General features: G+C 66.7%; 121 protein-coding genes, 1 tRNA gene and 1 pseudogene (1 of these 123 running past the window's edge). 67 read left to right on the top strand and 56 right to left on the bottom strand.

Features of this window, described 5'->3' with window-relative positions; all coding sequences use genetic code 11:
* A partial coding sequence (locus NS1_RS13085) for a tetratricopeptide repeat protein (protein WP_157125194.1) occupies window positions 1–281 on the top strand: 281 nt, incomplete at its 5' end.
* Between the two features lie 217 nt (window positions 282–498).
* Here NS1_RS13085 and NS1_RS13090 read toward each other — a convergent pair.
* Window positions 499–870 (bottom strand): annotated as a pseudogene (locus NS1_RS13090) (DUF933 domain-containing protein); the annotation flags it as partial.
* A 71-nt stretch (window positions 871–941) separates the two neighbouring features.
* Between NS1_RS13090 and NS1_RS13095 the strand changes: the two are divergent.
* Window positions 942–1,925, top strand: a complete 984-nt coding sequence (locus NS1_RS13095) for a type IV toxin-antitoxin system AbiEi family antitoxin (protein ID WP_169812771.1) — start codon at window positions 942–944, stop codon at window positions 1,923–1,925.
* Entirely contained in the window at window positions 1,918–2,739 is an 822-nt protein-coding gene (locus tag NS1_RS13100; RefSeq protein WP_157125195.1) for a hypothetical protein, read from the top strand. Before NS1_RS13095 ends, NS1_RS13100 begins: the two co-directional genes overlap by 8 nt.
* Window positions 2,740–2,858: 119 nt before the next feature.
* Here the strand turns inward: NS1_RS13100 and ychF are convergent, their stop codons facing one another.
* Window positions 2,859–3,938 carry a redox-regulated ATPase YchF gene (gene ychF / locus NS1_RS13105; RefSeq protein ID WP_062984554.1) on the bottom strand — a complete coding sequence of 360 codons (1,080 nt, stop codon included), beginning with the start codon at window positions 3,936–3,938 and terminating at the stop codon, window positions 2,859–2,861.
* 80 nt (window positions 3,939–4,018) lie between these two features.
* A complete protein-coding gene (locus NS1_RS13110; RefSeq protein ID WP_062984556.1) occupies window positions 4,019–4,939 on the bottom strand; it encodes a quinone oxidoreductase family protein in 921 nt (306 codons plus the stop codon).
* A 192-nt stretch (window positions 4,940–5,131) separates the two neighbouring features.
* On the opposite strand from NS1_RS13110, the gene NS1_RS13115 reads away from it, so the two are divergent.
* The 7 genes from NS1_RS13115 (at window position 5,132) to yczE (ending at window position 11,916) form a co-directional block, all read left to right on the top strand.
* Window positions 5,132–5,974, top strand: coding sequence for an AraC family transcriptional regulator (locus NS1_RS13115; RefSeq protein WP_062984558.1), 843 nt, complete (start codon window positions 5,132–5,134; stop codon window positions 5,972–5,974).
* 4 nt (window positions 5,975–5,978) lie between these two features.
* Entirely contained in the window at window positions 5,979–6,380 is a 402-nt protein-coding gene (locus tag NS1_RS13120) for a VOC family protein (RefSeq protein WP_062984560.1), read from the top strand.
* A 125-nt stretch (window positions 6,381–6,505) separates the two neighbouring features.
* The gene (locus NS1_RS13125; protein WP_062984562.1) at window positions 6,506–8,758 is read left to right on the top strand and encodes a carbon starvation CstA family protein; all 2,253 of its coding nucleotides are present in this window, start codon (window positions 6,506–6,508) and stop codon (window positions 8,756–8,758) included.
* A 113-nt stretch (window positions 8,759–8,871) separates the two neighbouring features.
* Window positions 8,872–9,042, top strand: coding sequence for a YbdD/YjiX family protein (locus NS1_RS39995; RefSeq protein WP_157125196.1), 171 nt, complete (start codon window positions 8,872–8,874; stop codon window positions 9,040–9,042).
* Between the two features lie 68 nt (window positions 9,043–9,110).
* Complete coding sequence (locus NS1_RS13135) at window positions 9,111–10,628, top strand: Ada metal-binding domain-containing protein (protein WP_062984564.1); 1,518 nt, start codon at window positions 9,111–9,113, stop codon at window positions 10,626–10,628.
* Window positions 10,625–11,137, top strand: a complete 513-nt coding sequence (locus NS1_RS13140; protein ID WP_062984566.1) for a methylated-DNA--[protein]-cysteine S-methyltransferase — start codon at window positions 10,625–10,627, stop codon at window positions 11,135–11,137. Before NS1_RS13135 ends, NS1_RS13140 begins: the two co-directional genes overlap by 4 nt.
* 125 nt (window positions 11,138–11,262) lie before the next feature.
* Window positions 11,263–11,916 (top strand): membrane protein YczE, encoded by a 654-nt coding sequence (gene yczE, locus NS1_RS13145; RefSeq protein WP_255284516.1) that lies wholly within the window; start codon window positions 11,263–11,265, stop codon window positions 11,914–11,916.
* Window positions 11,917–11,942: 26 nt separating this feature from the next.
* Here yczE and NS1_RS13150 read toward each other — a convergent pair whose 3' ends face one another.
* Window positions 11,943–15,359, bottom strand: a complete 3,417-nt coding sequence (locus NS1_RS13150) for an AAA family ATPase (protein ID WP_062984568.1) — start codon at window positions 15,357–15,359, stop codon at window positions 11,943–11,945.
* A gap of 49 nt (window positions 15,360–15,408) precedes the next feature.
* Window positions 15,409–16,596: an exonuclease SbcCD subunit D gene (locus NS1_RS13155; RefSeq protein WP_062984570.1), complete on the bottom strand. Its 1,188-nt coding sequence runs from the start codon at window positions 16,594–16,596 to the stop codon at window positions 15,409–15,411.
* A gap of 183 nt (window positions 16,597–16,779) precedes the next feature.
* Between NS1_RS13155 and NS1_RS13160 the strand changes: the two genes are divergently transcribed.
* On the top strand, window positions 16,780–17,928 hold the full coding sequence (locus NS1_RS13160) for a DNA recombination protein RmuC (RefSeq protein WP_056816028.1): 1,149 nt from the start codon (window positions 16,780–16,782) through the stop codon (window positions 17,926–17,928).
* A 51-nt stretch (window positions 17,929–17,979) separates the two neighbouring features.
* Window positions 17,980–18,834 (top strand): DUF6542 domain-containing protein, encoded by an 855-nt coding sequence (locus NS1_RS13165; RefSeq protein WP_218019923.1) that lies wholly within the window; start codon window positions 17,980–17,982, stop codon window positions 18,832–18,834.
* Between the two features lie 154 nt (window positions 18,835–18,988).
* Here the strand turns inward: NS1_RS13165 and NS1_RS13170 are convergent, their stop codons facing one another.
* A complete protein-coding gene (locus NS1_RS13170) occupies window positions 18,989–19,999 on the bottom strand; it encodes a 4-hydroxy-3-methylbut-2-enyl diphosphate reductase (RefSeq protein WP_062984574.1) in 1,011 nt (336 codons plus the stop codon).
* 115 nt (window positions 20,000–20,114) lie between these two features.
* On the opposite strand from NS1_RS13170, the gene NS1_RS13175 reads away from it, so the two are divergent.
* The 10 genes from NS1_RS13175 to NS1_RS13220 all read left to right on the top strand — a co-directional run bounded on the left by NS1_RS13175 (window position 20,115) and on the right by NS1_RS13220 (window position 29,577).
* Complete coding sequence (locus NS1_RS13175; RefSeq protein WP_062984576.1) at window positions 20,115–20,708, top strand: lipid droplet-associated protein; 594 nt, start codon at window positions 20,115–20,117, stop codon at window positions 20,706–20,708.
* An 87-nt stretch (window positions 20,709–20,795) separates the two neighbouring features.
* On the top strand, window positions 20,796–22,082 hold the full coding sequence (gene xseA / locus NS1_RS13180; RefSeq protein ID WP_062984577.1) for an exodeoxyribonuclease VII large subunit: 1,287 nt from the start codon (window positions 20,796–20,798) through the stop codon (window positions 22,080–22,082).
* Complete coding sequence (locus NS1_RS13185) at window positions 22,079–22,339, top strand: exodeoxyribonuclease VII small subunit (RefSeq protein ID WP_373864333.1); 261 nt, start codon at window positions 22,079–22,081, stop codon at window positions 22,337–22,339. Before xseA ends, NS1_RS13185 begins: the two co-directional genes overlap by 4 nt.
* A gap of 129 nt (window positions 22,340–22,468) precedes the next feature.
* Window positions 22,469–23,737: an amidohydrolase family protein gene (locus NS1_RS13190; RefSeq protein ID WP_062984579.1), complete on the top strand. Its 1,269-nt coding sequence runs from the start codon at window positions 22,469–22,471 to the stop codon at window positions 23,735–23,737.
* Window positions 23,738–23,798: 61 nt separating this feature from the next.
* The gene (locus NS1_RS13195) at window positions 23,799–25,223 is read left to right on the top strand and encodes an FAD-binding oxidoreductase (RefSeq protein ID WP_062984581.1); all 1,425 of its coding nucleotides are present in this window, start codon (window positions 23,799–23,801) and stop codon (window positions 25,221–25,223) included.
* Window positions 25,224–25,237: 14 nt separating this feature from the next.
* On the top strand, window positions 25,238–26,263 hold the full coding sequence (locus tag NS1_RS13200; protein ID WP_062984582.1) for an ABC transporter substrate-binding protein: 1,026 nt from the start codon (window positions 25,238–25,240) through the stop codon (window positions 26,261–26,263).
* Window positions 26,260–27,027 carry an ABC transporter ATP-binding protein gene (locus NS1_RS13205; protein WP_062984585.1) on the top strand — a complete coding sequence of 256 codons (768 nt, stop codon included), beginning with the start codon at window positions 26,260–26,262 and terminating at the stop codon, window positions 27,025–27,027. The genes NS1_RS13200 and NS1_RS13205 overlap by 4 nt, the downstream gene beginning before the upstream one ends.
* On the top strand, window positions 27,024–27,788 hold the full coding sequence (locus NS1_RS13210) for an ABC transporter permease (RefSeq protein WP_062984587.1): 765 nt from the start codon (window positions 27,024–27,026) through the stop codon (window positions 27,786–27,788). Before NS1_RS13205 ends, NS1_RS13210 begins: the two co-directional genes overlap by 4 nt.
* Window positions 27,785–28,567, top strand: a complete 783-nt coding sequence (locus tag NS1_RS13215) for an ABC transporter permease (RefSeq protein ID WP_062984589.1) — start codon at window positions 27,785–27,787, stop codon at window positions 28,565–28,567. Before NS1_RS13210 ends, NS1_RS13215 begins: the two co-directional genes overlap by 4 nt.
* The gene (locus NS1_RS13220; RefSeq protein WP_062984591.1) at window positions 28,564–29,577 is read left to right on the top strand and encodes a LacI family DNA-binding transcriptional regulator; all 1,014 of its coding nucleotides are present in this window, start codon (window positions 28,564–28,566) and stop codon (window positions 29,575–29,577) included. The genes NS1_RS13215 and NS1_RS13220 overlap by 4 nt, the downstream gene beginning before the upstream one ends.
* Window positions 29,578–29,603: 26 nt before the next feature.
* Here NS1_RS13220 and NS1_RS13225 read toward each other — a convergent pair whose 3' ends face one another.
* A complete protein-coding gene (locus NS1_RS13225; protein WP_062984593.1) occupies window positions 29,604–30,170 on the bottom strand; it encodes a DUF4245 domain-containing protein in 567 nt (188 codons plus the stop codon).
* Between the two features lie 127 nt (window positions 30,171–30,297).
* On the opposite strand from NS1_RS13225, the gene glpX reads away from it, so the two are divergent.
* On the top strand, window positions 30,298–31,341 hold the full coding sequence (gene glpX, locus NS1_RS13230; protein WP_056813608.1) for a class II fructose-bisphosphatase: 1,044 nt from the start codon (window positions 30,298–30,300) through the stop codon (window positions 31,339–31,341).
* Between the two features lie 224 nt (window positions 31,342–31,565).
* On the top strand, window positions 31,566–32,966 hold the full coding sequence (locus NS1_RS13235) for a class II fumarate hydratase (protein ID WP_062984595.1): 1,401 nt from the start codon (window positions 31,566–31,568) through the stop codon (window positions 32,964–32,966).
* 52 nt (window positions 32,967–33,018) lie between these two features.
* On the opposite strand, the gene NS1_RS13240 is transcribed toward NS1_RS13235, so the two are convergent.
* From NS1_RS13240 to phoH2, 3 genes are all read right to left on the bottom strand, one after another.
* Window positions 33,019–33,873 (bottom strand): acyl-ACP desaturase, encoded by an 855-nt coding sequence (locus tag NS1_RS13240; protein ID WP_062984597.1) that lies wholly within the window; start codon window positions 33,871–33,873, stop codon window positions 33,019–33,021.
* 83 nt (window positions 33,874–33,956) lie between these two features.
* On the bottom strand, window positions 33,957–34,583 hold the full coding sequence (locus NS1_RS13245; protein WP_062984940.1) for an LGFP repeat-containing protein: 627 nt from the start codon (window positions 34,581–34,583) through the stop codon (window positions 33,957–33,959).
* 184 nt (window positions 34,584–34,767) lie between these two features.
* Entirely contained in the window at window positions 34,768–36,162 is a 1,395-nt protein-coding gene (phoH2, locus tag NS1_RS13250; RefSeq protein WP_082843528.1) for an RNA 5'-3' helicase PhoH2, read from the bottom strand.
* A gap of 307 nt (window positions 36,163–36,469) precedes the next feature.
* Between phoH2 and NS1_RS13255 the strand changes: the two genes are divergently transcribed.
* Complete coding sequence (locus tag NS1_RS13255; protein ID WP_062984599.1) at window positions 36,470–36,742, top strand: hypothetical protein; 273 nt, start codon at window positions 36,470–36,472, stop codon at window positions 36,740–36,742.
* On the opposite strand, the gene NS1_RS13260 is transcribed toward NS1_RS13255, so the two are convergent.
* Together NS1_RS13260 and NS1_RS13265 are read right to left on the bottom strand one after the other, a co-directional pair.
* Entirely contained in the window at window positions 36,743–37,162 is a 420-nt protein-coding gene (locus NS1_RS13260) for a limonene-1,2-epoxide hydrolase family protein (protein ID WP_056813620.1), read from the bottom strand.
* A 44-nt stretch (window positions 37,163–37,206) separates the two neighbouring features.
* Window positions 37,207–37,920, bottom strand: a complete 714-nt coding sequence (locus tag NS1_RS13265) for a TetR/AcrR family transcriptional regulator (protein ID WP_062984601.1) — start codon at window positions 37,918–37,920, stop codon at window positions 37,207–37,209.
* A 108-nt stretch (window positions 37,921–38,028) separates the two neighbouring features.
* Here NS1_RS13265 and NS1_RS13270 point away from each other — a divergent pair, with 108 nt between their 5' ends.
* The 3 genes from NS1_RS13270 (at window position 38,029) to NS1_RS13280 (ending at window position 41,611) form a co-directional block, all read left to right on the top strand.
* Complete coding sequence (locus NS1_RS13270) at window positions 38,029–39,228, top strand: FAD-dependent monooxygenase (RefSeq protein ID WP_255284517.1); 1,200 nt, start codon at window positions 38,029–38,031, stop codon at window positions 39,226–39,228.
* A gap of 460 nt (window positions 39,229–39,688) precedes the next feature.
* On the top strand, window positions 39,689–40,486 hold the full coding sequence (locus NS1_RS13275; RefSeq protein ID WP_157125197.1) for a hypothetical protein: 798 nt from the start codon (window positions 39,689–39,691) through the stop codon (window positions 40,484–40,486).
* A 141-nt stretch (window positions 40,487–40,627) separates the two neighbouring features.
* A complete protein-coding gene (locus NS1_RS13280) occupies window positions 40,628–41,611 on the top strand; it encodes an LLM class F420-dependent oxidoreductase (RefSeq protein ID WP_062984605.1) in 984 nt (327 codons plus the stop codon).
* A 2-nt stretch (window positions 41,612–41,613) separates the two neighbouring features.
* Here NS1_RS13280 and NS1_RS13285 read toward each other — a convergent pair whose 3' ends face one another.
* The 4 genes from NS1_RS13285 to NS1_RS13295 all read right to left on the bottom strand — a co-directional run bounded on the left by NS1_RS13285 (window position 41,614) and on the right by NS1_RS13295 (window position 46,010).
* Window positions 41,614–42,912 (bottom strand): hypothetical protein, encoded by a 1,299-nt coding sequence (locus tag NS1_RS13285; RefSeq protein WP_062984607.1) that lies wholly within the window; start codon window positions 42,910–42,912, stop codon window positions 41,614–41,616.
* Window positions 42,913–42,916: 4 nt separating this feature from the next.
* Window positions 42,917–43,129, bottom strand: a complete 213-nt coding sequence (locus tag NS1_RS40000; RefSeq protein WP_131816804.1) for a hypothetical protein — start codon at window positions 43,127–43,129, stop codon at window positions 42,917–42,919.
* A 177-nt stretch (window positions 43,130–43,306) separates the two neighbouring features.
* Window positions 43,307–44,602 (bottom strand): serine hydroxymethyltransferase, encoded by a 1,296-nt coding sequence (gene glyA, locus NS1_RS13290; protein WP_056816047.1) that lies wholly within the window; start codon window positions 44,600–44,602, stop codon window positions 43,307–43,309.
* Window positions 44,603–44,798: 196 nt separating this feature from the next.
* On the bottom strand, window positions 44,799–46,010 hold the full coding sequence (locus NS1_RS13295) for a hypothetical protein (RefSeq protein ID WP_056813633.1): 1,212 nt from the start codon (window positions 46,008–46,010) through the stop codon (window positions 44,799–44,801).
* A 199-nt stretch (window positions 46,011–46,209) separates the two neighbouring features.
* Between NS1_RS13295 and coaA the strand changes: the two genes are divergently transcribed.
* Complete coding sequence (coaA, locus tag NS1_RS13300) at window positions 46,210–47,142, top strand: type I pantothenate kinase (protein WP_062984609.1); 933 nt, start codon at window positions 46,210–46,212, stop codon at window positions 47,140–47,142.
* A gap of 45 nt (window positions 47,143–47,187) precedes the next feature.
* Here the strand turns inward: coaA and NS1_RS13305 are convergent, their stop codons facing one another.
* The 3 genes from NS1_RS13305 to NS1_RS13315 all read right to left on the bottom strand — a co-directional run bounded on the left by NS1_RS13305 (window position 47,188) and on the right by NS1_RS13315 (window position 49,774).
* Window positions 47,188–48,315, bottom strand: a complete 1,128-nt coding sequence (locus NS1_RS13305; protein WP_062984611.1) for a hypothetical protein — start codon at window positions 48,313–48,315, stop codon at window positions 47,188–47,190.
* Window positions 48,316–48,398: 83 nt separating this feature from the next.
* Window positions 48,399–48,965 (bottom strand): hypothetical protein, encoded by a 567-nt coding sequence (locus NS1_RS13310; RefSeq protein WP_056813643.1) that lies wholly within the window; start codon window positions 48,963–48,965, stop codon window positions 48,399–48,401.
* Between the two features lie 29 nt (window positions 48,966–48,994).
* The gene (locus tag NS1_RS13315) at window positions 48,995–49,774 is read right to left on the bottom strand and encodes an isoprenyl transferase (RefSeq protein ID WP_056813646.1); all 780 of its coding nucleotides are present in this window, start codon (window positions 49,772–49,774) and stop codon (window positions 48,995–48,997) included.
* Between the two features lie 250 nt (window positions 49,775–50,024).
* On the opposite strand from NS1_RS13315, the gene trhA reads away from it, so the two are divergent.
* Window positions 50,025–50,690, top strand: coding sequence for a PAQR family membrane homeostasis protein TrhA (gene trhA, locus NS1_RS13320; protein ID WP_084503698.1), 666 nt, complete (start codon window positions 50,025–50,027; stop codon window positions 50,688–50,690).
* A 115-nt stretch (window positions 50,691–50,805) separates the two neighbouring features.
* Window positions 50,806–52,287 (top strand): adenylate/guanylate cyclase domain-containing protein, encoded by a 1,482-nt coding sequence (locus NS1_RS13325; RefSeq protein WP_062984619.1) that lies wholly within the window; start codon window positions 50,806–50,808, stop codon window positions 52,285–52,287.
* Window positions 52,288–52,339: 52 nt separating this feature from the next.
* Here NS1_RS13325 and NS1_RS13330 read toward each other — a convergent pair whose 3' ends face one another.
* A complete protein-coding gene (locus NS1_RS13330) occupies window positions 52,340–54,391 on the bottom strand; it encodes a thioredoxin domain-containing protein (protein ID WP_255284518.1) in 2,052 nt (683 codons plus the stop codon).
* A gap of 406 nt (window positions 54,392–54,797) precedes the next feature.
* Here NS1_RS13330 and NS1_RS13335 point away from each other — a divergent pair, with 406 nt between their 5' ends.
* Complete coding sequence (locus NS1_RS13335; RefSeq protein WP_062984621.1) at window positions 54,798–55,307, top strand: hypothetical protein; 510 nt, start codon at window positions 54,798–54,800, stop codon at window positions 55,305–55,307.
* A 42-nt stretch (window positions 55,308–55,349) separates the two neighbouring features.
* On the opposite strand, the gene NS1_RS13340 is transcribed toward NS1_RS13335, so the two are convergent.
* A complete protein-coding gene (locus tag NS1_RS13340) occupies window positions 55,350–55,970 on the bottom strand; it encodes an alpha/beta fold hydrolase (RefSeq protein ID WP_062984623.1) in 621 nt (206 codons plus the stop codon).
* Between the two features lie 77 nt (window positions 55,971–56,047).
* Here NS1_RS13340 and NS1_RS13345 point away from each other — a divergent pair, with 77 nt between their 5' ends.
* Window positions 56,048–56,299: a hypothetical protein gene (locus NS1_RS13345; protein ID WP_062984625.1), complete on the top strand. Its 252-nt coding sequence runs from the start codon at window positions 56,048–56,050 to the stop codon at window positions 56,297–56,299.
* Between the two features lie 292 nt (window positions 56,300–56,591).
* Window positions 56,592–56,726, top strand: coding sequence for a hypothetical protein (locus tag NS1_RS41620; RefSeq protein ID WP_255284519.1), 135 nt, complete (start codon window positions 56,592–56,594; stop codon window positions 56,724–56,726).
* Between the two features lie 58 nt (window positions 56,727–56,784).
* On the opposite strand, the gene NS1_RS41320 is transcribed toward NS1_RS41620, so the two are convergent.
* Window positions 56,785–56,982, bottom strand: a complete 198-nt coding sequence (locus NS1_RS41320; RefSeq protein ID WP_218019924.1) for a PIN domain-containing protein — start codon at window positions 56,980–56,982, stop codon at window positions 56,785–56,787.
* 193 nt (window positions 56,983–57,175) lie between these two features.
* Window positions 57,176–57,448, bottom strand: a complete 273-nt coding sequence (locus NS1_RS13355) for a type II toxin-antitoxin system Phd/YefM family antitoxin (protein ID WP_062984627.1) — start codon at window positions 57,446–57,448, stop codon at window positions 57,176–57,178.
* A gap of 179 nt (window positions 57,449–57,627) precedes the next feature.
* On the opposite strand from NS1_RS13355, the gene NS1_RS13360 reads away from it, so the two are divergent.
* The 8 genes from NS1_RS13360 (at window position 57,628) to NS1_RS13395 (ending at window position 65,448) form a co-directional block, all read left to right on the top strand.
* Window positions 57,628–58,836: a transcriptional regulator gene (locus NS1_RS13360; RefSeq protein ID WP_084503700.1), complete on the top strand. Its 1,209-nt coding sequence runs from the start codon at window positions 57,628–57,630 to the stop codon at window positions 58,834–58,836.
* An 87-nt stretch (window positions 58,837–58,923) separates the two neighbouring features.
* Window positions 58,924–60,441 (top strand): aldehyde dehydrogenase, encoded by a 1,518-nt coding sequence (gene adh, locus NS1_RS13365; RefSeq protein ID WP_062984629.1) that lies wholly within the window; start codon window positions 58,924–58,926, stop codon window positions 60,439–60,441.
* Window positions 60,441–60,818: a DUF779 domain-containing protein gene (locus tag NS1_RS13370; protein WP_062984631.1), complete on the top strand. Its 378-nt coding sequence runs from the start codon at window positions 60,441–60,443 to the stop codon at window positions 60,816–60,818. Before adh ends, NS1_RS13370 begins: the two co-directional genes overlap by 1 nt.
* 161 nt (window positions 60,819–60,979) lie before the next feature.
* Window positions 60,980–62,407 carry an ethanolamine permease gene (eat, locus tag NS1_RS13375; protein WP_062984637.1) on the top strand — a complete coding sequence of 476 codons (1,428 nt, stop codon included), beginning with the start codon at window positions 60,980–60,982 and terminating at the stop codon, window positions 62,405–62,407.
* A 45-nt stretch (window positions 62,408–62,452) separates the two neighbouring features.
* A complete protein-coding gene (locus tag NS1_RS13380) occupies window positions 62,453–63,865 on the top strand; it encodes an ethanolamine ammonia-lyase subunit EutB (RefSeq protein ID WP_062984639.1) in 1,413 nt (470 codons plus the stop codon).
* Complete coding sequence (gene eutC, locus NS1_RS13385) at window positions 63,862–64,719, top strand: ethanolamine ammonia-lyase subunit EutC (protein ID WP_084503701.1); 858 nt, start codon at window positions 63,862–63,864, stop codon at window positions 64,717–64,719. Before NS1_RS13380 ends, eutC begins: the two co-directional genes overlap by 4 nt.
* A gap of 64 nt (window positions 64,720–64,783) precedes the next feature.
* Window positions 64,784–65,182 carry an NUDIX hydrolase gene (locus tag NS1_RS13390; protein WP_056816067.1) on the top strand — a complete coding sequence of 133 codons (399 nt, stop codon included), beginning with the start codon at window positions 64,784–64,786 and terminating at the stop codon, window positions 65,180–65,182.
* A 92-nt stretch (window positions 65,183–65,274) separates the two neighbouring features.
* Window positions 65,275–65,448, top strand: a complete 174-nt coding sequence (locus NS1_RS13395; protein ID WP_157125198.1) for a hypothetical protein — start codon at window positions 65,275–65,277, stop codon at window positions 65,446–65,448.
* A gap of 10 nt (window positions 65,449–65,458) precedes the next feature.
* On the opposite strand, the gene NS1_RS13400 is transcribed toward NS1_RS13395, so the two are convergent.
* Window positions 65,459–65,707: a hypothetical protein gene (locus NS1_RS13400; protein ID WP_056813692.1), complete on the bottom strand. Its 249-nt coding sequence runs from the start codon at window positions 65,705–65,707 to the stop codon at window positions 65,459–65,461.
* Window positions 65,707–66,573 carry a mycothiol conjugate amidase Mca gene (mca, locus tag NS1_RS13405; protein ID WP_131816803.1) on the bottom strand — a complete coding sequence of 289 codons (867 nt, stop codon included), beginning with the start codon at window positions 66,571–66,573 and terminating at the stop codon, window positions 65,707–65,709. The genes NS1_RS13400 and mca overlap by 1 nt, the downstream gene beginning before the upstream one ends.
* A gap of 119 nt (window positions 66,574–66,692) precedes the next feature.
* Between mca and NS1_RS13410 the strand changes: the two genes are divergently transcribed.
* On the top strand, window positions 66,693–67,157 hold the full coding sequence (locus NS1_RS13410) for a DUF4307 domain-containing protein (protein ID WP_062984643.1): 465 nt from the start codon (window positions 66,693–66,695) through the stop codon (window positions 67,155–67,157).
* A gap of 301 nt (window positions 67,158–67,458) precedes the next feature.
* Window positions 67,459–67,950 (top strand): transcription elongation factor GreA, encoded by a 492-nt coding sequence (gene greA / locus NS1_RS13415; RefSeq protein ID WP_056813695.1) that lies wholly within the window; start codon window positions 67,459–67,461, stop codon window positions 67,948–67,950.
* A 90-nt stretch (window positions 67,951–68,040) separates the two neighbouring features.
* Here greA and NS1_RS13420 read toward each other — a convergent pair whose 3' ends face one another.
* Entirely contained in the window at window positions 68,041–69,183 is a 1,143-nt protein-coding gene (locus NS1_RS13420; RefSeq protein WP_062984645.1) for a cystathionine gamma-synthase, read from the bottom strand.
* A gap of 100 nt (window positions 69,184–69,283) precedes the next feature.
* Here NS1_RS13420 and NS1_RS13425 point away from each other — a divergent pair, with 100 nt between their 5' ends.
* Complete coding sequence (locus tag NS1_RS13425) at window positions 69,284–70,465, top strand: acyl-CoA dehydrogenase family protein (protein WP_062984647.1); 1,182 nt, start codon at window positions 69,284–69,286, stop codon at window positions 70,463–70,465.
* Between the two features lies 1 nt (window position 70,466).
* Here the strand turns inward: NS1_RS13425 and NS1_RS13430 are convergent, their stop codons facing one another.
* Together NS1_RS13430 and NS1_RS13435 are read right to left on the bottom strand one after the other, a co-directional pair.
* Window positions 70,467–70,748 (bottom strand): hypothetical protein, encoded by a 282-nt coding sequence (locus NS1_RS13430; protein ID WP_131816802.1) that lies wholly within the window; start codon window positions 70,746–70,748, stop codon window positions 70,467–70,469.
* A 157-nt stretch (window positions 70,749–70,905) separates the two neighbouring features.
* Window positions 70,906–72,207, bottom strand: coding sequence for an NtaA/DmoA family FMN-dependent monooxygenase (locus NS1_RS13435; RefSeq protein WP_062984651.1), 1,302 nt, complete (start codon window positions 72,205–72,207; stop codon window positions 70,906–70,908).
* Window positions 72,208–72,365: 158 nt separating this feature from the next.
* Here NS1_RS13435 and NS1_RS13440 point away from each other — a divergent pair, with 158 nt between their 5' ends.
* Entirely contained in the window at window positions 72,366–72,710 is a 345-nt protein-coding gene (locus NS1_RS13440; protein ID WP_062984653.1) for a DUF6401 family natural product biosynthesis protein, read from the top strand.
* A 66-nt stretch (window positions 72,711–72,776) separates the two neighbouring features.
* Here the strand turns inward: NS1_RS13440 and NS1_RS13445 are convergent, their stop codons facing one another.
* Window positions 72,777–73,619: a mechanosensitive ion channel family protein gene (locus tag NS1_RS13445; protein WP_062984655.1), complete on the bottom strand. Its 843-nt coding sequence runs from the start codon at window positions 73,617–73,619 to the stop codon at window positions 72,777–72,779.
* A 397-nt stretch (window positions 73,620–74,016) separates the two neighbouring features.
* On the opposite strand from NS1_RS13445, the gene erm reads away from it, so the two are divergent.
* A complete protein-coding gene (gene erm, locus NS1_RS13450) occupies window positions 74,017–74,841 on the top strand; it encodes an ErmE/ErmH/ErmO/ErmR family 23S rRNA (adenine(2058)-N(6))-methyltransferase (RefSeq protein ID WP_062984657.1) in 825 nt (274 codons plus the stop codon).
* A 48-nt stretch (window positions 74,842–74,889) separates the two neighbouring features.
* Here erm and NS1_RS13455 read toward each other — a convergent pair whose 3' ends face one another.
* Window positions 74,890–76,137, bottom strand: a complete 1,248-nt coding sequence (locus tag NS1_RS13455) for a Glu/Leu/Phe/Val dehydrogenase dimerization domain-containing protein (RefSeq protein WP_084503723.1) — start codon at window positions 76,135–76,137, stop codon at window positions 74,890–74,892.
* A 156-nt stretch (window positions 76,138–76,293) separates the two neighbouring features.
* Here NS1_RS13455 and NS1_RS13460 point away from each other — a divergent pair, with 156 nt between their 5' ends.
* Window positions 76,294–77,265: a LysR family transcriptional regulator gene (locus tag NS1_RS13460; protein ID WP_084503702.1), complete on the top strand. Its 972-nt coding sequence runs from the start codon at window positions 76,294–76,296 to the stop codon at window positions 77,263–77,265.
* 12 nt (window positions 77,266–77,277) lie between these two features.
* Here the strand turns inward: NS1_RS13460 and NS1_RS42400 are convergent, their stop codons facing one another.
* The 8 genes from NS1_RS42400 to NS1_RS13495 all read right to left on the bottom strand — a co-directional run bounded on the left by NS1_RS42400 (window position 77,278) and on the right by NS1_RS13495 (window position 82,857).
* Window positions 77,278–77,445: a helix-turn-helix domain-containing protein gene (locus NS1_RS42400; RefSeq protein WP_373864334.1), complete on the bottom strand. Its 168-nt coding sequence runs from the start codon at window positions 77,443–77,445 to the stop codon at window positions 77,278–77,280.
* Between the two features lie 455 nt (window positions 77,446–77,900).
* On the bottom strand, window positions 77,901–78,356 hold the full coding sequence (locus tag NS1_RS40005; RefSeq protein WP_157125199.1) for a hypothetical protein: 456 nt from the start codon (window positions 78,354–78,356) through the stop codon (window positions 77,901–77,903).
* A gap of 92 nt (window positions 78,357–78,448) precedes the next feature.
* A complete protein-coding gene (locus NS1_RS40010) occupies window positions 78,449–79,336 on the bottom strand; it encodes a hypothetical protein (RefSeq protein ID WP_157125200.1) in 888 nt (295 codons plus the stop codon).
* Window positions 79,337–79,351: 15 nt separating this feature from the next.
* Entirely contained in the window at window positions 79,352–79,666 is a 315-nt protein-coding gene (locus NS1_RS13475; protein WP_157125201.1) for a type VII secretion target, read from the bottom strand.
* Window positions 79,667–79,670: 4 nt separating this feature from the next.
* Window positions 79,671–80,693 (bottom strand): hypothetical protein, encoded by a 1,023-nt coding sequence (locus tag NS1_RS40015; RefSeq protein ID WP_157125202.1) that lies wholly within the window; start codon window positions 80,691–80,693, stop codon window positions 79,671–79,673.
* 35 nt (window positions 80,694–80,728) lie between these two features.
* A complete protein-coding gene (locus NS1_RS13485) occupies window positions 80,729–81,166 on the bottom strand; it encodes a type II toxin-antitoxin system VapC family toxin (protein WP_062984670.1) in 438 nt (145 codons plus the stop codon).
* 11 nt (window positions 81,167–81,177) lie between these two features.
* Complete coding sequence (locus tag NS1_RS13490; protein ID WP_062984672.1) at window positions 81,178–81,426, bottom strand: hypothetical protein; 249 nt, start codon at window positions 81,424–81,426, stop codon at window positions 81,178–81,180.
* 42 nt (window positions 81,427–81,468) lie between these two features.
* Window positions 81,469–82,857: a cystathionine beta-synthase gene (locus NS1_RS13495; RefSeq protein ID WP_062984674.1), complete on the bottom strand. Its 1,389-nt coding sequence runs from the start codon at window positions 82,855–82,857 to the stop codon at window positions 81,469–81,471.
* An 87-nt stretch (window positions 82,858–82,944) separates the two neighbouring features.
* Here NS1_RS13495 and NS1_RS13500 point away from each other — a divergent pair, with 87 nt between their 5' ends.
* Entirely contained in the window at window positions 82,945–83,814 is an 870-nt protein-coding gene (locus NS1_RS13500) for an SGNH/GDSL hydrolase family protein (RefSeq protein WP_062984676.1), read from the top strand.
* A gap of 61 nt (window positions 83,815–83,875) precedes the next feature.
* Window positions 83,876–85,096: an acetyl-CoA C-acetyltransferase gene (locus tag NS1_RS13505; RefSeq protein ID WP_056813720.1), complete on the top strand. Its 1,221-nt coding sequence runs from the start codon at window positions 83,876–83,878 to the stop codon at window positions 85,094–85,096.
* 64 nt (window positions 85,097–85,160) lie between these two features.
* Here NS1_RS13505 and NS1_RS13510 read toward each other — a convergent pair whose 3' ends face one another.
* Window positions 85,161–86,018 carry a Bax inhibitor-1/YccA family protein gene (locus NS1_RS13510; protein ID WP_056813723.1) on the bottom strand — a complete coding sequence of 286 codons (858 nt, stop codon included), beginning with the start codon at window positions 86,016–86,018 and terminating at the stop codon, window positions 85,161–85,163.
* A gap of 150 nt (window positions 86,019–86,168) precedes the next feature.
* Window positions 86,169–87,317: a class I SAM-dependent methyltransferase gene (locus NS1_RS13515; protein WP_062984678.1), complete on the bottom strand. Its 1,149-nt coding sequence runs from the start codon at window positions 87,315–87,317 to the stop codon at window positions 86,169–86,171.
* 402 nt (window positions 87,318–87,719) lie between these two features.
* On the opposite strand from NS1_RS13515, the gene NS1_RS13520 reads away from it, so the two are divergent.
* The 9 genes from NS1_RS13520 to NS1_RS13555 all read left to right on the top strand — a co-directional run bounded on the left by NS1_RS13520 (window position 87,720) and on the right by NS1_RS13555 (window position 92,700).
* Window positions 87,720–88,301 carry an AMIN-like domain-containing (lipo)protein gene (locus NS1_RS13520; RefSeq protein WP_062984680.1) on the top strand — a complete coding sequence of 194 codons (582 nt, stop codon included), beginning with the start codon at window positions 87,720–87,722 and terminating at the stop codon, window positions 88,299–88,301.
* 48 nt (window positions 88,302–88,349) lie between these two features.
* The gene (locus NS1_RS13525; RefSeq protein WP_157125203.1) at window positions 88,350–88,865 is read left to right on the top strand and encodes a hypothetical protein; all 516 of its coding nucleotides are present in this window, start codon (window positions 88,350–88,352) and stop codon (window positions 88,863–88,865) included.
* 65 nt (window positions 88,866–88,930) lie between these two features.
* Entirely contained in the window at window positions 88,931–89,530 is a 600-nt protein-coding gene (locus NS1_RS13530; RefSeq protein ID WP_084503704.1) for a DUF305 domain-containing protein, read from the top strand.
* Window positions 89,531–89,685: 155 nt separating this feature from the next.
* Window positions 89,686–90,225, top strand: a complete 540-nt coding sequence (locus NS1_RS13535; RefSeq protein WP_062984684.1) for an Rv2240c family protein — start codon at window positions 89,686–89,688, stop codon at window positions 90,223–90,225.
* 64 nt (window positions 90,226–90,289) lie between these two features.
* Complete coding sequence (locus NS1_RS13540) at window positions 90,290–90,952, top strand: serine hydrolase (protein ID WP_255284520.1); 663 nt, start codon at window positions 90,290–90,292, stop codon at window positions 90,950–90,952.
* Between the two features lie 97 nt (window positions 90,953–91,049).
* Window positions 91,050–91,781 carry a GntR family transcriptional regulator gene (locus NS1_RS13545; RefSeq protein WP_062984689.1) on the top strand — a complete coding sequence of 244 codons (732 nt, stop codon included), beginning with the start codon at window positions 91,050–91,052 and terminating at the stop codon, window positions 91,779–91,781.
* Between the two features lie 85 nt (window positions 91,782–91,866).
* Entirely contained in the window at window positions 91,867–92,142 is a 276-nt protein-coding gene (locus NS1_RS13550) for a hypothetical protein (RefSeq protein ID WP_056813742.1), read from the top strand.
* Window positions 92,143–92,290: 148 nt separating this feature from the next.
* Window positions 92,291–92,446: a DUF6131 family protein gene (locus tag NS1_RS40780; RefSeq protein WP_165610278.1), complete on the top strand. Its 156-nt coding sequence runs from the start codon at window positions 92,291–92,293 to the stop codon at window positions 92,444–92,446.
* A gap of 41 nt (window positions 92,447–92,487) precedes the next feature.
* Window positions 92,488–92,700, top strand: coding sequence for a hypothetical protein (locus tag NS1_RS13555; protein ID WP_056813745.1), 213 nt, complete (start codon window positions 92,488–92,490; stop codon window positions 92,698–92,700).
* Between the two features lie 43 nt (window positions 92,701–92,743).
* On the opposite strand, the gene NS1_RS13560 is transcribed toward NS1_RS13555, so the two are convergent.
* Entirely contained in the window at window positions 92,744–93,448 is a 705-nt protein-coding gene (locus tag NS1_RS13560; protein WP_255284521.1) for an MHYT domain-containing protein, read from the bottom strand.
* 182 nt (window positions 93,449–93,630) lie between these two features.
* Window positions 93,631–94,077 (bottom strand): SRPBCC family protein, encoded by a 447-nt coding sequence (locus NS1_RS13565; protein WP_062984697.1) that lies wholly within the window; start codon window positions 94,075–94,077, stop codon window positions 93,631–93,633.
* A 217-nt stretch (window positions 94,078–94,294) separates the two neighbouring features.
* Here NS1_RS13565 and NS1_RS13570 point away from each other — a divergent pair, with 217 nt between their 5' ends.
* The 3 genes from NS1_RS13570 (at window position 94,295) to NS1_RS13580 (ending at window position 97,538) form a co-directional block, all read left to right on the top strand.
* Window positions 94,295–95,782: a peptide MFS transporter gene (locus NS1_RS13570; RefSeq protein ID WP_062984706.1), complete on the top strand. Its 1,488-nt coding sequence runs from the start codon at window positions 94,295–94,297 to the stop codon at window positions 95,780–95,782.
* Window positions 95,783–95,836: 54 nt separating this feature from the next.
* Entirely contained in the window at window positions 95,837–97,348 is a 1,512-nt protein-coding gene (locus NS1_RS13575; RefSeq protein ID WP_062984717.1) for an APC family permease, read from the top strand.
* Window positions 97,349–97,464: 116 nt separating this feature from the next.
* Window positions 97,465–97,538 (top strand) — tRNA-Leu (locus NS1_RS13580).
* A gap of 45 nt (window positions 97,539–97,583) precedes the next feature.
* Here NS1_RS13580 and NS1_RS13585 read toward each other — a convergent pair.
* The gene (locus NS1_RS13585) at window positions 97,584–98,090 is read right to left on the bottom strand and encodes a tyrosine-type recombinase/integrase (protein ID WP_084503706.1); all 507 of its coding nucleotides are present in this window, start codon (window positions 98,088–98,090) and stop codon (window positions 97,584–97,586) included.
* Between the two features lie 381 nt (window positions 98,091–98,471).
* Here NS1_RS13585 and NS1_RS13590 point away from each other — a divergent pair, with 381 nt between their 5' ends.
* On the top strand, window positions 98,472–99,089 hold the full coding sequence (locus NS1_RS13590) for an alpha/beta hydrolase (protein ID WP_063816131.1): 618 nt from the start codon (window positions 98,472–98,474) through the stop codon (window positions 99,087–99,089).
* A 127-nt stretch (window positions 99,090–99,216) separates the two neighbouring features.
* Here the strand turns inward: NS1_RS13590 and NS1_RS13595 are convergent, their stop codons facing one another.
* From NS1_RS13595 to NS1_RS13605, 3 genes are all read right to left on the bottom strand, one after another.
* On the bottom strand, window positions 99,217–99,750 hold the full coding sequence (locus NS1_RS13595; protein WP_062984723.1) for a GNAT family N-acetyltransferase: 534 nt from the start codon (window positions 99,748–99,750) through the stop codon (window positions 99,217–99,219).
* Window positions 99,751–99,963: 213 nt separating this feature from the next.
* Complete coding sequence (locus NS1_RS13600; RefSeq protein WP_062984725.1) at window positions 99,964–100,257, bottom strand: hypothetical protein; 294 nt, start codon at window positions 100,255–100,257, stop codon at window positions 99,964–99,966.
* 25 nt (window positions 100,258–100,282) lie between these two features.
* The gene (locus NS1_RS13605; RefSeq protein ID WP_062984727.1) at window positions 100,283–101,251 is read right to left on the bottom strand and encodes a helix-turn-helix domain-containing protein; all 969 of its coding nucleotides are present in this window, start codon (window positions 101,249–101,251) and stop codon (window positions 100,283–100,285) included.
* A gap of 238 nt (window positions 101,252–101,489) precedes the next feature.
* On the opposite strand from NS1_RS13605, the gene NS1_RS13610 reads away from it, so the two are divergent.
* Complete coding sequence (locus NS1_RS13610) at window positions 101,490–101,660, top strand: hypothetical protein (protein ID WP_157125204.1); 171 nt, start codon at window positions 101,490–101,492, stop codon at window positions 101,658–101,660.
* Between the two features lie 553 nt (window positions 101,661–102,213).
* Here NS1_RS13610 and NS1_RS13615 read toward each other — a convergent pair.
* Entirely contained in the window at window positions 102,214–102,432 is a 219-nt protein-coding gene (locus NS1_RS13615) for a hypothetical protein (RefSeq protein ID WP_131816976.1), read from the bottom strand.
* 273 nt (window positions 102,433–102,705) lie between these two features.
* Here NS1_RS13615 and NS1_RS13620 point away from each other — a divergent pair, with 273 nt between their 5' ends.
* On the top strand, window positions 102,706–103,254 hold the full coding sequence (locus tag NS1_RS13620) for a carboxymuconolactone decarboxylase family protein (RefSeq protein WP_062984731.1): 549 nt from the start codon (window positions 102,706–102,708) through the stop codon (window positions 103,252–103,254).
* Window positions 103,255–103,410: 156 nt separating this feature from the next.
* A complete protein-coding gene (locus NS1_RS13625; protein WP_062984734.1) occupies window positions 103,411–104,655 on the top strand; it encodes a hypothetical protein in 1,245 nt (414 codons plus the stop codon).
* A gap of 4 nt (window positions 104,656–104,659) precedes the next feature.
* Here NS1_RS13625 and NS1_RS13630 read toward each other — a convergent pair whose 3' ends face one another.
* From NS1_RS13630 to NS1_RS13645, 4 genes are all read right to left on the bottom strand, one after another.
* Window positions 104,660–105,109, bottom strand: coding sequence for a cupin domain-containing protein (locus tag NS1_RS13630; protein ID WP_062984736.1), 450 nt, complete (start codon window positions 105,107–105,109; stop codon window positions 104,660–104,662).
* 27 nt (window positions 105,110–105,136) lie between these two features.
* Window positions 105,137–106,363: an acyl-CoA dehydrogenase family protein gene (locus NS1_RS13635; RefSeq protein WP_056813771.1), complete on the bottom strand. Its 1,227-nt coding sequence runs from the start codon at window positions 106,361–106,363 to the stop codon at window positions 105,137–105,139.
* 52 nt (window positions 106,364–106,415) lie between these two features.
* Complete coding sequence (locus tag NS1_RS13640) at window positions 106,416–106,994, bottom strand: TetR/AcrR family transcriptional regulator (RefSeq protein WP_062984739.1); 579 nt, start codon at window positions 106,992–106,994, stop codon at window positions 106,416–106,418.
* Between the two features lie 70 nt (window positions 106,995–107,064).
* On the bottom strand, window positions 107,065–108,306 hold the full coding sequence (locus tag NS1_RS13645) for a cytochrome P450 (RefSeq protein ID WP_062984741.1): 1,242 nt from the start codon (window positions 108,304–108,306) through the stop codon (window positions 107,065–107,067).
* 95 nt (window positions 108,307–108,401) lie between these two features.
* On the opposite strand from NS1_RS13645, the gene NS1_RS13650 reads away from it, so the two are divergent.
* Window positions 108,402–108,668, top strand: a complete 267-nt coding sequence (locus tag NS1_RS13650) for a YdeI/OmpD-associated family protein (RefSeq protein WP_062984743.1) — start codon at window positions 108,402–108,404, stop codon at window positions 108,666–108,668.
* A 254-nt stretch (window positions 108,669–108,922) separates the two neighbouring features.
* Here NS1_RS13650 and NS1_RS13655 read toward each other — a convergent pair whose 3' ends face one another.
* From NS1_RS13655 to NS1_RS13675, 5 genes are all read right to left on the bottom strand, one after another.
* Window positions 108,923–109,882 carry a Ppx/GppA phosphatase family protein gene (locus NS1_RS13655; protein WP_062984745.1) on the bottom strand — a complete coding sequence of 320 codons (960 nt, stop codon included), beginning with the start codon at window positions 109,880–109,882 and terminating at the stop codon, window positions 108,923–108,925.
* A gap of 45 nt (window positions 109,883–109,927) precedes the next feature.
* A complete protein-coding gene (locus NS1_RS13660; protein ID WP_056813790.1) occupies window positions 109,928–110,449 on the bottom strand; it encodes a DUF501 domain-containing protein in 522 nt (173 codons plus the stop codon).
* Window positions 110,446–111,024, bottom strand: coding sequence for an FtsB family cell division protein (locus NS1_RS13665; RefSeq protein WP_056813793.1), 579 nt, complete (start codon window positions 111,022–111,024; stop codon window positions 110,446–110,448). The genes NS1_RS13660 and NS1_RS13665 overlap by 4 nt, the downstream gene beginning before the upstream one ends.
* Window positions 111,025–111,047: 23 nt before the next feature.
* Window positions 111,048–112,334, bottom strand: coding sequence for a phosphopyruvate hydratase (gene eno, locus NS1_RS13670; protein ID WP_056813794.1), 1,287 nt, complete (start codon window positions 112,332–112,334; stop codon window positions 111,048–111,050).
* 115 nt (window positions 112,335–112,449) lie between these two features.
* Window positions 112,450–112,847, bottom strand: partial view of a lytic transglycosylase domain-containing protein gene (locus NS1_RS13675; RefSeq protein WP_062984959.1) — the 3' portion only. The gene runs 319 nt beyond the window's last position; the window shows 398 of its 717 coding nt (coding positions 320–717); the start codon falls outside the window, past its right edge; it ends in the stop codon at window positions 112,450–112,452.

Consider the following 112,847-nt stretch of genomic DNA (forward strand, 5'->3'; position numbering starts at 1 on the left):
CCTACCAGCAGACGGGGCGGGTCGACCAAGCGGCCGAACAATTCGAGCAGCTACTCACCGACCACCGACGGGTCCTCGGCGACGACCACCCCAACACCCTGACCAACCTCATCTACCTCGCCAACGTCTACAGGTCGGTGGGTCTGGTGGTCGAGGCGATCCCGCTCTATGAGTGCGCCCTCACCGACAGTGAACGGGTCCTCGGCCTCGACCACCCCACCACTAATTCGCTTCGTCGCAATCTCGCGCATGCGCATGCGGCGCGACGGTCTTCACAATGACTTCCGACCGCATGGGCTTCCACCGCCACTCCACGTAGGTGTCTGGTTGGATACACCCCAACCAGACAACTCGACGAGCCCGCAAGAGCGTCATGTTGGAGTCGGTCAGGCGCCTTCCGGACATTGTCCGGCTGGCTCGCGAGCCTTCTGATCCACTCGACCTCGTCGTCTCGAATCAAGCACGGTGACCTGCTAGAACACGGACAAAATGGAGCAACTACTTGTTCTTCGACGGTGAGGCTACTCCGCTTCGGAACTCGACTACGTCGCCGTCGACCATGACATAGTCCTTGCCTTCCATGCGGACCTTGCCCGCGGCCTTGGCGGCTGCCATGGAACCCGCGTCGACCAGGTCGTTGAAGGCGACGATTTCGGCCTTGATGAAGCCGCGTTCGAAGTCGGTGTGGATGACGCCGGCGGCCTTGGGGGCGGTGTCGCCCTGGTGGATGGTCCAGGCTCGGGATTCCTTGGGGCCTGCGGTGAGGTAGGTCTGCAGGCCGAGGGTGTGGAAGCCGGCGCGGGCGAGGCCGTGCAGGCCGGGCTCGGTCTGGCCAATGGGCACGAGGAGTTCGAGGGCGGATTCGTCGTCGTTGAAGACTGTGCCGACCAGCCGAGCAGATAATGTTCAATATTTATGGTTGTTCAGTTAAAATGAACAACATGACCGACCGAACGCGACACGATGACATCGAACGCTCCCTGGCTCAGATGCTCGCGGAGTACTCGATCGAAATCTCCGTGCAGCGCTGGACGTCGGAACACACCGCGATTGTCGATGTGCGCCGACAAGGTTTCCATACGACCTATCGGTTGGCCTGGTTGCCGCACGTAACCCTGTCAGAGCTAGCACGAATCGACCAGCAAGATCACACGCATCGGCTGCTGGTGACCGGACCACGGGTCACAAGTCGAACTGCTGAGGCCCTGGTTGCCACAGACATCAATTACATCGACTACGCGGGAAATGCGCACCTGGACTTCGGGCCAGTCCTCATAGACGTCCGTGGACGCTCCGGCCCGACCAAGGTATCGAGCCATCGCGCCGCAGACGCCAACCTGTTCAGCGGCAGACGAATGCAGGTCCTCTTCGTGCTCCTCAACTGGCCGAACTCGGCGGAGATGCCAGTTCGCCGGATCGCTGAGGCTGCTGGGACATCGGTAGGGATCACGCAGTCGACGCTCGAGGTCATGAAAGAATCCGACTATCTGATCGGCAGATCGCTCCACCGCCGCGACGAACTGATCGATCTATGGGCCGCCGCTTTCAGAGGCGCACTACTGCCGAAGATCCGGAGTCTCTCCTTCCGCGGAAATATCGACCACTGGTCTGCACCTGCCGGATGCTTCGTGAGCGGCGAGTCGTCTGTCGAAATGATCAGGCAGCCACAGACACTCACAATCTATGCTGAGAAATTCGACCTCGCGGAGGCCGTTCGCAATCGCTGGCAGAAGTCCGAAGATCCGAACATCGAGGTTCGCCATAAATTCTGGGAAGCACCCGAATGGGCTACACCATCCGATGGACGGGGCATCTTCGTCAGGTCTTCGGCCCCTCCACTGTTGGTTTACGCAGATCTCCTGGCCTCGAAGGAGCCGCGGCAATCCGAGGTGGCGAGAAGCTTGAGGAAGGACCATCTTGTTTGACATCGCCCGCATCGATCAAAGGTCAGTTGATCTGGTAGACAGTGTGGTGGTTGCGCTGGTTTCAGGCGTCGAGACGAACGGCGCGTCGATCATGATCATCGGTGCGCAGTGTCGCGACTTGCTACACACCGGATTCGGCCGCATCGATCAACTTCGCCGCACATACGACGTCGATGTCGCGATCGCCGTCGACGGGGACGCCGAATACCGACGGATCGTCGCGATACACCCCCGGTCGGGAACCACTGACATCCGATTTTCGATCGCAGGAATGGTGGTCGATGTGGTGCCGTTCGGCGACATCGAAGATCCTACTGGGACGACCCCCTTACCGGGCAGGAAGGAGGGCATTGACGTTTTCGGCTTCCGCGAGGTATTCATGCATTCGCTCGAATTGCGACTTCCGAGCGGCTATCAGGTGCGGATTCCGACGCCAGCGGGCTACACCGCGCTGAAGTTGAAGGCTTGGTGCGATCGATCCGCCATCGGCGAATACAAGGACGCCGATGACATCGCAACAATTTGTACCTGGTACCACGGCGACGCCGACATCACGGCTTCGCTCTACGAAGCACGCACCGACCTGCTGATCAGAGCTGAACTAGACGTCGACCTCGCATCACTGCATCTTCTCTGCGAGGAGATCGCAAGCCTTCTCGGTCCCGTTCGGCTCGCTGAACTCTCAGCAGCATGGAGCCACACGGATCGAGAGCTACTCGCCCATCACTTCGCGCGGCATCAGTCAAGAACACTTCCCGATCTCGCGGCGGCGCAACGGGCGATACTGGCGCTGAACTACCTACTTGTCAGCTGATCGACCGAAAGCATCAGAAATGGCGCGCAGATCGCTATTATCTCGGAGACCGGCCAGTGTCGCCTCTGAAGGCAATTCACGCGCCCGGGGCTCCGTCAATTGCCCTCAGGCGCAGCGAATTATACGTTGAAGCGGAAGTCGCAGACGTCGCCGTCGACCATGACATAGTCCTTGCCTTCCATGCGGACCTTGCCCGCGGCCTTGGCGGCTGCCATGGAACCCGCGTCGACCAGGTCGTTGAAGGCGACGATTTCGGCCTTGATGAAGCCGCGTTCGAAGTCGGTGTGGATGACGCCGGCGGCCTTGGGGGCGGTGTCGCCCTGGTGGATGGTCCAGGCTCGGGATTCCTTGGGGCCTGCGGTGAGGTAGGTCTGCAGGCCGAGGGTGTGGAAGCCGGCGCGGGCGAGGCCGTGCAGGCCGGGCTCGGTCTGGCCGATGGACTCCAACAGCTCCAGGGCGGATTCGTCGTCGAGTTCGAGGAGTTCGGCTTCCACCTTGGCGTCGAGGAAGACGGCGTCGGCGGGGGCGACGGTGGCGCGCAGCTCGGCGAGCTTGGCCTCATCGGTGAGGACGGATTCGTCGGCGTTGAAGACGTAGAGGAACGGCTTGATGGTGAGCAGGGAGAGCTCACGCAGCAGGTCGGCGTCGATCTTCTTGCCTGCGGCGAAGAGGGTGGTGCCCTCGTTGAGGAAACCCTCGGCGGTCTTGGCCGCGTCGAGCAGGGGCTTGCGGTCCTTCTTGACCCTGGCTTCCTTCTCGAGGCGCGGGATCGCCTTCTCGAGGGTCTGCAAGTCCGCGAGGATGAGCTCGGTTTCGATGACCTCGATGTCGGCGGCGGCATCGACCCGGCCGTCGACGTGGATCACGTCGTCGTCGGCGAACACGCGCACGACCTGGCAGATCGCGTCCGCCTCACGGATGTTGGCGAGGAACTTGTTGCCGAGACCCGCGCCTTCGGAAGCGCCCTTCACGATGCCGGCGATGTCGACGAACGACACCACGGCGGGCACGATCTTCTCGGAACCGAAGATCTCGGCGAGCTTGTTCAGGCGCGGATCGGGCAGCGGGACCACGCCGACGTTGGGCTCGATGGTCGCGAACGGGTAGTTCGCGGCCAGCACATCGTTCTTGGTCAGCGCGTTGAACAGCGTCGACTTTCCGACGTTGGGCAGGCCGACGATTCCGAGGGTGAGGCTCACAAGGAGCAGAGTCTACGGGTCCGCGACCGCGACCGAACCACCGGAACCCGCCCCGTCGGCCGGGGCGGGTCGAGCAGCGATCAGGGGACGAGGACGACCTTGCCCAGGTTGGCGCGCTGCTCGATGACCGCGTGCGCGGCGGCGGCATCGTCGAGCGCGAACTCGGCGTGCACGACCGGGTGCAGCAGACCGGAGGCGTAGTACTGCCAGACCTCTTGGCGCAGGTCCTCGTAGCGGGCCGGGTCGCGCTGGGCGAGACGGCCGATCCGGAAACCGGTCAGGGTCTTGCCACCGGCGAGGAGATCCTCGGTGTCGACGAGGCCGCCGCCGGTGCCGTAGGTGACCGCGCGGCCACCTTCCGCGAGACCGGCGAGGGTGCCGTCGAGACCGGTGCCGCCGACGCCGTCGAGGGCGTAATCAGCCTGCTTGCCGCAGTGCAGCTCGCCGTAGGTGAAGACCTCGTCGGCGCCGAGTTCGCGCACGAAATCGATCTTCGACTCGTCGGACACCGCGCCGACCACCCAGCTCGCTCCACGCACCCGCGCCAACTGCACCGCGAGGTGGCCGACACCGCCGGCAGCGGCGGTGACCAGCGCGGTTTCGCCCTCACGCGGGGTGGCGGTGTCGAGCGCGCCGAGCGCGACGAGCCCGCTGCGCATCAACGCGACGGCATCGACCGCGGAAGCGCCGTCCGGGATGGCGGAAGCCTGGTCGACCGCGAGCACGACGTACTCGGCATAGGCGTCGGAGGTACAGAGCCCGACCACGCGATACCCGACGCCGTATCCGTCGACCCCGTCACCGACCCCGACGACCTCACCGGCGATTTCGGCACGCATCTGCGTGACCGGCGCGGCACTGATCCGCCGGATCGCCGACAGCGTGACGCCGATGGCCTCGACCCGGACCAGCAGCTCACCGACACCGGGTACCGGCATCTCGGCCGCGACGACCTCGAGCATCTCCGAACCACTGCTGCGCTCGTACTGAACCCGCCGCATGACACCTCCTACAGAATTGAGCGAAGGCGCAACATTAACCGGCTGACCTCGCGTTTCCACAGGCCATCGGCCTACGAGTGCTAAATCTCACCGCCTCCGCCGCATGGCGGAGAGCACCTTCACGATCCGGTTACCCCGCGGCGATGCCCGAGACGCGTGGGTAATCCCACACCCCCGGCGTAGCGTTGCCCTATGGAGGCGACCACGGAGGTGGTGACCGCGGCCCCCGCGCCGGTGTTGGCAGCGTTCATCGACCGGTACGTGGGCTATCGGCTCGCGGGTTTCGAGCCCGGCCTGCACCGCGGCCTGCCATCACGGCACATGACGTTCATCGTCGCCATCGGCCCCACCATCGATGTCATCGAGCAAACCGATCCGCACCAATCCCCCGGCAGCTATCGCTGCGTACTGAGCGGCTTGCAGGCGAGCCCAGCGATGATCGCGCACACCGGTTTTCAAGAAGGTGTGGCGATCGAACTGACCCCGCTGGGTTGCCGGGTGCTGTTCGGCATGCCCGCGAGCGAACTGTGGGACACCTCGATCGAATGTTCCCAAGCGCAAAGCACTCTCGGTGACCATCTCGCCGATGCCGTGCAGTCGCAACGGGATTGGCCGAGTCGATTCGCCGCGTGCGACCGAGCCCTGACCGCGGCGGCCCGAACCGACACTCTCGCCGGTCCCGAATTGACCTGGGCCTGGCGCGCTCTCGTCGAGACCGGCGGTACCTATGCGATCAACCCGCTCGCCGATCGAATCGGCTGGACTCGCCAACACCTGACCCGCAAGTTCACCGCCGAATTCGGCGCGAGCCCGAAACTGGCTGCGCGGATCATCCGGTTCGAGCGCGCCAGGCGCATGCTGGTGAGCACCCCGTCCTACATCTCCATCGCCCAGGTCGCGAACACCTGCGGCTACTACGACCAAGCCCACCTGAACCGCGACTTCGCCGAACTGGCCGGCGTGGCCCCCACCGCCTGGCTCGCCGAGGAGATTCCATCCGTCCAAGACCCGGGGGCCGGACCAGCGAGAGGCTGAGCACATGGAAACTTCACCGAACACCATCTGGCCCTGCCTCGCCTTCGACGACGCCCGCGCCATGGTCGAATTCCTCACCACCGCTTTCGGTTTCGAAGCAACCGCGGTCTACGCCAGGGAAAACGACGACTCCGTCGTCGAACACGGCGAACTGCGCTGGCCGGGCGGCGGCGGCGTCATGTTCGGGTCCACCGGCCGCGACGACAGCCCCTTCGGCACGCGCCCACCGGGCGTCGCCAATCTCTACCTGGTCACCGACGGGCCCGACGCGCTCTACGACCGGGCGAAGGCCGCGGGCGCGCGGATCATCCGCGACCTGCGCGACGAGGACTACGGCTCCCGTGGCTTCAGTGCCGCCGACCCGGAAGGCAACCTCTGGAGCTTCGGAACCTACCGGGGCGAATGACCAGCTGAACAAAATTTCATTCTGCGCACGATCGTGTGCGAACCTCTCCGTCGCAGTTCTGCGATCAGCTACGTTGTCGATTGCTTCACCCGAGGCTCTGCGCGTTGTACAGGAGAGTTGAGTCAATGGCGACCATCGAACATCTGCGGACCGACCCGGACTTGCCTCCGGTCGGTGTCGTCGATCGCACGCCGATCACGCCCGCCAAGAAGGCCGTGTTCGCAGGGATCGCCGTACTCGGCGCTGTCGCGTGGACGATCATCGCGTTCGTGCGCGGCGAGTCCGTGAACGCGGTGTGGATCGTGATCGCGGCGGTCTGTACCTACATCATCGCCTACCGCTTCTACGCGCGGTTCATCGAGTGGAAGATCACCAAGCCGCGCGACGACGTGGCCACGCCCGCCGAAATCTATGACAACGGCAAAGATTTCATGCCGATGGACCGGCGGGTGCTCTACGGACACCACTTCGCCGCCATCGCGGGCGCCGGTCCGCTGGTCGGTCCGGTGCTGGCCGCGCAGATGGGTTATCTGCCCGGCACCATCTGGATCGTCGTCGGCGTGGTGTTCGCCGGCGCGGTGCAGGACTACCTGGTGCTGTGGGCCTCGACCCGTCGACGCGGCCGCAGCCTCGGCCAGATGGCGCGTGACGAGCTCGGCGTCGTCGGCGGTGTCGCGGCGATCGTGGCGATCCTGGTGATCATGACGATCCTGCTGGCGGTGCTGGCGCTGGTGGTGGTGAACGCGCTCGGCGAGAGCCCGTGGGGTGTGTTCTCCATCGCGATGACCGTCCCGATCGCCCTGTTCATGGGCATCTATCTGCGGTACCTGCGGCCGGGTGCGGTCGGCGAGGTCTCCGCGATCGGCATCGTGTTGCTGCTGGCCGCGATCATCGGCGGCGGCTGGGTATCCGAAACCGAGTGGGGCGCGGACTGGTTCACCCTGTCGCGCACCACCATCGCATGGTGCCTGATCGCCTACGGCTTCATCGCCTCGGTGCTGCCGGTGTGGCTGCTGCTCGCCCCGCGCGACTACCTGTCGACGTTCATGAAGGTCGGCACGATCGTGCTGCTCGCGGTCGGCATCCTGATCACGATGCCGGTACTGAAGGCGCCCGCCGTCTCCGAATTCGCGCACACCGGCGCCGGTCCCGCGTTCGCGGGCAGTCTGTTCCCGTTCCTGTTCATCACCATCGCCTGCGGTGCGCTCTCGGGTTTCCACGCGCTGGTCTCCTCCGGCACGACGCCGAAACTGATGGCCAAGGAATCCAACGCCAAGATGATCGGCTACGGCGGCATGCTGATGGAGTCGTTCGTCGCGATCATGGCGATCATCACCGCCTCGATCATCGACCAGCACCTGTACTTCGGCATGAACGCCTCGGCCGGACTCACCGGCGGCACGGCCGAAGGCGCTGCCAAGTTCACGAATTCGCTCGGCCTGTCCGGTCCGCCCGCCACGCCGGCACTGTTCACCGACGCCGCCGCCGAAGTGGGCGAGAAGTCGATCGTCTCGCGCACCGGTGGCGCACCGACCCTGGCGATCGGCATCTCCGATGTCTTCTCGCAGTTCCTCGGCGGCTCGACGATGAAGGCCTTCTGGTACCACTTCGCGATCATGTTCGAAGCGCTGTTCATCCTCACCACCATCGACGCGGGCACTCGGGTGGCGCGCTTCCTGGTCTCGGACGCGCTGGGCAACTTCGGCGGCGGGTTCAAGAAGTTCCGTGATCCGTCGTGGCGGATCGGCGCCTGGCTGTGCTCGCTGATCGTGGTCGCGGGCTGGGGCGGGGTGCTGCTGATGGGCGTCAATGATCCGTTCGGCGGCATCAACGCGCTGTATCCGCTGTTCGGCATCGCCAACCAGCTGCTCGCCGCGATCGCGCTGATCGTGGTGCTCACGATCATCGTCAAGCGCGGGCAGTGGAAGTGGGCGTGGATTCCCGGTGTTCCGCTGGCGTGGGATCTGGTGGTCACGATGACCGCGTCCTGGCAGAAGATCTTCTCCGACGATCCCAAGGTCGGTTACTGGAAGCAGCACAGCCTGTGCGAGGCGGCCAAGGACGCGGGCAAAGCCTGCCTGACGGCGAAGACGCCCGAGCAGGTCGACATCGCGATCCGCAACACCTTCATCCAGGGCACGCTGTCGATCGTGTTCGCGGTGCTGGTGCTGATCGTCACCGTCATCGGTGTGCTGGTGTGCGCGAAGGCGATCCGCACAGGCACGGTGACCAGTACCGAGTCCGAGGAGCAGCCGTCGAAGATCTTCGCCCCCAGCGGTTTCGTCGCCACGGCCACGGAGAAGAACGTGCAGAAGGAGTGGGACGCGTTGATCGCCGAAGGCAAGGTGAGCGCGCCCGGATCGGCGCACGTCTCGTGAGTGTGGTCAGGGACGCGGACGGCCGATTCAGTGGATCGGCCGTCCGTGCCCCTGCGGTTGTCGCCGGCGATCTCGGTGGGCCTCGAGAGATTCTCCGACGAGTCTGGGCGGCCTTGCGTGGCATCGCCCGCTGGTATAGCGCGATCAACGGCGGCCAGGATTACGAGCGCTACGTCGACCATCTGCGCCGTAATCATCCGGCGGCTCCGGTGCCGTCGGTGCGCGACTACTGGCGCGAACGCTATGCCGAAGCCGAGCGGAATCCGACCAATCGCTGCTGCTGATCCGGGTTCACGCCCCTGAGGGATCGGTGGCCGATTTCCGCTAGCACCTCGCCGGGACGGGTGCCATTGTGGAACTCGTGACCATCACCGCTTTGGACTTCGAGGGCTGCTATCGGGCGGTCTCCACCCGCGACTCTCGCTTCGACGGGCAGTTCTTCACCGCGGTGCGCACGACCGGCATCTACTGCAGGCCCTCGTGCCCGGCGATCACCCCCAAGCGGGCCAATGTGTCGTTCCTGCCCACCGCGGCGGCGGCGCAGCAGGCCGGTTATCGCGCCTGCCGCCGGTGCCTGCCCGATGCCGCGCCCGGTTCACCGCTGTGGAATGTGCGCGCCGACTTGGCCGCGCGGGCCATGCGGTTGATCGGTGACGGGATGATCGAGCGGGGTGGGGTGCCAGGGCTGGCCGCCACCCTCGGTTATTCGCAGCGTCAGCTCACGCGGGTGCTCACCACCGAACTCGGTGCCGGTCCGCTCGCGCTGGCCAGGGCACATCGCGCGCACACCGCGCGGCTGCTCATCCAGACCACCGAGATGCCGATGTCGGATATCGCGTTCGCGGCCGGGTTCGCCAGTATTCGGCAGTTCAACGACACCGTGCGCGAGGTGTTCGCGGTGAGTCCGACGACGATGCGGACCGAGTTGCGCCGATCGCCGCGCGCCGATGTCGTCGCACCGGGCACGCCGGGTCTGCTGACATTACGACTGCCGTATCGCGAGCCGCTCGATACCGGCTGGCTGGGCTGGTTCCTCTCGTCACACGCCGTGCCGGGGATGGAGCTGTGGGAGGACGGCGTGTACACGCGCAGCCTGCGTACTCCGCACGGCCACGCGACAATTCGGCTGTCGTTCCAGCCGGGGCATGTGCGGGCCGAGTTGGCGCTGCGGGACATGCGCGATCTGGCGCCGACTGTGGCGCGGGTGCGGCATCTGCTCGATCTGGACGCGGATCCGCTGGGGATCGACGGTGCGCTCGGGATCGGTTCCAATGAATCGGGTGATGCCAACACGGGGCACGGGTTCTCACCGGGAATCCGCGTACCGGGGTGCCTCGACGGCTCGGAGTTGTTGTTGCGCACCATGATCGGGCAACAGATCTCGGTGCGGGCGGCGGGGACGCATACCGCGCGGCTGGTGGATGCGCTCGGCGAGCGGATCGACGGGCCGGTGCCTCGACTGTTTCCGACGGCCGAAGCGGTCGCCGAGCGCGGCGCCGAGGTGTTGACCGGGCCCGTGCGCAGGGTTAACGCCATCGTTGCGGCGGCACGAGCGATCGCCGACGGCGAACTGGTCCTACATTCCGGTCGCACTGCCGCTGACCTGCGGCACGACCTGCTCGCGCTCGACGGGGTCGGGCCATGGACCGCCGACTACGTCACCATGCGATCGCTGGCCGATCCCGACATCCTGCTCGATACCGACCTGGTGGTTCGCCAGGGCGCGGAGCGAGCGGGAATCGACCTCGACGACACCACCCACTGGGCGCCGTGGCGCTCCTATCTGTCCATGCACTTGTGGAAGACCGCGCTCGAACATCGTGGCGCGCTTGTCCGTGAACCTTCTCTCCAGGAGAGCGAAACACCATGACTGACACTGCTGTTCGTCGCGCCGATGTCGCGACGGTCACCACGCCGATCGGCCCGTTCACCACCGTCGTCGACACCGACGGCGCCGTACTCGCCTCGGGCTGGACCGGGGACGCGGCCACACTGACCGGCCTCATCCACACCACCTTGCGCCCGGCCGAACTGCGGCAGCGAGATTCACTCGGCGCGGTCACCCAGGCCGTCGTCGACTATCACGCGGGCGATCTCACGGCGATCGACGCGATTCCCGTGCGTCAACAGTCGGGCGAGTTCCTGGTCCACGCCTGGGAAGTCCTGCGCAAGGTGCCGGCGGGCGAGCCGGTGACCTACACCGAGTTCGCCGGACTCTCCGGGCGTCCGGCGGCTACGCGGGCAGCGGCCAATGCCTGCGCGCGCAACTCCGCCGCGCTGTTCGTGCCGTGTCATCGCGTGCTGCGGATCGGCGGCGCGCTCGGCGGCTTCCGGTGGGGGCTGGAAGCCAAGGCCTGGTTGCTCGCGCACGAGGGATGAACATCCGCTAGGCCGGTAGGCCGGGTCCAGCGCACGGCGGTCCGAGGCAATTCGGACTGCCGATCAGGCCAGATATCTCCGATTGGCTCTTTTTTCTAGGTCCAGTTAGCCGGATTCTATTACCTATGCTCACTCGTCGCCTGGTCGCGCTCTACGTCGGTTTGTGGTTGTACGGGACATCGATGGCAGTGATGATCCGGGCGGGACTCGGGCTCGATCCGTGGGATGTGTTCCATCAGGGTGTCGCCGCGCATGTGCCGGTGAGTTTCGGTGTGGTGACCGCGCTGACCGGGATCGCTGTGCTGCTCGCCTGGATTCCACTACGGCAGCGGCCGGGGCTCGGGACCATCAGCAATGTGGTGGTGATCGCGGTCGCGGTCGACGTCGGGTTGTGGTTGATTCCGGCCGTGGACGCGCTGTGGTTGCGGGTGATGGCAATGGTTGCCGCGGTGGTGGTGAACGCCGCGGCGACGGTGCTCTATATCGGTGCGGGCATGGGTCCGGGACCGCGCGATGGACTGATGACTGGACTGGTCGGCCGGACCGGGTGGCCGGTCTGGTCTGTTCGGACCGGCATCGAAGTCTCGGTGCTGACCACCGGCTGGTTCCTCGGCGGCAGTGTGGGGATCGGCACGCTGGTCTACGCGTTCGGGATCGGGCCGCTGGTCCAGCTGATGATCCCGCTCGTCGACGGCCGTCTTCCCGGATTCACACCGATTATTCGCCAGGAAGCGGAGCTGCCCGTGGAGCGTCCGCAAGCCCCGGCCGCGCCGTGCTGATCGCTTCGTCGGGCTCGTCCGGATGATTAGGCGACCGTGGCCTCGAGGTGCGAACCCGTGCGACCGCGCAGGACATGCAGGCGCGTGGGGATGCGCTGACGCATTTCGTCCACGTGGCTGACGACGCCGACCACGCGGCCGTTCGCGCGGAGTTCGTCGAGAACGCCCATGACGGCGTCGAGGGTATCGGCGTCGAGACTGCCGAAGCCTTCGTCGATGAACAGGGTGTCCAGGACCAGGCCGCCGGACTCGGCGGCGACCACGTCGGCGAGGCCGAGCGCCAAAGCCAGTGAGGCCATGAAGGTTTCACCGCCGGACAGGGTTTTCGCGGAGCGGACGACGCCGGTGTAGTCGTCGCGGACGTCGAGGCCGAGACCACCTCGTCTACCCCGAGGCCCGGCCTTGTCCGAGTGGACGAATTCGTAACGGCCGCCCGACATTCGGCGTAGCCGCAGCGACCCCGCCACCGCGACCTCTTCGAGCCGAGCCGCGAGGACATAGGAGCGCAACGACATTCGCCGGTTGTTCTCGCCGCGACCCGCCACCACTTCCGCCAGGGCAGCCAGTTCGTCGAAATCACGCTGCTTGGGCGCGATCCGCTCGACCTCTCCCCACAGCTGCGTCCCCAACTGCTCGAGCTGGGCCACCCGCTCGGTGGCCGCCGACTGGCTTGCCACGGCCGCGGTGAGCGCGCTCTGAGCTTCGGTGAAGCGCTGCTCGAGGGTGTTCAAGTCGCCCGGGGTCTGTTCGGCGACGGCCTGGATCTGCGGTTCCGCGAGCACCGCCTCGGCATGCGCACGGGCCCGGTCCGCGGCGGTGAGTTCAGTTTCGATCGCGGCCTGCTGCCGCGCGGTCCGCGCGACGGCGGTGACGACCTGGGCGTAGGCGGTCAGGAGAGCGATGTCGTCGCGCGGCGCTGCCGGCTCGACCGCCGAGGCTACGTCGGCGGGTTCCTCATCGAGGGGACCTTCGTCGAACAGGTCGAACAGGCTGGGCATGTCTGGCTCGGCACGGATCGCTCGCGCGGGGCTCCCGGTCGCCTCCTCGTCGGTGTCGAGCTCAGCGTCGACATCGTCACCCGCAGTTCGGCTGGTGGTAGCGACTGGTGAATCGAGTGCCTCCGACGGCCCACGGTCCTCGTAGCCTTCCGGCACGAGACCGGCTGCGCGGGCGAGGTTTTCCACGCGGGCGGCAATGGTGCGGACGGCGTCGCGAGCGGTGGATTCCTCGGTGCGGGCAGTACGGAGCGTGGTGGCTGCGGTGATGAGCGATTCGAGGCGGGCGGTGCGGGCGTCGACAGTGTTGTCGGCGCCCGCGGCGGTGCGCAGCCGCGCGGTGAGTTCGTCGAGGCGGTTGCGGGTGGTGGTGATGTTGGCGGTGATGGTGCCGAGGCGGGCGTCGAGCTCGCGAGACCGGTCGTGGAGGGCGGTTTCCTCGGTGCGCAGGGCCTCGAGGCGGCTGGTCAGGGCGGGGCCGCGCTCGGCGGCTTCGGCGGTGTCGTCGAAGCGGTGAGTGGCCGTGCGGACCGCGTCGGCGAGGGTGACGGGGTCCGCGTCGCCACCGCGGGCGGTCAGCGCCTCGATCTCGCGTTCGATGCCGCTGATGCGATCGGCGATGCGATCCCGCGCGGCCTCGGCGGACTGTTCGGCGGTGTGCGCGGCGTCCTCGGCCTCCTTGGATACCGCGTCGTCGGTGGGCCGTGCCGGTTCAGGGTGCTCGGCAGAACCGCAGACCGTGCACGGCGCACCGTCGGTGAGCGCGCCCGCGAGCTCGGCGGCCATGCCCGCGAGGCGGCGGGCCCGCAGATCGAGGACCCGTTCCTTGGCTTCGAGGTGAGCGCGCCAGGCGGCATCGTGTTCGGTCCGCGCTGTGTCCAAAGCTGGTCGGCGACGCGCGATGTCGACAGCGGCCGCTGCCGAGTCCTGCCACTTGCTCAACTCGTTGCGCAGCCCGGGCAACGCGGCGGCCGCGTCGGTGGCCTCACGCAATTGCTCTTGGACCGAGCCGATCGCCGCCGGCAGTTCGAGCCGCCGCTGCGCCAGCTCCCCCGAACGCTGCGTGAGCCGACCGGCTTCCCCCTCGTGCGCGGCGAGATCCGCGGTGAGCTGACGCGCGGTCACCACATCAGCACGAACCTCACCGAGCACGCCGAGCAGCGCGTTCCACTGACTGATGGCGGCATCGAGGTCGCCCCGGACATCACCGACACCGGCGCCCGCATCCCCGCCATGGACCGACCCGCGTCCCTGATGACCCGCGCCGAGTGGACCGCCGGACGGCAGGTCCGCTGACGTGCCATGGTCGGGCCGCCCACCCTCCGGTGTGGCGGCGCGTCCATCGACCGGCTCATCCGTCACCACGGTCAGCCGGTCTACTCCCGCGATGTCGGCGGCGGCGGGTGCCCGCAGTTGGTCGGCCAGTTCGCCAGTGGCGCTACGGGTCGCGGTCTCCGCACGGCGCAGGGTGCGGACCGCGGAGCGAGCCTCGTCGATGGCGTGGACGACGGGCTCGGCGCGGCGGGCCTGGACCAGCTCGTGTTCGAGCTCGGTGCGGCGGGGGGAAGACGCGGTGTAGGTGGCCAGTTCGGTGCGGGCTGCTGCCATGCGGGCGTGCAGCCCGGCGACGCGACGTTGTTCCTCGGCATCGGCGCGGGCCTGCGACGATTCTTTCTGGCGCAGTTCGGCATTCGTGGTCGCCTCGGCGAGTGCGGTGCGCGCGGTGGCGAGTAGCTCCTGGGACCAGGTCACCGCGTCGAGTACGCCGACCGATTCCGCGCCGCCGTAGCCCCCGGCCATACCGACCTTGGTGATCAGGCGGTCGATGCCCTGTTTGCGGGAATCCAGGTCGCCCGCGGCGGCGCGGCGGCGATCGGACAGCCACTGTTCGGCCGTCCCGAAACGTTGGGTGTCGAAGAGCTTTTCGAGCAGTTTCTCGCGGTCTTCGTTCTCGGCGCGCAGAAATTTGGCGAAGTCACCCTGCGGGAGCAGCACCACTTGGAAGAACTGGTCGGCGCTCATACCGAGCAGGCGAAGGACCTCGTCGCCGATATCGGTGATGCGCGAGAGGTTCTCACCGCTGCCGTCGAGCCAGGTGAGGGTGGCCTGGGGCTGCAGGAGCCGGGTTCCGGTGCCGGTCTTCTTCGGACGCTCGAATTCGGGTGATCGGGTGAGGCGAAGGAGGCGGCCGCCGAGCGTGGCTTCCAGCACGACGCTCGGTGGCGTCTGCGGATCGGCGTGATCGGAGTGCAGGCGTTTGCTCTCGCCGCGCGCACCGGGCACCTTGCCGTAGAGGGCGAAGGCGATGGCGTCGAGGATCGTCGTCTTGCCCGCGCCCGTATGCCCGTGCAGCAGGAACAGCCCGTCGGCGCCGAGCGCGTCGAAATCGACGACAGTGGTCTCGGCGAACGGGCCGAACGCGGTGAGTTCGAGCCGGTGCAGCCTCACGCGATGCCACCACCGGCGAGAGTCGCCACTGTGCACGCGACACGTGGGCTCACGCAGTCAGCTCCGACGCAACCGGCGACGGGCCGGATTCGGCACGGACCGAGTCGTTTTCGCTGACCGCGGCGGCCAGCGCGCGCTCCACCCATGCCATCTCCCCCTTGCTCGGTGTGCCACGCACGTCGGTCAGGAAGCTCGCCGCGACCTCCGCGTCGCGACGACCGTGCACCCGCTCGCGGTAGTGCAACTCCGGATTACCTTCCGGGCGCTCCCATTCCACGTGCACCGCGTGCGGGAACCGCCCGCGCAGTTTACGCATCGGGTCCACCGGGCGGGTGGTGTCGGTGAGCGTGGCCGACACGTAATGGTCCTCGGCCGCGGCGTATTCGGTATCGGTGAGCAGGGATTCGAGGGTGCCGGTGAGCCTGCTGAGCCCGCGTACCAGCGGCAGATCGTGGCGACGCACCGCGGCGAGACCCTCGGCGTCGAGGTCGACGATCCACACCGCTTTGCGGTGCGAACTCTCACCGAACGAATACGGCAGCGGAGATCCGCTGTAGCGCACCGATTCCGACAGGGTCTGCGGCGAATGTAGGTGCCCCAGCGCCACATAGTCGATGCCGTCGAAGGCCGACATCGAGACCGTCTCCACACCGCCCACCGAGATGGACCGTTCCGATCCCGTCGCTTCCCCGCCGACCACGAAGGCGTGCGCCAGCACCACCGTGCGAGTGCCGGACCTGGCGGCGATATCGGCGCGAATCCGCTCCATCGCGGCATCGAGGATCTCCGCGTGCGAATGCGCCTGCGGCACACCCAGTTCGGCGCGGGTGATCTCCGGCTCCAGATACGGGATGCCGTAGAACGCCACGTCACCGTCGTCATCGGAGAGCACGATCGGCCGGTCCGCGTCGGCGACCCGCGTGCACAGATGCAGGCCGCCGGCCGCGGCGAAGCTCGCCCCCGCGCCGAGCCGGGCGGGGGAATCGTGATTGCCCGAGGTGGCGACGATCGTCGCGCCCGCCGCTCGGATCGCCTCGAATCCGCGATTGCAGACCCCGATGGCGTCGGCGTTGGGGATGGAGCGGTCGTAGATATCGCCGGGCACCACCACCACGTCGACCGATTCGGCCGCGACCAGCTCCGCGACGGCAGTCAGCACCCGTGCCTGATCGGCCAGCAGGTCGACACCGTGAAAGGTGCGCCCGATGTGCCAGTCGGAGGTGTGCAGGATCCGCATGTCGCGAACCGTAGGGCACACCCCCGACAGAATTCAATCGACGCACCACACGCGTGTAATTCACCGGCGTGCCGCACAGCGCGGCGCACCCGCCGCCGTGACGGCCTGGCGAGTTCGCCACGACCGTCCCCGGTTTGCCGGGGAATTGCGACTTTGTCGGTGGCCTCGGGCAGTATCGCCGACATGACCGCTTCGATGCTCGTCGCGCTCGTCTTCGTCTTCGCCGCAGGCTTCGGTCTCGGCTGGTTGGGGCATTCCGCCCGTGGTGGGCAGCGCGCCGCCACCGCGGAAGCCCGGCTCGCCGCGGCCGGGGACAATCAACGGTTGCTGCAACAGTCGCTGCACTCGGCCAATGAGGATGCGGCGCGCAGGCATTCGGCCGCGATCGGCGCGATGGTCGATCCGCTGCGCGACGCGGTCGGAGCCTTGGAGCAGCAGATCCGACAGGTCGAACACCATCGGATCGACGCGTATTCGGGATTGCGCGAGCAGGTCGCGGGCATGCAACGCACCTCGCATCGGCTCTCCGATCAAACCGGTCAGCTGGTCGCGGCGCTGCGTGCGCCGCAGGTGCGCGGCCGGTGGGGCGAGATCCAGCTGGAACGGGTCGTCGAACTGGCCGGGATGACCCGGCACTGCGATTTCGACACCCAGGTGAGTCGGCCCGGCGGCGACGATCGCGGCGTGGTGCGTCCCGACATGGTGGTGCGGCTGGCCGGCGGCAGACACATCGTCGTCGACGCGAAGGTGCCGTTCTCGGCCTATCTGGACGCGGCGACCACCGACGATCCCAGCCAACGCACGCAATTACTGGCCCGCCACGCCAAGCACCTGCGCGCCCACGTCGACCAGCTGGCCGACAAGGCGTACTGGGCGGCCTTCGATCCGGCACCGGAGTTCGTCGTGTTGTTCGTGCCCGGCGACCCGTTCCTCGACGCCGCGCTCACCACCGATGCCGACCTTCTGGAGTACGCGTTCGGCCGGAACGTGATTCTGGCAACCCCCACTACATTGATCGCGCTGCTACGAACGGTGGCGTTCAGTTGGCGGCAGGAAGCGCTCTCGCGCGATATGGCAACGGTGCAGCAACTGGGCAAGGAGCTCTACACCCGGCTGGGTAAAGTCGCCGAACATCTGGACAATCTGGGCGTGAATCTCGGTAAGGCCGTAGCGGCTTTCAACGCGACAGTAGGCTCGGTGGAGTCGCGGGTGATGGTCACCGCGCGTCGGATGCACGATCTCGGTATCGCCGATCAGGAGCTCCCGGCAATCCGGCTCACCGAGACCCGACCACGGGTCGTCGCGTTCGCCGACGCCGAGGATCGCATCTGAGATCCTCGTGCCGTGGCGCCTACGGGGGCGATGTGCAGTTAGTGTCATAGTGTGGCTGCTTCCCAACGTGCGCGACCCCGGGTGCCCGCGCCGCAACGTTCGATCGTGCCCTCGGTACCCGGCGTCCCCGCCTGGGCCGCGATTCTGCTCGCCGCGGGTGCGACGGGTCTCGGGTTCCTGATCGACGGTCTCGGCGGAGAGACGTATCCGACGGGCACGTTCTCGGCGCTGTATGTACTCGGCTGCGTGCTCGCCGTCTGCGCGGTGCGCTTTCGCGGTCTGTTCTCCACCATGGTGATGCCGCCGCTTCTGCTGTTCGTCGCGGTGCCGCTGGCCTGCCAGATGCTGGGTGGGCGTGCCACCACCTCGATCAAAGACGTTCTGATGAACCTGATCATCCCGCTGGTGGAGCGCTTCCCCACGATGGCGCTGGCGACCGTGCTGGTACTGGCGATCGGCGGCGCCAGGATCGCGATCGCCAAGCGCGCGCCCCAGACCGCTCGCCCCACCCCGGAGCGCAAGACCGAACGCAAGCCGGTCAAGCGCCGCCGCCCCGAACCGACCCCCGACCTGGCCACTGCCGCCCGCAAGCGACCGCGCCGCGGCACCGCGGTCCTGGACGAGCCCGACACCGAGGTCGACATGGCGAGCCCGGCTCGCCGCCCCGCCAGACCCACCGAACCCAAACGCGCCCCCGCCGCCGCCAGGCCCCGCGAGCCTCGCGAGCCCCGCGCCGCTCGTGGTGAGCCCCGCGCAGCCCGCGCCGCCGCCCCGCCACGCGAACCCGAACCGTCCCGCGTCCCGCGCCGCCGCGGCGAAGCACCGCCCCACCCCCAACCGAACGTGCGCTACCGCGACCGAGCCGACTCCGCCCGCACAGAACGCCGCCGCCCGGACAACGTCTGAAAACAAAGAGATCCCCGCCGTACAAACGGCGGGGATCTTCTTTTAAGAGCTCACAGATCCAGCAAGAACATGGGTAACTCACCGGGTACGGGCTAACCAGCCCACAACCACCGTCTGGCCGCCAACGCAACCCTCCCCGCCCCCAAGTCTGGCTTTAAGTCGCGGGGAGGCGGGCAGCCCGGAGTTCTCGGGGGAGGGAGAAGACCAGGGTCTCGTTGGCTGTGGTCACCGGCTGCACCTCGCCGAAGCCGTGCTCGGCCAGCAGGTCGAGCACCCCGGTCACCAGGATCTCCGGCACCGAAGCACCGGAGGTGATGCCGATGGTCTGCACGCCCTCGAGCCAGGCCAGATCGACCTCGCGCGCGTAGTCGACCAGATAGGCCGCGGTCGCACCCGCGCCGAGCGCCACCTCGACCAGTCGCACCGAGTTCGACGAGTTGCGCGAACCGACCACGATCACCAGATCGCATTCCGGCGCCATCGCCTTGACCGCGGTCTGACGGTTGGAGGTGGCGTAGCAGATGTCGTCGCTTGGCGGGTCCTGCAGCGTCGGGAAGCGTTCGCGCAGCCGCTCGACGGTCTCCATGGTCTCGTCGACCGAGAGCGTGGTCTGCGACAGCCAGATCACCTTCGACGGGTCGCGCACGGTCACCTTGTCCACCGAGTCGGGCCCGTCCACCAGCTGCACGTGCTCGGGCGCCTCACCGGCGGTGCCTTCGACTTCCTCGTGGCCTTCGTGGCCGATCAGCAGGATGTCGAAGTCGTCGCGGGCGAAGCGCTTGGCTTCCTGGTGCACCTTGGTGACCAGTGGGCAGGTGGCGTCGATGGTGCGCAGGTTCCGTTCCGCAGCGGTCTCGTGCACGATCGGCGCGACGCCGTGCGCGGAGAACACGACCAGCGCGCCCTCCGGCACCTCGTCGGTCTCGTCGACGAAGATCACGCCCTGCTCACGTAGCGTTTCCACGACGTGGCGGTTGTGCACGATCTCCTTGCGCACATAGATCGGGGCGCCGTGTTTCTCGAGAGCCTTCTCCACGGTCTCGACGGCGCGGTCGACGCCTGCGCAGTAGCCGCGCGGCTCGGCCAGCAGCACGCGCTTGCCACCGGCAGCCTTCGCGCCCGCGGAGCGCGTGATACCGACGTTCAAGGGGATTGCCGAGGTCATGTTCCACAGCTTACGTGGCGTGCGACGGGCCGGATCAGGTCGGATCAAGGGGCGAAAGTCACATAACTGGGGGCTGGACCTTTGCATCACACCCGGTTTGCGGCAGGCTGGGGTCATGTTTCGACCTCCGTTCCTGGCCAGGGTGGCCGCCGGCGCCGCCGTGTATGCCTTAGAAGAGACCCGGCGACTGCCCGTCGCCGCGGTCAATTTCCCGATCACCGCGCTCAGTCGCGTGCTGCAGACCACGATGCATATGCAGCAGTTCGTCACCAGCCTCGCGCTCAAGGGTGACGGTGTGTTCGAGCGGCTGGGTTCGGCTCCGGCCGAGCAGCCCGAGTGGGCCACCTTCGACGAGGACATCGAGCCCGCGCCCGCCGCCAACGGCCACACCAGCCGCTTCGATCTGTTCGAAGAGGCCGACGCCCCGCAGAACAACGGCAAGGTCGTGCCCGCGCCGCTGCTGCTGCTCGAGACCGAGGAAGAGGTCATCGAGCCCGCCGAGAAGCCCACCGAGGAGGAGATCGTAGCCCCCGAGGTCGCTATCCGCTACGACTACCCCGCGATGACGCTGGCCCAGCTGCGCGCCCGGCTGCGGATGCTGACCGTCGAGGAGTTGGCCCAGCTGCTCGACTTCGAACAGCAGACCCGCGCCCGCGCCCCCTTCGTCACGATGCTCACCAACCGCATCGCCACCGTCCAAGCGCAGTAACCGACCTTCCGTCGAGGCGGCCGCGATCCAACACAACGGATGCGGCCGCTTTTTGGTTGTGTCGGTAGCTCCGCGTAGAACTGACCTATGACTCAGGACGGCGTCGCGCAAACCGGCGCTCCGGCCAATTCGGCGGAGCAGCCGTATCCGGTGCGTTCGGTCGCGGTGAAGGTCGCCCAGTGGATCGAGCGGCTCGGCAGCATCTGGGTGGAGGGGCAGGTCACCCAGATCAATCTGCGCCCCGGCACCCGCACCGCGTTTCTGGTGTTGCGCGACGCCTCGGTGGACATGTCGCTGTCGCTGACCTGCGATCCCGATCTGTTGCGCAGGCTGCCGGTGCCGTTGACCGAGGGCAGCCGTGTGGTCGTCTACGGCAAGCTGCACTTCTTCACCGGTCGAGGCACGGTCTCGTTGCGGGTCACCGAGATTCGCGCGGTCGGCATCGGTGAGCTGCTGGCGCGGATCGAACGATTGAAAGCCCTGTTGACAGCCGAGGGGTTGTTCGATGCCCGGCTCAAGCGACCGTTGCCGTTCCTGCCCGCGACGATCGGGCTGATCACCGGACGGGCGAGCGCGGCCGAGCGTGACGTCTTGTCCGTGGCCCAGAATCGCTGGCCCGCAGTCCGTTTCGTCATCCGCAACACCGCGGTGCAGGGTCCGACCGCGGTCCCGCAGATGCTCGAAGCCTTGGCCGAACTCGATCGCGACACCGACGTCGAGGTGATCGTGCTGGCTCGCGGCGGCGGCAGCGTCGAAGACCTGCTGGCCTTCTCCGACGAAGCACTGTGCCGAGCGGTCGCCGCCGCCCGCACCCCGATCGTCAGCGCCATCGGCCACGAACCCGACAACCCGCTGCTCGACCTGGTCGCCGACCTGCGCGCGGCCACCCCCACCGACGCCGCCAAACGCATCGTCCCCGACGCCGCCGCCGAACTGGCCGGAGTCCGGGACATGCGCGCACGCTCGGCGGCCGCGTTGCGCGGGTGGGTCCAGCGCGAGGCGCACACCATCACGCAGTTGCGATCGCGTCCCGTCCTCGCCGATCCGCTGCGCGAGCTGAACCACCGCCACGACGAGCTGGAGCGCTTGCGCACCGCCGCGCGACGCAATGTCGAACAACTCGTGCGCGGCGAGTCGACGACCACCCTGCACCTGCGCGAGAAGCTCACCGCCGTGGGTCCGGCCGCCACGCTGGCCCGCGGTTACGCTGTCGTGCAGCGCGTCGCCGGTCCCGAACGCCATGTCGTGCGTTCGATCGACGACTCCCCCGCAGGTAGCCAGCTCCGCATCAGGGTCGCCGACGGAGCCGTCACTGCCGCGGCACTCGGCACCCAGCGACTGACGCCAGAAACCACCGACGAGAAGAGGAAGTGACCGTGGCCGACGCCGGTTCCGAGAACACCGCTGCCGACACCTTGGCCGAGATCGCGACCTTCGGCTACGAACGCGCCCGCGACGAGCTCATCAACGTGGTGAAGATGCTGGAACAGGGCGGCCTCGACCTGGACGACTCGCTGGTGCTGTGGGAACGCGGCGAAGCCCTCGCTACGCGCTGCGAACAGCATCTCGCCGGTGCCCGGCGCCGCGTGGAGGACGCGCTCTCCCGCGCGGATCTCGACTCCACCGACTGATCCGGCGCCGGTCTCCGCGACCGGTGCACAAAACGCAATTCGCGCTTTACGGCCACGAAACACTGTCCCGGCACGCTGATCCTCGTTGGTAAATCGATTGATCAGCCTGGTGGCTGGGAGGCGTACGCCGTGGAGATTTTCGTCGACGGACTGTTCGTGCCGGTGCACGACGGGGCCGAACCCTATCGGGGATTCCTTACTGCCGAGAACGGCGTCGTCACCGCGACCGGACCCGGTTCACCCGAGATTCCGCCCGGCGCCACCGTGGTGGATCTAGCGGGCAAGCTGGTGCTGCCGGGCTTCGTCTCGGCGCACAGCCACCTGTGGCAGTCGGTGTTCCGCGGCCTGGCCGACGGCTGCTCCACCTACGGGTGGATCGAGCAGTTGCACATGCGATACGGCCCGCTGCTCACCGAGTCGGACATGTACGCCTTCACCGTGCACGGCGGTCACGACCTCCTGCGCCACGGCATCACCACGGTCTGCAACCACACGCACAGTTTCGGCGGCGGTGCGGCCGGGCAGTGGCGCGCCGCCCTGGATCTGCCACAGCGAACGGTCTACGCGCACAGTCCTTCTCGCACGGACACCGCGGCCGAACGCCGGGCAGGGATAGAACAGTTCCAGAAGATCACCGCCGAGGTCGACGATCCGCGTATCCTCGGCCGTTCCTACAACACCACCTGGCCGCTCGACGAACCCGAGATGCGCGCCGAAGCCGAACTGCTGACCGAGTACGGCATCGGCAAGCACCTGCACTATCTCGAGGATCCAGCCGCCGCCGACCGTCAGCGCGCCGACTTCCCGCTGCTGCTGGCGACCGGAAGTGTCGGTCCCGACACGGTTTTCGCGCATTTCATCCACACCACACCCGAGATCGTGGCCGAGGCGGGCAGGCGCGGCGCGGCCATGGCGTGGAATCCGCTGTCCAACGGCAGGCTCGGCTCCGGCGTTCCCGACATCCTCGGATATCGCGCCGCGGGCCTGCGGATCGGGCTCGGCGTGGACGGCCAGGCCAGTGCCGACGTCGCCGATCCGTTCCAGAACATGCGCACCGGGCTGTACCTGCTGCGCGCGGCGGCCAGGGACGCGACGGTGCTGAGCAGCCGGGAGATCCTGCGGATGCACACCCTCGGCAGCGCCGAAGCGCTCGGTGTCGAGGACCGTGTCGGCAGCCTGGAGCCGGGCAAGTTCGCCGACTTCCTCGTCCTCGATCCGGAGCAACCGAGCACGGGCCCGCTGTCACCAGACCGCTACGCGCACACCGTACTTGCGCTATCCGCTGCCAACATCGTCGATGTTCGACTGGGCGGGCACAGCGTCTCGGCGGGACTTTTCGAGGCCACCGCCACTGGCGCCGTCCACGAGCGCGTCGCCGCTCTGCGCGCGCTGCTCTGACCCGAATTCTCGATGCCGGACGTCCCGACATCCCTCTCGAAACACCTTGGAGTACTACCCGATGTCACCTATCGAAGCCCTGACAAAGCTGCGGACCGAGCTCGGTCCCATCGACCACTCCACCGACGCCCGTAAGTTGCGCAGCAAGAGCCGCGACCGCTTCGCGCAGAGCCCGGTGCTGCGAGACCTGTTGCGCGGCCGCAACGCCGAGATCTTCATCGCCCCGCGCGACAAAGAGGAACTGCGCACCGCCGTCGCCGCGTGCGCGCGCCATCGCATCCCGATCACCGTGCGCGGCGCGGGTTCCGGGCAGTTCGGACAGGGCGTGCCGCTCAGCGGTGGCGCGGTGATCGACGTGACCGCCCTGGCCGGGGTCCTCGGCTGGCACGGCGATCGCGGCAGGCAGATCCCGCGCACCGTACGGGCGCTCACCGGCACGGTGGTGGCCGATATCGACGCCGCGATCCGCCCGTCGGGCTGGGAGCTGCGCATGCATCCGTCCACCTCGCAGCAGGCCACCGTCGGTGGCTACATCGCGGGCGGACACGCCGGAATCGGCAGCTGCCAGTGGGGAATTCTGCGTGACACCGGCAATATCACCGCGCTGGAAGTGATGACGGTGGAAGAACATCCGCGCCTGATCGAACTGCGTGGGCGCGATGTGAACACCGTGCACCACGCCTACGGCGCCAACGGCATCATCACCGAGGTCGAGCTCCCGGTCTCCCCTGCGTGGGAATGGCACGAGCTGGTGATCTCGTTCCCGGAATTCGAACAGGCGGCACGCTTTTCGGTCGACATCTGCAACAGCGACGGTGTGCTGAAGAAGGTCGTCTCGCCCCACGCGCATCCGCTCCCGCAGTACTTCCCCGATCTGGCGGGTCTCGTACCCGACGGCGAGGCGATGGTGCTGCTGATGGCGGCCGTGCAGTCGGTGCCGAATGTGGAGGATCTCGTGCATGCCAACGGCGGCCGGATCCGCTACCGCTGCCTCGAGGGCAAGGGCACCTACGGCGCACCGCTCTACGAATTCACCTGGGGGCATTCGATGATGCACTACCAGCGCCGCAACAAGAAGCTGATCGGACTGCTCGCGCTGTACCCGCAGGAGAACCTGTACGAGTCGATCCTGCGGATTCACCGCGACTTCGCCGAGCTCGGCCCGCTACATCTGGAGATGAAGCGGATCGACGGCGGCCTGTCGTGCCAGGGCTCGCCGGTATTCGAGTTCGAGAGTCAGCAACAGCTGGCCGCGATCACCGCGCAGTTGCAGCAGGCCGGGCTGTTCATCGCCAATACCCACACGCCCGTCCTCGGCGCGAGTGGCATGAAGCCGTGGGGGCCGAAAGAGGCCGCGTTCAAACGCGAATTCGACCCCTACGGTCTGCTGGCCCAGGGCAAGGCCGACGACGTCGTCGGCACCGACACCGTTTCCACCTCGACCGCGCTGCCCAACAGCGGCTGGTCCTACCGACTGAGCAACTGAGAAAGGCGCCCATCATGCAACTCTCCCGTCGTCACGCCCTGCGGCTGACCGGCTGTGTCGGCGTCGCCGCCGGCCTTGCCGCCTGCTCCCCCGCCGCCTCACATTCGACCGAATCCGGCAATGCGATTGCCATGCAACTGGGTTGGATCAAGAACGTCCAGTTCGCCGGTGAATACCTGGCACTGGAGAACGGTCACTTCCGCGATGCCGGACTGTCCGTCGACCTGCTCGCCGGTGGCGCGGCGGGTACCAGCACCGAAGCCGGTATCGACACCGGCAAGGTGTGGATCGGCACCTCCACGCCGCAGAAGGTGGCCGCCGCGGTGGAACGGGGCGTACCGGTGCGCATCATCGGCGCGACCCTCGCCACGAGTCCCGCGTGCATCACTTCGCCGGAGTCGAAGCCGTTGCGGACACCGAAAGATCTGGTGGGCAAGCGAGTCGGCGTGGCGGACCACAATCTGCCGACGTTCGAGGCGCTGCTCACCGCCAATGGCGTAGACCCGTCATCGGTGAAAGTCATTCCGGTGCAGTTCGATCCGTCACCGCTGGTCAACGGCGAGGTCGACGCGTGGTCCGGGTTCACCACCAATGAGCCGGTCTCGCTGCGCGCCAAAAGGTTCGCCACCTATTCCTTTCTGTACAACGATTTCGGATTACGCACGTGCGCACAGGTTTTCGTCGTCTCCGAGCAATCGCTGGTCGCTGAACGGGCCAAGTGCAAGGCGTTCCTCACCGCCGAGATCAAGGGCTGGAAGGACGCGCTCGCCGATCCCGATCGCGGTGTCGCGCTGGCCGTGCGGAAGTACGGCGCCGATCAAAAGCTCGACACCGCGCAGCAGCGTGCCCTGCTCGACGCGACACTGCCGCTGATCCAGACGCCCGATACCCGCCGCGACGGACTGCTCACCCTGTCGACGAGTCTGATCGCCGACACGGTGACGGCGCTGGAACGTACGGGTTCCACGGTGACCGCTGCCCAGCTGTTCGATTCCTCACTCCTCACCGAGCTCTACACCGAGAATCCGGGGTTGCGATGACCGGCATCGACATCAGTGGACTGACCAAGACATTCACCGCGGGCAAGCGCAAGGTCGAAGCGCTCGCCGAGGTGGACCTACGGAGCGAGCAGGGCGAATTCCTGTCGCTGCTCGGACCTTCCGGCTGCGGCAAATCGACCATTCTGCGAATTCTGGCCGGTCTGGACACGCCGACCGCCGGCTCGGCGCTGGTCAACGGACGTACCCCCGAGCAGCTGCGGACCGAACACGAGCTGGGTATCGCCTTTCAGGACTCGGCCCTCTTGCCCTGGCGCAGTGTGCGTTCCAATATCGCGTTGCCCCTCCAGGTGGCGGGGCTGCCGGTCGACCACGCGGTGATCGACGGGCTCATCGAACTCGTCGGTCTCACCGGGTTCGAGGCGGCCAAACCGGCACAGCTGTCCGGCGGTATGCGGCAACGGGTTTCGATCGCCCGGGCGCTGGTGGTGAAGCCGTCGGTGCTGCTGCTGGACGAGCCGTTCGGCGCGCTCGACGACATGACCCGGCAGCGGTTGAACATGGAGCTGCTGCGGATCTGGACCGAGAAGCCCGCCACCACGTTGATGGTCACCCATGGCATCGGGGAGGCGGTGTTCCTGTCCGATACCGTCGCGGTGATGTCGACGCGGCCGGGACGCGTGCTGGAGCTGGTCGATATCGACCTGCCGCGACCACGGGCACCGGAGATGATGCGCACACCGGAATTCCATGCGCTGCACGATCATCTGTCGGGCCTGTTGTTCGGGGAACGGCGGCCCGCGTGAACGCCCGACTCGCCGGACTGCGTGGCCCCGCGGTCCTGATCCTGCTGTGGGCGGTGGCAGGTCTCAGCACGTCCGCCGTGCCCACCCCGTGGGCAGTCCTGGCCTCCGTAGCCGAGGACGGATTCGCCCTCTACGGCCCGAACGCGTCGATCACCGCGTGGGGTGCGGTCCAGGGCTTCGCGTTCGGCAATATCGCCGCCCTCGCCGTCGCACTCGCCGTGGCGGTGTTCCCCCGCACCGAACCCTTGGCCGCCCAGCTGGCCGTGATCAGCTATTGCGTGCCACTGCTCGCGCTCGGCCCGATCGTGCTGGTGGTATTCGGCGGACGCACGCCGACGGTCTTCCTTGCCGCGGTCTCGGTGTTCTTCACCTCCATGATCGGCACCCTCACGGGCCTGAAATCAGCCAACCGCACCAGCATCGATCTGGTCGACGCGTACGGCGGCAACGGCTGGCACCGCCTCGTCCGGGTCCGGATCCCCGCCGCCTTGCCCGCCGCGACTGCCGCACTCCAGATCGCCGCGCCCGCAGCCGTTCTCGGTGCGATTCTCGGGGAGTACCTGGGTGGGGTGGACAGTGGTGTCGGCGTCGCGCTCACCGCCGCGCAGTCCTCCTACGATCTGCCGCGCACCTGGGGCATGGCTCTGGCGGCCGGATTACTCTCTGGCGCAGGCTATTTCGTTGCCTCCTTGGCTGGCAAGATTGTTCGGACCCGGCTGTACGGCCCGGGCCCCATCACGCAACCGGAGAACGAATCATGAAGAGTGTCTGGGCTTTCCTCGGCTCGGTGGCGCTGGCCACGGTGCTCGTACTCGCCGTGTGGTTCGGCTTTCTCGCCGCGTTCCCCCAGATCGGACCGCGAATCGGCCAGACTCCGATGGACGTGTGGGCCTACCTGATCGACGGCGAACCCGCCCATCGCGCGCGGATCGTCGACGGGCTCACCATCACGCTGCGCGACACGGGCCTCGGATTCGTCGTCGGGATGAGCCTGGCGCTCAGCGGCGCCGCGCTGGCCCTGCTGTCGCGCGAATTCGAGCGCAGCGCGGTGCCGGTGGCGACCCTGCTGCGCTCGATCCCGCTGGTCACTCTCGCGCCGATCCTGGTGACCACCTTCGGCCGTGGGCTGACGATGGTCGCCGTCACCGGCGCGCTCGTGGTGTTCTTCCCTGCCTTCGTCACCCTCGTGGCCGGGCTGCGCGCCGCGCCGGCGCAGAGCATGGACCTGATCCGGGCCTACGGTGGCAGCGAGGCCGCGGCGCTGCGCATGGTCGCACTGCCGGCCGCGCTGCCCTCGCTGTTCGCCGCGCTGCGGATCTCGGTGCCCGGCGCGCTGATCGGCGCGCTCATCGCCGAATGGCTCGGCACGGGTGCGGGGTTGGGGTCCTCGATGCTCAAAGCGATTCCGCGCTACGACTATCCGCAGCTGTGGGCCTCGATCGCGGTGGTCGCCGCCGCGTCGATCGTGCTCTACACGCTCGTCGGCGCGGTCGAACGTGTCGTCGCGCTGCGCTTCGCCGATGCCTCGGTAATCTCATGACCACGAAGGAGGTGCGCGTGCCACCGAGGCCGACCATGCGCGATATCGCGGCCGCCGCGGGTGTCTCGCCGTCGGCGGTGTCGCTCGCGCTCGCGGGCAAGGGCCGGATGGAAGACAGCACCCGTGCCCGCATCCTGGCCACCGCCACCGAACTCGGCTACCGGATCAACCGCGAGGCCAGGGCACTGCGCACCGGGCGAACGATGATGATCGGACTGGTCACCTCGATGGTCGCCGATCAGGTCGACGACCACGAATCACGCCTGGACTGGTACACCCGCACCGCACTGGCCGCCGCCAACGAGTCCTTTCGGCACGGCTACGCGCTGGTTCTCGTCCCGCCGCTGGGCGAGCACGACCAGGTACACGATCTCGCCGCCGACGGCGTCCTGCTCATCGACCCCGACCCGGCCGAAGGCATCGTCGAAACGGCGGCCGCCCGCGGTCTGGCGGTGGTGACGATCGGCGGCCACGCGCCCGCCCCGGCGAGCTCGGTATCGCTCGACCGCGACGCGGCGGTCGACCTGGCGATGACGCACTTCCTGAGCACCGGCGCTCGCCGACCCGCCCTGCTGGTCGACAACAGCGGCAGACAGAATGCCGCCGCCTCCAGAACCGCCTACGAACACTGGTGCCGCATCGCGGGCATGACGCCGATCGTGGCGACCGTCGATTTCGCCGGCGGCGGCGGCCGCACCAGACTCGCCCATCGCGCGTGCGTGCAACTGCTGACCGAACGCCCCGACGTCGACGCCGTCTACGCCCCGCTGGACTCGGTCGCCGCCGGTTGCGTCACCGCGGCCCGCGAACTCGGCCGCACCATCGGCGCCGACCTGGGCCTGATCACCTCCGAAGGCAGCATCGCCCGTGACAACGATCCGCCACTCACCGCGATCGACACCCATCGCGAAGAGCAGGCAGCGGCGGCGGTTCGCATGCTGGTCACAGCCCTCGCCAGCGGCGAAAGGGCACCGAACCAAACTTTCCTACCCAGCCTGATCGTGCGCTGAGCCCACCTCGAAGCCGGGTGTTGCGGCTACTTCGACAGCGGTTGCGCGGCGGTGATCGCCGTGGCCAGCGTAGTGAACGCGGCTTCGTTGCCCGCGCCGGTGATCAGGATCCGCACCCCACCGAGGTCGGCGATCCAGCCGGTTTCCTCGGTCGGCTCGGTATAGACGACCCACTTCTGCCCGGCCACCTCGTGTGTCCCGGTCGGGTAGCGCGAGCCGAGTTCCTGCCGCGACAACGCCTCCTCGGAGGCGCCGGTCTGCGAATACCGCATGTAGGTCCCCTGCGGCGTGATGTAGCCGACCGTGCTCACCGCACCGCCACCGGCGGCGGCGATGGTGTCGCGGCTGCCGGAGTTCGACGTCCAGCCCTGCGGCAACGTCGGGTTGCGGATCGGGAACGACAGCGTCTTCGCGTCGGATTTCAGGGCGGCGTCGGCGTCGAAATGCGGGATCTGACCCTGCGTCGGCCCGTTCGTCGCCACCGTGCACTGGCTCGCCACACCCGCCAGCACCACCGCGGCCAGCACCAACGGGATCAACGACCAGAACAGATCGCGGTAGTCGTTGAAAATGCGGTGCTTGGTCTGTGCCACGGCTACCAGTATCCACTCGAGCCATGACCAGGCCGCCCAGGGGTCATCGCAGGAGGTCGTGCACGAGCGTGCCGTTTCGAAATGCGACAATGCCCCCGTATCACCAACGCCAAGGAGGCACTCCGCAATGACGCCCACCTCGCCCGTTCACAGCCGCCGCGAGGCACCCGATCGCAACCTCGCACTGGAGCTGGTCCGCGTCACCGAGGCAGGCGCGATGGCGAGTGGCCGTTGGGTCGGCCGTGGCGACAAGGAAGGTGGCGACGGCGCTGCCGTCGACGCCATGCGTCAGCTCGTCAGCTCGGTGTCCATGAAGGGCATCGTCGTCATCGGCGAAGGCGAGAAGGACGAAGCGCCGATGCTCTACAACGGTGAGCTCGTCGGCGACGGCACCGGCCCCGAGGTCGACTTCGCGGTCGACCCGGTCGACGGCACCACGCTGATGTCGAAGGGCTCCCCCGGCGCCATCTCCGTGCTCGCGGTCGCCGAGCGCGGCGCCATGTTCGACCCGTCCGCGGTGTTCTACATGCACAAGATCGCCGTCGGCCCCGACGCCGCGGGCTCGATCGACATCACCGCCCCGATCGGCGAGAACATCCGCCGCGTGGCCAAGGCCAAGCGCCTTTCGGTGTCCGACCTGACCGTCTGCATCCTGGACCGTCCTCGCCACGAGGACACCATCCAGCAGGCGCGCGACGCGGGCGCTCGCATCCGCCTCATCTCCGACGGTGACGTCGCGGGCGCCATCGCCGCCGCGCGTCCCGAGTCCGGCGTCGACATCCTGGTCGGCATCGGCGGCACCCCCGAGGGCATCATCGCCGCCGCCGCGCTGCGCTGCCTCGGCGGTGAACTGCAGGGCATGCTCGCCCCGAAGGACGACGAAGAGCGGCAGAAGGCGATCGACGCGGGCCACGATCTGGACCGCGTGCTCTCGACCACGGACCTGGTCTCCGGCGACAACGTCTTCTTCTGCGCCACCGGCGTCACCGACGGCGACCTGCTGCGCGGCGTGCGCTACTACGCGGGTGGCGCGTCCACCCAGTCGATCGTGATGCGGTCCAAGTCGGGCACCGTCCGCATGATCGACGCCTACCACCGCCTGACCAAGCTGCGCGAGTACTCCTCGGTCGACTTCGACGGCGACGACAGCGCGAACCCGCCGCTGCCCTGACATCAGCGGCCGGGGCCGCGGGTTCGCGGCCCCGAGGGCTCGCGCTCGCGGGTCGATACTGCGCCTGCGGCGTTCCGTCTCGACCCGCGAACGCGAGCCGGCCGCGAACGGGCTCGTAAGACTCGCCTGTGTTGGTCGTCTCTGGATGTATTCCCGCGGGCGGTGTGGGAATCGCCGCTGGTGTGGGGCCACCATTCGCGGTGTTCTCGTCCTAGGGTCGAACTATGGCTGACGACGACGGGCAGTACCGGATCGAGCACGACACCATGGGGGAGGTTCGCGTCCCTGTCGACGCCCTGTGGCGGGCGCAGACGCAGCGGGCCGTCGAGAACTTCCCGATCAGCGGACGTGGGCTCGAACGAGCCCAGATCCGGGCGCTCGGTCTGCTGAAAGCCGCCTGCGCGCAGGTCAACAAGGATCTGGGCCTGCTCGATCCGGTCAAGGCCGACGCGATCATCGCGGCGGCGGGCGAGATCGCCAACGGTGAGCACGACGACCAGTTCCCGATCGACGTGTTCCAGACCGGTTCGGGCACCAGCTCGAACATGAACGCCAACGAGGTGATCGCCTCGATCGCCGCGCGTAACGGTGTGACCGTGCACCCCAACGACGACGTGAACATGTCGCAGTCCTCCAACGACACCTTCCCCACCGCCACACACCTAGCCGCCACCGAGGCCGTGATCACCGATCTCGTTCCCGCGCTGGACCATCTGCGCCTCGCCCTGCTCGACAAGTCGCAGCAGTGGCGCACCGTGGTGAAGTCGGGCCGCACCCACCTGATGGACGCGGTGCCGGTGACGCTCGGTCAGGAATTCGGCGGCTACACCCGCCAGATCGCCGCGGGCATCGAGCGCGCGATGGCCACCCTGCCGCGCCTGGGCGAGTTGCCGATCGGCGGCACCGCGGTGGGCACCGGACTCAACGCGCCCGCCGGCTTCGGCACGAAGGTCGTCGCGGAACTGGTGCGCACCACGGGAATCGACGCGCTGCGCGAAGCCCACGACCACTTCGAGGCACAGGCCGCGCGCGACGGACTCGTCGAGGCCTCCGGCGCGCTGCGCACCATCGCGGTCAGCCTGACCAAGATCGCCAACGATATCCGCTGGATGGGTTCGGGCCCGCTCACCGGGCTCGGCGAATTGCAGCTGCCGGACCTGCAGCCGGGTAGCTCGATCATGCCGGGCAAGGTGAATCCCGTACTGCCCGAGGCGGTGACGCAGGTGGCGGTGCAGGTGGTCGGCAACGACGCGGCGATCGCGTTCGGCGGGGCAAGTGGGGCCTTCGAGCTCAATGTCTACATCCCGGTGATGGCCCGCAACCTGCTGGAGTCGATTCGCCTGCTGGCCAACGTTTCTCGACTGTTCGCCGACAGGTGTGTGAGCGGCCTGGTGGCCAATGAGGAGCACCTGCGCACGCTCGCCGAATCGTCACCGTCGATCGTCACCCCGCTCAACTCGGCCATCGGTTACGAGGAAGCGGCCGCCGTCGCCAAAGAGGCACTGCGCGAGAAGAAGACGATCCGTCAGACCGTGCTCGATCGCGGGCTGGTCCCGGACAAGCTCTCGCTCGAAGAGCTCGACCGCAAGCTCGACGTGCTGGCCATGGCCGACGTCGACCGCTGAGAACACGAACGGCCGCCACCTCGCAGGAGGTGACGGCCGTTCGCGTAGCGGCTCAGGCCAGGTGCCCGAGTTCCGCGCGAGCCTTCTCGCCCGCTTCGCTGAAATCGGTGCGGGAGAAGATGTTCCAGCGCTGCAGCAGCGGCTTGAACACCAGTTCGTCCTCGTTGGCACGGTCGTAGATGCCCGCCTCGGCCAGCGCCTCGTCGCTCGATCCGCCACCGGGCAGATCCACGTGCGGCACCCGGAAGTCGGCGACTCGATCGGCGATCGCGCGCACGCCCTGGTCGGGAACCAGGTCGAGGGCGGCGGCGACGAGCGCGGCGAAGAACTCGGCCTGCAGCTCGTCGTCGGCGGCCAGCTTCTCGGCCATCGCGGTGACGATCGGGTTCTCGCCGAGCGCGGCGGTGTTGCGATGACGGATCGCGGCAGCGGCCTCTTCGAACGCGCAGGTGGCCAGCACGTCGATCAGGTGCATGGGAGGCCGGTTGAAACCATCGGTCATGTGCTGCATGCGGGCCCGCTCGAGCGCGATCGGGTCCACCGCGCGCGTGAGCATGAGGTAGTTGCGGATCATGATCTCGTGGCGGTTCTCCTCCGCCGTCCACCGGCCGACCCAGCGCCACCAGGGGCCGATGCGCAGGTGCTTGCCGAGCTCACGGTGGTAGGACGGCAGATTGTCGGCGACCAGGACGCTCACGGTCAGCGCGAGCCTGGCGGTCTCGCTGAGCTCGGACTGTTCCGGGCTCCAGTCGGTGCCACCGAGGAAGGCGAAGTTGCGCCCGTCCGACCACGGCACCTGCTCGTGCGGCTGCCAGCCGTCGGCCACCTCGATGTGGCGACGCAGGTTGATTTCCACCTCGTCCGCGAGCGAATCCAGCAGCTCGCGGTCGGTCAAAGTTTTCTGCACCCAGACAACCTAGTACCTCGTGCGCAAGCGCGGGGACCTACGGGGTGAACCGGGCCCCCGCGCTGGGGCGGAGCACAACGCTCTTACTTGGGCGTCACCGTGATCTCACCGTTGACCCAGGTGATGGTGCCGCCGGTGAAGTCGCTCTGCTTGCCGCCTGCGATATCCTTCTCGTCGCTGGTCGGGTAGCCCAGAGTGCCGTTGGCGCCGCCGTTGGCCTCCCACGCCTCGCGAATCTCACCCCACACGATGTGGGCGCCGGAATCCTTGCTCCAGTAGATGGTGCCGCCGGTGAAGTCCTGGTACTGGCCGCCGTCGGGGCCGGGTTCCTGGGCTTCTTCCGGTACGCCGAGCGGGCTGGCCGCGCCGCCGACCGCCACGTACTTCTTGTAGACCTCGCCGGAGATGGTGATGTCACCGTTGGGAGTGGAGACGGTGGTCGATTCGCCTGCGGCTCCACTGGTGGTGGCCGCACCGGAGGTGGTCTCGGTACCGGAGGTGGTTTCCGAACCCGGGGTGGTGGTCATGCTGCCCATGCCCGGCATGGTGGTCACGCTGCCCCCTGGGGCGCCCATCGCGGAAGTCACCGAGGCGACGGCGTCGTTGGCCTTGTCCTGGTCGTCGTCGCTGCAGCCGGCGGCGAGCAGCAGACCCGTCGCGGCCAGGACCGCGGCGCTCCCGGCAACAGTACGTCGAGCGAAGTGGTTCATATCCATCCTCTCGCGAGTGGCTCCCCCCGGGGGTGCCCCCGGATTGGAGCCTGGCCGACATCCGCAACGGCCCGGCGGAACAGTGTTCGCCGAGCCGTTGCTGGATTGGTATCGGAGCGGATATTACCCACCGTTTGCGGTAATCAAACGGATTCGGACCGTGACGCGGCCCGATTGCCGGTGATTACGCGCTTGGCCCGTACTCCTCGAGCATCTCGGTCACCAGCGCCGCGATCGGCGAGCGCTCGCTGCGAGTGAGCGTGATGTGCGCGAAAAGCGGATGCCCCTTGAGCTTTTCGATCACCGCCGCCACGCCGTCGTGCCTGCCCACCCGCAGATTGTCGCGCTGGGCGACATCGTGGGTGAGCACCACCCGAGAACCCGTGCCGAGGCGGCTCAACACCGTCAGCAGCACATTGCGCTCGAGCGACTGCGCCTCGTCGACGATCACGAACGAATCGTGCAGCGACCGACCACGAATGTGGGTCAGCGGCAGCACTTCGAGCATGTCGCGACTGAGCACCTCCTCAAGCACCTCACGGCTGGCCAGCCCGTCGAGCGTGTCGAAGACGGCCTGTGCCCACGGGCCCATCTTCTCGCTCTCCGAACCCGGCAGATAGCCCAGTTCCTGCCCGCCCACCGCGTACAGCGGCCGGAACACGACCACCTTGCGCTGGGTCCGGCGCTCCAGTACCGCCTCGAGCCCGGCGGTCAACGCCAGCGCCGACTTACCGGTACCGGCGCGTCCACCCATCGACACGATCCCGATGCTCTCGTCGAGCAGCAGATCGAGTGCGATGCGCTGTTCGGCCGAACGCCCGTGCAGACCGAATGCCTCCCGTTCCCTGACCAGTTGGATCCGCTTGTCGGCGGTGACCCGGCCCAGCGCGCTGGAGCTGCTGCCCAGCAACCGAACACCGGTGTGGCACGGCAGTTCACGCGCATCGTCGAGGTCGATCACCGAATCGGTGTAGAGCTGATCGATCTGGGAGCCCGAGACGTCGAGTTCCACCATTCCGCTCCAGCCGGAGGTCACCACGTCCTGGGCGTGGTATTCGTCGGCCGACAAGCCGACCGCGCTGGCCTTGACGCGCAGCGGGATGTCCTTCGACACCAGCACCACGTCTTCGCCCTCGGCCGAGAAGTTCAGCGCGCAGGCCAGGATGCGGGAATCGTTGGTGTCGGAACGGAACCCGGCGGGCAGCACCGACGAGTCGGTGTGGTTGAGCTCCACCTGCAGGGTGCCGCCGTCGGTGCCGATGGGCAGCGCCTGGTCGAGCCTGCCGTGCTGCACACGCAGGTCATCGAGCATGCGCAGAGCTTCGCGGGCGAACCAGCCGAGCTCGTGGTGGTGCCGTTTCGCCTCCAGCTCACTGATCACGACCAGGGGTAGGACCACACTGTGTTCCCCGAACCGGGTTACCGCCCAGGGATCCGACAGGAGTACAGAGGTGTCGACGACAAAAGTCTTGCGACCGGAACGTGAGGGGCGAGCCCCTTTCTTCGAGGCCGAATTGCTCGAGGCCGAGGCCGAGGCCGTGTGCTTCGCGGAAGCGGAAACGGAGCGTGCAGCAGTCACGGTGGGCTCCTTATGTGTTCGCACGGCACCCGCGCGAACGATCTCGCTGGACCGGTCCGTCCTTGTGGGCGTTCGACGCTGAGTCAACCGCCCCGAGGGCCAGGTGCCGGCCCTCTCGCACTGAGTAGCTCAGTCACGGTCAGGACCTCCCGTACGAATCACACCGACGCGACTCGCATCACCGACGCTACCGCCGAATTCGTAGCCGCGCTGCTGGACCGGCACACGTGTCCGTGAATTTGTCGTTAACCGGCACTGTCACGCCGGATCCGGCGCGTTCGCGCCGCCGAGCGCTAGAGTCGATGGCATGGCCGGTGAACAGGATCTGGACGAGCTGTCGTCGAAAGAACTGCACGATCGCGCGGTGAAGACCGCCGTGCACCACGGTGATGTGAAGTTCCTGTGGGAGCTGCTCAAGTCGATCCCGGCGGCCCAAGCCGAGGCAGGCGACCTGGGTGAGAGCTCGGCCGACATCAAGTACGTGCTGCCGATGATCGACGACTACTTCCACGCGGGCGACGGCAAACTGGCCGATGTGCTGCGACCGACCTACCTGGCGTATCTGCGCAAGCACCAGTAGTCAGCGTCCGCGGATCGCCTTCACCACGCCCACGATGGTGCCGCGCAGGACGTTGCCCTTGCTGAAGTGGTCGTCCCACAGCACGATTCGGCCGTCGCGCAACTCGAAGGTGCCGCTCACCCAGAAGCCGATCCGCACCGGGCCCACGTGCAGGTAGTCGGTGCGGTCGGTGAGCACGATGTCGCCGTCGGCGGCGATGTGGTGGATCTCCGCCGAGAACCCGAGCTTGGGACGATCCAGGCCGCGCAACACCGCGGCGACTCGCTTCTTGCCACGCACGCTGGGCAGCGAGGCGTTCTTCCAGACGATCTCGGGATCGAGCAGATCCAGCGACTCGTCCACCGCGCTGAGCTCGAGCGCGTTGAAGAATTCGCGCACGATGGTGACAGCGGGCTCCGGCAGTTCCGGCTCGTCGGTCATGGGATGAGCCTAGGGCTCCGATCGCCGTGGGACCAGTGGTCCACTCAGTTCCGCTGGTCGATCAGGACGGCGAGTCCGGCGATGATGCGGTCGACGCCGAACCGCAGGGCGTCGTTCGGGCCGCCTCTGCCCGCCGGGGCGGCGGCTTCCTCGGCGAAGGCCGCGCGTACCTCGGGATAGCGGCCCGCGGCGGCGGTCATCATCGCGGTGAACTGCTCGGTGAACTGCAGTTCGCCGTCGCCGCCGATCGACGCGACCTGCTGAGCCAGATTGCGGGCGTGACCGTTGAGCAAGACGATCGTGTCCAGCTTCTCCGAGCCGGTGAGGCCGGTCCCCGCCAACGCGGTGAGCGCGGCCTCGGTCCACCCCATCTCGTTCGGACCGAACGGGCGCGCGCCGAGGGTGAGCTCGATCGCCCACGGGTGCGCGAGGTAGCGGGCGAAGATCGCCTCACCCCAGTCCCGCAGGCCGGTGCGCCAATTCTGTTGCGCACCGGCGGTATTCGGCGGCTCGCCCATCGCCGCGTCGAGCATCAGCGCGGTGAGCTGCTCTTTGCCCGGCACGTACCGGTACAGCGACATCTTGGTGAAACCGAGGCGCTCGGCCAAGCGCTGCATCGACAACGCGGACAGCCCTTCGGCATCGACGAGCACGATGGCCTCGGCGACGATCCCGTCGAGGGTGAGCGCGGGTTTAGGCCCGCGCTTGGGGCGCTGCGTGGTCCCCCACAGCAGCTCGACTGTGGTCGGCGGCGGCATCTGTCCATCCTCTCGAAAATCATCTTGACGCGAAACTGTGTCTACCATACTCTTATCTGCATCCACCGGATACAGATTCCATCGGACACAGATATTCTAGGAGTTCCCGTGCGTACCGTTCTCATCTCCGGCGCCAGCGTCGCCGGCCCCGCCCTCGCCTACTGGCTGCACCGATACGGCTTTTCCGTCACCGTCGTCGAGCGCGCCCCCGCACTCCGGGCAGGCGGGCAGGCGGTGGATTTCAAGGGCAGAACCCACCTCACAGTGCTAGAGCGAATGGGCATCCTCGACGAGGTTCAGGCCAGGCGTACCGGCACCACCGACCTGGTTCTCGTCGACGCCGACGGACGCGAGCTCGGGGTGATGTCGGGCGAGTTCACCGGCGGCGACCTCGAGATCCTGCGCGGCGACCTGGCCGAGATCATGTACGACAGGACCGCCGACTCCGTCGAATACCTCTTCGGCGACACCATCACCGACCTGCACGACACCGGCGACGGGGTGGCGGTGCGGTTCGAGCACAACCAGCCGCGCACCTTCGACCTCGTCCTCGGCGCCGACGGAATCCATTCCCGGGTACGGAAATTGGCGTTCGGCCCCGAATCCGACTACGTCACACACCTGAATTATTACTACTGCGTGGCAGGCGCGAGCCGCTGGAGCGACGCGGCCACCCCCCGCGACAAAGCGTCAGGCTACGCCCACAACACCCCGGGCAAACTCGCCATCGACAGCGGCCCGAAGGCACAGCAGATGTACATGTTCGCCGCTCCCGAACTCCACTTCCCCCGCGACGACGCCGCCGCCCAACGCCAGATCATCGAAGAAACCTTCGCCGACATGGGCTGGCACGTTCCCCGCATGCTCACCGACCTGGCCGACTTCGACGACATCTACCTCGATTCGATCAGCCAGGTCCGCATGAACGGCGCCTACACCCGCGGCCGCGTCGCCCTCGTCGGCGATGCCGCCTACGGAAACACCCTGGCGGGCTTCGGAACCGGCCTCGCCGTCGTCGGCGCGTACGTGCTCGCCGGCGAACTGGCCGCCGCCGCGGGCGATCACGTCGCCGCCTTCGCCAACTACGACCGAATCATGAAGCGCTACGCCAAAATCGCGGGCAACACCAACGCGGGCCACTTCCTCGCACCGAAGACCGCCCTCGGCATCAGGGCCCGCAACTGGTTCCTCGGCTCCCGCTTCTTCACCCTGATGATGAAATACGGCGACAAGGCCGCCAACGACATCGACCTGATCGACTACCCGCAGCTGGTCGGAACCGCGACACTGCGCCCCCGGGCGAATTGATCGAGCCCAGCAGGCTCGGCATCTGGCTCAAACTCCCCGAAGGATTCTGCCGCTTGGTCGAGGTCGTCAGCGATGACGTCGCGCAGTGCGAGTCCGCCGGTCCTCGGCGTCAGCTCGCACTCGCGTCGACCATCTACAGCTGGCATTATGTGTGCGTCCGAGTTATGCCATCTATAGATGGCCTGTCGCCGGTGGGGGTGCGTGGCGGTTGAGGCGATCGACAATCCGATCTCGAACGCCCCGAACGAGCCGCTCGACTGAACCTGGACCTGTGATGCCCGAGCATCCACCACAGCAACCCGCCAATGCTCTGTCGGCCACACGTTCCGCCTTCATCTCGATCACACTGCGGTGGTGGCTGCTATTCGTCGCAACTGTCGCTTGCGTACCGCTGATCTGGTTCATGCTCAACGCTCCGGAACCGAGCAGCCAGGTAGGGCGCACGACAAAACAAGTCGTGGTGACTGCGGCATTCCTGATGCTGATCTGTTTCGGGCCGATGGCGCCGGTCGGCGTGTGGATCGCCGAGCGCCGACGACGCGCGTTGCGCCAGCCTTGGATTTGCTGGCGAATCCAGTACCAGCGTGGGAACTACGAGCACATCACACTGATCGACGAGCAGGGTCGAAAAGTACAGACACACATGCTCAACACCTGGCCCGCCATGCGTGGTCGACTCTTCGACGAATCGACCACCCACGTCTGGTTCGCTGGCGACCCGCTGCGGCGCGGGGTTCTTTCGCGCCCCGGCGGCGCGAATCTCCGTTATTGCTGGGCATCGACACCGTCGACCGGCGAGGTCCGAGCTACCCTCGCACGATCCGCCCCGCGCGATCAACCCCCACAGAGTTCACCGATGACCAGCGAATCATATTCCGCCGCAAACAGATTCACCGCGCAGCGAGTAGATGACCACCTGGTGATGGTGCCTCCATCGGACTATCCCACCCCCGAACCCCCACCCAACTTCGGCGGGCTCGACGACCCGCGGTACCCGTCACCACGAAGGCTCCGCCGTTGGCTTGCCTACCTCGCCGATATCACGATCCATCTCGGCCTCGCTATCGGCATCGCGTTCGCCGTCGACGCGGCGACCAGCACCGTGACCGATTTGGATCGTCCAGATGTCGATCCGCGAGTAGTCTTCGTTGCGTTCTTGGCCATGTCGTTCATCGATCGCGTTGTGCTGCAGAGCTTTTCCCACACCACCATCGGCGGCATAGCGCACGACGGGATCATCGACCACAACGGGCGGTAGAAGCGCGCGCTCACCTACCTGGTGACGCAGGCAAGCTCGACTCCGTCTCGTCGAGGCGATCGCTGCACGCGTGCGCAATCTTGGCTTGGTAATTTTCGACCTCTTGACTTGGAGTGCACTCCAAGTCATATCGTCGAGGACATGAGCATTCGACTCGGTTACCAGATGCCCAACTTCAGCAACACCGCTTCGGTGCGTGAGTTGTTTCCCGCGGTGATCGCGCAGGCCAGGGAGGCGGAGGCGGCGGGCTTCGATGCCGCTTTCGTGATGGATCACTTCTATCAGTTACCGGTGATCGGCGAGCCGCAGGAGCCGATGCTGGAGGCCTACTCGGCGCTGTCCGGTCTGGCTACCGCGACCGAGCGAATTCAATTGTCCGCCTTGGTGACCGGCAATACCTATCGGAATCCGGCGCTGCTCGCCAAGACTGTCACCACGCTCGATGTGGTGAGTGGCGGGCGGGCGGTGCTCGGGATCGGGGCGGGGTGGTTCGAGCTCGAGCATCAGCAGTACGGGTTCGAGTTCGGCACGTTCACCGAACGATTCGAGCGGCTCGACGAGGCATTACAGATCATCACGCCGATGCTGCGCGGGCAGCGCTCCACCTTCGACGGCAAGTGGTACCGCACCGAGAACGCGATGAACGAACCCCGCATCCGCGACGACCTGCCGATCCTGCTCGGCGGTGGCGGCGAGAAGAAGACCTTCGGCATGGCGGCCCGTTACGCCGACCACCTCAACATCATCTGCAACGCCACCGAACTGCCGCGCAAACTCGACGCCCTGCACCAGCGGTGCGCCGAAGCAGGACGCGACCGCGCCACCCTCGAAACCAGCTTCCTCGCCTTCGTCATCGCCGACCAAGACGGTGACCGCGCCAGGAAACTACAGTCCGAGATGCTCGCACGGCTCGGTATCGACCTGTCCACGATGACCGACGCCGAACGCCTCGCCAGCATCGCTGACCGCCAATTCGTCGGCACCCCTGACGAAGTCGCCGAACAGGTCGAGGCCCGCGTGCTCGACCACGGCGTCGACGGCATCATCGTCAACCTGATCACCAACGGCCACGAACCCGGCGTCATCGAGCAGGTCGGCCGCGCCCTGCGACCCCTGGTGAGCTGAGCTCACCACGAAGCGAAGTGGTCTTCTCCCCGTTGACGGATCTGTTGGCGACGGCGGAAGAAGACCTCTTCGGGGGTGACGGTGGTCAGGGCGCCGGTGATGCGGCTCAGACGGGTGTCGTAGCGGTTCTCGTGGATGTGGCGTTCGATGCCGGCTTGCCATTCGGGGGAAAGGCGCGACCAGATCGCGGCGACCCTGGCCTGGGCGGCCGGTTCGGATTCGGCGAGTAGTTGCAGGAGAGCGGGCCAGTACGTGGCGTCGGTCGCGTGGGCGGGCAGGGCGGCTACCGAGGTCTCGTCCAGTTCGGCGAGGGTCGCGGCGATGTGGCGGCGGGCCGGTTCGCTCAGTCGGGCCGACAGTGCGAACAGGCCGCGCCACGGGTCGGCTTCGTCCTTGCCGTCCAGCGAGCGGACCAGCGCGCCGAGCACGTCGGTGTCGGCGAATTGGGGGTTCGTCGACAGTGCCCACAGCGCCACCGGATTGAGTCGGCCGATCACGGTGAGCAGGGCGGTGGACGCGTTCCGGTTGACCGCGGTGAGCAGGAATCGACCGACCTCGTGGGTGGTGCCGCGGCCGAAGAAGATGTCGCCGAGGGTGCCCGCCGTCTCGGGGTCGACCTTGCAGAACAACGCGAGCATGGCGTGATGCAGGGTGGGCGGACCGGCCAGCACCGTCTGGAGCATTCCCGGGATCCGCTGTCGCGGGCCCGCGAGCAATTGCCGCACGATCCGGCTCAGCGTGTGCGCGGGGTAGGCGTAGGCGGCGGTGAAGATCAGCCCGGCGTCGTCGAGGACGGTCTGCTCCAAGGCCGCGATCAGCGGTTCGTCCACCACCGAAAGGAACCGCGCCGCCGTCACGTAGTCACGACGCCGCAGCAGCTCGTTGATGATGAGGGTGATCGGCTCCGGACTGCCGTATCGCATCAGCTGTTCGAAGACGTTCGGGTCGAGGTATGGCGCGCCGTCTGCCGCGTAGACGGCGTCGACCGCGCACAACGCCTGCGCGCACTTCACCGGATGTTTGACCCCGACCGCGCCGAGGAATCTGGCCGCCAGCACCGGCGGCACCACCCGCTCGAACAGCGCGACGCCGAGGCCGACCGGAAAGATCGGCACGACCGGGCCGATCCGGCGGAACGTAGCCGCGTGCTCGGCGTGCAGCGCGCGCAGAATCTGCTGGTGCATCGCCGAAAGGTGCACCGCGCCGAGACGAGCCAGCGGCGCGAGGTGTTGCGGCGGCACCTGCAGCGTGCGCGCGAGTACGACGAGTTGAGTCTGGGCTTCCAGTTCGGTCTCGATCATCGGTTCAGCTGCCGAACATGATCTTGCGGGTGATCTTGCGCAGCGGACCGGGCATCGCGATGAGCGCGGCGTCGATGGCCCGGCGCAATGCCCGCACCTCGTTGGCCCGCGCGGCTCGGAACAGTTCGATCAGCTCTCTGGCCTCGGCCTCGGTGAGCAACTCGAACGCATGCACCTCCCCGCCGACCTCACGCGCAAGCTCACGTCGATATCCCATGCGGACTGACCATGCCGTATTCCATTACCCCCGTAGGCACTTACTCAGAATTTTGTGCGTTCCGACAATCACACGTCACAACCCCTGTCACCGCGACACGCTCCTGCTACGAACGGCGATCGCCCCGGTAGACCGAGTTTTCGGTCTACCGGGGCGATTCGCGAGTGTGAGTCGGTCTCAGCCGAGCAGGCGCCAGTCCTCGAGGCCCTGGTAGAGCGGGACGCTCTGGGCCAGCTTGGAGACCCGACCACGCAGCGTGTCGGTGTCGGAGGAGCCCGCGAGGGTGGCGGCGATGATGTCGGCCACCTCGGTGAACTCGGCGTCGCCGAAACCACGGGTCGCCAGCGCGGCCGTGCCGATGCGCAGGCCCGAGGTGACCATCGGGGGGCGCGGGTCGAAGGGGACCGCATTGCGGTTGACGGTGATGCCGACCTCGTGGAGGAGGTCCTCGGCCTGCTGACCGTCGAGCTCGGAGTTACGCAGGTCGACCAGGACCAGGTGCACGTCCGTGCCGCCGGTGAGGACGGAGACGCCCTTGTCCTTGACGTCGGCGCCGGTCAGACGCTCGGCGAGGATGCGGGCGCCGGACAGGGTGCGGACCTGACGGTCGGCGAACTCCTCGGTGGCGGCGATCTTGAACGCGGCGGCCTTGGCGGCGATCACGTGCATGAGCGGGCCGCCCTGCTGGCCGGGGAACACCGCGGAGTTGAGCTTCTTGGCGAACTCCTGCTTGGCCAGGATCAGGCCGGAGCGGGGGCCGCCGAGCGTCTTGTGCACGGTGGAGGACACGACGTCGGCGTAGGGCACCGGCGAGGGGTGCAGACCGGCGGCGACCAAGCCGGCGAAGTGGGCCATGTCGACCCACAGGTAGGCGCCGACCTCGTCGGCGATCTCGCGGAAGCGAGCGAAGTCCTGGTGACGCGGGTAGGCCGACCACCCGGCGACGATCACCTTCGGCTTGGCCTTGAGTGCGATGTCACGCACCTCGTCCATGTCGATGCGGTGGTCTTCCTTGCTCACGCCGTAGGAGTGGACGTCGTAGAGCTTGCCCGAGAAGTTCAGGCGCATACCGTGGGTGAGGTGCCCGCCGTGCGCGAGATCGAGGCCCAGCAGGGTCTCGCCCGGGTTCATCAGCGCCATCAGCACCGCGGCGTTGGCCTGCGCGCCCGAGTGGGGCTGCACGTTGGCGAACTCGGCGCCGAACAGCTCCTTGGCACGGTCACGAGCCAGGGTCTCCACCACGTCGACGGCCTCGCAGCCACCGTAGTAGCGGCGGCCCGGGTAACCCTCGGCGTACTTGTTCGTGAGGACGGAGCCCTGCGCCTGCAGGACCGCGCGCGGCACGAAGTTCTCCGAAGCGATCATCTCGAGGGTGTCGCGTTCGCGGGCGAGCTCGCCCGCCATCGCGGCGGCCAACTCGGGATCGAGCTCACCGAGAGACTGGGTATTCACCGAAGCGGTCGTCTGCGTCACGCCTGCGAGTCTATTGCCGACCGTGTACGCGCCGAGCACGGGGATACCGCAACACCGTCCGAGCCGCCACCCGAGAGACCAGGGTCACACCGCGCCTGACCAGGTTCGATAGCCGTCGAACACGACAGACTCGGCGAAACGACCCGTCCGACGGTGACCGATGACACAGAGATGACCGCCCCGCCCGGCTGCGCCGTCATCCAGTAGCGACGCTCATCCGCCGGATCGCCCCCGGCGTCAGCGGCTCGTCGAGCAGACGCCCGAACCGCTCGACCCGATCCTGGGCGCCGACCGCGCCGTCGAGCCAGCCACCGAGCAACCGGTAGCCCTCGACATAGGTGCTGATGTAGGCCCGCCACAGCGGCGAGGAGAGAAACCGCAACGACTGCCGCGCCCGCTCCGGCGTCGCCAGGATCCACCGCTGCAGGAACAGCGCCACCTCGTCCTCGCCGCGGTGCTGATCGTGCAGCAGCAGCGCGGCGTCCTGACGCACGTTCAGCAATTTCGCCGACGCGGTCGAGAAGCGTTCGGCCCGTTCACCGTCGAAACGAAGGCCGAGGTCGGCGTAGATCTCCTGGGCCCACACGCCCCAGCCGGGTCCGACGATCGACTGCAGGGCGAGGTCGGCGAGGCCCTCGGCCATCAGGCACTGCGGGGTGTTGACCAGGAACAGCGTCTGCTCGTCCTCGCCCGCCGCGACCAGTCCGGCTTCCTTGCGGCAGTGCTCGGTGTGATGGCCGGGGTAGGCCTCGTGCGCGATCAGCGCGGGGAGGTTGCCCATGTGCTGTTTGAGGTCGGAGTTGATCGCCACCGTCGATGCGAAATTGCCGAGGTAGTAGTTGAAGCCGGACCAGGGCTTGTCGCCGACGACCTCGTAGGTGACGTGCTCGTGGTCGGGCAGCGGATACCGGTCACGCACCCGCTCGCGCAACGCACTGGAGAACGCTTCGACACAGGTCGCGAGCTTTTCCGGCGGGATCTCGTCGCCGCGACGGTAAGCGGCGGCGCGTTCGGCGAGCGGACCGTCGCCACCGAGCACCTCGTCCATCTGCCGGTGCGCTTCGCGATAGTCGTCGGGGTCACCCGGTGCGATGTCGACGTCGAAATAGGCGCGGACCTCGTCGACGAAACCGATCTGCTCACCGGCGAACTTGCGAGCCGAGCACTCCATCGCCACCAGGTGGGCATCGAGGAATTCGGTGCGCTGGGCCGAGAGCCCGGCATCGGGCAGGGCGGCCCGCAGGTCGACGGCGCGCCGGGCCAGCTCGGCGGGTTCGGGGACGGCGGCGTTCTCGACATCGCGACGCAGTTGCGGATCGCCGGTGTAGGCGTCGACGAAGCCCTCTTCGAGGCGATCGAAAGCCAAACCGAGGCGCAGGTATTCAGTGACAAGTGGATGTGACCCCATCCGTCCGACATTACGTGGTCGCCCGGAAAATGGCGCCTTACCTCGGCATTGTCGCTAGTTACCGACCGGTAGCCAAACCCCCTGTTGCGCGCGGGCGGCGAGCACGGAGCACAATCTCGCTATGCGGTCAGAGTTATCCCGGATCTCACCAGACGGGCAGCCAAGCTGTGCGGATGCGCCTGGACGGAGGGTCGGGTAGGTGGCACGGACGAGTGAACCGAGCCCCTATGTGGAGTTCGATCGAAGCCAGTGGCGCACCCTGCGCAAATCGACTCCCCTCGTCCTGACCGAGGACGAACTGACCGGCCTACGCGGTCTGGGCGAGCAGATCGACCTCGAGGAAGTCGCCGAGGTCTACCTGCCGCTGGCCAGGTTGATCCACCTCCAGGTCGCGGCGCGGCAGCGGTTGTTCGCCGCCACCGCCACCTTCCTCGGGGAGAAGCACCCCGACAAGCAGGTGCCGTTCGTGATCGGTGTCGCGGGCAGTGTCGCGGTCGGCAAGTCGACCACCGCGCGCGTGCTGCAGGCACTGCTGGCGCGCTGGGATCACCACCCTCGGGTCGACCTGGTGACCACCGACGGATTCCTTTATCCCACAGCCGAACTCACCCGTCGCGGGATCATGCACCGCAAGGGCTTTCCCGAGAGTTACGACCGGCGCAAGCTGCTGCGGTTCGTCACCGAGGTGAAGTCGGGCGCCGAAGAGGTGTGCGCGCCGGTGTATTCGCACAAGTCCTACGACATCGTGCCCGACGAGAAGCACTGTGTGCGCCAGCCCGACATCCTCATCGTCGAGGGCCTGAACGTGTTGCAGACCGGTCCGCGACTGATGGTGTCGGACCTGTTCGACTTCTCCATCTATGTCGACGCCCGCATCGAGGACATCGAGAACTGGTATGTGCAGCGCTTTCTCGCGTTGCGCAAGACCGGCTTCGCCGACCCCGACGCGCACTTCCACCACTACGCGGCGTTCAGCGACGAGCAGGCCACCGCGGCCGCCCGCGATATCTGGAACTCCACCAACCGACCCAACCTGGTGGAGAACATCCTGCCCACCCGTCCGCGCGCCACCCTGGTGCTGCGCAAGGACTCCGATCACACGATCAACAGGTTGCGCCTGCGCAAGCTCTGATCAACCTGCGCGGCAACAGATTCCGCGATCCGATCGCGAACGGGATCAGCCGTTCGCGGTCGGCGGCGCACCGAGCGAGATGACCTGCTTCGCCAATTCCTCACGGACACCGCCCCTGTGCACAACCAACACCCCGTGCGGAGTGCCGCGCGCATCGGTGGGTTCACCGGCGACCACCTCGATCACCGACCCCGGCACCCGCCGGAGCATGTCGACCACCGGGTACTCCCCCACCGGCGCCCATCCCTGCGCCGCCGACTGCAGCCGGTCGACCATGCTCGGCGCGCCGACGAGATCGGCCCATTTGCGGGTGGCGATCGTGATCGATCCGTCTTCGCTCCAGCGCGGGCTGTACACCGCGGAGCACTCGCCCGGCAGCGTGGGCAGCGACCGGACTCCGTTGGTCGCGACATCGATGGTGGCCACGTTGCCGCTGCCGCACGTCGCGCTGCGTGCCGTCGCCCCGGCCAGGACGAAGGTGTGCCCATCGGGTCCGGCGGCGGCGGAGAGTCCGGCGTCGATGCCGGGCACACGGCCCAGCGGCAGGATGGCGTCGGCGCCGATGGCATAGAGGTGGCTCTTCTCCCACCACAGTCCGCGCGATTCGACCCTGGCCAGCAGGACGAATTCGTCGGTGGCCGCCACCAGCTCGGCGCCGTTCCACGTGCCACCACTCAACGGACTCGGCGAATCCGGCAGGACGATCTCACGTTCGGGTGCGGCGGCCTCGGAACCGGCCAGATCCATGCTCATGATCTCACCGGGCTCGCGCCACCAGCCGATCACCGAACCACGCAGGCCCACCGCGTTGGTGCAGTCGCACGGTATGCGCGTCACCGACCGGTCCCGCACACCCAGCGCCACCAGCGTCTTACTGCTCGTCTCCACCGAGAACGCGTACCGCCCGTCCTCGGTGAAGGTCACCGCGGCCGACGAATGGCCGAAACTACCCGGCGCCCGCACGGTTTCGGCGCCGTGCACCACCGCCAGCTCGGCGTCGGTGCGATAGGCGAACACGGGGCCCTTGGCGGCCTGCTCTTCGGCGGGCGTCAGTCGTGGCGGCGCGGGCTGCTCGACCTCACCGCAGCCCGCGACGACCATCGCGGCACCGCACACGACGCCGAGCACCGCGATCCGCGCACGCCATCCGCTCGCCTTCGTCGCAATTCCCACAGCTCACACCCCTGCAATGTGTCGTCGGGCCCGGTCTCGCGCAGCAGCCTAGTCGGGGGACCTCCGAGATCGGGCTCAGTCCGCTACAACTTCCACGCCGCGTCGAGCCTGGTCGCCACGTCGATATTGCGGACGGCCGCGATCTCGGGCTTGCGGATCTCCTGGGCGACATACCGGGCGACGAATCGGCGGATCTCGTGGTCGACACTGGCCAGCACGCGCAGCAGCTCACCACGCTTGGAGCTACTGGCGACATTGACCCGCACATCACCGGGACGTGGCTCGGCGATATCGATGACCACTCGCAGCGGGTCGGCGGTGCGCGCGGTGAGATGCAGATGCACGGTGCCGTCGACGCGGAACCGCGACCGGTCCACCGCCAGATCGAGGACCAGATCCACATGCAACGGGATGGTCAATTCGAAGGAGATGAACGCGTCGACGAAACGCAGGATTCGTGGCTGCATGAGCTCCACCTGCGCGGTGACCTTCGCCAGCCGACCCGGCCCCACCCCGATCGGCCCGAAATCGAAAGCGGCCCCGGTGAGTTGGCCGAACGCGTCGGCGATGCGTTGCTCGGAGACGGCGTATTCCAGGAAACGCCTGCCGAATTCCTCATAGCTGATGTAGGAAGGCTGTTCGGGTTCCACTGACCGCAGAGTACGCGACGGCTACGACATCACACGCCGAAACGGCGGTGCCGCGCCGCGTAATCCCTTAGTGCGCGCAAAAAGTCGACGCGCCGGAACTCCGGCCAATACGCCTCGGTAAACCAGATCTCCGAATAGGCGCTCTGCCATAGCAGAAAACCCGAAAGTCGCTGCTCACCAGATGTTCTGATCACCAGATCAGGGTCGGGCTGGCCGGAGGTGTAGAGGTGCTGGCCGATCGCGTCGACCGTAATCGACTGCACCAGATCCTCTCCCGACTCCCCCGACGCGATCTCCTGCCGCACCAGTGACCGCACGGCGTCGGTGATCTCCTGGCGTCCGCCGTACCCCACCGCGACGTTCACGTGCACGCCGTCGCGCCCGCTCGTCCGCTCGGCGGCTACCCGCAGGCGTTTGGCGATCAGCTCGGGGAAACCCTCGAGCGACCCGACGATCCGCACGCTCCAGTTCTGCTCGGGGGCGGACAGTTCCTCGACGACATCGGTGATCACTTCGAACAGGGTCTCGAGCTCATCGGCATCGCGGCGCAGGTTCTCGGTCGAGAGCAGATAGACGGTCACCATCTCGATGCCCTGATCGGAACACCAGCCGACGAGCTCGGCGATTTTCAGCGCGCCGACGCGATGGCCGTGGCTGACATCGGTGAACCCGTTCTCGCGCGCCCAGCGACGATTGCCGTCGCACATCACGGCGACGTGGCGAGGGTGCTGCTTGTCTGCCAGCTGCTGTGACAGCCTGGCTTCGTAGATGCGGTACGGCAATCCACGCACCCGACCAAGAAACTCCACGCCCGCACCCTACGCTCCCCCGCCTCTCCGGGAATTCTGCCGGTCGTGGGCGGGGGGTGAGATTCGTGCGGGGCCTGCGGTGAGCTCGGGTCGGCTTTTGGGGCGGGTGGGGAGTTACCCATGTACTCGCGAGATCGGCGGGTTCGTCTTTTGTGTGGTCGGGGGCACGTTTTGTGGTGTCGAGGTGGGGGTTTGACGTACGGTTGGGAGCGTAACTTACGGTACCGTAGGTTTTGGCCCTGGAGGTTTCGTGGAGGCAGTTCTGACTGAGACCGGCACGGTGAGCAAGCCGCGGTTCCGGGGGTGGATTCACACCTGGGCGGTGGGCGTTGCCGCTGTCGCGGTGACGGTGCTCGTGGTGTTCGGGTTCCTGACGTCGTTGACGGCGGGATGGTCGACGTTGCTGTACGGGATCTCGGTGTGCGCGCTGTTCGGGGTGAGCGCGGTGTATCACCGGGTGACCTGGGCGAGCGTGCGGACCCGGGTGCGGATGAAGCGGGCCGATCATTCGATGATCTTCCTGTTCATCGCGGGCAGCTACACGCCGTTCGCGCTGCTCGGATTGCCCGGGCGGACCGGGCAGATCCTGCTGGTCGTGGTGTGGGCGGGAGCCATCGCCGGGATCGCGCTGAAGCTGTTGTGGCCCACCGCGCCCGCCTGGGTCGGGGTGCCGCTGTATCTGTTGCTGGGGTGGGCGATCGTGCCCGTGATTCCCGAGCTGCTGCACAACGTCGGGGTCGCGCCGCTGGTGCTGCTCGCGGTCGGCGGCGTGATCTACAGCGTGGGGGCGATTCTGTACGCGACCAAGTGGCCCAATCCCTGGCCCGACTTCGGACATCACGAGTTCTTCCATGCGGCGACGGTGGTCGCGGCACTGTGTCACTACATCGCGATCTGGCTGGTCGTGCTCGGCTGAACGGCGCGTGCACGTCGCCTCGGTCGGCGCGCCTTCTATGCTCGGTAGTTGTGTCACCCGTCAGCGCAGCTCGTGATGCCCGGGCGTCCTCGGGCGCCGGGTCAGGGCGTGTGCGGTGAACCGGCTGGTCCGGTGGGCGCTGCAGTCCTACTGGGGGCTGGCGCTGGTGGTCATTACCGCCAACATGGTCGGAGTCACGGCCATCTTCCTGGTCAGCTGGGCGGGCGGGGTGTTCAGCCGCCTCGGCAACGATTGGCGCGACGCGGCGGCGCTGATCCTGATCTATCCGATCATCGCCTTCTCGGTCGGGATCGGGATCGCCCTCTACGACCGGCGCCGATATATGCGCTGGCTCGACGACAACCGCAAACCGACGCCGGAGGAAGCGCGCATCCTGATCCGGCTACCCGCCGCGATCACCCTGCGCGCGATCATCCTGTGGACGCCGGGCGTCGTGTTGACCGTGTGGCTGGTCGACCGGTTCACCGACTATCACAACATCACCGTGCTGCTGGCCGGATTCGCCCTCGGCGGGCTGGAAGCGGCGGGCGCGATCTACCTGATCCTGGACCGCCTGATCCGACCGGCGGTGCCCATCATCGCCGCGGTGCTCGGGCCCACCGTGCATCCCAGCTCGACCGTGCTGGTGCGGGTGCTCGTCACCTGGGCGGTATCCAGTGCGCTGCCAGGGCTGATCATCATCGTGGTCCTCAGCGATACCACCACGTCCGCGGAGGACCGGGTGCGCGCCGCCTTGCTGTTCTCGATCGTCGCCCTCGGTGTCGGCACCCTCGCCACCGCCTTGCTCGCGCGCTCGGTAGCGACGCCGATGCGCGCGATGTACCGGGCGCTGGACCGGATCACCCGCGGCGAACTCGATGTGCGGGTGCCGGTCGGCAGCGCGAGTGAGATCGGCCGGCTCGAACACTCGGTCAACGAACTCGCCGCCACCCTGCGCGATCAGATGCACACCGAGGACGTCTTCGGCAGACACGTCGGCTCCACCGTGGCCGAACGCGCGCTGTCGGGCAGCACCGACCTCACCGGCGACGTGCGCATCGTCTCGGCGCTGTTCGTCGACGTCACCGGCTCGGTCCAGCTGTCCGCCGAAATGGCGCCGGAGGATTTCGTCCACAAGCTCAACCGGCTGCTCGCCACGGTCGTCGCTGCCACCGAGGACAACGGCGGCCTGGTGAACAAATTCGCCGGCGACGCCGCCCTGTGCATCTTCGGCGCCCCTTCCGCCCTGCAGGACAACGCCACCCCTGCCCTTCGTGCCGCCCGCCGCATCCGCGACGAAGTAGTCGCCACCGGCGAACTCGACGTCGGCATCGGGGTGGCCCGTGGGCAGGTGTTCGCCGGCGACGTCGGCGCCGACACCCGCCTCGAGTTCACGGTCATCGGCGACGCGGTCAACGAGGCGGCCCGCCTCACCGCCGTCGCGAAGGAAGCGCCGCGACGGGTACTGGTGAGCGATTCGGTGTGGCAGGCCGCCACTCCGACTGAGCGGTCCAAGTGGAAGCGCTACAAGGACTTACGCCTGCGCGGAATCCCCGGGCGCACCCGGACCTGGACGGACATCCCTCCGGGTAAGTGAGTCCGAGCCGTCGTATCGGCCGACGATCAGGCGGAGCGATACACGGATCCGCTCACCGCCGCAGTGATGCTGTCAGGTCGGCGGGGTCGGTGACCGGAAGGTCGCAGACCGAGCCTCGGCAGACATAGGCGGCGGGGGTCCCGTCGACCAGCGGCCGGTCGGTGAGGAGCGGGGCGGTGTTCGGTGGAGCCGCGAGGATGATCGTGCCGCCGGGGGCCGAAGCGCGGGCCGCGGCGAGGAGTTCCATTGCGGCGGAGGATTTCTCGGTCGCAGCGATGGCTACCTGATACGGCCCGCGGACCGCTGCTTCGGCGACGGACAGCCAGTTGCCTGCGGTCCGGGGTGCGCGCGCCAGCAGGATCGCGCCACGGGCGAGGGTCTGGTCGGCGAGTTCGCGGTAGCGGACGGCGCGCTCGGTGTCGGCGACCGCCGAGGCGGTGAGCAGGGCCTCGGCCAGGGCGGAGGCGCCGGAGGGGGTGGCGCCGTCGACGGGGTCGCGCGGGCGGGCTACCAGGGTTTCGGCGTCGTCGGCGGTGTCGAACCAGCTGCCGGGGCGTTCGGGGTCGGCGAAGTGGTCGATCGTGTTGTCCAGCAACAGCTGTGCGGCAGCGAGCCAGTCCGGTTCGCCGGTGGCCTGGTAGAGGGCGAGCAGGCCGGTGGTGAACCAGGCGTAGTCCTCGAGGACACCGGGCGGGGTGCCCGCGACGCCGTCGAGGGAGGCCCGGCGCAGTCTGCCCCCGACGAGATGGACGTCGAGCAGGTAGCGGGCGCACCGCACGGCGGCGGCGATCCACGACGGTTCCTCCAGCGCGGCACCGGATTCCGCGAGCGCGGTGATGGCCATACCGTTCCAGGCGGTGACCACTTTGTCGTCGCGGGCAGGCTGCGGGCGCCGGGTGCGGACCTCGAACAGTTGGGCGCGCAGTCGGTCGAAACGCGACGACTGCTCGGCGTCGACGGGGTCGCTGTGCCGGGTGAGCACCGAGGTGCCCTGTTCGAAATTGCCCGCGGTGGTGACGCCGAGAGCGTCGGCCGCCCACATCCCTTCGAGCGGACCGAGTTCGCCGACCAGCTCGGCGGGCGTCCACACGTAGGTGGCTCCCTCCACGCCGGGACCGTCCGGTTCGAGGTGGGTGTCGGCATCGAGCGCCGACGCGAAACCGCCGTCGGCGGTCCCGAGATCACCCAACAGGAATTCGACCGTCTCACGAGTCACTCTGTGCGGCAACGATTCCAAGGGGGTCGGGGGCGTGCGCCGCGAGAGGTGGGCGTAGGCGCGCAGCAGCAGGGCGTTGTCGTAGAGCATCTTCTCGAAGTGCGGCACCAGCCACCCGGCATCGACCGAGTAGCGCGCGAAACCACCACGCAACTGGTCGTAGATCCCGCCACGCGCCATCGCCTCGGCTGTGCGCTCGACCAGATCGAACACGGCCTGGTCGCCGGTGCGCTCCCAGTGCCGCAGCAGTCCTTCCAGCAACGCCGACGGCGGAAACTTCGGCGCCCCACCGAATCCGCCGTGCGTCGCGTCCTCGTCGGCGGCGATCTCCAGCACAGCCTTGTCGAGAAGTTCGGGAACAATGGTGAATTCGGCGTCGGGTAGGCCCGCTGCCTGCGACTGGAGCGCATCGGTCACCTGACGCGCGGCCTTGTCCACGTCGTCGCGCCGGTTGAGCCAGGTCTCGGCCACCGCGCTGAGCAACTGCGTGAACGACGGCATCCCCCCGCGCGGCTGCTTGGGGTAGTAGGTGCCGCAGTAGAACGGCGCGCCGTCGGGGGTGAGGAAGCAGGTCATGGGCCAGCCGCCCTGCCCGGTCATGGCCACGGTGGCATTCATGTACACCGCGTCCAGGTCGGGACGCTCCTCCCGATCCACCTTCACACAGACGAAATCGGCGTTCATCTGCGCGGCCGTCGCGGGGTCCTCGAAGGACTCGTGTGCCATCACATGGCACCAGTGGCAGCTCGCGTAGCCGATCGACAGCAGGATCGGCACGTTCCGCTCGGCCGCCTCGGCTAGGGCATCGGCATCCCACTCCCGCCAATGGACGGGGTTGTCGGCGTGTTGACGCAGATAGGGCGAGGTCGCACCGGCCAATCGGTTCACGGTTCCACCCTGCCACACGCGACGAGCACAGGCCGCGCCCCCGGTGTCGAACACTCTCGTCGATCGGCCCGATGCGCTCAGGCAATTTCCTCGCATCCCCGTGCGAGGCACCGTGCCGTCATGAATACGCCACCGAATATTTACCTTTCCTCACTGAAATCAACGCGATCGCAACGGTGTTCGACCGCTTCGCCTGGCCGTATACCTATAACTCGGATCCAGCATCCTGCGTGATCCGCTCGGCCATAGGGGAGTGCATTGTCTGCGCAACCGGAAACCGGCGAAATTCCGGCTTCCGCGGCAACACGCCGAGCAGTTGTCACAACGGCATGTGTCGCGGTCGCACAAATGGCGACAACCATCTATCTGCCGAGCATGCCCGCGCTCGGCACCGACATCGGCGCCGGTGATCCAGCAGAAATCCGCGTTCACCGACCGGTTCGCGCTCTCGCCGTGGGTATTCGGCCTGTTCGGCGTCCTCTACGGTGCGGCCCACCTCGGCAGCGCGACCTACGTCCGGCAGCGCGTGCGACCCGGGGCCGCGATCGCCGTGTCGTGGTGCGCGCTGGTGCAGCAGGACCTCGCGGGCATCGCCTCGCCGGCAGGCCCCACCCTGTCCGGGCTCCTCGCCTGGTCCATCGCCATCACGCTGCTCGCCGCGACGAACGTGCTCGTCGTCGCGGCGCCAGAGAAAACTGACGGACCCTCGCCAACATACGGAATGAACGGAATAGTCAGGAACCAATTCGCAAATATCCGCGGGCAGTTGCAATCGAGCAATACATTTGGGACGACAGCACCGCCCACGGACTGGTCGCACGATCGTCGATTTCTCGTCGAGGGCGCTCACCGCGGATTCGACGAAACCGCGACGATCAAATCTTCTATTTCCCGGATGCGAATCCGGTTCGGGTAAGACCACGAAGGCCCGTCCTACCCGAGGCCGCCGATCGCGTGATCAGAGAAGCAGACGAGCCAGCTCGGCGGGGCTCGACATCATGACCATGTGCCCACCATCCATCTCGACCGGATCGATCCCCAGCCGGGAGGCTACGAGTCCGCGCATGAAGTCGGCGGGGAAGAAGCGGTCGTCGCGCAGCAGGATGAAACGGGTCGGCACCTCGGGCCACGACGCCAGCGGCCATGGGGACTCCATCGGGGTGCCGGACTGGCCGCACTCGTATTTCTCCGCCTCGACCCGCTGCTCGGGGGTGAGCTGGTTGTAGAACACGTCGTCGTCACCGGAAGTCGCGTGCCCGGTGTTGGCCCACCAGTCGCCCGGCGCCTCCCCGGGCGCCGGAATCATCGCCGATACCAACACCATTCGCCGCACCGGTACCCGCTCGCATACGAGCGGCGCGGTGAAGCCGCCGAACGAGTGCGCCACCACGACCACATCGCGTCGCTCGCCGATCGCCTCGACCACCGCGTCGGCGTATTCCGCCAACCCTGCGCTGTCGTCCTCGCTCGGCAGCGGCACGGGCACCGCGTCATGGCCGAGGTCACGCAGCTGGTCGGCCACCTGCCCCCAGTAACCCGCATCGCAGCCCGCACCCGGGATCAGCATGAATGTGCTCATGCACCTTGATAGCAAGGGCCACCGACAAGAGCGCCTGTTCACGGCGCGGCCCGGGACACGTCGACACTCTGGCAAGGGTGAGCGACAACGCCCGTTCGGTGATCCGCGGTTCGACGCGGACCCCGGCCGCGTGGGTGCGTCCAGGACACATCGGTTATGTGGGCCCCGACCTAGGTGTCGACGCGCATTCACCGCCGGTCGCGATGCTCACCGTCGGGCTGGACGGCCCACTGATCTGCACACCGCACGCGGCACGATTCGCACAGGCAGTTGCTTCGCACCGGCTCGAACCCCGCAGCGCGTCGTCGCCACCGAGGGATGGATACTGACACTTTCCGTCGATCCGTCCAGCGCTCCGGCCACCATGATCGAGGACGAAATGACCGCAGCTACAAGTCTTTTCGGACTCTCTCACCGACGCGAGCGGGAGCTTGTCGAGTTGTGCCGCGCTCCGATCGTCGACCAGATCGCCGCGAACCTCGGCCTGTCCACCTGGCCACTTCCTGCACCTGTTCACCCAGCACTGCGGCACCACATTCCGTGGCTACCAGCGCTGGAACCGCGTGATCTCGGCGGTCACGAACGCCATCACCGGCCACGACCTCACCCGCTCGGCCATCGATGCCGGCTTCGCCCACCCCCTCCCACTTCAGCGAATCCTTCCGCGAGATGGTCGGCCTCCCCGCCACCGAGATGCTCCACGCGGGCATCCACTTCGACCTCGGCACCAAGACCATTCCGCCAGGGTCGGTGTGAGGGCGAGCCCACCTCCGCCCAGTCTCGATCAGCGATGGTCGGCCGTGTCTGTCTCAGCTCAGAGCGCGACGATCTCGAGCATTGATTCCAAGCCCTCGAAGTCGGCCGCGTTGCGCGTATACAGCGGCAGATCGTTGGCGGAGGCGATCGCAGCGATGAGTAGATCCATCCGTCGCGGACGCGGGTCGCGTTCTGCTGCGATCGTCAGAGCAACCAGGGTTCCGTACCGCGTCGCGGCGGCCTCGTCGAAAGGCATCGGGTCGAACTCGATGATCGCTGCTCGGAGCGCTCGGCACGCGCAACTGGATTCTCGGCCATCGCGACGCCTTGATTCAGCTCTGCCAGCGTGATCGCGGTGATCTCAGGGGTCTCCGGCAAATCCTGTGGGTCGAGCTGACCCAGATCGAGGTAGGTGCAGGTATCGAGCACGCCGATGGGATGCCGGATGCTCACCGTTCACCCCACGGGTCGTCGTCGCCGATCCGGTCTTCCGAACCGAAGTACTCGTCCGCCTCCTGGCGCATCGACGCATAGTCCACCTGCGGCAACGCGCGATGGCGCGCAACCAACTCTGCGGCACTGCGCCTGCGTCGACGGTTCACCGGTCGAACCTCCGCGATCTCGACGCCATTGCGTGTTACCCGGATGGTCTCACCCGCCTCCACCGCGTCCATGATCGCCGCCGAATTGTTCCGTAGTTCGCGCTGGCTGATCTGCCTCATGGCACTTGCGTAGCCCGGTGCGCTACAGCGCGCTACAAGCGGCCAACACCTCGAAACCGGAGTTCAACGTGGTGATGGTTGTGATGGCTCAGGCTGACGAAACCGCGGCTCAGCGGCGGGGGCTGCGGCATGATGAGATGTGGATTCCTCGTCCAGTTCATCGAGTAGGAAGACCCGAGATGGTGCAGCTCACGCTTTCCGCGCAGCGCGCCGCGCTGGAGCGGGAGTGGGCGATGTGGGTGCCGGGTGGGGTTTCGGGGGTGGGGCCGAGTTCGGGGGTTCGGACCGAGGTGGCGCAGTCGTGGTCGCGGTCGTTGCGGACGGTGGATCCGGGGCGCGATCACGCGCCGGTCAGTGAGACCGATATCGGGCCTCGGTGGGCGGAATCGCCGTTGCGGGGGCCGATCACCGAGCTGAAAGAGCAGTTGCACAGTGTCGCCGACGACGCGGGGTACGTCGCGGCGGTCACCGATGCCTCGGGGACGATTCTGTGGACGTATGGCGGGCCGGTCATGCGCAGGCGGGCCGAGCAGGTGAACTTCGCGCCCGGTGGCCGGTGGGACGAGGCGCACATGGGGACCAACGCGCTGTCTCTGGCGTTGCGCACCGACCGACCGCACACCGTGTTCTCGGCCGAACATCTCGTCGCGGCGCTACACGGTTGGGTCTGTTATTGCGCGCCGATCCGCGCGGCCGACGGGACATTGCTCGGCGTGCTCGACCTGTCGACCACCTGGAAGCGTTCGCACCCGCTGGCCATGGCCACCGTGCGCACCATGACCAGCGCCATCGAGTCGAAGTTGCACGCCGCCGTGCCCGCCCCCGCCGGCATGCGGCTGACCTGCCTCGGAACCGGGCGGTTGATGCGCGACGGTCAGCAGATCCGGTTGCGGCCACGCCACCTCGAGATCCTGACCCTGCTCGCCCTCGACGACGACGGCTACAGCCACGAACGCCTGCACTACGCCGTCTACGGCGATCGCGCGGTCGGCGCGAGCACGCTCAAATCGGAGATGTCGTACCTGCGCCGCGCCACCGGCGGCGACATCACCAGTCGCGTCTACCGGTTCACCACTCCCCTGTCCTGCGACGCCGTCGACGTGCTGCGCGCCATCGAGCGAGGCGATCTCGACACCGCCGTGCGCCTTTATCACGGTCCGCTGCTTCCCGATTCGGAGACGCCGGGCATCAGCGAATGGCGCGACTATCTCGAAGTCGCCATGCGCAACGCGGTCCTGAACAGCCCGGACGCGAATCACGCGCTGACCTACGGCGATTGCGCACCCGACGACGTCGCCGTCCACGAACACGCGCTCGCCCTGCTCCCCGCCCGCGACGCGCGCCGCGCGGTCGCCATCGCACGCCTGCACAGCGCACTTCGCGCCTGATCGGTCCGGCTTCAACGTTTCATCAACCCTGGTACAGGATAGTGATGGGCGTCACGCTTCACCGGAATCAGCGAGGAGCCACCGCACATGATCTACGCCAAGCCGGGCACCGAGGGCAGCATTGTCAGCTACGCGCCGCGATACGACAATTTCATCGACGGCAAGTGGGTTCCGCCGGTCGAGGGCCGCTACTTCGAGAACACCTCCCCGGTGGACGGGCAGCCGTTCTGCGAGATCGCCCGCTCGAGCGCCGCCGATGTGGAACTGGCTCTCGACGCCGCCCACCGCGCGGCCCCCGCCTGGGGTGAGACGTCGGCCGCCGAGCGCGCCAACATCCTCAACAAGATCGCCGACCGGATCGAGGCCAACCTCGAGCCCCTCGCCGTCGCCGAGACCTGGGACAACGGCAAGCCGGTCCGCGAGACCCTCGCCGCCGACCTCCCCCTCGCGGTCGACCACTTCCGCTACTTCGCCGGAGTGCTGCGCGCACAGGAAGGCGGCATCAGCGAGGTCGACTCCGACACCATCGCCTACCACTTCCACGAGCCGCTCGGCGTTGTCGCACAGATCATTCCGTGGAACTTCCCGATCCTGATGGCCACCTGGAAGCTCGCTCCCGCCCTCGCCGCGGGAAACGCGGTGGTGCTCAAGCCCGCCGAGCAGACCCCGGCCTCGATCATGAAGGTTGTCGAACTGGTCGCGGATCTGCTGCCGCCGGGAGTTCTCAACGTGGTCAACGGTTTCGGCGTCGAAGCGGGTAAGCCGCTGGCCTCCAGCCCGCGCGTGGCGAAGGTCGCGTTCACCGGCGAGACCACCACGGGCCGACTGATCATGCAGTACGCCAGCGAGAACATCATTCCGGTCACCCTGGAGCTGGGCGGCAAGAGCCCCAATATCTTCCTGGCCGATGTGATGGCCGCCGACGACGACTACCTGGACAAGGCGATCGAAGGGTTCGTCATGTTCGCCCTCAATCAGGGCGAGGTGTGCACCTGTCCGTCGCGCGCGCTGATCGCCTCGTCGATCTACGACGAGTTCATGGCCCGCTGCGTCGAGCGCACCAAGGCCATCATCAGCGGCAACCCCCTCGACGAGACGACCATGATCGGCGCCCAGGCCAGCAACGATCAGTTCGAGAAGATCCTGTCCTACATCGACATCGGCAAGAAGGAAGGCGCCGAGGTGCTCACCGGCGGCGCGGTCCGCAGCGTCGACGGGCTGGCCGACGGCTTCTACATCGAGCCGACGATCTTCAAGGGCAGCAACGACATGCGCGTGTTCCAGGAGGAGATCTTCGGCCCCGTCGTCGCGGTGACCACCTTCGACTCCACCGAGGAGGCGCTGTCGATCGCCAACGACACCCTCTACGGTCTCGGCGCGGGCGTGTGGACGCGCGATATGAACACCGCCTACCGCCTCGGTCGCGGCATCAAGGCCGGTCGGGTATGGACCAACTGCTATCACGCCTACCCCGCGCACGCGGCGTTCGGCGGCTACAAGAAGTCCGGCATCGGGCGCGAGAACCACAAGATGATGCTCGATCACTACCAGCAGACCAAGAACATCCTGGTCAGCTACTCGGCGACGAAGCTCGGCTTCTTCTGATGGTGCAGCGCGTCGACCTCACCGACAAGGCGGCGGCGCTGCTGCGGGACTTGACCGGGCAACACGGCCCGGTCATGTTCCACCAGTCCGGTGGTTGCTGCGACGGCAGCTCGCCGATGTGTTATCCGCGTGGGGAATTCCGGGTGGGCGGTTCGGACGTGCTGCTCGGGTACCTGCCCGGCGAGACGCCGTTCTGGATGAGCGCCGACCAGTTCGAGTACTGGAAACACACCCACCTCACCGTCGACGTGGTGCCCGGCCGCGGCGGTGGATTCTCCCTCGAGGCTCCCGAAGGCGTGCGGTTCCTGATCCGCTCACGTCTGTTCACCGACGAGGAAGCGGCCGCGCTCGAATCGACGCCGCCGCCCACCGGGTGATCTGAAACACCCGTAATCAGATCGTTTTCGCAGGTCAGCGGTGCTCGATACGCACCGCTGACCTGACGGATCCACGGCCGTAACAGTCGTCAACCATTCTTCAACTCTCGACGATCACCGTAGCCGCCGAACGCGTATCGCTTGTTGATGAGGAGCTCCCCGTGAGTACAGAAACCAGCCCCGCCACCGACGAGGGCGCACCGGTCGACGACTATCTCGCCAAACGCACCCTCCGCAAGGGATCAGCGGGCTGGGTGCTCCTCGCGGGCCTCGGCGTGAGTTACGTGATCTCCGGCGACTTCTCGGGCTGGAACTTCGGTCTCGCCGAAGGCGGTTTCGGTGGCCTGCTGATCGCCACGATCGTCATCGCCGCGATGTATCTGGCCATGGTGCTCGGCATGGCCGAACTGTCCTCGGCGCTGCCCGCGGCGGGCGGCGGCTACACCTTCGCTCGGCGCGCGCTCGGACCGTGGGGCGGATTCGCCACCGGCACAGCGATTCTCATCGAATACGCGATCGCGCCCGCCGCCATCGCCACCTTCATCGGCGCCTATGTGGAATCGCTGAATCTGTTCGAGATCACCGACGGCTGGTGGGTGTATCTGGCCGTCTACGCGCTGTTCATCGGTATTCACCTGGCCGGTGCGGGTGAGGCGCTCAAGGCGATGTTCGTGATCACCGCGATCGCGCTGGTCGGTCTGGCGATCTTCGCCTTCGCGGCTGTGGGCAAGTTCGACGTGGCCAATCTGACCAATATCGCGGCCGATCCCGCGGCGACCGGATCATCGTCGTTCCTGCCCTTCGGCTACCTGGGCATCTGGGCCGCCATCCCGTTCGCGATCTGGTTCTTCCTCGCCGTCGAAGGCGTGCCGCTGGCCGCGGAGGAAGCCAGCGAGCCGGAGAAGAACGTGCCCAAGGGCATCATCGTCGCGATGCTGCTGCTGTGCGTCACCGGCGCGGTGGTGCTGTTCCTGGTGACCGGCGCGCTCGGCGCCCAGAGCGCATCCGCCTCGGGCAATCCCCTCGTGGAAGCGCTGGGCGACAGCTCGGCGGCCAAGGTGGTCAACTACATCGGCCTGGCCGGGCTGGTCGCCAGCTTCTTCTCGATCATCTACGCCTACTCCCGCCAGACCTTCGCGCTCTCCCGCGCCGGCTACCTGCCGACGGCCCTGTCGGTGACCAATTCCCGTAAGGCGCCGATGCTGGCGCTGATCGTGCCCGGCATCATCGGCTTCGCCCTCTCGCTCACCGGCAAGGGCGCGATGCTGCTGAACATGGCGGTATTCGGCGCGGCCGTGAGCTACGTGCTGATGATGGTGAGCCACATCGTGCTCCGCAAGCGCGAACCGAACATGCCGCGCCCGTATCGCACCCCCGGCGGCATCGTCACCACGGGGTTCGCGCTGGTCATCGCGGCCGCGTCGGTGGCGGCGACCTTCCTGGTCGACCCGACCGCGGCGCTGTGGACCCTCGGTGTGTTCATCGCCTTCATGGCGTACTTCGGGCTCTACAGTCGCAAACACCTGGTCGCCAAGTCGCCGGATGAGGAGTTCGCGGCGATCGCCGAGGCGGAATCCGAGCTGGAGTAAACGCGCAGAATCCCGGTGGCCGACAGATATTTCGAAAGGGACCCGATGACCGTGTACCGCAGCACAATCGGCGTCACCACCTACACCTTCGACGGTTTGATCGACCTGATGGCCAAGGCCACCCCCCTGCGCAGCGGCGACGAACTCGCCGGCTGCGCGGCCGCCACGGATGCCGAACGCGCCGCGGCGCAATGGGCGTTGGCGGAGGTCCCGCTGACCACATTCCTCGATGACGTGCTCGTGCCCTACGAGACCGACGAGGTCACCCGGCTGATCATCGACAGTCACGACCGGGTGGCCTTCGCGCCGATCGCACACCTGACGGTCGGCGGACTGCGGGACTGGTTGCTCGCGGTCGCCGCCACGACGGATTCGGCGGCGACCCTGGCCGCGGTGTCGCCAGGGTTGACGCCGGAGATGGTGGCCGCGGTCAGCAAGATCATGCGCAATCAGGATCTGATCGCGGTGGCCAAGGCGGCCGAGGTGACCGCGGGATTCCGCACCACCATCGGTCTGCCCGGTCGGTTGAGCACGCGGTTGCAGCCCAATCATCCGACCGACGATCCGCGCGGGATCGCCGCCGCCACCCTGGACGGACTGCTGCTCGGCTGCGGCGATGCGGTGATCGGGATCAACCCGGCCACCGATTCACCGCAGGCCACCTCGGATCTGCTGCATCTGCTCGACGAGGTGCGATCGCGCTTCGACATTCCGACGCAGTCGTGCGTGCTCTCCCACGTCACCACGACCATCGGGCTGATCGAGGCGGGGGCGCCGGTGGACCTGGTGTTCCAGTCCGTGGCGGGGACCGAGGGCGCCAATACCGGCTTCGGAGTGAATATTTCACTGTTGCGCGAGGGGAACGAGGCGGGACGTTCGCTACGTCGCGGCACTGTCGGCGACAACGTGATGTACCTCGAGACGGGGCAGGGATCGGCGCTGAGCGCGAATGCCCATCTGGGCGTTGGTGATCGGCCCGTAGACCAGCAGACCCTGGAGGCGCGCGCCTACGCCGTGGCACGGGATCTTCAACCGCTACTGGTGAATACGGTCGTCGGCTTCATCGGACCCGAATATCTCTACGACGGCAAGCAGATCATCCGAGCCGGGCTCGAAGACCACTTCTGCGGCAAGCTGCTCGGTCTGCCGATGGGCGTGGATGTCTGCTACACCAACCACGCCGAGGCCGACCAGGACGACATGGACACCCTGCTCACCCTGCTGGGCGCGGCCGGTTGCGCGTTCGTCATCGCTGTGCCCGGCGCCGACGACGTGATGCTCGGCTATCAGAGCCTCAGCTTCCACGACGCCCTCTACGCCCGCCAGGTCCTGAATCTGCGCCCCGCACCGGAATTCGAGGCTTGGCTGTCGGGGCTCGGCATGCTGGACGCGAACGGCCGTGTGCGACAAGTAGAACCGCTGTCCTCACCTCTGCGCGCGCTGACGGCCACCCGATGAGCGCGCCACGACAGCCGGGCAAACCCACCGGCGCGGCACCTGCGAACCAGCCCGTTGCGGCCTCGCCGGTTGCCGCTCCCGACCCGGATTCGACTGTCACCGAGGACTTCTGGCGCGACCTGCGTGGCAGCACGCAAGCCAGGATCGGACTCGGCCGCACCGGCGACGCGCTACCGACGACCGATGTCCTCGCACTGCGCGCCGCCCACGCCGCAGCCCGCGACGCCGTACACCTTCCGCTCGACGTCGAGTCCTTCACCGAGCAGATCGCGGCCGTCGGGCTCGGCACTCCGGTGACCGTCGCCAGCCGAGCGGCGGACCGCGCGGAATACCTGCGCCGACCAGACCTCGGTCGACTCCCCGACAACCTCACCGCGGTCCCCGACACCGGCGCCGATATCGGATTCGTCCTCGCCGACGGCCTGTCCCCCTTGGCTCTCACCGACCACGCCCCCGGCCTACTCGCCGCTCTCGCAACAGAACTCGGTGATCACTACACCCTGGCCCCGCCGGTCGTCGCCACCCAGGCCAGAGTGGCGCTGGGCGACCACATCGCCGCAGCCATGGGCGTGCGCACCGTCCTGGTGCTGATCGGCGAGCGCCCCGGACTCTCGGTCGCCGACAGCCTCGGCATCTATCTCACCCACCTGCCCCGCCCCGGCCGTGCCGACGCCGAACGCAACTGCGTCTCCAACATCCACCCGCCCGACGGCCTCACCTACGCCGACGCGGCCCGGGTGGTGGCGGGCCTCGTCGCGGGCGCCCGCGCGCTCGGCCGCTCCGGTGTCGACCTCAAGGACACCTCCCGCGCCCTGACCGGCGCCGATCCCCGCACGATCACGCCGTCACCGTGAGCTGACCCAGACACCAGAGCCGTTCGATATGAACCGAAGCCGTTCGGTCCATAGAGTGATCCCCATGATCCGCACCGCCGCCCTCGCCCATGTCCGCGACCGCAGGCTGATTCAGACGCGTCCCGAAGGCAAGGATGTCTTCTACATGGCGGGCGGCAAGATCGACCCCGGCGAGACCCCTTTACAGGCGTTACATCGCGAGATCGAGGAAGAACTCGGCGTCGGCCTCGCCGGTGTCGCCGAGTTCGGCGTCTTCGAGGCCGAAGCCTTCGGACACCGCCGCAACACCGGCCTGCACATGACCTGTTTCCGTGCCGAACTCACCGGAGAACCCTTCGCCACCGGCGAAATCGCCGAATTCCGCTACTTCACCGTGAGCGAGTACGCCGCGATGGAGCACGTCGCCCCCGGTTCGATGATGGTGTTCCGGCGCCTGCACGAACTCGACCTCATCGACTGGTGATTCGCGGACGGCTTCGATTGGATATCGGCCGAAACGAACCCACGAACGGCAGCGATCCCATAGCTGTGAACATCCCGATATCCACCGCGCCGATGACTGTCTCCGAGCGCCGCGCAGCCCTACGCCGACTCGTCGCGCTGTTCGGCATGATGAACATGATGATCGAATTGAACGCCAGTGGGGCGCCGCGGTCGGTGGCCGAGCAGGCCGCCACCGCGCGCGACCTGGTCGGCGAACTCGTCGCCGACCTGGCCGCGGCGCGCTAGGCGCCCGCGCCTACTGGGAACCCTGCTTCGGTTCGGAATCCTCGACGGTGATCACGCCGGGCTCGGTGCCCTCGTCGGCCTTCTGATCCGGCTCCGGGTGCTCGGGTTCGAACGTTTCGGGCAGGCCCTTGAGGTGCTTGTTCATCGAACGGACCAGCAGCACCGTGCCTGCCAGCAGGATCAGGATGACCAGCAGGCCGAGGGGCGAGGCCTTGCCGAATTCGGGGCCCGTCGGTTGCTGTGCGAGGTAGACCAACATCACCGGTCGTTTTCCTCGATGCCGGCGAACAGGTCGGTCTCCGGGATGGCGGTGGATACGCGCGTCTTGGCCAATTCGAACTCCTCGGTCGGCCAGAGCCGCTGCTGCATCTCCAACGGGATCGCGAAGAACGCGCCGTTGGGATCGATCTGGGTCGCGTGGGCGCGCAGAGCGTCGTCACGCTGGGGGAAGTATTTCGAGCATTCGATCTGGGTGGTGACCCGGCCCATGATGTCGCTGCGCGCTCGCGTGTACTGCTTCATCCGGTCCAGCCACTCCTGCAGCGGGAACGGTTCACCGATGCGCTCGTACTCCGCGGCGAACGCTTCCAGCCGCTTCATGCTGAAACCGTGGTCGTAGTAGAGCTTGAGCGGCGTCCACGGCTCGCCCGCCTCGGGGAACGCGCTGGGATCGCCCGCCGCCTCGTAGGCGGCCATCGACACCTCGTGGCAGCGGATGTGGTCGGGGTGCGGGTAGCCACCGTTCTCGTCGTAGGTGGTGATCACCTGCGGCTTGAACTCGCGGATCACACGCACCAGCGCTTCGGTGGACTCCTCGAGGGGCACCAGCGCGAAGCAGCCCTCGGGCAGCGGCGGCAGTGGGTCGCCCTCGGGGAGGCCCGAATCGACGAATCCCAGCCAGTGCTGGCGCACGCCGAGCGCGTGGGCGGCCGCGGCCATCTCCTCGCGCCGCACTTCGTTGATGCGGTCGAGCACACCGGGGGTGTCCATGGCCGGGTTCAGGATGCTGCCGCGCTCACCGCCGGTCAACGTCACGACGAGCACCTCGACGCCCTCCGCGGCGTATCTGGCGGTCGTCGCGGCGCCCTTGCTCGATTCGTCGTCAGGGTGGGCGTGCACTGCCATGAGGCGAAGGCCACTCACTTCTCGTTCACCGTCGCTCTCGCTCGCGGGTGTCAGATGTCGTTACCTATAGTTCCATCCGACCCCCTGTTTGTTCCGACCACCCCCGGGAGCGCGAACCGATGACCGAGCCCGCACCGGACTCCGCCGCGACCTCGGCCGCCGCAGCAGCGCGACACGCCGACCGTTACGGCACAAAACCACCCGCGCGTCGCCTGTGGCTGATGGTTTTGCTCGGTGTCGGCGTCGTTGTCGTCGGCTTCGCGGTGGCCTATCTCGGCTTCCAGAAATATGGTCCGAAGGCGATCGAGACCGAGCAGCTCGGCTATGTGGTCATCGACGACGCCACCTTGGAAGTGCGGATCAAGGTCACCCGCGACGATCCACAGCAGGCCGTGGTCTGCTTCGTCCGGGCGATGGATCGCGACGGCACCGAGGTGGGGCGGCGCGAAGTACTCGTCCCCGGCTCGGATTCGACCAGCGTGCAGGTGACCACTACGGTCAAGTCGTCGGCACGCCCTTCGGCGGGCGATATTTATGGTTGCAGCGACCAGATACCTGGGTATCTGCGCACGAGCGCTCAGTGACGCGCGCCATCGCTAGGTGGTCCGGCGCACCAGCGTTTGGGTGGTCCGGCGGACCTGAAATGCCCGGCTGACTAGGCTGACCTGCATTTTTGTGAGACATGCTAAAATGGGCTGATACACGGTTCCGGGGTTCGGAGCCGTGTTTGCTGCATTGGCGGCCAGCGGTGCTGTTTGCGGGTATCGGGTTCACCCCCAGGATCGCTCCAGCCGTCGGGCTGGTGCATGCCCTCCTTCGGGAGGAATCGCGCTGGTTTCTCAGGAATCCCGGTGCGCCGGGAACAACTACTAGGGAGTGATCGAGATGACCGAGAATGTGACCTGGCTTACCCAGGAGTCGCACGACAGGCTCAAGGGCGAGTTGGACTCGCTCATTGCCAATCGTCCGGTCATTGCCGCCGAGATCAACGAGCGTCGCGAAGAGGGCGACCTCAAGGAGAACGGTGGCTACCACGCCGCGCGTGAAGAGCAGGGCCAGCAGGAGGCGCGTATCCGCCAGCTGCAGGAACTGCTGAACAACGCCAAGGTCGGCGTCGCCCCCACCAAATCCGGCGTGGCGCTGCCGGGCTCGGTCGTCACTGTCTACTACGACGGCGACGAAGGCGATACCGAGACCTTCCTCATCGCCACCCGCGAAGAGGGACTCGGCGCCACCGGCCTCGAAGCCTACTCGCCGAACTCGCCGCTGGGCGGCGCGCTGATCGACGCCAAGGTGGGCGAGACCCGCGAGTACACACTCCCCAACGGCAACACCATGAAGGTCACGCTGGTCAGCGCGGAGCCGTACCACAGCTGAGCAGGCTGAACCCGTACGTCGAGAACCCGAACGCAAGCGGCCGCATCCGGAATCCGGATGCGGCCGCTTCGTCATGTGTGGGGGTCCGGCTCAGCTCAGGGCCTGCTCGACGTCAGCGAGGAGATCGCTGATGTCCTCGATGCCTACCGAGAGGCGAACCAGGTCGGCGGGGACTTCGAGGGCCGAGCCCTCGGTGCTGGCGTGGGTCATCGCGCCCGGGTGCTCGATCAGCGATTCGACCCCGCCCAGCGATTCGGCCAGGGTGAAGATCTCGGTCCGCGAGCAGAACTTCAGCGCCGCTTCCCGGCCGCCGGCCAGGCGCACCGAGATCATGCCGCCGCTGCGACGCATCTGCTTCTGCGCGATCTCGTAGCCGGGGTGCGTGGGCAGGCCGGGGTAGATGACCTGCGAGATGGCCGGGTGGTTGGTCAGGAACTCCGCGATGACCTCGGCGTTGTCGCAGTGCTTCTCCATCCGCACGGCCAGCGTCTTGATGCCGCGCATCGTGAGGAAGGCGTCGAACGGGCCGGGTACCGCGCCCGCGCCGTTCTGCAGGAACGCGAAGTCCTTGTCGAGCTCGGCGCTGTTGGTGATCAGCGCGCCGCCGACGACATCGGAGTGCCCGCCGATGTACTTGGTGGTGGAGTGCAGGACGACATCGGCGCCGAGCAGCAGCGGCTGCTGCAGGTACGGGGTGGCGAACGTGTTGTCCACGACCAGCTTCGCGTCGGCCTCGTGGGCGATATCGGCCAGCGCGGGGATGTCACCGATGCTCAGCAGCGGGTTGGTCGGGGTCTCGATCCACACCAGCTTGGTGTTGGGGCGGATGGCCGCGCGCACCGCGTCGAGGTCGGCGATGTGGGCGGGCGAGTGCTCGATGCCCCACTGGCTGAAGACCTTGTCGATGAGCCGGAAGGTGCCGCCGTAGGCATCGTCGGGGATGACGATGTGGTCGCCGGGGCGCAGCACGGCGCGCAGCGCACAGTCGGTGGCCGCCATACCCGAGGCGAAGGCGCGCCCGTAACTGCCCGATTCGAGGGCGGCGAGGTTGGCTTCCAGGGCCGTGCGGGTGGGGTTGCCGGTGCGCGCGTACTCGTAGCCACCACGCATGCCGCCGACGCCGTCCTGGGCGAAGGTCGAGCTCGCGTAGATGGGCACATTCACCGCACCGGTCTGAGGATCGGGTTCGTATCCGGCGTGCACGGCCCTGGTGGAGAATCCCAGCTCACTCATATACCTCAGACTAGTTGGCCGGTTCGGGTCGCTTTCGCAGGGGTTCTCGACATGGTCGATGTGCCGGATTCGGTGTCGGTACTGCGGTTAAGCTCACGCCATGGTCACCGTCGAAGAGTTGTTCGCCATTGATCCGTTGCTGTCGCCGGAGGAGCGCGAAATCCGCGACACGGTGGCGCGATTCGGGGAACGCAGGCTGCGGCCACACCTCGCGGACTGGTTCGAGGAGGGAACGTTCCCGGCCCGCGAGATCGCGCCGGAGCTGGGCAAGCTCGGACTGCTCGGCATGCACCTCGAGGGCTACGGCTGCGCAGGCGCGTCGGCCACCGCGTACGGGCTCGCCTGCCAGGAGCTCGAAGCCATCGACTCCGGCGTGCGCAGCATGGTGTCGGTGCAGGGCTCGCTGGCGATGGCGGCCATTCACTTCTTCGGGTCGGAGGAGCAGAAGCAGCAGTACCTACCCGCGATGGCGGCCGGTGAGGTGATCGGGTGCTTCGGACTCACAGAACCCGACTTCGGGTCCAACCCCGGCGGGATGCGCACCCGGGCGCGCCGCGACGGTGACGACTGGATTCTGAACGGGTCCAAAATGTGGATCACCAACGGGTCGGTGGCCGATATCGCGATCGTCTGGGCCTACGCGGACGAGCCGGGCACGGACAAGCCGCGAGTGCGCGGCTTCCTGGTGCCCGCGGGCACACCGGGTTTCACCACTCGCGAGATCCACCGCAAGTTGTCGCTGCGCGCATCGATCACCGCCGCACTGGATTTCGACGACGTCCGCTTGCCCGCCGATGCGGTACTGCCCGAATCGCTCGGGCTCAGTTCGCCGCTGGCCTGCTTGAGCGAGGCGCGGTTCGGCATCATCTTCGGCGCGCTCGGCGCCGCACGCGACTGCCTGAGCGCGGCGATCGACTACGCCCGCACCCGTGACGTGTTCGACAAGCCGCTGGCCGGCTACCAGCTCACCCAGGCCAAACTGGCCGATATGGCGCTCGAGCTCGGCAAGGGACAGTTGCTCGCGCTGCACCTGGGCCGATTGAAGGATCGTCACGAGATCACCGGCGAGCAGATCAGCGTGGGCAAACTGAACAGCACCCGCGAAGCCCTCGAGATCGCTCGCGAATGCCGGACCATCATGGGCGCCAACGGAATCACCCTCGACTACCCCGTGTTGCGGCACGCCAACAACCTGGAGTCGGTGCTGACCTACGAGGGCACCGCCGAGGTGCACCAACTGGTCATCGGCAAGGCGCTCACCGACGCCAACGCGTTCCGGTAGGTCAGGTACCGGCGGTCAGGCCCGGCCTCGGCGCGGGCCTGATCATGCCGCCGGCGAAAGCCGCGGCGAGCATCACGATCACCACCGTCAACACGGTCAGCGCGATCGGCACGGTGATCGCTGTGGGGATGCCGAGCAGCGTCAGACCGGCCACACTGCCGCAACCCCAGAAGATCGCGGCGGCCAGCCGACCGAACAACGGTGCGTAAGGCGAGCGGCGCCAGGCGCCTGCGATTCTCGCCTGAGCCGAATATCCTGCGCTAGCAGCGATTACCGTGCTCATGCCGAACAGATGAACGGCCGGGTCGGTGACCTGCACTGCGGATCCCTTCGCTCGCCGAGCTGGTTTGCCGAAAGTTGTCTCGGAACGGTTATACCCATTCAGAGTCCATCGGACGCCCGGTTCGCGCAACTCCGCAGTATCGATCAGATCTCGTCGACTACGCCCTCGTCGCTCCGGTCGGCGCGGGCAGTTCCAGGTTCGCGCGGTAGGTGCCGCCCAGATAGTCGGTATCGAGCAGACCTCTGCGACGCAGCTCGGGCAGCAAGCCGTTGACGACGAAATCGTGGGTGCGTTCGTCGGTGAGCCCGCCGAGGGAGATCACGTCGAGCACATTCGCCCGATAACGCTCTTCGATCGCGTCGGCCAACTGTTCGGGCGTGCCCGCTGCGGCCCAGTGCCCGGCGTCCTTGGCGGCGATGACGAGTTCGCGCAGGGTCGCGCCGGAGGCGGCGAGCTTGCCGAAGATCTCGACTCGTCCGCGTCGACGGTGGACCGAATCCAATTGCGGTAGAAGCCTTTCCGGGATGGGCTTGTCCAACGGCAGGTCGGACAGGTCGATGGCGCCGCCCAGCATGTCGGCCAGTTGACGACGGCCCGCCTCGAAATCGGTGGCTTCGGCGGCCTCGCGGACCAACCTGCGGGCTTCCTCCTCCGTCGCACCATAGGTGGCGTGGAAGGAACTGAAGATGAGCGGAAGTCCCTCCGGCCTGCCCAGTTCAGCGGCGCGGGTGCGAATCTTCTTCGTATAGGTGACCGCGTCCTCGAGCGTCGCCAGCGAGGTGAAGACCACCTCCGCGAATCGCGCGCCGAGTTCCACGCCACCGGCGGACTGACCGGCCTGGAACTGCACCGGCCTGCCCTGCGGCAACGGCGGGATGTTCAGCGGACCACGCACCGAGAAATGCTGTCCGGCATAGTCGATCGGCCGCACGAGCGATTCGTCCAGTGCCGCACCACCTTTGCCGTCCGGCCGCAGCGCACCCGGCTGCCAGCTGTCGAACAGCGCGTTGACCACCTCGAGGGATTCCGTGGCACGCGCGTAGCGCTGCTCCGGGCTCGGCAGGTCACCGTCGCCGTAGTTCTCCTCACCCAGCGAGGAGGTCACCACGTTCCAGGCCGCGCGGCCGTTGCTGATGTGGTCGAGCGTGCCGAAGAGCCGGGCCAGGTTGTAGGGGTGATGGAAGGTCGTGGAGACGGTGGCGATCAGGCCGAGATCGGTGGTCATCGCGCCGAGGGCGGCGAGCTGGATCAGTGGCTCCTGCGCGCCGATCGCCCCCTGGGCGCCGAAGCTGAGCAGGTCCGCGGCGAAGATCGCGCCGAACTTGTTCTCCTGCGCGATCCGCGCGATCCGCACCGCTTCGTCGAGCGTCGAGCGGGTCGAGTCGAGGGCCGCGGCGTACACATCGCGCGATCCGCTGACCCCGGTGACGGTCTTCAATTTCCGACGTTCACTGCCCATGGACGACAGTCCAGCAGGACGCAGGCGGAGCGACCATGGTTGCGCTCACCCGAATTCGATCGAGCGCGACGAGGTTGCGATATATTCGCCAGGTCACCCTATTGATCTTGAAGAGATCCAATCTTTACCAGGGCTGGATAGATTGCTACCATATTGCAATGTTTGCGCCCGGTCCCGCGTTGCTCGAACTCTCGGCGCAACGACAATTACAGCAGTTGAACACCGAGTTCGGAGCCCCCGCGGCAGCAGTCGCCGCGGTGATGCCCGCCCTGTCCGCCCAGTTGGATCAGCACGCCGCCGCGGTGCGCGACACCCTCGTACTCGGTGTCGATGATTCCGCTCGCGTGCCGATGACCATTCTGCTCGCCGGTTATGTCCGCGGGCTCCTCGACCATTTCGCCGAGCGAGCCGACGGATTCTTGGCCGGCGCGCCTGCCGACTGGCACGACGCCGACTGGCTGCAGTTACGGCTGGCCGCGGTGTGCGCGTACGCCGCCGACTGACACCGCCCCCAGGACAGACAGCGGCGCCCCGCCACCCGAAGGTGACGGGGCGCCGGTGCCGGTCGGCTATCGAGCCGTTTCGCCACCCCAGCCCGGTTCGCCTTCCGGGTAGCCGGTGCCGGGCGTCACCCGCGTCTGCCGAGCCTGCTCGGCCGTGCTCGGCGCCACCTGCTCGCCCTGACGCGCCGCGTCCTCGCGTCCACGCTGGTACGCCTGGGCGTGCCCCTTCATCGCGGGCATCTCCGATTCCAGGTTGCCCAGCCAATTGCTCCAGCGCTGCTCCATGGGCCTGACCAGGCCGCCGCCGACACCGACCACCAGGATGCCGCCGATGGTGGCGAGCACGGCGATCAGGATCGGCGTGGTCACCGAGGTCGCCACGCCGATCTGGTTCAGCGCGGCGATGATGCCGATACCCCAGATGAACACCGCCGCGATCCGGCCGAGCATCTTCCCGTAGGACAGCCCGCCGAGCACGTTGGAGATCAGGTCGCTCACCGCGTGGGCGACGGCCGCGGCGATCACCACGATCACGATCGCGATCACGGCCTTGGGCAGCCAGGCCACGATGCTGGTGAGCAGGGCGCTGACCGGGTTCGGCCCGAATACCGCGAAACCGATCTGCAGCGCGATCAACAGGATCGCGTAGTAGGCGATCTTGGCGATAATGTCGGAAGCGTCATATTTACTGCGGGACATCATATTTCGCAGTTCGCCGCGTTCGACGAGCTTATCGAATCCCACGCGCTCCAGCACCGCGTTCACGATCTTGGCGACTACCTTCGCGATGATCCAGCCGACGAGAAGAATGGCGATGAATGCCACCGCTTTGGGGACGAACTGCGCGACCGAACTCCACGCATCGGTCAAGCCCTGCTGGAAATCTATCGCAATGACGGAGTTGTCCACGGCCTGTCCTTTCGCTTTCCGATCAGTGCGGCTGAATTGCCGAAGCACCTGTCCGAGGTACTTACCCAGGCAATCTTCGTCGAATCGTGAAAGTAGCGATGAATTTGCCGACGGCCGGTCAGTGCCATAATTTCCGGTCGATCGGCCTGAGGGATCGCGCTCGTCACGCACTCGGGTCCGCTACTGGTGGTGTCCACATCCTCCCGACCGAAAATTCGGTTGCCCACCGTCGCGCCGATTCCTAGAGTCGGTCGCATGTCGTGTCACTTCTTCATTCGCATCCGCCACAACCGGGCTCTGGCCCGCTAGCGGACGCGGATAACTGCATCGGCGTCCACCGGCGCGCCAAGGGCCCTTCGAGCTTCCATCAACTCGAGGACCCGAAGGGGCAACTGCCGTGGCGCAGGACTACTCACACCGAAACTATTCACACACACAGCGCAAGGTCACCGGTAAGAGCGGTGGTCGGACCGCCCGTGACCATGCGAGAAGAACACTGTCCCAGAACTTTCTGGTGGATCGTGGCGCCGTCGACTCGATCGTGACAGCGGCCGACCCGGCGGGGACAGTTCTCGAGCCCGGTGCGGGCGAGGGCATTCTCACGCGGGCCTTGGCTCGTCGCGGAGCGCGGGTCACCGCGTACGAGATCGATCCCCTACTCGCGGCCAAGCTCTCGGCGCAGACGCGGTCCGAGGACGGAATCCGCGTCGTCCGTGGTGATTTCACCAAGGCGAAGGCTCCCCGCGAGCCGTTCGCCGTGGTGGGCAACATCCCGTTCTCCGTGACGGCCGACATCGTCGACTGGTGCCTGACCGCACCCGCCCTGACTTCGGCGACGTTGCTCACCCAACGCGAATACGCCCGCAAACGCACCGGCGACTACGGCCGCTGGAGCCTACTGACCGCGACGACCTGGCCGTGGTTCAGCTGGGAACTTCGCGGGCAGATACCCCGCGACAGCTTCCGCCCGATCCCGTCGGTCGACTCCGCGATCCTGCGGATCGTTCGACGAACGCAACCCCTTGTCCCCCAACATGATTCCTACACCGAGTTGGTACGCACCGCCTTCTCGGGATCAGGCGGCACGGTCCGGGCTTCCCTGCACACCCGCTACCACGGCGTGGACGAGGCCATGGCGGCCGCTGGCATCGCCCGCGACACCGTGGTCGCCTATGTCCACCCGGATCAGTGGGTGGAGTTGCATTCGATGCTCACCTACTGACGGACGATCGGTGCTGCCTTCCGCCCGAAGGCAGCACCGACGTCGGCCTCAGGGAATGACGACCGGCCCGGTGAGCGGTGACGGGTCGTCGGCCCAGCGGTGGCCGACCTCGCGAGGAGTGACGCCTTCGTCGGTCCACGCGGTCAGCAGCTGTGCCACCTTGTCGTGCATGGTGGTTCGGAGTCGGTCGAAGGAGGTGTCCGGGGTGTCGTCCACTTCGCCGAGCAGCAACCACCACGCCCAGGCCACCGCGCCCGCGTTGGCGACGAAGTCGGGCAGTACCGGGATGCCGCGGGCGGCGAGCATGGCCTCGGCCTCCGGTGTGGTGGCGGCGTTCGCGGCTTCGACGATGACGTGGGCCCGGATGTCGTAGGAGTTGTCCGGCGTGATCGCGTACGAGATCGCCGCGGGCACAAGGATATCGACGTCGGCGGCGACGATGGCGTTGCGCGGCAGCTGCTCGATGCCCTCGGGCAGGCGGGACCGGTCGATCTCGCCGTAGCCGTCGCGGAGATCCAGCAGCGACGGAATGTCGAGCCCATCGGCACACGACAGCGTGCCCGCGGCATCCGCTACCGCGGTGATCTTCATCCCGGCCTCGTGCAGGTAGTAGGCCGCCGCCCCGCCCATGGTGCCGATGCCTTGGATCGCGACCGTCGTCTGAGCGGGCGCCTGCCCCCACTGCACCGCCGTCGCGAGGCACGCGTGCGCTACGCCGTAGCCGCCGATGACGTCACCGAGCAGGAAGCCGCCGTCCACCGCGGCGTTGAGCCCGTTGCGGACGCGCGCCAGCGTCGCCACCGGATCGGCGGCGCGCCGGATCGCGGCGTGGTAGCTCTGGTCCAGGTCGAGCTTTTCGAAGACCTCGTCGATCAGGTGCTGCGGAACCCCCAGGTCCTCCGCGGTCACCCAGTGCGCGTCGAGCCACGGGCGCATCGCCTCGCAGAATCGCTGCAGCACCTCCACGGCGCGCGGGTCCTTGGGATCGAAGTCGATCCCGCCCTTGGCGCCGCCGATCGGCAGGTCGAACGTGGCGGTCTTGTTGGCCATGCCGCGCGCCAGATCCTCGACCTCACCCAGGGTGCAGCCGGCCCGCATCCGGGTGCCGCCGGTGGCCAAGCCGCCGCGCAGGGTGTGGACAACGAGGTAGCCGACCGCGTCGGTGAGCGAATCCGTCCACTGCAGACGCATGTACGGCTGGCTGCGGCGGACCGCGGGAGCAACGGCCGGGTCCGTGGATGTGGCCGCAACAGTCTGTGAAGTCACCTGCGGCGTTCCCCCATTCGGGTTCAGCATCGTCATGGCGCCCCACCTCCTCATTCGTCGTGATCGCCTGTGGCGGACCTCGTCGTCCCGGTAGCACCAAGCCTGCGTCACCCCCGGCGGCGCGTCTATTTACGGATCGTTCACGGCACCGTTCACGGTTCCTGCACAGTGCCTACCCTCGGTGCTATGGACCTGTCTCTGGCCCGGCTGCGAATGTTGCACGAGCTACACCAACGCGGCACGATCACGGCCGCGGCGGCTGCTCTGCACTACACGGCGTCGGCGGTTTCCCAACAGCTCGCACAGCTCGAACGCGACGCGGGCACCCGGCTGTTCGAACGACGTGGGCGCCGCGTGCAGCTCACCGACCTCGGGATCGTGCTCGCCGAGCACGCCGAGGAGATCCTGGCCGCGGTCGAGCGCGCGACCCAGGCGCTGGAGGAAGCGGGCGGATCGGTGACCGCGAAGATCACCGCCGGGGTGTGGGCGTCGGTGGCCTCCGGCCTGCTCCCCGACGCGCTCACCACCCTCGCCGCCTCGCATCCGGGCATTCTGGTACGCACCACCGAGCTCGCGCCGGAGTCGACGGCCGCGGCCGTCCGTGACGGCACGCTCGATCTGTCGTTCGTGCTGGACTACTCGAACTATCCGATGACCTGGGACCGTGGCCTGGAGCGAGCGGTCATCGGCGTCGAACGGATCCACGCGGCCGTCCCCGCCGGTGCGGTGCCCGCGGCCAGCGTGACACTGGCCGAGCTGTCCGAACATCCGTGGATCATCGCGCCCGCCCGGTCGCACTTCGGGCACGCGGCGCGGCTGGCGTTCCAGTCCGCCGGGCTGCGGCCGCGCATCGACCACGAGTTGGAGGAGCAGGCGACCGCGATGTCGATGGTCGCGGCCGGACTCGGCGTCACGCTGGTATCGGACCTGGGGTTGGCGTTACGCCCGCCCGGGGTGGACATCGTCGCGCTCGGCGACCCCCTCACCCGGACGGTCTCGCTGGCCTACCGCACCAACTCGGCGGGCCGAGCCGCGCTGCTCCTGGTGGTGGACGCGATCCGGACCGCCGCGGCCAAGAAGGGACTCGCCGCCGAAATCCGCACCGCGCCCACGGTACGTCGAGCCTCAGATGCTGCCGGTGCTCAGAAAACCGAGTAGGCGAGAGTCCGATCAAGCAACGGATCGATATCGATCGGCGACGCGACGAATCCGCACCATCAATGTCGAGGACGGGACAACTTTGCCCGTCATATAGGTGGACAGCCGCGAGCCGGAAGTGCCGATGGCGACCGCGAATTCAGCACTGGTCAACCCGGAGTCGGCGACCGCCTGCCGCACTTCGTCGGCGACCGCCTTTGCGCTCGACGGCCTCTGAACGCTCCCGTGCCCTCTCGAGCAGGCCTTCCATCAACTCGGCCACTCCGTGAGGGCGACAGAACCTCTTCTAGCCTGCGTACGATGCGCCTCCATGGGTCACGGCGCAATTCCTGACCTATCCGGCGCCAATCGTCGAGATCGCCCCGCTCCAACGCGGTCTGCACCGCATCGGTCGGCCACTCCGCTACCGGCGCTTCCGGCAAAATATTCAGGTTACGGACTGAAGCGCCATCACCACCTCCAGCGAGCGCCACTTCCCGGCATCGATCCCGGACCGTGCTCCAATCGTGCCACTTACGATCGAGATTGCGATATGCCGACAGCTACTGGGTTTACCGACGAATCGGCGGGTCGCGGATCAGCTAGGCGCATATTCCTCCTCGCTGGATCACCCAAGATTCCTGTTAGCTTGGTCCTCAGCCCTGCGCCCCGAGTTCTTTGGTCAAAGTGATCAGAAACTGAGACGCAGATCGGATCTGCTGGTCGGATACCTTGAACTTCGATTCACCGGTTTTGATCTGAACCGTCTCGATGGTGAGAGTGCCCTGCCAGCCATCAACCTTGGTAGCAATGTACACCGCGCTTGCTGTCGACTTTATCCACACCTTCTCGTTGTACCCAGACTGAGGAATGTAGCTCAGGTCGCCTTTGAGCAAGGCCGGCTCCGACTCGTTCGGCAACATTGCCCGTAGGCGCGTTTGCCCTATTGCAAGATCACTCTGTGTAATGGTGCAGTGAGCCCCTAGTCCAATCTTTTCATAGGGCGCCTCGGATCCATATTCTATATCCACAGAGGGGATTCCAAGCTCTTTCGAGAAGAAGCCCAGCGCTCGATCGCATTGCTCGCCACGAGTATGACTCGACTCTGTCATCCCAGGCTTTTTCTCAGAATTGAGCCCACACGACGACAAGAGAAAAATTGCAACTATTGCCGCCGCAGCGCCAACGCGCCCCATAATTATACTCACTGTGTGCGCCTGTCAGAATTTACCGACCATTTGTTCGTGCCGTCAGTAACCGTCGCATCATCAAACTTCTCGGTGCCGTCGACAACCATGGATGGCCACTTGTTTTCCGGCAGCCCGTCGATATCCGAGCTGGCCTGTGCGATCTGATTTCCGCTAATAATGCTTTCCTGAGCAGATGAGGCAATGCTTCCGATCGCCAAAGCAATAGCATTGTACATATTTCCGATACTGGCAACGATGTCCGCGGTCTGCGCCGCCGCGATGGGGCCGGTAGCAGCAGCAGCAACAATCTCGGCAATACTCGAAATGAACGAGAGAATCGATTCAACAATTTCCCGGTAAAGCGTCAATGTTTTAATCGCAACAGCCTCGAGTGCCAATGCTATAGTTTCACATGAAGCCGGAATTGCCAGCTGTGAGCACGGTTTCGCTTGCCGCTGTCGAGAATTTTCATACGATTCCGCAGCGATACCAGACCAATTGGCATTCAGTTTGGTCTCGTCGATCTGGGTTCCAGCATTAGTTACGGCACTAGCGACGTCTCGCCATGAATTGGCATAGTCGATGAAAGTGACGGGCACAAATATGCCTTTTATCAGTTCCTTCAGCTTTTCGACTGCCTTACTTATACAGTCGAGAACCTTATCGCGCTCCTCCCAAAGCCTGTCGATAGTGTCTTCGGCGGCCAACCCTCCCGCGACGTTACCAAGTGGTCCAAGCACACCACCGCCCACCCATCCGGTAAGGCGAACGGCCAATACGATATCACCGAAGGCATCGTTGACCTCACCGGGCTTCTTCTCCAACTCCGCCATCTTGGTCTTAATTGTTTCAGCATTCGCATTCAAGTCTGTTCGGGTCTGTGGATTCTTATCTTCTGCCACCCTATCGGCCCCCCACTAGTATAGATTGCGGATCGCATGCTCGTTGCGTGCATCCTCCGCCTCGTATGTGTCCGCGATATAGCGTAAGGTACTAGCAATTTCAGCGAACACTTGCTTTCCCTCGGCCATTCTACTGACGAAAAAGTCTGGAACGTCTTTATATTTTTCGTACGCAAGAATGAATACACCGGCCTCAAGATTGGTAAACTTGGCCTTATCGGCAGCCAGCCTCGCAGTCTCCAATTCTCCAATTGCCTCGTCCCAGTTGGTCGCGGCGGTCCGCACAGCACTGACTGCGACCGAAACGGCTTGTTGCGTTGGTGCACCCATCTTTTTATACCCCCAATTCCCGGATCAGATTATCTCGATGTCGAATATGTTGATACTCGAGATCCTCATCCGAGTACCGTGAGTAATCCCCCTTGACCTTGAAGGTCGGGCGGAGACTGCGGACATGGTCCGCGCAAAACAACACTTCGTCGCTAATTTGGATCGGGTCGACTTGCTGCCCCCACCCGACCCACACGTGCATAGACTTCACTTGAAAACAGTCCGCCGTCATCGACACGATCGGTCTATTGTCAATTAGTGCTCGACCATGGACCTCGAAGACACCTCGAGTGAAAATGCGGGTCTGAGTTTCCCGATAATCAGCCCAACTTCCGGCTTCGAGTAGGAGCATCGTGACTGTGCGCTCATCGGGGACAGGACATGCGTGCCGGAACTCGCCTGTCAGAAGCTTTCCAGCAGCGATGCTCCGTCTAACGTGGTCTGCCACCGCCTTTTTATAGGCGCGCATCAGCTCGTCGCCAGCCTCAGCGGGATTCATGTAGCGGTTCCACTGGCGGCTCAATTCAACTCGAGTCGGCAAGAGCCCCCGGTCGACTTCAATCGTTGCGAAGGAAGAGCCCTGGTAGTCGCCGGAATCTACGCCGGGGCGACTATCGAGGTCACTAGCGACAGGACTCGCTACAGATGGGTCCAGTCGCTGGTATCGGTGGTCATCACGAGAATCGGCATCTGCATCCGATCGATAAGCCTGTTCGCCTCGGAATGAGTCAGACAGTCGATCCGGTGTGTGTGTCTGCGTGCTTCGGGTGGCCTGAGGTCTTGTCAGTGGCTCTTCGTCCCAGAACTCGTCGGGATCGTCATAGTGGTTGAACCAGCCGCCAGTCGCCATCACCACACCTCGAAGAATCCACACGATGCCGGCATGGTACGTCGAATCGCCATCAATCCCCCCGCTTGTCCAGACCTGTCTCCGTAGAATCTCAACCCCACCTTCTCGGACGTCCAGGCAGGTTGTCAACTCCTTGACGTTGAACGACACTTCTCGGAAACGCTTGCGCGCCAGCACTTGCCAAGAGCGGCTGACTCGCTCGCTCTGGGAGTTCAGTCCGGAGTGCGGACGATGATCCGAGCAGAGGGGACGGCTGCTGCCAGTTGGCGGATGTCGTCCGGGTCAGAGGTGATTACCAGACCGCCGCCATACCGGGAACACAGCGCCACAACGTGGGCATCCGACAGGTAGCGACTACCGACCTGTGCGCCGTGGAGAATGGCATCGACCAGCCTGGCCATGTCGAAGTCGGTGGGCACTATCGCCACCGGGCGTTGCCACGGGTGGTCGTGTGGCTTGCGCGAAACCAGGGTCTCGACCCGCCGGGTTCGGGCCACGCCTCGGCACACCTCCGCGCAGACGACCGCGGGCACCAGCACCTCGGCGGCGCGCGCCTTCGCTTCGGCCGGCAGCGCCCGCAAACGAGCTGGCGGTTTCGGCTCGCATAGGGCGGACAGCCCGTCCGAATCGAGCACGATCGACAGTGTCACGCGATCTCTCGTCAGTCGCCCACTGCACCGTCGAGTTCATCGAACGCCATTGCGGCATAACGCATGTCATCGTCGGAGACCGAGCCGAATTCGGAATCCCAGCCATCGAGTAGATCACCCAAAGCCGCGTTGCGAGCCATGCGCTCGACGTGCTCAGTCAGCGCGGCGTTCACCACCGCGGGCAGGTGGGAGTCGCCGAGCCTGCGTGCCTGCTCGACCACCGCTTTATCTACTGTCACCGTGATCTTACTTTTGGCCATATAAGCGTCCTACCCGCAGGCGTGGGTCGGCATCCGGCTTACTCAGTGGCCGATCGTGCCGGTGCTCAGGAAGCCGAGTAGGTCGTGGCGGGTGATGACGCCGACGGGCTTGCCGTCTTCGACGACCATCAGGGCGTCGGAATCCGACAGCGCCTTGGTGGCGGTGGAGAGGGGTTCGCCGGAGCCGATCAGCGGGAACGACGGGCTCATGTGCTGGGCCACCGAGTCGGTGAGGTTGGCGCGGCCTTCGAAGACGGCGGAGAGCAGGTCGCGTTCGGTGACGCTGCCCGCGACCTCGCCCGCCATGACCGGCGGCTCGGCGCCGACGACGGGCATCTGTGACACGCCGTATTCACGCAGGATCTCGATGGCGTCGCGCAGGGTTTCCGACGGGTGGGTGTGCACCAGGTCGGGCAGGGCGCCGGACTTGCCGCGCAGCACGTCGCCGACCAGCGGTTCGGGGCCCGCTTCCAGCGGAGTCTGGAGGAAGCCGTAGGAGCTCATCCACTTGTCGTTGAAGATCTTCGACAGGTAACCGCGGCCACCGTCGGGCAGCAGCACGACCACCACGGCGTCGGGATCGCGGCGGGCGACCTCGATCGCGGCGACCACGGCCATACCGCAGGAACCGCCGACCAGCAGGCCTTCCTCGCGAGCCAGGCGCCGGGTCATCTCGAAGGAATCCGCGTCGGAGACGGCGATGATCTCGTCGGGGATCGACGCGTCGTACGCCGAGGGCCAGAAGTCCTCGCCGACACCCTCGACCAGATACGGGCGACCGGTGCCGCCGGAGTACACCGAGCCTTCCGGATCGGCGCCGATGATCTTGACCTTGCCGCCGGAGACTTCCTTGAGGTAGCGGCCGGTGCCGGAGATGGTGCCGCCGGTGCCGACGCCCGCGACGAAGTGGGTGACCTTGCCCTCGGTGTCGGCCCAGATCTCAGGACCGGTGGTCTCGTAGTGGCTGTCGGGACCGCCCGGGTTCGAGTACTGGTTGGGCTTCCAGGCGCCCTCGATCTCCCGGACCAGGCGATCGGAGACGTTGTAATAGCTGTCGGGGTGCTCCGGCGGCACGGCGGTCGGGCAGACCACGACCTCGGCGCCGTAGGCACGCAACACGTTGCGCTTGTCCTCGCTGACCTTGTCCGGGCAGACGAACACACACTTGTACCCGCGCTGCTGGGCGACCAACGCCAGGCCGACACCGGTGTTACCGGAGGTCGGCTCGACGATCGTGCCACCCGGCTTCAGCAGTCCGTCCTGCTCGGCGGCGTCGATCATCTTGACCGCGATCCGGTCCTTGGAGCTGCCGCCCGGGTTCAGGTATTCGACCTTCGCGGCCACCAGACCCGCGTTGGGGCCGACCACCGAGTTCAGCCGAACAAGGGGGGTGTTACCGATGAGGTCGACCACATGATCCGCGATGCGCATTCCTCCATCGTTGCAGAACCTCTGATTTCGCGAGTACATGGGTAACTCGTCGGGTACTGGCGAACCCGCGTCGTAGAATTTTCGGATGTGAGCGCACCTCGAATCAGCTGGCGGACCGCGGTCGTGACCGGAGCGACGACGGTGCTCGCCGGATCGAGCGCCGGGACGGTCTCCTGGGCGACCTATCGTTTGCTGATGACGCAGGCGGGTGCGGCGCGCGCGGTGATCGGCCGCGACACCTCCAAACCGCCCGAGGCCGACGGCGTGTACGCGCCGGGTGCCACCTGTCCCGAGCCATGGCGCAAGAACACGCCGGTCGACCTGCACCTGATGATCTTCGGCGACTCCACCGCGGCGGGGCTCGGTTGTCTCGGTGCCGCCGATGTGCCGGGAGTGCGGTTGGCCCGCGGTCTGGCCGAGGCCACCGGCCTGCGAATCCGGTTGAGTACCAAAGCGATCTCCGGCGCCACCTCGAAGGGCTTGGCCGGACAGGTCGACGCGATGTTCGTCGCGGGCCCACCGCCGGACGCGGCGGTGATCCTGGTCGGCGCCAACGACATCACCAAGAAGCACTCCATCCGGGCCTCTGCGGGCAGGCTCGCGGCAGCGGTATCGCGGCTGTGTCAGGCCGACGCGCTGGTGGTGGTCGGCACCTGCCCGAACCTCGGCACCGTCACCGCGATCCAGCAACCCCTGCGCACGATCGTCGCGAACTGGAGTGTGCGACTGGCCAAGGCGCAGACGGTCGCGACCACGATCGCGGGCGGTATCGCGGTGCCGATGGGTTCACCGCTGGTCGCGTCCGAGTTCCGGGCCGCACCCGAAACCCTGTTCGCCACCGACGGATTCCACCCGTCCGCGGCGGGCTACGAACTGGCCGCCGCGCAGCTGCTTCCCGTGCTGATCGCGCAGGTGCGCGACCGCCCTGCTCTTCCCGTGGGGCAGCTGGAGACGTAGATTCGAGAATGACCGGCATGTAAACAGCCGTTCACGTCGAACAATGCGAAAAGGAGTCCTCATGCCCGAGGCCGTCATCGTCAGCACCGCCCGTTCCCCGATCGGCCGTGCCGTCAAGGGGTCATTGGCGGGAATGCGCCCGGACGACCTGACCACGCAGATGGTTCGTGCCGCGCTGGCCAAGGTGCCTTCGCTGGATCCGACGCAGATCGACGACATCATCCTGGGCACCGGCTCCCCCGCCGGCGAGGGTGGCTTCGGTATGGGCCGCATGATCGCCATCGAGCTCGGCCTCGATGTCGTCCCCGGCACCACCGTGCAGCGCTACTGTGCGTCGTCGGTGCAGACCACCCGGATGGCCTTCCACGCGATCAAGGCAGGCGAGGGTGATGTGTTCATCTCCGCGGGCGTGGAGACCGTCTCGCGCTACGCCCGTGGCTCGGCCGACAGCTCGCCCGACACCAGGAACCCCATTTTCGACGAGGCCGTTGCCCGCACCGCCAAGGCCGCCGAAGGTGGCGCCGGTGTCTGGCACGACCCGCGTCAGGACGGCCTGCTCCCCGACGCCTACATCGCGATGGGCCAGACCGCCGAGAACGTGGCGTCGCTGACCGGCATCTCGCGCGAAGACCAGGACCGCTGGGGCGTGCGCTCGCAGAACCGTGCCGAAGAGGCCATCAAGGCCGGGTTCTTCGAGCGCGAGATCACCCCGGTGACCCTGCCCGACGGCACGATCGTGAGCAAGGACGACGGCCCGCGCGCCGGCGTCACCTACGAGGCGGTCAGCCAGCTCAAGCCGGTGTTCCGTCCCGACGGCACCATCACCGCCGGTAACTGCTGCGCGCTCAACGACGGCGCCGCGGCGCTGGTCATCATGAGCGACACCAAGGCCAAGGAACTGGGCCTGACCCCGCTGGCCCGCATCGTCTCCACCGGCGTCTCCGGCCTGTCGCCCGAGATCATGGGCCTCGGCCCGGTCGAGGCCGTCAAGCGCGCGCTGGCGATCGCAGGCAAGTCGGTCTCCGACATCGACCTGTTCGAGATCAACGAGGCCTTCGCCGTGCAGGTGCTCGGCTCGGCGCGTGAGCTGAAGATCGACGAGGACAAGCTCAACGTCTCCGGCGGCGCGATCGCGCTCGGCCACCCGTTCGGCATGACCGGTGCCCGCATCACCACCACCCTGCTGAACAACCTGCAGACCTACGACAAGCAGTTCGGCGTGGAGACCATGTGCGTCGGCGGCGGCCAGGGCATGGCGCTGGTCCTCGAGCGCTTGAGCTGAGCCTTGAGATAGACCGAAAAAAGCGGCCCACCTCGATGAGGTGGGCCGCTTTTTCGTGATCGGATCAGTCGCGCTGGAAGTAGCTCAGCAGGCGAAGGATCTCGACGTAGAGCCAGACCAGGGTGATGGTGAGGCCGAGGGCCACGCCCCACGCGGCCTTTTCGGGGGCCTGGGCGCGGATCAGCTGGTCGGCGGCGTCGAAGTCCAGCAGGAAGCTGAACGCGGCGATGGCGATGCAGACCAGGCTGAACACGATCGCCAGCGCGCCGCCGTCGCGCAGGCCGAAGCCGCCGTCGGTGAAGAAGCTCGCGATCAGGTTGCCGACCATCAGCACCAGCACGCCGACCATCGCGCCGATCAGCATGCGGGTGAAGCGCGGGGTAACGCGGATCGCGCCGGTCTTGTAGACGACGAGCATGCCGAAGAACACGCCGAACGTGCCGAGCACCGCCTGGCCGATCAGGGCGCTACCGCCCACCCCGCCGAAGGTGACGTCGGTGAACATCAGGGACAGCGCGCCGAGGAACAGGCCCTCGAAGGCCGCGTAGGACAGCACGATGGCCGGGTTGTCCATCTTGCGACCGAAGGTCGCGATCAGGACGAGCACCAGGCCGACGATCGCGCCGCCGATGACGAACAGCGGGGCCAGCGACGGGTTCGCGCTCGACAGCGCGAAGGAGATGATCGCCGAGACGGTCAGCACCGCGAGGGTGATGCCGGTCTTGGTGACCACGTCGTCGATGGTCATCGCGCGGGTGGCAGGGGCCTGCTGGAATTGCTGGCCGTACTGCTGCCCGTATTCGCCGTATTGCTGGTTACCGAGCTGGCCCGCGCCGGCTACGCCCGAACCGAAGTTCGCGTAACCGCCGACACCTTCCTGGCGGGGAAGGTTCTTGAACACCGGATTCGATGAGGTACGCACCGTGCGCCTTTCCTGGAGTTACGAGTCGCTGCAGAAGCTCCAACTGCCCTGTTCAACGCGTCACGATCGGACAAAGTTCCCAGCGATCGGGTCGATGACCACACCACGGGCCCGTTCGGACAAATCGGACTCTACCGCTTTCGGGTCGTCCTATCGTTGTACGTCGCGCAGACCACGAACGGACCGCGTGACCGTGAACTTCTGGTTCCGGCCGATCACATCGGTGCGACCCACCATCCGCTCCACCACGCCGCGATAGTTCAAGTGCGAGTTGTACACCGTCCACAACTCACCGCCCGGCCGCAGCACCCGCCCGGTCTCGACGAACATCTTGATCGCCGAACCGGTGTGCACTGCTGCCCCGACGTGGAACGGCGGATTGCACAGCACAAGGTCGGCGCTGTTGTCGGCGGCCGAGGACATGGCGTCGTCGCGCACCACCGTCACCCGGTCGGCGACACCGTTGGCCACGGCGGTAGCCCTGGCAGAGGCGACGGCGGCGGCGGACTGGTCGGTGCCGACCACCCGGATGTGCGGCCGCGATTTGGCCAGCGCGACCGCGAGAATGCCGGTGCCACAACCCAGATCGACGGCATCGCGCGCGTCGGGCTTCATCCGGTCCATGTGCTCGAGCAGGAAGCGAGTGCCGATGTCGAGGCGCGAGCCGGAGAACGCCGCACCGAACGCGACGACATCGCCGTCGATCTCGATGACGTGCTCGCGCACCGGGAACCGGGGTTCGCCCACCGGCAGCGGTTCGCCGACCACGAGCACGCGCGACTTCTGCCTGCCCCGGCCCGCGCGGACCTGGGCGAAGAATTCGGCGAGTACCTCGTTCATGGCCGGGGTGAGGTATTTGTCGCGACCGCCCGCGAACACCACCACATCGTCGGCGGCGTAGCGGGCGATGGCCTCGGCGATCTCGGCGACACCCGACAGCATCCGCGGCAACCGCATCAGGATCACGCGCGCGCCGGCGAGCAGGTCGGCGTCGAGGGCGTGGGTGGTGTAGCGATCGGTGAGCCCGAGGGTCTTGGCGTTGGCCGCCAGCGCCGATTCGCCGGTGATCAGGTCCTGATGGACGCGGATACCGGCGAGTCCGTGCTGTGCGGCCAGGCCGAGCGTGAGCGCACCGTAGGCGTCGCCGATCACCGCAACATCACCGCTACCCGCGGCCGCGAGGGCGTCGGCTGCCGTGTCGAGGATCAGTCGGTCGGCGGCATCGACGGCATAGAGGTTCGGCGCCTCCACATCCGGATACCGGCGTAGTCGGTCGAATACGTCGTCAACACTGTCCACCCGGCAAGTGTGCTAGATCGTTGCCCCACCGTCACATCCGGGCCCGCTATCCGCCATAGCGGCGACTCGCGACGGGTCTTCGTCGGATGTATTTCACTGAGTGGTAACGGGTTCCATCGATTTGCGAGGCCCTTGCAGATCGCTCCGAATTCGCGGATCCACCGAATTCCATTCTTCCCCAATGCTTCGGACGCGATCGTCGACCGACTCCGCGCCGCAACCGATCACCGCAGGTGGCGCTAACTACCGAACTGGTACGCGTTCAGCGAAAATCCGGGCCGCGACCTGCGGGCGCCAACCGGAACAGCTCCTATTCCGGGGCCATCAGCAAACTTTCCGTAGCCGAACACACCCCGTGCTCCTTCGCCCACGACGCCGCCGTCCCTGCGTAGCATCAGGCACATGCGCAACGCCCTCGTGTTCGTGCTGATCGCCGCGGCCGCGGTTTCGGTGTCCGGCTGCGGCACCGACGACGCACCGGCCGCGACTCCACCGACAACGACGAGCACCGCCAGCAGGTTCGCGGAGGCCACCGGCGAGGTGCCCACCGACGCGAGCCCGAAGTCCGGCGCGGCCTCCACCGATGCGGCGCTCACCGTCACCGATATCCGGCTCGGCCGGCAGCCCGGCTTCGACCGCGTGGTCTTCGCCCTCGGTGGCACCGGGGCTCCCGGGTGGCAGGTGTCCTACACCGATCAAGCGGTGCAGGACGGCAGCGGCAAGACCGTCGACGTGGCGGGCCGCTCGATTCTCGAGGTACGGATCCTCGGCTCCGCGTACCCGTTCGACTCGGTCGTCCCCCCGTTCGACGGGCCGGACCCGGTGACCGATCCGAGCACGCCGGCCATCACCGGGGTCTACAAGAAGCTGGTCTACGAAGGCGTCACGCAGTCGTTCATCGGCCTCGACGCCGATCAGCCGCCGTTCGCCGTGACAGCCCTGGCCGATCCCCCGCGCCTGGTCGTCGACATCGCCACCCAGTAGCCCTTACCCCTACCGGGTATCGCGTTGACGATCGCTAGACTGGCTACCGTGATGGACCCGCATCCGCCCGCGCGCGCACCCGGCATTGCCAGGGCGCTCGCTGTGCTGATGCTGCTGGCCGGAATCGTCGCCATGCACTCCGCGGTCTTCGGCACCGCCCACGCGAGCGACAGTGCGCACGGCCCGGCTCCACAAGCACCGGTCCCCACCATGGCAGCGCCCGACCACCACCTGCCCGCGGCTCCGACCGATGAGCACGCCACGATCCTCGCGACCGAGCACGCCGCCGCTTTGCCCGAAGCATCGCCGATGCTGCCCGTCGTCGCTCCGTCCGACCCGCACACGGGCTGCGGCGCGGCGGGCTGCCACGAGCACGCTGCCGTCCACGCCTGTGTTTTCGTCCTGGCCGCGCTCGCCATCGCACTGACCCTGGTCCTGCTCTACCGCCTCGGCGATACCTCCGAGGCCACCCGGCACCCGTCGAGGGCCTGGCGCGGCCGACGGACGCGCCCACCACCATGGACCGTCCTCACCCTTTCCCAACTGGCGATTCTGCGGATCTGACAGGCGTGGCACTTCTCGTGCCTCGCCAGTTTCGACACCTCACCCGAATCCCCAGGAGGATCACCATGTCCATCAGCCGTACCCATATCCTCGTCGCCGCAGCCGCCACCGTCTTGCTCGCGGCCGGTTGTAGCGATGACAGCACCGCCACCCACACCACCGAGCACTCCACCACCATCACGACCAGCGCTGCCGCGAGTACCGACTTCAACGATGCCGACGTCAGCTTCCTGCAGATGATGTACCCGCATCACGCGCAGGCCGTCGAGATGGCGAAGATGGTGCCGAGTCACACCCAGAACCAGCAGCTCATCGCGCTGGCCGCTCAGGTGGAGAAGGCGCAGGCGCCGGAGATGCAGCAGATCACCGACCTGCTCGTCGGCTTCGGCAAACCCGCCCCGAGCGCGACCGAAGGGCACGGCGGGCACGCCATGCCCGGCATGATGACCGACGCGCAGATGGGCGGTCTGCAAGCCGCGAACGGCGCCGATTTCGACCGGCAGTGGCTGGAGATGATGATCGCCCACCACGAGGGCGCGGTCAGGATGGCCCAGACCGAGCTGAACGTCGGCGTGAATCCGCCGTCGCGGCAGCTCGCGACGAAGATCATCGCCGATCAAGAGGCCGAGATCGCCACCATGCGCGGCATGCTCGCGCAGAATTGAGCGGGGGCGGCGCCGGGCACGACACTCCGGCGCCGCGTCTCGGTTCGTCATCGAAATCGCCACCGCGACCTGACGTCACCCGGAAGTAGCCAGTACGGTCGATATGTTCGGCTCCGGCCCAACCGGTGCCTGCAGTCTCGAGGCAGGAGAGAGAAATGCGAGTACTGGAACGGCTGGGGCTCGGAACCGCGCTCGCGGCCACCGCGACCGGAGTGATCTTCATCGGCGCCTGCTCCAAGCAGGTGCCGGGCACCGCCGAGGTCAACCAGAGCGAGCTCGCCTCGTACACCTCCGAGGTGGCGGCGTCGTCGGCGGCGGCCTCGTCGTCGAAGGCGGCGAAGATCGAGGCGGCCAACGACACGGCGTGCGACGGCCTGCGCTCGGCCAACAAGACCTCGGTCACCTCGTTCAACGCCTACATCGCGGCCTCCAATGATCAGGCGCCCGATGCCGATGCCAAGGCCACCGACGCGGTCACCACCCTGCGCAACAGCGCCAAAGACCTCGACCGCAAGATCACCGGGGACGTGATCGCCGATCTGTCCGTGCCGCTGCGCGACTACATCCAGAAGACCAACACACTCGCCGACACCCTCGAACGCAGGGCGCCCACCGACGAACTCAACGGTGTGATCGACACTTTCAACACGTCCAAGGACACCGCGATCGGGGTGTGCACGCCGTACGGCAGCTGATCGCCTCGTAACAAGAACGTGATCGTTCACGATTCCCCTCCCGACACACCATCCGGAGGGGTACGTGCAGAGCCGATCGGCCGGTATCTGCCCCCTGGGCTCGACGATGCCGGGCACCGTGCGCAATCTGCTCACCGAGTCCTCCGGCATGGAAGTCGCCGTCGCCGCCGAGGGCGCGACGGGACTGGCCCAACTCGATCCCAATGTCGTCGCCCAAGCACTCGCGATGCCGATCGAACGCCCGCAGGGCACGATGTTCCGCTACAGCCAGCGCGCTGTCGACCTGCTGGTCTATGTGATCCAGCAGTCGGTGGGCGAGGACTTCCAGTCCTTCGCCCAGCGGAAGTTGTTCGACCCGTTGGGTATTGCCCGCAGCGACTGGGCCCGCGACCGCGCCGGAAACACCTACGGCCACGCACATTTGATCCTGCCGCCGGACGACTTCGCGAAACTCGGTCTGCTCGTGGGCAATCGGGGCCGCTGGAATTCCCAGCAGGTGATCTCCGAGGACTACATGGGTGAGCGTGACCGACCCGATGATCGCGCGGCCCGATGCCTTCTTCGGCACCCTCGGCGTCGGCCCGTACGCCTACCCCGGCTGCAACTTCCTCGACTGCCTCGGCGAGACTCCGAAGGCCCCGTTCGCGGATTCGCCACCGGGATGCGTCATCCTGGGATGCGTCGGCACCGACCCACGCACGCCGGGCATCCGCTGAGCCGGGCATAGATCTCTGGGTTCCCGGGCGCCGGTCGCGTATTCTCGAATCAACCGGATAGGACCAGTAGGGACCGGTCGGCCTACCAGGAAAAAGGAGCCACTGGCGATGCCCGCACCGCTGCGCGACAGCGCAGTGCCCAAACACGAACAGCTGCGCGCGATTCTGCTCCAGAAGTGCACGCGCGAGCTCCAACCGGGCGATCTGCTCACCAGCGAGCGCAATCTGATGCAGGACTACGGCGTCAGCCGGATCACCGTGCGCGAAGCGGTCGGTCAGCTGGTCAACGAAGGGTATCTGGTCAGGGTTCGCGGCAAGGGCACCTTCGTCGCGCACCGGCCCGTGCAATCGCGGCTGCACCTGGCCTCTTTCACCGAGGAGATGCGCGCGCTCGGCCACCATCCGACCACCCTGGTGCTCGTCGCCGAGGAAGCGATCGCGCCCGAGGCCACCGCCCGCGGGCTGCGCCTGCCCCAGGGCGCGCTCGCCTACCACGTGCGGCGGTTGCGCCTGGCCGACGAAGATCCGGTCAGCGTCGACGACGCCTGGTTCAACCCCGAACTGGTCCCCGGTCTGATCTCACACGACCTCACCTCGTCGATCTACCGGACCACGGCCGATCGCTACGGCAGGCCCATCGAACGAGCGGTGCAGACGGTCGACGCCCAAGCCGCGGAGGCCGGTGTCGCGGCCCTACTCGGCATCAAGAAGGGCTCTCCCGTACTGCATTTCGACCGGGTGTCGTTCAGCGCGGAGGTGCCGATCGAGCACACCCAGAGCTGGTACCGGGCCGACCGCTATCGCGTGCAGATGGAAGTGGGTCAGCGGCCGCAGTCGTAGCCGACCACGCCGATCCGGTGTGAAATCACCGTATTTCAGTTACCGTCTGGGTGCTATCACAGCGAAGCGCTCGGAGGTATCACCCATGTCCATCCGTCAATCCACCGCCGCCAGGGCAGGCCTGCTGGCCGTGCTCGCCGCGGGAACCCTGCTCGGCGCCGGCGGCACCGCCAACGCGGTCGGCAGCGCCGATTGGGACCTGCTCCCCTCCGGTTCGGTCGAGCTCGGCCCGCCCACCGGTAGTTCGATGGGCTCGGTCGACGTCGGCAGCGGCACCGGCTCGTTCGACGCCGACCTCGGCTCGAGCGCCCCGCGCCCGGTCTCGACGGGCTCGGCCGCGCTGCCGATCTTCGCCCGCTGATTCACCCGACTGCCGTGGCCGACCTGGTCGGCCACGGCAGTTGGTCTCTTGCGGCACAGCCTGTTTCGGATCGGAAAAACCGGGCAAACGGCCTATGTGGGTGCCCACCGGTATTCCACAGTCCCGACACCGAACAAGGTGAGCTCTGATGATTCTTCTCGGCGCAGTACTTCTCATAGCCGGACTCGTTTTCGGCATCCCCCTCCTCAACACGGTGGGAGTCATCCTCCTGGTGGTCGGCGTAGCGCTGGCATTGATCGGCAGCACAGGACGTGCAGTCGGCGGCCGACGACACTACTACTGACCATGCGCAGAATCCGTCGAAGTAGCAGTAGAGGACCGGTCATGACAGGCAGTAGTTCTCGCATCATTTCGATCGTCGTACTGGTGTGGTTGCTGATCGGAGTACTGGCCGCGGGTCAACGCGGTTACTACACCGAACGCGATCAGAACTGTGCGACCCTCGGCACCATCGCGGTGACCCTGATCGCGGGCCCACTGAACTATGTGGGCGCCAATCCGAAGGTCGATGACTGCGAGCTACCCCAGCCGAGCTGATGGATACCGCCGTGGCCGAATATTCGGCCACGGCGTTAATCCGTCAGTCCGGTCGACTCTCGCCGACCTCCAACTCGCCCAACCCGACCACGATCACCAATCCGGTGACCACCAACGACACCGTCGCGATCAACGGCAGCAGCAATTGCACCGGAGTGACACCGTCCACCACGGTCATCGGGTCGCCGTGGTGGACGCGCATGGCCGCCATCGCCGTGTAGTGCATGCCGCACACCGCGATTCCCATGACCAGCGCGGCGCCTGTTGTCATCAGCAGGCCGCGCACGTGCAGCATGAACCACAGCGCCACCGTGGCCGCGACCACGGCGATCACGATCGACAACGCCATCAGCGCGGGCTCGTATTCGATGACGGCTCTGGCGCGTATCGCCCACATCCCCAGGTAATGCATGGCGGCCACCCCAAGCCCGGTGATCGCGCCGCCGAAGGGCAGTGTCACCCACTCGTTGCCCCCACCGGTGACGATGGTGAGCCCGATCAGCACCACCACGATCGCGATCACCGCACTGAACAGCGTCAACGGCACGTCGTAGCGGATGGGCGCCCCGCCGATGCTGAACCCGAGCATGGCCGTGAAGTGCGTGACCCAGATGGCCGCTCCGCCCAGCCCCACGGCCGCGGCGATGAGCCAACCGAGCGGCGCCGACGACGCTTTGGCGTGCACCGCGCACCGTAGCCCCAATACCGAACCGATGAACGACAGGCCGAAGGCCAGCACCGGATTCATCCAGCCATTATTGAAGTGCTCGATATGAAGCACGCGCTTTTCCCCTGATCTACGCATTCAGTTAATCGGTAGAGACTAAACCAATTGCGCAGATCGAACACAGCGACAGAGAATTCCGCGCAACTATTTCAGCGCGAAATACTCGCTATCGAGAAATACGGACCGGTCGGAATTCCTGTGAGTCATTCATTCTGCGAACGCGCACGAATCAAAGCGGCCAGCCGATCGAGGGATTCCTGGTTACGCGCCGAGAAGAGCAGATCCTGTGCTACTCCCGGAATCAACTGAGCGGGTCCGCTCCCGGCGCGTTCGACCATCCGGATCGTGGTGTGCCCCGGGGATTGTTCGGCGAGCGTGAGCGTGATCAACGCCGAACCGACCGACCACAGCCGCGCCTCCAACTCGAGCCGGTGCGGCGGGTCGATCGCGCGCACCACCGTCGTATCGCTGATAAGCACCGGCCACAGCCCGAAGCGGTAGTGGATGCGGCTGCCGACGGCAGGCCAGCCGGGGTCGACCTCGCGGATATGCGAGGCGCCGACCACCCAGCTCGCGTAAAGCCAGCCGTCGGCCAGGGTCGCGAACGCCCTCTCCGGCCGCACGGGGACGGTTACTTGGGCTGTCAGCACGTCTGGTTCCTCGTCCGTCGCGGGAGTCCGGTCACCACAGCCTAATTGGCGCAGCGCTCCTCTCCCCGCGTACCGCCGCGGTGTTCGCGGCGGTACGCCCCCTTGTGTCGGCGCCCCCGCCGGAGGTGTTCGCGACGGCCCGGCGGGTTCGGCACGCCGAAGCCGCGACGATGCGGGAAAATTGCTGTCCACCGTTTCGACGTGGGATCGTTCCCTTATGTCCACCGAAGAAACCCGGCTCGGCGACCCGCCGAACCCTGCCGACAAGGCGGCCGAACGGACCGTGTTCGGTCACCCCATCGGATTGACCAACCTGTTCGGCGTCGAGCTGTGGGAGCGTTTCTCCTTCTACGGCATGCTCACGATCCTGGGCTACTACCTCTACTACTCCACCACCGAGGGCGGCCTCGGTATCGCCCAGAGCACCGCGCTCGGCATCGTCGGCGCGTACGGCGGCCTGGTTTACCTGTCCACCGTGCTCGGCGGCTGGATTGCCGACCGGGTGCTGGGGATGGAGCGGACGGTCTTCTACGGCGGTGTCGTGGTCGTGGCCGGACACCTCGCGCTGGCGGTGTTGCCCGGCTTGACCGGCGTCGGCGTCGGCCTGGTCCTCGTCGCGCTCGGCAGTGGTGGGTTGAAGGCGAACGCGTCGTCGTTGCTCGGCACTCTCTACGCGCCCACCGACGCGCGGGTCGACGGCGGATTCACGCTCTTCTATCTCGGCATCAATATCGGTGCGTTCTGTGGCCCGTTGCTGACCGGCCTGTTGCAGCGCGAGTGGGGATTCCACGTGGCTTTCGGCGCCGCGGCGATCGGTATGTCGCTCGGTCTGGCCCAGTACGTGATCTTCCGTCGCAACCTGGGCACCCACGGGCGCGAGGTGCCCAATCCCCTCACCCGTCGCGAGCTCACCCCGGTACTGATCGGCGTCACCGTCGCGGCTGTCGTGGTGCTGGTGGCCGTGCTGACGAAGCTGATCACCCTCGAGAATCTCTCCGACGTCACCACCGGTGTCATCGTGGTCGCCTCGGTCGTGTATTTCGCGGTGATGCTGCGCAGCGCCAAGGTGACGCACGTGGAGCGGACGAGGGTGGTCGCGTTCGTCCCGCTGTTCATCGCCAACGCGGTGTTCTGGTCGCTGTTCCAGCAGATGTTCACCATGCTCGCGGTCTATTCCGACGAGCGCGTCGACTGGCGGATCTTCGGCTGGGAGGCCCCGGCGAGCTGGATCGGTTCGGTCGAGCCGGTGTGGATCATCGCGCTCTCGCCGCTGTTCGCGCTGATGTGGACCAAACTCGGCAATCGCGCGCCGAGCACGCCGATCAAGTTCGCGCTCGGCGTGATCGGGATGGGCATCGCGTTCTGGTTGTTCGCGCTGCTCAGCGGTTTCGACGGCAAGACCGTACCGGTGCTCGCGGTCTTCTTGATCCTCGGCGGCTTCGCGGTCTCGGAACTGCTGCTCTCGCCGATCGGTCTCGCGGTGACCACCCATCTCGCGCCCGCCGCGTTCCGCTCGCAGATGATGGCCCTGTACTTCTTCTCCGTCGGCATCGGTACGTCGATGGCCGGCACGCTCGCCCGCTTCTACAGCCCCGACAGCGAGACGGCCTACTTCGGGTTCAGCGGCGCCGCGGCCATCGTGGCCGGTCTCGTGGTTGTCGCGTGCGCGCCCTGGATCAAGCGCCGCATGCAGGGCGTGCACTGACCTGATTTCCGGGTAATCCCCGATTACGTTTTTCGCAGCAGAAGGAGATATACCGTGCCGACACCGCAGGACGCTCCAGGCGTGGGCCGATCGCCCAGCCGCTGGGGCGGGTTGTTCCGCACCAAATCCGTCGAGCAGTCGATTCTCGATACCGATGATCCCGATTCCAGACTCCGGAAAGATCTGACGGCTTGGGATCTCACGATCTTCGGTGTCGCCGTTGTCGTCGGCGCGGGCATCTTCACGCTCACCGCGCGAACCGCGGGCAATCTGGCCGGGCCTTCGGTCTCGCTGGCATTCGTTTTCGCGGCGATAGCGTGTGGTCTCACTGCGGTCTGTTACGCGGAATTCGCTTCGACCGTGCCCGTTGCCGGTAGTGCCTATACCTATTCCTACGCCACCTTCGGGGAACTGGTGGCGTGGATCATCGGCTGGGACCTGATCTTGGAATTCGCGCTCGCCGCGTCGGTGGTCGCGAAAGGCTGGTCGCAGTATCTCGGCACGGTATTCGGATTCGATTCCGCCACTGTGCAATTAGGTTCGGTCACCTTCGACTGGGGCGCGGTATTACTGCTCGCCGCGCTCGGTGTGCTGCTCGCCGTCGGCACCAAGGTGTCCTCGCGGGTGTCGGCGGTCGCCGTGGCGATCAAGCTCGCGGTCATCGCGCTGGTGCTCGTTCTCGGCATCACCTATTTCAAGGCGTCCAATCTGAGCCCCTACATCCCGCCGTCGCAGCCCGCCGAGGAAAGCGCCAGTGGTCTGCACCAGACGCTGTTCCAACTCATCACCGGCGCGGGTGACACCAACTTCGGCTGGTACGGCCTGCTCGCCGCGGCCAGCATCGTGTTCTTCGCATTCATCGGTTTCGACGTGGTGGCCACCGCCGCCGAGGAGACCAAGAACCCGCAGAAGGCGGTGCCGCGCGGCATCCTGGGTTCGCTGCTGATCGTCACCGTGCTCTACGTGGCGGTGACGCTGGTGCTCACCGGCATGGTGCCCTATACCGATCTGTCCGGCGAGAATGCCACGCTGGCAACGGCATTCCAGATCCTCGGCGTGGACTGGGCCAAGAACGTCATCTCCATCGGCGCCCTGGCCGGCCTCACCACCGTGGTGATGGTGCTGTTCCTCGGGCAGACCCGCGTGCTGTTCGCGATGTCGCGCGACGGCCTGCTGCCCCGCCGACTCGCCCACACCGGCAAGCGCGGCACGCCGGTGCGGCTCACCGCCATCGTCGGCGTGATCTGCTGCGTGCTGGCCGGTTTCGTCGACTTCGGCACGCTGGAGGAAATGGTGAACATCGGCACGCTGTTCGCCTTCGTGCTGGTCTCGGTCGGCGTCATCGTCCTGCGCCGCACCCGCCCCGACCTGCCCCGCGGCTTCCGCGTCCCGCTGGTCCCCTTCATCCCCATCCTGGCCGTCGCGGCCTGCCTGTGGCTGATGGTGAACCTCTCGGTGGAAACCTGGCTGCGCTTCGTGATCTGGATGGCCATCGGCTTCGCCGTCTACTTCGCCTATGGCCGTCGACACTCCGTCCTCGGCAAAAAGAGCGCGAGTGCAGACTGACCAGCACCTTCGATGACATGATCGGTCCCGGCGTGGTCTGTTCCGACACGCCGGGCCGACCTTGTCGACCAACAGGATTCCGGTACACCCGTACGATTCGCTACGCTATCCGGGACGCCCCTATAGCCCAATTGGCAGAGGCAGCGGACTTAAAATCCGCACAGTCAGGGTTCGAGTCCCTGTGGGGGCACTTCATCGAAGCAGGTCAGGGGCTTGAAGGCCACCGCGAGGAGGGTCAACTGGCCTCAAAAGTCCGCAATTCGTCCGCAACAGCTCGCGCTTTCACATCGAGGGCAGCGGCAACCGGGTCGAGATCCTCATCGAACAGATGGCCGTAGAGGTCGAGTGTCAGCGTCGCCGTCTTGTGCCCGAGCATCCGCTGTACAACCTTGATATTTGCCCCGGCACTGATCGCCAGAGACGCCGCCTTGTGGCGCAGGCTGTGCGGAACGACACCGGGCAAATTCACCGCCGACGACGCAGTATCGAGCACCCACCGGAACTCCCCCAGCGGGAGCACTTCGCCGTCCTTCGAGGGGAACACGTAGTCGGCCGGTAACTTGCCCTCGACCGCATCAGCCAAGGGCTTCGACAGGAAGTCCGGGAGCGGCACAGCACGCGTCGCGTGGTTCTTGGTGTCGGTCTCCACGATCCCGAGGCCGGTGACCGCGGTTGCTGAACGAGAAACGTCGATCCGGCGACGTTCAAGAGCGCCTGCGGCGGCGCGCAGCGCCGAAAGCAGGCGATCGGAACTCTGACCAGCTCACCACAGCATCGACCCCGAGCAGTGGACGAGGCCGACGAGAGCCAAGCCGCGGATTGCTGAACGGAATCCGCGGTCAGGTCGGTGGTATCGCGACCGGTGGCCGCGTGGCCCTGTTCTGGGTTGGCCTGCATTGTGATCCCGCGCCCCTCACACCTCGAGGGCGCCGATAGCGTCAGCTTCGCTGGTTGCTTCGCACCCCTTGACCTGTGAGCCTCTACGCGTGAACGGCAGGCCGTAGCGGGCAGGCAGTGAGCCAGCCCCGAGGTATGCAACCCAACCCAGCACACGGCCAGCTGTTGTCAACCGAGGACTTAAGCGCGTGCTCCACGAGGCTCTGAACCCGTAGGGTCTGTTTCAATGACGGCCCCGACACACGCCCACCGTTTCCATGCTGGCACTGGCGGCAGATCACCGGTCGTTCTGCTCCATGGCTCACACGGCAGCGAATCCGACCTCATTCCCGTAGCCGACGAAATTGCGCCAGAGGCATCAAAACTGAGTATCCGTGGCACAGCCAGCATGGATGAGGGCTATGCGTTCTTCCACCGCTTGCCAGACGGGCGCATAGACCCGGACGACATCATCGCCAGGATGCCGATACTGGCAGGTTTCATCGGAACCGCCTGCGCCGACTACAACCTCACCAGACGCCCCGTCGCAATCGGTTTCTCCAACGGCGCGATCATGGCCGCAGCTCTACTCATGACGTATCCAGGGTTGCTGGCGGGAGCGATCCTGTTCCGTCCCCTTGCCCCGTTCACCCACGATCAGGCCGACTGCGTCGACGACATTCCAGTTCTGATAGTCGACGGCGCTCACGACAACCGCCGATCACCAGGGGACGGCCTTCATCTGGCTGAACAGCTGCATCGTGCGGGAGCCCTGGTAACCCACCGGGTGCTATCGGTCGGCCATGCGATCACCGCCGAGGACAAAGCAGTTGCACGCGAATGGCTTCTGACGCAGGAGTGCTGAGCGATGCCGCCAACCACAGTCTCCCGAAGCCCGAGGTGTCACGCAGTTGTCACAACTCGCGCATACGACCCCGAACACGACGAAACCCCATGGAAGCATCAAGCTGTCGCCCTGGTCCGCGCGCAAGCTATTCGCACAACGACAACTCATACCTGCTGACAACCGTGGCTGGTCCACCTTTGAGCCGCTGGCCCGGAGCCCCACCGACTTGGACATCGCCGCGATGGACGAACCCAGCCCGCTCGTAGTAGGCACGCAACCGGTCGTTGGTGGCCACGCAGTCCAACCGCAGCAAGCCCCGGCCGTGATCCCGCGTCGTGTCTGCTGCCCACCCAAGGATCTGGCCGCCGATGCCTGCCGCTCCTCGTCGGACTGCCATTCGGTGCACATACCCGGCACATTCAGCATCGTCGGCCCACAGCGGATCAGACCAGTCAAGAGTCACCGTCGCCGCTAGTTTCCCCTCGACCGCGACCAGCCAAGTCTCACCGCGAGAGACCGCGGGCTCCACCCAGGCCGGATCGAATCGTGTCGGCCACTGTCGCACACCACGCGATGTCAGCCACAGGGCCGCCTCATCCAGCACTTCGAGCACTTCACCGATCTGACCGGCCTCCGCCCGCCGGAATTCCACCAGGCCGCACTCCTGCAGTTGCGTCACTCGCTAATACTCTCTGCCGTATCGATCGCGTGCGCGGTGAAGCTGGAGTCGGAGTGCCACACGTGGCGTCGACGCGACGAAACGGCGGGAGCCATCACCACCGCCGTTCCAGAGTCGAAGGTCCGCAATTCGTCCGCAGTAGCTTCGAACGCCACCAACTACGCAAACGATGCAAATCCGCGTGCCACCCCGGCACGCTGCGTGGCGCCTTCGTTACCTGTCGGTGAGCGATGGCAGAATCTCGGCCAATGTGAAGCCTCGCAGCCGCGCTCCCACTTGATGTGCGGCAGTGATGATCTCATCTGCGATGACTGCGAGCTGCTCCCGCTGCCACTTGACCCATTCACGATCGTCAGCGGCCTCAATTGCTTTGCGGTTGGTCCGATTGCTGATTATCACGCCGGTGAACGCAGCGGCGGCCACGAGGGCGGAGCCCAACACTGGCAGCCATGCCAGCCACCAATCGGGCGAGCTCTGGACAATCTGGATGATCTGCTCGGGAGGCACGCACAGATCATCGCAGACAGCGCGGCTACGAACCCGAGTTCATCTCCGGGTCTATCTGCGCCAGCATTGATGCCAGCCAACCGGCGGACTGGTGCCCGGCGGGCATCACGGCTACGCCTTGCACTGCTTCCGAAATGGCGTCAGCCTTGCGCCCGAGCTGCGCCAGCACGATCCCCCGCTGTACGCCCCAAAACCCGGCCGTGTACCAGTATCCGAAGGCAGGCAATTCGATCCCGTCTGTAGCCTCGGCTGCCTTGTCTGCCAACGCGAGCGCCTTACCGGCTTGGCGCGATTCCTTGCGTACCGCAAGCAGTTCCGCGCGCTGGTACCGGTCGTACACACCGAGAATCGGGTGCGCGCCGTCGACGCCGATAGCGGCGTCTGTGAGCGCGACCGCCCGCGCGGTGTCGCCTTGGTGGCGCGCGGTGTAGGCACGGAAGCTGTAGGAGTGGGCGATCTGGGACCGGTCCCCTGCCACCTCCGCCAGCCGCGCAGCATCTTCCAGCGCACGGTTGGAAACATGAGGGCTACCGATGGCGTGCTCCAGCCAGCCTCGGTACCGTGCGACCTCCGACGCCATACATGCCGCCGCGCTTCCGCCTATCCGCTCAGCGGCCAGCGCCCGCGCTACGCCGTCCATCCCCCGGATCACCGGCGCGACGAGTTCCGCACCCGCAACATCTTCCAAATGCCTTGTGCGCTTAAGAATTACCGAAACGTCTTCCAGGCTAGAACTGCCAGCGCCAGACGGGTCCGTGACCGTGGCCTGTAGCCGCTCCGGGTCAACATTCGCCAGCCCCAACGTCGGGTCGCCCAGTACGGCGCGGTATCCGGCCAGAACCGCCGGGGTTACGGGCTTGCGCCCAGTCTCGACCAGCGACAAGTAGCCGGTCGTGAAGCACGTACGTGCGGCCATCGTCCGCAACCCGATACCGGCGATCGTTCGCAGCTCGCGCAACAGGCACCCGGTCACCGCCCCGCCATCGGTAAACATAGGTAAACCGTATTGCTCGGGCCATTTTCTCGGTAGTCCCCGAGAGTATCTCTTAGCCCCACCGCCGGGGTATGCCAGGCAACGCTGCTCGGCACATCGGGCGTAGTGAGCTGCGCGGACGATGGCGAAAGCTCCGCGGCGGTGGGCGCATTCACCCGACGACCCACCAGGGGGACTGATGAGCGACGCGATCAAACCTCAGCTTGATGCGCTAACCGAGCGAGCCGCGCTACGGTCGATGACAATCCGGCGGGCACCCGAACCGCCGTACGCGTGGGGGCTGTACAGCCCGTTCCGGGTCGTCTGCCACGGGTCGCTCGACAACGTAGCCGCGTGGCTCACCGCAGCCGAACAGCGCGACGGGCGTCCTTTGACCGTGGCCGAGACCAGCGGGCGGGCGGACGGGTGATCACGCTCGGGTTCGTCGTCGCGGTGGGCTTGCCGCTGGCCGTGATCGTCGGAGTGGTGCTATGGCCCGAACGCATCCCGCCGGACCGCACCGTGTCAGCCATTCAGCAGCGCATCAAGAGCGAAAATGTCTCCCACCTGCGGAGACGCGGCCCCCATCTCCGGCCCGCCCCGCTAGGGGCTGTGCCGACCCGGCTAGGGACCGCTAGCCCCCGCGCAAGGCCGCCGGAAACCGGCCAAAACCACAAGGCCAGTGGGACTATGACACCTACCGCCGCCTATTTCCGCAGGTCGCCGGACCGCACCTCAAGCGAGCTAGAGGTTCTTAAAATCCGCACAGTCAGGGTTCGAGTCCCTGTGGGGACACTCTTCATCGCAGGTCGTGGGCGCTATCCGCGCTTCTCCCCCGGTCGACTGGCCTGCTCGGTCCGCTGTGAGTCCGCAGCGGCTCGCCCGCCTTGTCCATAGCCGCCACCGGATCAAGAGCGTCTGTGGCGGCAACCGGATGGTAGGGGTCGGCCCGCCGGACTGACCCCTGGCCACTTCGAAGCGGGCTAGCCGACGGCTACCCGCCAGCCATTTCCGTCACGCTTACAGGTGTAGTTGGGGACGTTGATGTCGCCCTGCGAAATACGCTCGTCGACCTTGCGCTTCGCGGCAGCTTGGCAATCCTTGAGGTTTGCGTACTGGGCCGCCTGCGCCGCGGGCGCCATGGCGACCATGGTCCCCGTGGCGAGCGCGCCCATCAGCAGTCCTGTCACGATCTTCTTCAACTCAGTTCTCCCCTGGTGTGGATGACTTCGCCCCCTCGGGGGCCTTGACAACAACCATGAAATTAGAGCGCGCCGCATACGGTCGACATGCGAAATCCTTAAGGTGCCGGCCACGGTGCGATGGGTATTGCACTGTGCTCCAACGGCTTACACGGCAGCCGCCTTGGAGGCGGGCTCCGCCGGCAGGACGCGATGCGGATCACTCTGGGGTTCGGTGGGGTCTCGGCGTAGGTTCATCGGTAGGTGAAACGTCGGCACGAAGGGGTGTTATCGATGCGGGTGGTCAAGCGGGTTCGGGGATACGCCGAGGTCATCGGGCAGGCTCGGCGTAATCGGGGGGATCTGGTGGGGTGGCTCGGGCGGCGGCCGCAGATCGCGGCCGCGACGCTGGCCTATGAGACGGCGCTGTTGTTCAGTAACAAGCTCGATCCTCGGCTCAAGGAGTTGGCCGAGCTCAAGACGGCGGGGCTGGTGGCTTGTCAGTTCTGTCTCGATATCGGGTCGGCGCTGGCGCATACGGCGGGGCTGACCGAGCAGCAGCTCATCGATCTTCCTCGGTATCGGACCAGTGACGCCTATACCGAGCTGGAGAAACTGGTGATCGCCTTCGCGGAGGCGATGACGGTTACTCCCGCGGTCGACATCGACGAACTGCGCGACACGCTGCTCACGCACCTGTCGAAGGCGCAGCTGGCCGAGTTGGCGGCGAGCATCGCGTGGGAGAACCAACGGGCCCGGCTCAACCAGGGTCTCGGTGTGCAGCCGACGGGGATGGCCGACGGGCTGGCATGCGCGATGCCGGAACCACGCCGAGCCCCGTAGAACGGCGGCGACCGGACACACCGTCGACGGTCCACCGCTAGGTGGCGTGGGGCGCTGCCATGGGGTGCACTATGTTGGTCGCGAGCCGACCACGGTGACGTGGGCGCGCGGGATTCTTCGATAGTTCGCCAGTTCGAGCTCAGCGAGGGGATCGTCATGCATTCGGTCGGTGCTGTGATAGTTCGCGTCTGTTGTGTGGTGGCTACGGTGCTGGCCGCGGTGGGGTTCGCCGCGCCCGCCTCCGCGAATCCGCCGGACTCGGCGCTGTGCGCGTGGCGGTTCATGTCCAACAGCACCGTGCTGAATGTGGCGTTCCCCGATGCAAATTCGACGTATTGGCTGATGCCCTACGCACTGGGGCCGGGCGACTCGATCGAGTTGTCCGGTACCTATCCGGCCGCGCGGTATTTCTCGTTGAACACCTACGGGACCGACCTCGACACCGTGGACACATTGCGCGACGACCAGATCGTCGCCGACCCGGGCAGTGCCAACCCGTTCGTCGACGCCGCCGCCGCATCGCTGCCCGCGTCCCAACGGCGCTGGCACGCCACGTTGGTCAACGGTCCGGCCGACCACAGCCGCAACGAGATCCAGGCTGTCGCGAACGGTCAGAGCACGCCGATCGGCTTCGTCATCGTCCGTGTCTATGTTCCGACCGACCCGGCCTCGCTCAGTGGCGGCGTCGCGCTGCCCGATGTGAAGCTCTCGATCGCGGGCGCCGACGTGCCTGCCCAACCATGCGCGCAGCCCTTCGACCCGGCTTCGTACACCGGTCCCGTCGCAAACGCGGCCAAGTCCGCCTTCGACCGGGCGATCGCCGGAGCGGCCTCGGGCGCGTTCCCCGGCAACACACCGGAGGCGACGTTCAGCAACCCGGCGAGCACCTCCGGGCTCTTCCCGAACGGCGACAACAAATACATCGGAACGCGGATCAGTTATCAGCCCGGACGCCTGCTGGTGGTGCGTGGCAGGGCACCGATATTCCCGAATACCCGTGCGGGACAATCGCCTACGGATCCGAGTCAGCAGGTGCGGTATTGGTCGATGTGTCAGAACGACCTGCGCTCGCCCTACCCTGTCGTCGCCTGCGCGGCCGACTTCCAGACCGCGATCGACGGGTCCGGCTACTACACCTATGTGGTCGCCGCCCCCGCGGACGTGCCCGCGAGTCTCGACCCGAGCGTGACGGTGATTCCCTGGGGCAGCACCGATGTGGACAAGGTGCTGTTCCTACGGAACATGATCCCGAGCGCGGCGTTCTATCCGAATTCGATCCAGGCGTCCCAGGACTCCGGCGACGACCCGGCTATCACAATGGGCCCGTACTACCCTAGAACCGCTTATTGCAGCACCGAAACGTTCGCTACCGGCGGCACCGAAGCCTGCCTCGACGCCTGAGGGGCTACGCGCAGTCCGGGGCGGGGGCGTCCACGAAAAGGGGTTCATTCGCGAGGTTGACATACGCGACGTACAGCTCGGCGGGCTCGCTGCCGAGGTTGCGGCCTACATGGACATGGTCAGGGCCCACGGTCTCCGACAAGCCCTGGCCCGCGGAGTACGTGGTCGGCACGCAGTCTGTCTCGTATCGGGCCAGCTGGCCCGCGGTGACCACCGCGAGAACAGTGCCGTCGTGGTAGTGCCAGCCGAGGGTGCCCCCGGGCGCGATGGTGATCCGCCGGAAGGTGAACTTGCTCGGCAAGGAGGCGAAGGGGCTGAATGCGCTGACATCGACCTGGGTCAGCGGTTCGACGGTCACACCGGAGGCCGGGGTGGCCGAAGCCGACGGCGCGAAGGCGACGACCGCGGCGACGACCACCACGGCGCCGGCAAGAGCATTCCGGTGGATGCGCATCTTCGTAGTATACGAGCGAACTACCAGCTACCCGGCGGTCAAGCCCTTGGCGATGTGGGTGACCTGGATTTCGTTGCTGCCCGCGTAGATCATCAGCGACTTGGCATCGCGGGCCAATTGTTCGACCTTGTACTCGGCCATGTACCCGTTGCCGCCGAACAGCTGCACGGCCTCCATCGCGACCTCGGTGGCGGCGCGAGAGGAGTAGAGCTTCATCGCCGAGGCCTCGGCGAGGGTCACCTTGTCGCCGGCGGCGGTGCGCTCGATGGCGTTGAAGACCATGTTCTGCACATTGATTCGCGCGATCTCCATCTCGGCGAGCTTGAGCTGGATGAGCTGGAACTGCGCGATCTCCTTGCCCCACAGCGTGCGGGACTTGGCGTAATCGACGCACAGGCGGTGACATTCGTTGATGATGCCCAGTGCGAGCGAGGCGATGCCGATGCGTTCGGCCGCGAAAGACTCCTTGGCACTGTCTTTTCCGTCACCCTTGGCCGGGTTCTCGGTTTCGCCGAGCAGCCGGTCGGGGGTGATGCGGACGTTCTCGAAGAACAGTTCGCCGGTGGGCGAGGAGTTCATGCCCATCTTCTTGAACGGGGGGCTCTGTACGAAACCGGGCATGCCCTTGTCCAGCACGAACGGCAGCACTTTGCGGTCGCGGCGGTCGGTGCCGTCCCCTTCGTCCAGCTTGGCGTAGACGACGGTGACGTCGGCGTACGGACCGTTGGTGATGAACGTCTTGCGGCCGTTGAGGATGTAGTCCTCGCCGTCACGGCGCACATAGGACTTCATGCCGCCGAACGCGTCGGAGCCCGAATCGGGTTCGGTGATGGCCCAGGCGCCGACCTTGGCCATGGTGACCAGTTCGGGCAGCCAGCGCTTCTTCTGCGCCAGGGTGCCGCGACTGCGGATGGTGCCAACGGTGAGACCGAGGCTCACCCCCATGGAGGCCACCAGCCCGAGGCTGACGCCGGCGAGCTCACTGTTGAGGACTACGCCCATGCTGCCCGCACCGCTGAAACCGCCGCCCGACTTACCGGAGCCGGTGGTACCGGCCTCTTCGCGGGCGAGCGCCTTCTCGAGCCCGTCGCGCGCCATCTCGTCCAGCCCGAAGGTGGCGTACAGCTTGCGGATGATGTCGAACGGCGGCAGCGCGCCACTCTCCAGCTGGTCGACGTGCGGGGTGACCTCCTTGGCGATGAAGCCGCGCACAGCGTCGCGGAACATCAGGTCTTCGTCTGACCACTGGTACATATCTGGACTCCCGAGGGATCGCCGGAACTTTTTCTCAAATATAGAACACGTTCTAGTTCGGTGAGACGAAGGTGCGGGTGATGACCGGGGCGACGAACTCCTCGAGCATGGCCCGTTCGTCGGCGGCATCGCGGCCGGGAGCCGACAGCAGCGAGACAATGATGCGGGTGAGCCAGCGGGCCAGCCTGCTGCGTTCCGGGTCGGTCAGGTCCGCGGGGCCGAAGATGGTCGCGGCCAGGGATTCGATGACGTCGGAATCCTGACTGATGCGGCCTGCCGTGCCGGAGTCGGCGGGGCGGAACCACGCGATGAGCAGGGGGTTGGCGCGGACCTCCTCGACCGCGCCGAGCATCGCGGCGATGATGCGTTCTCCCGGGTCGGCGATGGCACGGAACCGTTCGTCGAGCTGGGCGACGATGCGACGGGTCTCGCGGTGCACGAACGCCAGACGCACCGCGTGCCGGTTGTCGAAGTAGCGGTACAGCGTGGCGCGGGAGCAACCTGCGGCCTTGGCGATTTCGGCCATGCCGACCGCGGCCACCCCGTGCTCGGCGAACAGTTCGGCGGCCGCGTCGATGATGCGTTCGGCGGCCAGGTCCGCCCGATCGGCGCCCAGCCAGTCACCGCTCATGCTGTGTCCCCGCGGCATGCTCGGGCGCCCTGCGCGGTTACGCGGGCTGCCGCCTCCGGGCGCTGACCACTCATGCCGAGCCCTCCGCGCGGAACGGCACCGAGACCGGCCAGCGCACGTAGTTGCCCTGCGACCACTGCACCGCGTCGAGGTCGACGGTGAAGTCGGGGCAGCGGGTGAGCAGTTCCTCGAGCGCGACGCGCGCCTGCATGCGGGCGGCGGCCGCGCCGAGGCAGTGGTGGTGGCCGTGACTGAAGCTGAGGATGCGCTTGGGATTGCGCCGGATATCGAGTTCGGCTGCGGCAGGGCCGAATTCGCGTTCGTCGCGGTTGCCCGAACCGTAGAGCAACAGCACGCGGCGACCCTCGGGGATGACGGTGTCGTGCAGTTCGACATCGCGGGTGGCGGTGCGGGCCAGGCCCTGCACCGGTGAGGTCATCCGGAGGAACTCCTCGATGGAGTCCGGGATGAGCGAGGGATCGTCGATGAGCAGCTGTCGCTGGTCAGGGGCGGCGGTGAGCAGCTGGACCGCACCGCCGAGATTGCCGGTGGTGGTGTCGTTGCCGCCGGTGATCATCGTGAACGCGAAGCCGAGGATCGCGACCAGACCTTCGTTGTCGCCGTCGGCGCCGAGACCGGAGGCCAGCAGGTGCGAGATGGTGTCGTCGCCCGGTTCGACGCGGCGGCGGGCGATCAATTCACTGAAATAGCCGACCATTTCGCCCACCGCGGTGAAGGCGTTCTGGTCGCCCGCGGCAAGCCCGGCCCCCGCGACCGCGCCGCCGACGATGTTCTCGGTCCACGCGTCGAATTTCTCGTGATCCTGTTCCGGCACACCGAGGTAGTGGGCGACCACCATGGTGGGCAGCGGCTTGAACAGGTCCTTGACGATGTCGCCCCCACCCGCCGCACGCAGCCGCTCGATGCGCTCGACGATGAATCTCCGCACTGCGGGCTCGACCGAATTCACCTGGCGTGGAGTGAATCCCGGTGACACCCGACGCCGGAAATCGGTGTGCTCCGGCGGGTCCATGAAGACGAACGGCTTCACGGCGCCGAATCCGGCGGCGACCAGGTCGATGTAGTCGACGGTCAGTCCCGACGCGGAGGAGAAAGTCGCGGGGTCGCGCGCCGCCATCCACACGTCGGCATGCCGGGACAGCACGTAGAAGTCGTTGTCCTCCTGCCCGGCGGGGATCACGCGGTGAACAGGGTCGTGATCACGCAGTGCGGAATACATGGACCAGGGATCGCGCCAAGTGTCTCCGGAGCGAAGTTCGAACCGCACCGAATGAGACGTCGTTGTGCTCATGACTCCATGGTGAGACATATCAATCACTTTGTCTAGTAGCGCCGGCTCCCGTCCCGGTAACCGCAGGTCGAACGCTTGCGCGCTACCGTGGACTGATGAGTAGTCGACAAGTCTCCGGGGGCGTGGTACACGAGTTGCCCGCCGATCTGCGTGCGGCGCTGCTCGCCAACTCGGTGGCACTCGGCGCCTGGCAGGACATCACGCCGCTGGCTCGCAACGAGTTCATCTGCTGGGTCGAGGACGCGAAGCAGAACGCGACTCGCGAACGGCGGATTCGGCGCACCCAGGAGGAACTGGAAGAAGGCCAACGGCGGCCGTGCTGCTGGCCGGGGTGTAAGCATCGTGAGCGCACTGGGGGCTAGCACCACACGGCCGCTATACACACATTGGTGGTACTCTCCGCGCTCGACAGACTGAATCAGGCCGAGCTGGTGTCCGCTGCCGAGGTCGAGACCGTGCTCGGCCGTCTTGCGAGAGTGCCGTTGACCCGTCACCACGTCGTGAACCTGACGACGGGCGCCTGGAATCGCCGAGCTGCGATCAGGCTCGCCGACGCACTCTATGTCGAACTCGGCCCCTTAGCGGTTGCGCGCGGCCCAGGTGATCGAGGCGAACATCAGGCCGCGGCGTTCACGATCGACATGGCGATGCCGTCGAGGATGTCGTGTTCGCTGACGATGAGTTCGGAAACTCCCGCGCGCTCGGACAGTTCGTCGGCGAGAACCTCGGTGATCACCGCGCCGCCGCCGATCACGTCGACCCGGCCCGGATGCATCGGGCCGAGGGCGGCGCGTTCGTCGTGGTTCATGCTGATCAAGCGGTCACAGACCTGGTGGACCTCGGCGAGACTCAGGCGGGTGAGATGCACTCGCGCGGAGTCGTATTCGGGGAGGTCGAGGGCGACGGCGGTGATCGTGGTCATCGTGCCTGCCACGCCGACCCAGGTGTGCACCTTGTCGACAGCGACCTTCGCGAAGGCCTCGTCGAGCTTCTGCTGAGCGAATTCCCTTGCGGCAGAGACCTGTTCGGAGGTGGGCGGGTTGCCCGCCAGACAGCGTTCGGTAATGCGGACACAGCCGATATCGGCGGAATAGGCTGCCTGGACGCCGTTTTCATCGCCGACGACCAGCTCTGTCGAGCCGCCGCCGAGGTCGACTACAACGAAAGGTCCTGCATCAGCGGACAATTCACCGACGGCACCGGCGAAGGACAGCCGTGCTTCTTCGTCGCCGGTGATCACTTCGGCGACCGCGTCGGGCACTACGCGGCCGAGTTCGGTGCGGGTCATCGAGAAGAAGTCGTCGCGGTTGGCGGCGTCACGGGTGGCGGAGGTGGCGACCATGCGCACGCGCGAAACACCCTGCGCCACCATCACATCGACGTAATCGGACAGCGCGAGGCGCGTGCGTTCGATGGCTTCGGGCGCGAGACGGCCGGTGGCGTCCACCCCCTGGCCGAGGCGCACGATGCGCATCTCCCGGTGCACGTCGGTGAGCCCGCCGTCGGCCCCCACCTCGGCGATCAGCAGGCGGATCGAGTTGGTGCCGCAGTCGACTGCGGCGATGCGCTCACTCATGGTGTCCTCCAGAGGTCTCGACCCGCGCACGGGCACTGACCGCGATTATGCCTGTTCGTCGGGTGTGCTCGTGGCAGGCCAGTCGGCGGGGATCGCGGTACCGCGGAAACCGGCGTCGGCGGCGAGGGCGACGGCCTCGTCCCCGAAGGGGTTCAGACCGGGTCCCTTGGCGAGCGAGTGCGCGATCAGCACGTGCAGGCACTTCACCCGGTCGGGCATCCCGCCACCGGTGAAATCGGTGCCGAGCGACTCGATTTCATCGCGTTCGGCCAGGTAGCTCTCGTGCGCGCGCCGGTAGGCGGCGGCCAGTTCGGGATCAGTGGCGAGGCGTTCGGTCATCTCGCGCATCACCCCGGCCGATTCCTGCCTGCTCGCCTCGGCCGTGAGCCGGGGGTCGGTCAGGTAGTAGAGCGTGGGGAACGGGGTGCCGTCGGGCAGGCGTGGCGCGGTCTTCACCACGGCGGGCAGGCCGTCGGGGGTACGGTAGGCGACTTCGAGCACGCCGCGAGGCTCGCGACCCAACTGCTTCGCGATGATCTCGAGGTCGTCGGCGTTCGGTGTCGTCACCGTGGTCCTTCCGGGGCTGGTTCGGAGATGCTGCGCCACAGGTCGGTGTACCAGGGGTCGGGCGCCGCTGTTCGGGTGCTCATCGGCGGCGGCGCTGGTGCCTCGATGCCGGGAATCTGCACGATGTAGGGAGTTTCGCCGGGCATCACCAGGCGCAGGCGGTCGCGCGCTTCGGAGCGGATGTAGGCCGGATCCTGTTGTTGCGCACGACGATTACGCAGATCGGCCAGGTCGGCTTCGAGTTCGGTCCGCTGCTTGGCCAGTGCCACGGCTTCGGCGCGCTGACTGAAGTAGGTGCGCGTCGGCACGGCCAAGGTCAGCGCGAGACCGCACAGCACCGCCGCCAGGATCACCGCTTTACCGGTCGAGAGACCGAGGATGGTGTGCTCGCTGCGTTCCAGCTTGCCGCTGGACTTACGGGTAGCACCCGCGGGTTGCGGATGCCGCCGCGTCGGGCGCTTGGCCGCGGTGGGGCGGCCGGGCGTGTCGAGGCTGGGGCGGGAGCGCGCGGCCCGCGACGTGCGCCGGTCACCTCGTCCACCTGGACTGGTCCCACGCGCACGTCGCTCGGTCATTCGCTACCGCCCCTGCACTGCCTTCAGAATTCGCCGGTGAAACGCGGGAAGGCCACGTCACCCGCGTAGCGTGCCGAATCACCGAGGGCGTCCTCGATGCGCAGCAGCTGGTTGTACTTGGCGACCCGCTCGGAGCGCGCGGGGGCACCGGTCTTGATCTGGCCCGAACCGACGGCGACCGCGAGGTCGGCGATGGTGGTGTCCTCGGTCTCGCCCGAACGGTGCGACATCATGGTCTTGTAACCGTTGCGGTGCGCCAACTCGACGGCGTCGAGGGTCTCGGTCAGCGTGCCGATCTGGTTGACCTTCACCAGCAGCGCGTTGGCCGCGCCCTTGGCGATGCCCTCTTCGAGGCGCTCGGGGTTGGTGACGAACAGGTCGTCACCAACCAGCTGCACCTTGTCGCCGATGGCGTCGGTCAGCGCGACCCAGCCGTCCCAGTCGTCTTCCGACAGCGGGTCCTCGATGGAGACCAGCGGGTACCGGGTGAGCAGATCCGCGTAGAACTCGCCCATCTCGGCGGCGGTGCGGACCTTGCCCTCGAACTTGTAACCCTCGCCCTCGGTGTAGAACTCGGTGGCGGCCACGTCGAGCGCCAGCGCCACATCGGTGCCGAGCTTGTAGCCCGCGCGCTCGATGGCGACGCTGATCAGGTCGAGAGCCTCCACGGTGCCCGCGACGTCGGGGGCGAAGCCGCCCTCGTCACCGAGACCGGTGGACAGGCCCTTCTCCTTCAGCACGGCCTTGAGCGAGTGGTACACCTCGGTGCCCCAGCGCAGTGCCTCGCGGAAGGTGGGCGCGCCGATCGGGGCGACCATGAATTCCTGCACGTCCACGCCGGTGTCGGCGTGCGCGCCACCGTTGAGGATGTTCATCATCGGGACCGGCAGCACGTGGGCGTTCGGGCCGCCCAGGTAGCGGAACAGCTCGAGGCCCGAGGACTCGGCGGCACCACGTGCCACGGCCAGCGATACACCGAGCAGGGCGTTCGCGCCGAGGCGGGACTTGTCGGGGGTGCCGTCCAGATCCAGCAGGACCTGATCGACGGTGCGCTGCTCCACGGCGTCGAGGCCGATGATGGCGGGCGCGATCTCGTCGAGGACGCCCTCGACAGCCTTGGTCACACCCTTGCCGCCGTAGCGGTCGCCGCCGTCACGCAGCTCGACGGCCTCGTGCTCGCCGGTGGACGCACCGGAAGGTACGTCTGCCCTGGTCAGGGTGCCGTCGTCGAGGGCGATCTCGACCTCGACAGTGGGATTGCCGCGCGAATCCAGAATCTCGCGAGCTCCGACCTGTTCGATAATGGCCACGAAAACTGCTCCTTACGACGGAAGGCACGGTAGGTATCACGGGAAAGGGCCGTGCGGTGCCGAGCCTATCGTCTCGGCGGAGTGTGGAGTAACCGGCACTCCGGGCCGTGCGCAACTACACGCGGCGCCCGATGCTGTATATGGCGGCGCGATCGCGCACCACATGCATGTATTTGTTCGACTGGTTGTAGGCGAACAGGGCGCGCTGCCAGCCGTCGGCCGAGGTCAGATCGCCGCCGCGGGTGCAGAGGTAGCGGGCGGCGGTGAGGGCGGCGTCGTCGATGTTCTGCGGGTCGGCCACGCCGTCGCCGTTGGCGTCGACGCCCCAGCGCTTCCAGGTCTCGGGGATGAACTGCAGCGGGCCCACCGCGCGGTCGTAGGTGGTGTCGCCGTCGAGGCTGCCGCCGTCGGTGTCACGGATGTCGGCGTTGCCCTTGGTGCCGTCGAGGGCGACGCCGATGATCGCCGGGCGAACCGTCCCGTCGGCGTCGACGCCCGCGCCGCGATGGGTGC

This window comes from Nocardia salmonicida NBRC 13393 (assembly GCF_001613085.1).
GTDB classification, from domain to species: Bacteria; Actinomycetota; Actinomycetes; order Mycobacteriales; family Mycobacteriaceae; genus Nocardia; species Nocardia salmonicida.

Excerpts from the sequence above, each read along its gene's own strand:
- NS1_RS13095 (WP_169812771.1), top strand. The coding sequence starts at position 942 with ATGACCGACCGAACGCGACACGATGACATCGAACGCTCCCTGGCTCAG.
- NS1_RS13110 (WP_062984556.1), bottom strand. The coding sequence starts at position 4,939 with ATGCGGCGGGTTCAGTACGAGCGCAGCAGTGGTTCGGAGATGCTCGAG.
- NS1_RS13115 (WP_062984558.1), top strand. The coding sequence starts at position 5,132 with ATGGAGGCGACCACGGAGGTGGTGACCGCGGCCCCCGCGCCGGTGTTG.
- NS1_RS13120 (WP_062984560.1), top strand. The coding sequence starts at position 5,979 with ATGGAAACTTCACCGAACACCATCTGGCCCTGCCTCGCCTTCGACGAC.
- NS1_RS13125 (WP_062984562.1), top strand. The coding sequence starts at position 6,506 with ATGGCGACCATCGAACATCTGCGGACCGACCCGGACTTGCCTCCGGTC.
- NS1_RS13140 (WP_062984566.1), top strand. The coding sequence starts at position 10,625 with ATGACTGACACTGCTGTTCGTCGCGCCGATGTCGCGACGGTCACCACG.
- yczE (WP_255284516.1), top strand. The coding sequence starts at position 11,263 with ATGCTCACTCGTCGCCTGGTCGCGCTCTACGTCGGTTTGTGGTTGTAC.
- NS1_RS13155 (WP_062984570.1), bottom strand. The coding sequence starts at position 16,596 with ATGCGGATCCTGCACACCTCCGACTGGCACATCGGGCGCACCTTTCAC.
- NS1_RS13160 (WP_056816028.1), top strand. The coding sequence starts at position 16,780 with ATGACCGCTTCGATGCTCGTCGCGCTCGTCTTCGTCTTCGCCGCAGGC.
- NS1_RS13170 (WP_062984574.1), bottom strand. The coding sequence starts at position 19,999 with ATGACCTCGGCAATCCCCTTGAACGTCGGTATCACGCGCTCCGCGGGC.
- NS1_RS13175 (WP_062984576.1), top strand. The coding sequence starts at position 20,115 with ATGTTTCGACCTCCGTTCCTGGCCAGGGTGGCCGCCGGCGCCGCCGTG.
- xseA (WP_062984577.1), top strand. The coding sequence starts at position 20,796 with ATGACTCAGGACGGCGTCGCGCAAACCGGCGCTCCGGCCAATTCGGCG.
- NS1_RS13195 (WP_062984581.1), top strand. The coding sequence starts at position 23,799 with ATGTCACCTATCGAAGCCCTGACAAAGCTGCGGACCGAGCTCGGTCCC.
- NS1_RS13200 (WP_062984582.1), top strand. The coding sequence starts at position 25,238 with ATGCAACTCTCCCGTCGTCACGCCCTGCGGCTGACCGGCTGTGTCGGC.
- NS1_RS13205 (WP_062984585.1), top strand. The coding sequence starts at position 26,260 with ATGACCGGCATCGACATCAGTGGACTGACCAAGACATTCACCGCGGGC.
- NS1_RS13215 (WP_062984589.1), top strand. The coding sequence starts at position 27,785 with ATGAAGAGTGTCTGGGCTTTCCTCGGCTCGGTGGCGCTGGCCACGGTG.
- NS1_RS13220 (WP_062984591.1), top strand. The coding sequence starts at position 28,564 with ATGACCACGAAGGAGGTGCGCGTGCCACCGAGGCCGACCATGCGCGAT.
- glpX (WP_056813608.1), top strand. The coding sequence starts at position 30,298 with ATGACGCCCACCTCGCCCGTTCACAGCCGCCGCGAGGCACCCGATCGC.
- NS1_RS13235 (WP_062984595.1), top strand. The coding sequence starts at position 31,566 with ATGGCTGACGACGACGGGCAGTACCGGATCGAGCACGACACCATGGGG.
- NS1_RS13245 (WP_062984940.1), bottom strand. The coding sequence starts at position 34,583 with ATGAACCACTTCGCTCGACGTACTGTTGCCGGGAGCGCCGCGGTCCTG.
- NS1_RS13255 (WP_062984599.1), top strand. The coding sequence starts at position 36,470 with ATGGCCGGTGAACAGGATCTGGACGAGCTGTCGTCGAAAGAACTGCAC.
- NS1_RS13260 (WP_056813620.1), bottom strand. The coding sequence starts at position 37,162 with ATGACCGACGAGCCGGAACTGCCGGAGCCCGCTGTCACCATCGTGCGC.
- NS1_RS13265 (WP_062984601.1), bottom strand. The coding sequence starts at position 37,920 with ATGCCGCCGCCGACCACAGTCGAGCTGCTGTGGGGGACCACGCAGCGC.
- NS1_RS13280 (WP_062984605.1), top strand. The coding sequence starts at position 40,628 with ATGAGCATTCGACTCGGTTACCAGATGCCCAACTTCAGCAACACCGCT.
- NS1_RS13285 (WP_062984607.1), bottom strand. The coding sequence starts at position 42,912 with ATGATCGAGACCGAACTGGAAGCCCAGACTCAACTCGTCGTACTCGCG.
- NS1_RS40000 (WP_131816804.1), bottom strand. The coding sequence starts at position 43,129 with ATGGGATATCGACGTGAGCTTGCGCGTGAGGTCGGCGGGGAGGTGCAT.
- NS1_RS13295 (WP_056813633.1), bottom strand. The coding sequence starts at position 46,010 with ATGGGGTCACATCCACTTGTCACTGAATACCTGCGCCTCGGTTTGGCT.
- NS1_RS13340 (WP_062984623.1), bottom strand. The coding sequence starts at position 55,970 with ATGAGCACATTCATGCTGATCCCGGGTGCGGGCTGCGATGCGGGTTAC.
- NS1_RS41620 (WP_255284519.1), top strand. The coding sequence starts at position 56,592 with ATGCCGGCTTCGCCCACCCCCTCCCACTTCAGCGAATCCTTCCGCGAG.
- NS1_RS41320 (WP_218019924.1), bottom strand. The coding sequence starts at position 56,982 with ATGCCTTTCGACGAGGCCGCCGCGACGCGGTACGGAACCCTGGTTGCT.
- NS1_RS13355 (WP_062984627.1), bottom strand. The coding sequence starts at position 57,448 with ATGAGGCAGATCAGCCAGCGCGAACTACGGAACAATTCGGCGGCGATC.
- NS1_RS13360 (WP_084503700.1), top strand. The coding sequence starts at position 57,628 with ATGGTGCAGCTCACGCTTTCCGCGCAGCGCGCCGCGCTGGAGCGGGAG.
- adh (WP_062984629.1), top strand. The coding sequence starts at position 58,924 with ATGATCTACGCCAAGCCGGGCACCGAGGGCAGCATTGTCAGCTACGCG.
- NS1_RS13370 (WP_062984631.1), top strand. The coding sequence starts at position 60,441 with ATGGTGCAGCGCGTCGACCTCACCGACAAGGCGGCGGCGCTGCTGCGG.
- NS1_RS13380 (WP_062984639.1), top strand. The coding sequence starts at position 62,453 with ATGACCGTGTACCGCAGCACAATCGGCGTCACCACCTACACCTTCGAC.
- eutC (WP_084503701.1), top strand. The coding sequence starts at position 63,862 with ATGAGCGCGCCACGACAGCCGGGCAAACCCACCGGCGCGGCACCTGCG.
- NS1_RS13390 (WP_056816067.1), top strand. The coding sequence starts at position 64,784 with ATGATCCGCACCGCCGCCCTCGCCCATGTCCGCGACCGCAGGCTGATT.
- NS1_RS13395 (WP_157125198.1), top strand. The coding sequence starts at position 65,275 with ATGACTGTCTCCGAGCGCCGCGCAGCCCTACGCCGACTCGTCGCGCTG.
- NS1_RS13400 (WP_056813692.1), bottom strand. The coding sequence starts at position 65,707 with ATGTTGGTCTACCTCGCACAGCAACCGACGGGCCCCGAATTCGGCAAG.
- mca (WP_131816803.1), bottom strand. The coding sequence starts at position 66,573 with ATGGCAGTGCACGCCCACCCTGACGACGAATCGAGCAAGGGCGCCGCG.
- NS1_RS13410 (WP_062984643.1), top strand. The coding sequence starts at position 66,693 with ATGACCGAGCCCGCACCGGACTCCGCCGCGACCTCGGCCGCCGCAGCA.
- greA (WP_056813695.1), top strand. The coding sequence starts at position 67,459 with ATGACCGAGAATGTGACCTGGCTTACCCAGGAGTCGCACGACAGGCTC.
- NS1_RS13420 (WP_062984645.1), bottom strand. The coding sequence starts at position 69,183 with ATGAGTGAGCTGGGATTCTCCACCAGGGCCGTGCACGCCGGATACGAA.
- NS1_RS13425 (WP_062984647.1), top strand. The coding sequence starts at position 69,284 with ATGGTCACCGTCGAAGAGTTGTTCGCCATTGATCCGTTGCTGTCGCCG.
- NS1_RS13430 (WP_131816802.1), bottom strand. The coding sequence starts at position 70,748 with ATGAGCACGGTAATCGCTGCTAGCGCAGGATATTCGGCTCAGGCGAGA.
- NS1_RS13435 (WP_062984651.1), bottom strand. The coding sequence starts at position 72,207 with ATGGGCAGTGAACGTCGGAAATTGAAGACCGTCACCGGGGTCAGCGGA.
- NS1_RS13440 (WP_062984653.1), top strand. The coding sequence starts at position 72,366 with ATGTTTGCGCCCGGTCCCGCGTTGCTCGAACTCTCGGCGCAACGACAA.
- NS1_RS13455 (WP_084503723.1), bottom strand. The coding sequence starts at position 76,137 with ATGCTGAACCCGAATGGGGGAACGCCGCAGGTGACTTCACAGACTGTT.
- NS1_RS13460 (WP_084503702.1), top strand. The coding sequence starts at position 76,294 with ATGGACCTGTCTCTGGCCCGGCTGCGAATGTTGCACGAGCTACACCAA.
- NS1_RS40005 (WP_157125199.1), bottom strand. The coding sequence starts at position 78,356 with ATGACAGAGTCGAGTCATACTCGTGGCGAGCAATGCGATCGAGCGCTG.
- NS1_RS13475 (WP_157125201.1), bottom strand. The coding sequence starts at position 79,666 with ATGGGTGCACCAACGCAACAAGCCGTTTCGGTCGCAGTCAGTGCTGTG.
- NS1_RS13490 (WP_062984672.1), bottom strand. The coding sequence starts at position 81,426 with ATGGCCAAAAGTAAGATCACGGTGACAGTAGATAAAGCGGTGGTCGAG.
- NS1_RS13495 (WP_062984674.1), bottom strand. The coding sequence starts at position 82,857 with ATGCGCATCGCGGATCATGTGGTCGACCTCATCGGTAACACCCCCCTT.
- NS1_RS13505 (WP_056813720.1), top strand. The coding sequence starts at position 83,876 with ATGCCCGAGGCCGTCATCGTCAGCACCGCCCGTTCCCCGATCGGCCGT.
- NS1_RS13520 (WP_062984680.1), top strand. The coding sequence starts at position 87,720 with ATGCGCAACGCCCTCGTGTTCGTGCTGATCGCCGCGGCCGCGGTTTCG.
- NS1_RS13530 (WP_084503704.1), top strand. The coding sequence starts at position 88,931 with ATGTCCATCAGCCGTACCCATATCCTCGTCGCCGCAGCCGCCACCGTC.
- NS1_RS13535 (WP_062984684.1), top strand. The coding sequence starts at position 89,686 with ATGCGAGTACTGGAACGGCTGGGGCTCGGAACCGCGCTCGCGGCCACC.
- NS1_RS13545 (WP_062984689.1), top strand. The coding sequence starts at position 91,050 with ATGCCCGCACCGCTGCGCGACAGCGCAGTGCCCAAACACGAACAGCTG.
- NS1_RS13550 (WP_056813742.1), top strand. The coding sequence starts at position 91,867 with ATGTCCATCCGTCAATCCACCGCCGCCAGGGCAGGCCTGCTGGCCGTG.
- NS1_RS40780 (WP_165610278.1), top strand. The coding sequence starts at position 92,291 with ATGATTCTTCTCGGCGCAGTACTTCTCATAGCCGGACTCGTTTTCGGC.
- NS1_RS13555 (WP_056813745.1), top strand. The coding sequence starts at position 92,488 with ATGACAGGCAGTAGTTCTCGCATCATTTCGATCGTCGTACTGGTGTGG.
- NS1_RS13560 (WP_255284521.1), bottom strand. The coding sequence starts at position 93,448 with ATGAATCCGGTGCTGGCCTTCGGCCTGTCGTTCATCGGTTCGGTATTG.
- NS1_RS13570 (WP_062984706.1), top strand. The coding sequence starts at position 94,295 with ATGTCCACCGAAGAAACCCGGCTCGGCGACCCGCCGAACCCTGCCGAC.
- NS1_RS13590 (WP_063816131.1), top strand. The coding sequence starts at position 98,472 with ATGACGGCCCCGACACACGCCCACCGTTTCCATGCTGGCACTGGCGGC.
- NS1_RS13605 (WP_062984727.1), bottom strand. The coding sequence starts at position 101,251 with ATGTTTACCGATGGCGGGGCGGTGACCGGGTGCCTGTTGCGCGAGCTG.
- NS1_RS13610 (WP_157125204.1), top strand. The coding sequence starts at position 101,490 with ATGACAATCCGGCGGGCACCCGAACCGCCGTACGCGTGGGGGCTGTAC.
- NS1_RS13620 (WP_062984731.1), top strand. The coding sequence starts at position 102,706 with ATGCGGGTGGTCAAGCGGGTTCGGGGATACGCCGAGGTCATCGGGCAG.
- NS1_RS13625 (WP_062984734.1), top strand. The coding sequence starts at position 103,411 with ATGCATTCGGTCGGTGCTGTGATAGTTCGCGTCTGTTGTGTGGTGGCT.
- NS1_RS13630 (WP_062984736.1), bottom strand. The coding sequence starts at position 105,109 with ATGCGCATCCACCGGAATGCTCTTGCCGGCGCCGTGGTGGTCGTCGCC.
- NS1_RS13635 (WP_056813771.1), bottom strand. The coding sequence starts at position 106,363 with ATGTACCAGTGGTCAGACGAAGACCTGATGTTCCGCGACGCTGTGCGC.
- NS1_RS13640 (WP_062984739.1), bottom strand. The coding sequence starts at position 106,994 with ATGAGCGGTGACTGGCTGGGCGCCGATCGGGCGGACCTGGCCGCCGAA.
- NS1_RS13645 (WP_062984741.1), bottom strand. The coding sequence starts at position 108,306 with ATGAGCACAACGACGTCTCATTCGGTGCGGTTCGAACTTCGCTCCGGA.
- NS1_RS13650 (WP_062984743.1), top strand. The coding sequence starts at position 108,402 with ATGAGTAGTCGACAAGTCTCCGGGGGCGTGGTACACGAGTTGCCCGCC.
- NS1_RS13655 (WP_062984745.1), bottom strand. The coding sequence starts at position 109,882 with ATGAGTGAGCGCATCGCCGCAGTCGACTGCGGCACCAACTCGATCCGC.
- NS1_RS13665 (WP_056813793.1), bottom strand. The coding sequence starts at position 111,024 with ATGACCGAGCGACGTGCGCGTGGGACCAGTCCAGGTGGACGAGGTGAC.